The organism is Roseovarius mucosus DSM 17069 (genome assembly GCF_000768555.3).
GTDB classification, from domain to species: domain Bacteria; phylum Pseudomonadota; class Alphaproteobacteria; order Rhodobacterales; family Rhodobacteraceae; genus Roseovarius; species Roseovarius mucosus.
Genome location: NZ_KN293980.1, coordinates 370,400 through 480,896 on the forward strand (window position 1 = coordinate 370,400; position 110,497 = coordinate 480,896).

Genomic DNA, 110,497 nt, shown 5'->3' on the forward strand with positions numbered 1-110,497 from the left:
GGCGCTGCCCGGTGATCGAAGAGGCGGCAATCCTGCCGGTGGCGGCCGAGTAGGCCCAAGCTTCAGCGGTAGCGTTCGAGCTGCGGGCGCAAGGCGACGCGCGCCCGCAGCTTGCTGGCCAAAAGGTAAATTCCGCCAATCTTGCGGTGCAAAAACAGCGTGGCGGGAGGCGGAACATGGGTCAGCTCCCGCTCGGAGCCCATGGCAAGTCCCATGTCGCGCAGGGTCTTGACCATGTCGGAGCTGCCGAAATCGTAGGGCGTGCTCTGGCGCAACGGCGCCATGGCGGTATCAAACATCTGATGGATCAGTGCTTGATGCCGGGGCGTGGTGGCGGCATTGAAATAGCCGATGCGCTGCATGGCGGCGCGGGTGGCGGCGGTATCCTCGTCTAGCGCCGCGTTGAGCAGGCTTCGAAAATCGGAGGTGAGCGCCGGGTCAATCTCCATCACCGCCCCGAAATCCAAGAGCACGATTTGCCCAGTTTCGGGATCATAGCGGTAATTGGCCAGATTGGGATCAGTTTGCATCAGGCCAAACGTGAAGAGCTCCCGCAAGGTCAGCTCGATCAGATGCTGCGCCACGTGATCACGCAGCTCTTGGGGCGCGTCGGTCAGTGTGTCGATCGGCTGGCTGTCGATATAGGTCATGGCCAGCACCTCGGGCGTGCTGAGATCGGGATGCAACGCGGGCAGGCGAAACGCCTCTGACCCGGCGAGCAGGCGGCGAAAGGCGCTCAGGTGGCGCGCCTCGGCGATATAATCCGCCTCTTGATGCAATTGCGCCTTGGCCTCGCGCAGTATCGGGCCGAGGTCCGTGTCGCGTGGGATGAGGCCCGGCACGCGCAGGAGGGTCGCCAGATTGTCGATGTCGCTGTCGATGCTGGCGCGCACGCCGGGGTATTGCACCTTGATCGCCAGATCGCGGCCATCGGGCGTTTGCGCGCGGTGGACCTGCCCGATCGAGGCGGCGGCGAAGGGGCGCAGATCAAAGCGTTTGAAACGTCCATACCATCCGCAGCCCCAGGCGGTGTTGAGCACCGATTGCAATTGCTTGGGCGGCATATGCGGCGCCTCGGCGCGCAGGGCGGCCATGATCGTGGTCATCTCGGGCGGCAGGACAAGGCCCGTATCCATCGAGAGCATCTGCCCCAGTTTCATCGCCGCCCCGCGCATCTGGCCCAGATCGCGGGTTACGCGCCGCGCGGTGGCGGGGGTCAGCAGCAGGCCGGGCAGGTGCGGGCGCTGGCCTTGGGCCATCTGGCGCAGGCCACCAGCGAGCATGTCGCCCATGATGCCAGTGGTCATGCCGCCCAGACGCAGCATGCGGCCAAGGCGGCGGCCGGGCACGGGGACGGTGCGGGTTTGGTCGTTATGTTCAGTCATGCCGCCTGCCTCTGCTCAGCGTTGGTGAGGGGCAAGATGGGGCGCGCCGACGTGATTGCCAGCCTCAGGCCGTGGAGCCGGGCAAGAGGCGAAAGTCGATCTGCGTGATCCGGGATGGGCGTTCACCCTTGAGACGGCGCAAGATGTGGTCGGCGGCGACAAAGCCGATGCGTTCACGGTTCGAGGCGATGGTGGTCAGCGGCGTTGGCAGCGCCTGCCCGATGCTAAGCCCGTTGAAGCCCGCGAGGGCGATGTCATGGGGCAGCGAGAGACCGGCGGTCTGGCAATGGAAGACCCCGCCCACGGCCATATCGTCATTGGAAAAGAAAACCGCCTCGGGCCTTGGCGTCGTGCGGTCCAGCATCCGTGCCAACCCTTCCCGCCCCAAGGGAACCGAGGACGGGCCATCCAGAATCAGCGTATCGGACAGGATGTGGCCTGCGTCGGTCAGCCCGTCCTTGAAGCCGTCGAGCCGGGCAAGAGCGCGGAAATCGGTGGCGATGTCATGCCCAATATAGGCCATCCGGCGATAGCCGCGCCCAATGAGATAATGCGCCATGGCGCGGCCCGCGGCGCGGTGCGAAAAGCCGACAGCCATGTCGGCGGCGTCGGGATCGGTGTCCATCACCTCGACCACCGGCAGTTCGGCGGCCTGCAACAGCGCACGCGTCGCCGCATTGCCAGACGTCGGGGCCAGAACGAGACCGGCAGGCCGCCACGACAAAAGATCGTGCAGGAGGTGTTCTTCGCGGGTGGCGTCGTAATGGGAAATACCGAGGATCGGATGATAGCCATCATCCTCCAGCCGGGTTTCCAGCCCCTTGAGCACATCGGCAAAGACGATATTGGAGAGGGAGGGCAGGATCACCGCCACCTGACGCGAGGCCCCGCCGGCGAGCGTTCCGGCAAGACGGTTCGGCACGTAATTGAGGGCCTGCGCGGCACGCTCGACCTTTTGGCGGGTGGTCTTGGCGACGGCGCTGCCACCGCGCAGCGCACGGCTGGCGGTGATCTCACTGACGCCTGCGGCCTTGGCGACCTGTGAGAGGGTCGGGCGACGAGAAGGGGGATCGGGGGCGTTTTGGTCCATACTCCCAGATTGCGCAAAATGATGGCGCTGTCATTGAAAATCTGTGCGCGAAGGGGTGCGAAGCCGCGCGGTGAGGGGATAGACACCTTATCCAACTCATAAACGCGTGCTTTAACGCGCCACCCTTACCCTGGGGCCCTTCGAGGAGAACCTTATTGACAGCGCTGTCATTACTTGCTTCAGTCCGGGGCGAGGGGGACTTGGCGTGCGTATTCTAGTTACAGGAGCGGCGGGGTTCATTGGCCAACGCGTTGTGCGCGCGCTGTCGGAGCGCGATAGCCTGATTGTGGACGGGCAGGAGCGCCGGATCGCGGCCATCCTTGCCACCGATATTGCCGAGGCTGCGTTGCAGGGTCTGGCGCAGTCCTGCCGCCGTGTGCATGCGGTGCCGGGGCCTTTGGACAGTCCTGCGATTTTGGCGCGCATCGTCGAGGACGCGCCAGAACTGGTGATTCATCTGGCCGGTGTCGTTTCGGGTCAGGCGGAAGAGGATTACGCGCTGGGCATGGCGGTCAACCTGCAATCCACCATTGCCCTGATCGACGCTTGCCGCAGCCTGCGCAAACCGCCGGTCTTTGTCTTTTCCTCGTCGGTCGCGGTGTTTTCCTGCGCCGACAATGACACGATTTCCGAAGACACCTTGCCCGCGCCCTTGTCATCCTATGGCACGCAAAAGCTGATGGGGGAACTGCTGGTGCGCGATGCCAGCCGCAAGGGATTCATCAAGGGGCGCGCGCTGCGCTATCCGACGATCGCGGTGCGGGCGGGCAAGCCCAATCGCGCGGCATCGGGCTTTGCCAGTGGGATCATCCGCGAACCGCTGGCCGGGATGGCAGCAGAGCTGCCGGTTGGGCGTGATCTGCGGATGCATCTGGCCTCGCCGGCCAAGGCGCAAGACTATACGATGACCGCCATTGCGCTGGCGCAATCCGATCTGGGGTTGGAGACCACCGTCACCTTGCCGGGCATTTCGGTGACGGTGGGTGCGATGCTGACGGCGCTGGAGGCGCTTGCCGGGTCCGAGGTGGCGGCGCGGGTGACAGAGCAGCCCGATGCCGCGATCGAGCGGATCGTGACCACATGGCCGGGGCAGATCATCACACCACGCGCCGAGGCGCTGGGATTTGCGCCCAACCGGGATTTTTCCGAGATCGTGCGCGAATATATGGAGAGTTTGACGACAGACTAACGGGGCACGGGAGGCCCCGGACGGCGGAAATAACAATCAACAAGGAGGAGGATCACATGAGACATTTTGCACTGGGTGCGCTTGCCGCGCTGGGTCTGGCCACGGCGGCCGGGGCGCAACAGAATATCGTGGTGGGGCATGCGCTGTCGCCCACGTCGCATTACGGGGTGGGGGCGCAGGCCTTTATCGACACGCTGACTGAATTGTCTGGCGGCACCTTTACCGGAGAGCAGGCCCCGGCCGGACAGTTGGGCGGCGAGCGGGACATGATCGAGGGGTTGCAGATCGGATCGCTCGACGTGGTCATCACCTCGACGGGACCCTTGGGCAATTTCGTGCCGCAGGTCTATGCGCTGGATCTGCCCTTCCTCTTCCGCGACTATGATCATGCCCGCAAAGTCCTAGATGGCGAGATCGGGCAAGAGTTGCTGGATGAGATCAGCAAGAACAACCTTGTGGCGCTGGCCTGGTCCGAAAACGGATTTCGCCATGTGACCAATTCGCAGCGCGCCGTGCGCACGCCCGAGGATCTGGCGGGGCTCAAGTTGCGGACCATGGAAAACAAGGTGCACATGGCGGCGTTCGAGGGTATGGGTGCAGCCCCCACACCGATGGCCTTCCCGGAGCTGTTTTCCGCTTTGCAACAAGGGGTTGTTGATGGGCAGGAAAACCCAGTCACGGTGATCACCGCGTCGAAATTCTGGGAGGTGCAGAAATATGTCTCGCTCACTGGGCATGTCTATTCGCCTGCCGCTGTTCTGGCCTCGCCGGTCCTGCTCGATAGTCTGACCGAAGAGCAGCGCGGCTGGTTTGCCGAGGCGGCCAAGGCATCGGCGGCGGCAACGCGGGCCGAGGTCAACCGTCTGGAAGAGGCGGGCGTCGCGCTCTTGCGCGAAAACGGCATGGAGGTGATCTCCGACATCGACAAGGCCCCGTTTGCGGCCCTTGCCGAAGAGGCGTCTTATTCCGTCTACACCGACCAGTACGGTGGCGAGATGATTGAGCGGATCAAGGCTGTCGAGTGATCCAAGGCAAAAACCGGCCCCCGGCGCAGGGATCGCGCCGGGGACTGACGGAAGGGCAAAGATGTCGTTGTTTCTGAAATTCGAAGCCATGGCCACGCAACTGGCCCTGAGGTTGGCAATCGGCTTTTTGCTGATTGCGGTCGGTCTTGCGCTCTATCAGGTGACGACGCGTTTCGTGTTTGGGCATCCCTCGACATGGTCCGAGGTGATCACCCGCTCGGCGATGATCTGGTGCGTGTTTCTGGCCGTGGCCCCGGCATTTCGCGAAGGGGCGATGATTGCCGTCGAAATCGTGCAAAGATTGCTGCCGCCGCGTCTGGGCTTTGCGCTCTACCTTCTGTCGATGAGCCTGTCGGTGGTGTTTTTCTGTATTCTCTTTTGGCAGGGTTGGGCGATGACCGAACGGGTCATGTCGCAAAAGCTGGCGGCGCTGGAAATCTCGATCGCATGGGTCTACGCGGCGCTGCCTGTGGGGTCGGTTTTTATCCTACTGGCTATTTTGGGCTGTATGATCCGGGCGGTTCAAAAGGGCGCGATTGCGTTTTCGGCGGGTTTGCAATGAACGCGGCACTGGCGCTGTCCCTTGCGATATTCTTTTTGGCTGGCGTGCCGATTGCGGTGGCGATTGGTTTGGCTTCGGTCATCGGGATCGAGGCCAATGGGCGCTTGCCGCTGCTCTTGGTGGCGCAACGGATGTTCACGGGCATCGACAGTTTTCCGCTCATGGCGATTCCGCTCTTTATTCTTGCGGGCAATCTCATGTCTGCGGGCGGCATTTCGCATCGTTTGGTGGAATTGGCGAAATCCATCGTGGGCGGCATCCAAGGGGGGTTGGCGGCGTCCTGCGTGCTGACCTGCATGATGTTTGCCTCGGTTTCTGGATCGTCGGTGGCCACGACCTTTGCCATTGGCGCGATCCTCATTCCGGCGATGGTGAAACACGGATACCCCGCGCCGATGGCGGCCTCGGTTCAGGCAAGCTCTGCCGAATTGGGTGTGCTTATTCCGCCGTCGATCCCACTGATCCTCTATGGGGTCTCTACGGATACTTCGATTGGCCAGTTGTTCCTTGCGGGGATTGGGCCGGGGTTTCTGGTGGCGGGGTCGCTGATGGCCTTGGTGCTGATCCTGTGCCGGGTGCGGGGCATTGGCCTTGAGGATGGGCGGGATCGGCCAAGGGTAGGCCCGGCGCTCTGGTCTGCCTTGCCCGCGTTGATCGTGCCTGTAGTGATCTTGGGCGGCATCTATTCGGGCGTTTTCACGCCCACAGAAGCGAGTGCGGCCGCCGTGGCCGCAGCCGTGGTCGTGGGCATGGTGTTCTACCGGGAATTGCGCTTTGCGGACCTGCCCGAAATCCTGAAAAAGACGGTTTTGGCGACGGCGGCGATCATGCTCATCATTGCGGCGGCGGCGCTTTTCTCGTTCCTGATCACGCGCTCAGGCCTGCCCAATGAAATCGCGGCATGGTTCAAGGATATTTTCGAGAGCCGCTTTGCGTTTCTCCTGGTCGTGAACCTGATGCTGCTGGTGGTGGGCATGTTCATCGAGACCTCGGCGGCGATCCTCGTGCTGGCGCCGATATTGGCGCCGATTGCGGTGTCTTACGGGGTTGATCCGGTGCATTTCGGACTGATCCTCGTGGTCAATCTGGCGCTTGGGATGATTACGCCGCCACTCGGGGTCAATCTCTTCGCCGCCTGTGCCGTGGCCAATCTCTCTATTGAGAAGGTCATTCCGCATCTTTTCTGGTTCGTGCTGACCGTGTTCGGGGCGCTGATGCTGATCACCTATATTCCGGCGATCACGCTCTGGCCGATGCAGATCATTCTTTCGGTGGGACAATGACAGAGATCGTGCATTTCGTGGGGCTGGGGTCGATGGGCCTTGGCATGGCGCAATCGGCCCTGCGGGCCGGGTTCGAGACATACGGTCATGATCCGGACGCGGGGCGTCGGGATATGCTGGTTGCGGCGGGTGGGCGCGTGCTGGACCGGGCATCGCCCAAGGCGGGGGTGCTGGTCTGTGTTGTGCTCAATGCCGCGCAGACGCGCGATGCTCTCTTTGGGGCGCAAGGCTGGGCCGAAGGGGTGCAAGCGGGCGGTGTGATCCTTGGCTGTGCCACGGTCGCGCCGGAATTTGCCCGCGAGATGGAAGCAGAGGCAGCACGCCGGGGGCTGCTCTATCTCGATGCGCCCATTTCAGGCGGGGCCGTCAAGGCGGCAGAGGGGCGGCTTTCGGTGATGGCATCGGGCCGGGCCGAGGCGTTTGGGCGGGCAGAGGCGGTGCTGGCGGCACTGGCCGAGACAGTGCATCGCTTGGGCGATTGCGCCGGGCCGGGATCGGCGATGAAGGCGGTCAACCAATTGCTCGCGGGCGTGCATATCGCGGCGATGGGTGAAGCGCTGTGTTTTGCCACCTCTCAAGGGCTTGATCTGGCCCGTGTGTTGGAGGTGATCAAGGTGTCGGCGGGCAATTCGTGGATGTTCGAGAACCGCGCGCCGCATGTGATCGAGGCGGATTATGCCCCGCGTTCGGCCATCGACATCTGGCCCAAGGACCTGGGCATCGTCAGGGATATTGCGGCACGCGCAGCCCTGCCCCTGCCGCTGGTCGAGGCGGCGCTGACCGAGTATCGCGCGGCCTCTGCGGCGGGGCTGGGGCGCGCCGATGACGCAGCTATCACTAAGCATATCGCCGCGCGCGCAGGTCTGCGGTTGCCGGGGGACGACTGATGCTGTTGGGCTGTATCGGCGATGATTTCACCGGGTCGAGCGATCTGGCCAATACGCTGACCAAGGCGGGCATGCGGTCGGTGCAATATGTGGGTGTGCCCAAAACGCCCGCCAAGGCGGGTGTTGAGGCGGGCGTGGTCGCGCTCAAATCCCGCTCGATCTCGGTGGCCGAGGCTGTGGCGCAATCGCTGGCGGCGCTTGAGTGGTTGCGCGCGCAGGGGTGCCGGCAGTTCCTGTTCAAATATTGCTCGACGTTTGATTCAACGCCCGAGGGCAATATCGGCCCGGTGGCCGAGGCCTTGGCCGATGCCTTGGGCGCGCGGCAGGTGATGGTTTGCCCGGCCTTTCCGGGGGCGGGGCGGACGGTCTATCAAGGGCATCTCTTTGTGCAGGACCGGCTCTTGAGCGAGAGCGGGATGCAGCATCATCCGCTGACCCCGATGACCGATCCGGATATTCGCCGCTGGCTGGCGTTGCAGGTGGGTGGGCCGGTTGGTCATCTGGGCGCGCAGGTCGTTCGGCAGGGACCGGGGGCGATCCGGGCGGCACTGGCGGCGCAAGAGCATCGCTTGATCGTCGCGGATGCGATCAGCGATGCGGATCTGGTGGCCTTGGGTCATGCTGCGGCGGATTTGCCGCTGATTACAGGGGGCTCGGGCATTGCCATGGGCCTGCCAGATAACTTCCGGGCGCAGGGGGAACTGGCAGGACAGGCAGGCGTTTGGCGCGGTCAGGCTGGTCCTGCCGTGGTTCTCTCGGGGTCTTGTTCGGTGGCCACGCGTGGACAGGTGGCGCGGCATGCGGCCTCTCATCCAGCGCGGGAAATCTCTGCGGCTGACGTCATGGCGGGTCGGGTTGCACCAGAGGATCTGGCGGATTGGGCCTTGGCGCAGGTCGGGATTCCGATGATCTATTCCTCGGCTGAGCCCGCCCGTGTGGCGCAGGATCAGGCGCAGTTCGGGGCCGGGGCGGTCGCGGCGGCGATCGAGACGCTCTTTGCGAAACTGGCGCGGGCGCTGGTCGCGCGCGGTGTCACGCGGCTGATCAGCGCGGGTGGTGAGACCTCGGGCGCAGTGGTCGAGGGTCTGGGCCTGACACAGCTTGAGATCGGGCCAGAGATTGCCCCCGGCGTGCCTGTGATGCGCGCGGGCGATAATCTTGTTGTGGCCCTCAAATCGGGGAATTTCGGGGGCCCGGATTTCTTTGTCGAAGCCGCGCAGAGGATGGAGCAGTCCGATGAGTGAAAGCCGTCTGCGTGAGGATCTGTGCTTTTGGGCGAAGTCGATGTTTGACCGGGGGCTGACCGGAGGAGCCTCTGGCAATATCTCGGTTCGGACCGAGGATGGCGGGATGTTGGTCACGCCCACCGGTGTCAGCATGGGGCGACTTGATCCCGCGCGGCTCAGCCGGTTCGATGCGGGCGGGCGGCTGATTTCGGGCGATCCCCCGACCAAGGAAATGCCGCTGCATGCCGCGTTTTACGAGACGCGGCAGGGCGCGGGGGCGGTGGTGCATCTGCATTCCACCCATTCCGTTGCCCTCTCGATCCTGCCCGATACCGATCCTGACAACGCGGTGCCGCCGCTCACGGCCTATGCGGTGATGCGGGTGGGCAAGGTGGCGCTCTTGCCCTTCTATGTGCCCGGTGACGCGGCGATGGCCGAGGCGATCCGGGGGCTGGCGGGGCGGCGGTCTTCGGTGTTGCTGGCCCATCACGGCCCCGTGGTGGCGGGCAAGGATCTGGAGGCGGCTGTTTTCGCGATGGAAGAGCTGGAAGAGACCGCGAAGTTGGCGCTGATCCTGCGCGGCACCGGGGCGCGTCCTTTGGATGCGGGGCAGATTGCGCAGGTGGTGCGCAAGTTCGAGGTGGATTGGGACTGATGCGCTTTTCTGCCAATCTTGGCTTTCTCTTTACCGACCTGCCCTTGCCCGATGCTGTTCGCGCGGCAGCGCGGGCGGGATTTGCGGCGGTGGAATGCCATTTTCCTTACGATTTTGCTGCGGCAGAGGTGCGCGCGGCGCTAGAGGAAACCGGCCTGCCGATGCTGGGGCTGAACACATGGCCGGGCGACAGGGCGGCGGGCGATTTCGGGCTGGCCGCCCTGACCGGCCGCGAAGAAGAGGCGCGCGCAGCAATCCGGCAGGCGGTGGACTATGCGCAGGCCATTGGTGCAGGCGCGGTGCATGTCATGGCCGGATGCACCAATGGCGGGCCAGAGGCGGAGGCGGTATTTCGCGCCAATCTGGTCTACGCCTGTGATCTGGCCGCGCCCTTGGGGCTGACGATCCTGATCGAGCCGATCAATACCCGTGATGTGCCGGCGTATCACCTGTCGTCAACGGCCCATGCGGCCTCTGTCATTGCGGCGCTCAGGCGGGACAATTTGCGGATGATGTTCGACTGCTATCATCTGCAGATCATGGAGGGCGATCTGCTGCGCCGCTTCGCCCGCTATCAGCCCATCATCGGCCATGTGCAATTCGCGGGCGTGCCGGATCGTGGCGCGCCGGACCAAGGCGAGGTGGATTATAGCTGGCTCTTGCCGCAGTTTGCGGCGCTCGGCTGGCAGGCGCCGTTTGGGGCAGAATACCGCCCCGGCGAGGCGGGCACAGAGGCCAGCTTGGCGTGGATGACGCGGTTCGGGGCAACGGCGGATTGACGACACTCTGCACCGGCAAGTTCAGGCCTATCGCGGTGCTGGCGTGGCCCGAAGTTCGCGCCAAACCTGTTCAAATGCTGCGTCAAAATAGCTGGCGTTGCAGTGAATATCCCAGATATTGCGATGCGCGGCATAGACATTCTTCGAGAAACCGCTGGCTTCGGACAGGCTGTCGGTTGGGTGGCAGACGAACCTAACCTTGCCGGCTGTGCCGAGTGCCTTTTGAAAGGCGGCAAGATAGGCTGCCCGATGATGCGGAAAGGCAGCAGAGTCGACAAACTCATCGCCCAGTCTGAAGCGGGCCACGGCCTCGGTCATGTCGGGTGAGGCAATCCAGAACACTTGATCGAAATCGCAAAATTCCTCGATCTTGCGCGCATATTGGACGATGGCGCCGGCGCTTTTTGCGTAGGTCTTGACCAGAGCGTCGGTAACGGAACTGACAATCGGCATTGTTGGTGAAATCTTTCGTCCGTCGCAGCCGGGTGCGCCGGCGCGCAATTCACCGTGAACCCGCACGATGCCATCCCCCATAAAGCCGCAGCCGACGATGATCAGCGTGCGGGCGTCCTTGGCTGTGAAATCGGCGAACTTGTCATCAAGCCCCGCGCGGAACGAAAACTCGCGAAAGCGCCGTTGTTTGATGGTGGCAAAGGGGTCTGGTTTCAGGAAGTTGAGCATGGCGAATTGCACGGCCTGCCCAAAGGGATTGCCCTCTGCATGAGTTCGTGCACCGGCAAGATGGCTGTTGCCCACCACCAGAAGGGGGGTGTTGTCTACCTTGCCGGATATGACGGCAGGGGTCGCGAAGGCGTCAAGCAAGGCATCTTCGCAGTCAACATCGCCGATGCCTGCGGATGTCACGCCGCTGTCCTCTGCGGATTGCAGGCACAGGCGTTCAAAGCAGGACATGACCATGGCCACGGCGTCGGGTTTGACGGACCGAAGATTATCCTCGAAATGGGCCGATTTCGCCGCCGGGTTGTTGACCAGTTCGAAAGAGGGAAAGTAATCCGCGAAAGGGTGATCCGCGCAGAAATCACCAGCCACAGCGCGCAGCACCGATTTGGAATAGGTTGAGGCCGAGAGCACGTGGTTCTGGGACGCGGTGGCGGTCAGCGGCACCGGCGACACGGTCAGCAACATGCGAAAGGCGCGCCCGCCGCGCAGCGCGAGAATACCTTCGTGGAGCGCGCAGAGATCGGCCAAAACCTCATTATATCGGAAATTGACGAATTCATGGCGATTGTCGTCAATCTGTCCTGCGATCACGCCGGGGGCCATGGGCAGGATGCTGCCACAGGCAATCACGCGCCAAGCCTCGGTCAGGCCGAGGGTGAAGACCAGCACGTCAAGCTGGCTAAGGGCGGTGTGAACCGCCTTTAGGTGATCTGTCCGGGCGGCTTGCAGGCGGGCTTCGCTTGGAAAGGGCGTGTTGAATTGTGCGGGTCTCAACGGATCGACAAATCCGCCGTCGACAGGCCAAGCCGGTTCGGAGCAGCGCCACATCCCGCGCGCCTCTTGCACCAGTTGGACGGCTTGGCGCACCGTGTAGACATTGCCGTAATTCGCGGAAAAGGATTTTGCGCGGATATGGTCGGTGGTGTCGTAAAACGGCACATTGAAATTGCGCGCGCGCAACCAGTTCGCGATGTGTTGGGCAAAGCAGCTGCCCATCGTTACGATGGTGTCGTCAGCGGTTATCAGGAATTTCGGGCTGTGAATCCCGGGCATGACGGCGGGGTCGGACTGTTGTACGCCGCTGCGCCAGAATCGATCGGCTGGCAGGGCATCATAGGGGTTCTGGCCTATTTGCGTGCGGGCAGCCGGAGGTGGTGCAGGGGGCGTTTGCGCGGGTTTCTCGGGTTTCCGCAGGCGTTCAAAAATACGGCGCAAGATTTGTTTCCTTCGAAGTCCACATCCTAATGGAAGCGCAAATGCCATCTGCGTTCAACGCCCAATTGCCGCGGTGTTCCCGCTGGCGGGGCGATTGGCAAGCCCTCAGCCTTGGTGTTCGGCCCCGATTCCCTGAAACATCGCGCGTAGGTCAATTGTGCTCTCTTTGCCAATACGGTCGTAATTGGCGTCGAGCCAAGCTGCCGCCGTGTCGCGCCCGATGTCGCGCAGCCGGGTGAGAAAGGCCCATTCGACATTCATCTTGGACGACGCCCCCATCGGTTTCAGAGCGGCCTCATTCTCGATCAGATGCACCTTGACCGGGCGATAGTGTTCGGTCGAAAGCTTGTCTTGGGCAATCAGCCGATCGACGAAATCAATTGCGCGCAATTCCTTGAGCAGGCTGGCGTTGAAACTGATTTCGTTCATCCTGTTCTGGATGTCCTGTGCCGAGCGCGGCGCGCCCTTGCGTTCGATCGGGTTGATCTGGATGACCACGATGTCATCGGTGCCGGTCTTGCCATAAAGAGGGAACAGCGCGGGGTTGCCCATATAGCCGCCATCCCAATAGGGCACGCCGTCGATCTCGACCGCTTGATAGAGCTGAGGCAGGCAGGCCGAGGCCATCACCATATCTGCGGTCAATTCCTCACGGGCAAAGACCTTGACCCGGCCTGTTTCGACATTGGTGGCCGAGACAAAGAGCTCGAACGCCGTGCATTTGCGCACCATGTCGAAATCAATGCTCTCTTCCACCAGATCGCGCAGAGGATTGATGTTCATCGGGTTGAGTTGATAGGGCGAGGCGACACCCGTGAGCGCGTTCATGAAATGGTAAAAGGGGTTGTTTTCCAGCCCCCAGTTGCCGGTCAGCCGGTCCAGCGGCGTGCGCTGCATGGGGGAGTTTTTGACGCTGCCGCTCATGCAGCGCCAAAAGTGATCAAGCGCCGCGCGTGCGCCGTTGGGCCCGGCGCGGGTAAACCCATCTGCCAGGGCCACGGCGTTCATGGCTCCGGCTGATGTGCCAGAGACCCCCGCGATACGCAGGCGCCCATCCTCAAGCAGGTAATCCAGCACGCCCCAGCTAAAGGCACCATGCGCGCCGCCGCCCTGAAGCGCCAGATTGATCGGTTTGCCGGTCTTGCTCATGGGCGGGCTGCCTCCGTCATTGCGGCGGGTGTCTCGGGTTCAGCCGCAAGCTATCAGCGCAAGTCGCCCGACGCCATGGCTGTTGCTGTCCTCTGGCATCACATTCCCGCTCAGACCTGATAATAGGCGCGATACCAGCGCACGAATTGGGCAATCCCGTCGCGCACGCTGGTTTGCGGGCGGTATCCGGTCAATCTTTCGAGCAGGCGGGCATCCGCCCAGGTGGCGGGCACATCGCCTTTTTGCATCTCCATCATGTTGCGGATGGCGGGGCGTTCCAGCGCCTCTTCGATGGCGGCCACGAAATCCAAGAGGCGCACCTTGTCGGAATTGCCGATGTTGACGATCCGGTAGGGGGCAACGGGCGAGAGGCTGTCACCAGGCAGGATGCTTTCGGGGCTATCGGGCCTCACGGGGGGCGCGTCCATCAACAGGCGGATGCCGCGCACCAGATCGCCCACATAGGTGAAATCGCGATACATCTCGCCGTGATTGTAGATGTCGATGGGGCGGCCTGCCAGAATGGCCTCGACGAATTTGAAATAGGCCATGTCGGGGCGGCCCCATGGCCCATAGACGGTAAAGAACCGAAACATCGTGGTGGGCAGGTTCCACAGATGGGCATGGGCGTGGCCCATCGCCTCGGTCGCCTTTTTGGTGGCGGCGTAGATCGTCATCGGGCTGTCGGCCTTCATCGTTTCGGCATAGGGCATTTCGGTATTCGCGCCGTAAACCGAGGAAGTGGAGGCCATGAGCAGATGGCGCACCGCATGGCGTTTGGCCGCCTCCATCACGGTGAAGGTGCCGACGATATTGGCGTCGATATAGGCGCGCGGGTTCTCGAGGCTGTAGCGCACGCCCGCCTGTGCCGCGAGATGCACGATGATGTCGGGTGCGCAGGCGTCAATTGCAGCATCCACCGCGGTCTGATCCTCGAGCATGGCCTCGGTCGCGGTGAACCCCGGCTTTTGCAGCAGCATCTGGTGGCGGCGCTGTTTCAGGCTGACGTCGTAATAGTCCGTCATGCCGTCTAGGCCATGCACGATCATGCCCTCATCGAGCAACAGGTCGGCCAGATGATAGCCGATAAACCCGGCGGTTCCGGTGATGAAGACCCGCGTCATTCGCTCGCGTCCGTGACGGTCATTGCAGATCGGCAAAGGCGGTCTGGATGCGCGCGACCGCCTCTTGAACACGGGTGCGCGGTGTGGCGATGTTGAACCGAAGGAAGGTCTCGCCGCCGGTGCCAAAGGTGGGGCCGTGGTTGGCCACGACCCGCGCGTCCCGCTCGACCCGGCCGGTATATTCCGCCGCCGACATGCCGGTGCCGGCAAAGTCGATCCACGTCAGATAGGTCGCTTCGAGTGGCATGGCGCGCACGCCGGGAATGTCCTGCATTCCGCTCTCAAAGAGTTGCCGGTTGCCATCCAGATAGGCGCAGAGCGCATCGACCCATGCGGCCCCCTCGGGGCTATAAGCGGCCTCGGCCATGAAGAGACCAAAGGAATTGGGCGAAATCCCCATCGCCCCCATGCGGGCGGCAAATTGCGCGCGCAGTTTGACATCGGGCACGATCACATTGCCCAGATGCGCGCCCGCGATGTTGAAGGTCTTGGTGGTGGCGGTCATCATCACCAGCCGGTCGGCGATGCCCTCGATATGGGCCATGGCGATATGGCGCTGTCCGGGCATGACCAGATCATGGTGGATTTCATCCGACACGAGAATGAGGTTGTGACGCCGGGCGAAATCGGCCACGCCCTCCAGCTCTGCCTTGGTCCAGACCCGACCACCGGGATTATGCGGCGAGCAGAGGACGAGCATCTTCTCATTGCCCGTCATCAATGCGTCATAGGCGTCGAAATCCATCTCGTAGCGGCCCGCATTATTCACAAGCGGGCATTCGCGCACCTCGCGCCCGGCGGCGCGGATCACACGGGCAAAGGCGTGATAGACCGGGGTGAAGAGTACCACCGCATCGCCTGGCGCGGTCCAGGTGTCGACGCACATTGACGTGCCGTTGACGAGGCCATGGGTGGTAAAGATCGCATCTGTCTCGATTGCCCAGCCATGGCGTTCCTGCATCCACCACTGGATCGCGGCGCGGTAGGCGGCATCGTCGCCGTAATAGCCATAGACGCCATGCTGCGTCATACCGATCAGCGCCTCTGTGACACAGGTGGGGGGGCGGAAATCCATATCCGCCACCCACATCGGAATCCCATCTTCCGGCGAGACGCCATATTTTGCCTGCATCATGTCCCATTTGTCGGAATGGGTGCCGCGGCGGTCGATGATCTCGTCAAAATTCATGGGGCTCTCCGGGGTGGTGATCGCGGCGCAGGCTAAACGATCACAGCCCAAGCGCAAGGGGCGTTGCAGAATGCCCGGCCATCGCCTAAATAGCCGCCATGAAACGGCCTATTCTGATCCATCCCGACCCGCGCCTGAGAAAGGTCTGCACGCCCGTAAAGGACGTGTCCGATGCCTTGCGCAAACTCTCGCAGGACATGCTCGAGACCATGTATGACGCGCCGGGCATCGGCCTTGCCGCGCCGCAAGTGGGGGTGATGGACCGGCTGATCGTGCTGGATTGCGTCAAGGACGAAGGAGCCACGCCGCGCCCCATCGTGATGCTCAACCCCGAAATCACGGCCTTTTCCGACGAGAAAAGCGTCTATGAGGAAGGATGCCTGTCGATCCCCGACCAGTTCGCCGATGTCACGCGGCCAGCCGAGGTTGAGGTGCGGTGGCTGGACCTTGACGGTGTGGAACACAAGGAAGGGTTCGGCGGCCTTTGGGCCACCTGTGTGCAGCACGAGATCGACCATCTCGATGGCAAGCTTTTCATCGACTATCTGGGGGCGATGAAGCGCCAGCTCATCACCCGGCGCATGCAAAAGCTCAAGCGCGAATTGGCGCGGGGTTAAGCGGTGGCGCCGCGCCCCTGTCTGCGCTGGCCTGACAAGCGGTTGCGTCAGCCTGCCGCGCCGGTCTCGGAGATCACGGATGCGACGCGCGCCCTCTGGGACGAGATGATCGCGGTCATGGAGGCGATGCCGGGTGTGGGGCTTGCCGCCACGCAACTGGGCGAGATGCAGGCGCTTGCGGTGGTCGATGCCAGCACAGCACGGGGACAGGCGGTGCGCATGGCCAACCCCGAAATCCTGCATGCCAGTGTGCAATTGCGCCCCCATGACGAGGCGAGCCCCTGCTTGCCCGGTGTCTCTGCGGTGATCGAGCGGCCGCGCGCCGTGACAGTGCGGTTTCTGAACGCGGCAGGAGAGGTCGAAGAGCGCGATTTTGTCGGTCTCTGGGCCACGAGTGTGCAGCATCAGATCGACCATTTGCAGGGGCGGATGTATTTCGATCACCTCAGCAAGGTCAAACGCGACATGCTCTTGCGGCGCGCGCGCAAGATCGGCTGAGGCGGTGCCGGGGGCGGCGTCGGATTTGAGTATTTTGGGAACAATGAAAGGCGCGGGCATGCGAGTGATCTTCATGGGAACGCCCGATTTCTCGGTGCCGGTGCTCGACGCGCTGGTGACAGCGGGGCATGAGGTGGCCGCCGTTTACTGCCAGCCGCCGCGTCCCGCGGGGCGTGGCAAAAAGGCCCGCCCCAGCCCGGTGCAGGCGCGGGCCGAGGCGCTTGGCTTGCCGGTGCGCCATCCGGTCAGTCTGAAAGATGAGGTGGCGCAGGCGGATTTTGCAGCGCTCAAGGCCGATGTGGCGGTGGTGGTGGCCTATGGCCTCATTCTGCCGCAGGCGGTGCTGGATGCGCCCAAGCGCGGCTGTCTGAATATCCATGCAAGCCTCTTGCCCCGGTGGCGGGGGGCGGCGCCCATTCATCGCGCCATCATGGCCGGGGATGCGGAGACAGGGGTCTGCATCATGCAGATGGAGGCGGGGCTGGATACCGGGCCGGTTCTGCTGCGCGAGGCACTGACGATTGGCCCCCAGGAAACCACAGGGGAATTGCATGACCGATTGTCTGCCCTTGGTGCGCGGTTGATCGTCGAGGCATTGGAGCGGCTCGACGCCTTGACGCCAGAGCCGCAACCCGAGGCGGGCGTGACCTATGCCGCCAAGATCGACAAATCCGAGGCGCGGGTGAATTGGGCACGCCCCGCCGCAGAGGTGGATCGGCTGATCCGGGGGCTGTCGCCCTTTCCGGGGGCCTGGTGCGAGGCGGGCGGCGAGCGGATCAAGTTGCTGTGTTCGGCTGTAGCCGAAGGGCAGGGTGCGCCCGGTGCCGTGCTCGATGCAGACCTGACTGTGGGATGCGGCACTGGCGCGGTGCGGCTTTTGCGCTTGCAACGCGCCGGGCGCGCGGCGCAGGATGTGGATGAGTTTCTGCGCGGCATGCCCTTGCCGCGTGGCACGCAGCTGGGGTGACGCGATGTTCATGCAACTCTTTGGCACGGTGGTGATCGCGGGCATCGTCGGCTATGCGAGCGAGAAAACCGGCTTTACCCGCAACGGCTATTTGCCGTCGATCATCATCTGCATCGGCGGTGCGTTTCTGTTTTACTTCGTCCGGATCATGTTCGGTATCCGCTTTGGCGCGCCGGGGATTGATGCGATCCTGTCCTCGGTAGGGGCGCTGATCATCGTGCCGACCCATTGGCGCAAGAGGAGGTAAGGCATGGGCATTATCGGACTCTTGATCGTGGGGATTGCAGCGGGCTTTCTGGCGACGCGGCTGATGCGGGTCGAGATGGGCGTGGTACCCACCATCCTGATCGGGATAGCGGGCACGTTGATCGGGGCGGTGGTCATTCGCATGGTGCTGATGATCACCGGATTTCTTGGCGGGCTTGTCGGTGCGGTTCTGGGCGCGATGCTGCTTGTCTGGCTGTGGAAGATGATCGGCGAACGACGCTAAAGCAATTTCAGAAAAAGTTGATAGAATTTTCCGGTTCGAAATGGCGCCAATTTAAAAAGTTAAAGATGTTTGGCGTTTCAGCGAAATGCCAAAAAGCTTTAAGAACGGTTGCGCGGCGGGCGTGCGCGGTAGACCGGCAGCCGCCAGCCAAAGCCGAGCGAGCCCGCGCGCAACGCCCATGTCAGGGCCGCACAGGTGCCCAGGATGACGAGTGGGTCATCGCTGAGCATCGCCGCGCCCATGGCACCAAGCGCCCCGGCAAAAGCGGCGGTGACGTAAAGCTCGCCCTGTTTGAGGACCAAGGGCACCTCATTGCAGACGACATCGCGCATGAGCCCGCCCATGCAGCCCGTCACCATCCCCATAAGCACCACGATTACCGGGCTTTGTGCCATCAACATCGCGGCACTCACCCCCGCGGGCACTGCCACGGCAAGTGCGAAACTGTCGAGCCAGAGCAAGAGGCGATAGCGGCTCTCGACCAGATGGGCGGTGAAAAACACCACAAGGGCGGCGACGCAGGCAATCAGGATATAGTTGGGATTGCCCAGCCAAAAGACCGGGTTGCGATCCAGAAGCACATCGCGCAGCGTGCCGCCACCCACGGCCGTCAGGCAGGCGATAAAGGCAAAGCCTACGATGTCGAGTTGCTGGCGCGAGGCGACAAGCGCGCCGGTCAGGGCAAAGATCAGCACCGAGGCATAGTCAAGCAGGGTGAGCGCGCTCATCCTTTGGCCTTACCCGGTTTGAAGGGGGCCATGCCCGCACGGGCCAATTCATCGGCGCGCTCGTTTTCGGGGTGTCCGGCGTGGCCCTTGACCCATTCCCAGGTGACGGTGTGGCGTTTCTGCGCCTCGTCCAGACGCTGCCAAAGCTCGACATTCTTGACCGGCTTTTTGTCGGCTGTGCGCCAGCCATTGCGCTTCCATCCGTGCATCCAGCCGGTCACGCCATTTTTGACATAGGCGCTGTCGGTGACAATGGTGATGGTCGAGGGGCGCGAGAGCGCCTCGAGCGCGGCAATGGCGGCGCAAAGTTCCATCCGGTTGTTGGTGGTGTCGGCCTCGCCCCCTGAGAGTTCCCGCTCTTTGAGCACGGTATCGCCCTCCATGGCGCGCATCAGCACGCCCCAGCCGCCGGGGCCGGGATTGCCGGAACAGGCCCCGTCGGTATAGGCATAGAGCGCGGGCATCAGAGCAGCACCCCCACGGCAAGACAACCGATCACCACCGCCGTCAGAAGCATCCGCAGCGCCATCCACCACGGCGGTGTCAGGCCCCACCGCCAGAACTGCCAATCGAGCGCTAAGAGGCCTGCAAACCCGAAGATAAGGCTCATTCCCGCCGAGGTTGGCCCGCCGCCGGTCATGAAAAACGCCCAGAGAGCCGGGATGACTGAGAGGCCGTAGCAGACACCTGCCATCGTGCCCGTCGCCCGCGTGGCGAACCCCCAGAGCACGCCCGACATGAACGACAGGATCACCGCGCCGTAAAACAGCATCACATAAGGCCCGGCAAAGCGCGGCCCGATGGTCTGCGCGGTCCAGAGGCCGAGGTCGGGCAAGACCACGGTCAGTGCCCCCCAAAGGAAGGGCAAGAGACCGGCAAGGCCAAGAAACAGGGGGGCGCGGGGGATCATCTGCATGGCGCGCAAAATGGCCCGAGGGGCGCGCAGAGACAAGAGGGAAAGCCACACTTGCGCGCGCGACAAAGGGCTGGACCGCTACAGGCAACGTGATAGGTAAATTCCATGAGCCTGAACCCCGCCACCCCCGATTTCATCGACGCGCTGCGTGCGCGCCTGCCTGCGCCCGCGTTTCGCGACGCAACCCCCGGATATTTCGAGGAACCACGCGGCCGATGGCAGGGGCAGGGCGTGGTTCTGGCCCCCGGCAGTACTGAAGAGGTGGCCGAGATCGTGCGTGCCTGTGCCGCGGCGCGCGTGCCTGTGGTGCCTTATGGTGGTGGCACGGGGCTTGTCGGCGGGCAAATCGCACCCGAGGGGCCGCGCCCCGTGATCCTGAGCCTTGAACGAATGCGCGCGGTGCGGGGCATTTATCCGGCCGAGAATGTGATCGTGGTCGAGGCAGGGGCAATCCTGCAGGATATTCACGAGGCCGCCGCCGAGGTGGACCGGCTCTTCCCTCTCAGCATCGCAGCCAAGGGATCGGCGCGGATCGGTGGAAACCTTGCCACCAATGCGGGCGGCGTAAACGTGTTGCGTTATGGCAATGCGCGTGATCTCTGTCTGGGGCTAGAGGCGGTGATGCCCGATGGACGCATCTGGCATGGCCTCAAACGCCTGCGCAAGGACAACACCGGCTATGATCTGCGTAATCTCCTGATCGGGTCCGAGGGCACGCTCGGGGTGATCACCGCCGCTGCGCTCAAGCTTTCTCCGCGTCCCACGGGCGAGGGCACAGCGCTCATGGTGGTGGACAGCCCGCGCGCCGCGCTTGATCTCTTGGCACTGGCACGCGACCGGATGGGCGAGGGGGTGAGTGCGTTCGAGATCATGCACCGGGCCGGGCTAGAGTTTCTGGCCGAGGCCTTGCCCGACATTCGCCAGCCCTTCGCCGAGATGCCGGAATGGTTTGTGTTGATTGATGTGGGGCTGGCCAGTGGGCTTGATCCGGCCTTGGCGCTCGAGGGGCTATTTGCTGAGGCATTCGACGCGGGGCTGGTCAGCGATGGGATCATTGCGCAATCCGAGACGCAGCGCCATCAGTTCTGGGAGGTGCGCGAGCAGATTCCCGAGGCGAACCGGCGTGTCGGGTCGATCAGTTCACATGATATTTCGCTGCCGATGTCCGAAATCCCTGACTTCATTGTGAAAGGCGCCGAAGTGATTGCCCGGATCGGGGCGTTCCGGATCAACTGTTTCGGGCATTTGGGCGATGGCAACCTGCATTACAACATCTTTCCCATGCCGGGGCGCAGCCGTGCGGACCACGTGGCAGAGCGCGACGCGATCAAGCGCGCGGTGCATAATCTGGTGCATGAGATGGGCGGGTCTGTCAGTGCTGAGCATGGTATCGGGCGGCTCAAGGTCGAGGACCTGGAGCGCTATGGCGATCCGGTAAAGCTGGACGCGATGCGCGCGATCAAGGCGGCGCTCGATCCTTTGGGGATCATGAATCCGGGGGCGGTGTTGCGGGGGTAGCGCCCGGCCCGGTTACGCGTCGCCGTGAGACCGCCCTTGCCACAGAGGGTGCGGCACCGGGTCCTTGGCGCGCCAGAGATGGGCGCGGAATATCTCTGCATAGGAGCGATAGACATAGCCATCGTTGCGGCGCAGGTAATGATCGCGCCGTGCCGCATAGAGCGCGGGCAACTGATACCACGGCACCTCGGGGTGCATGTGATGCACCACATGCAGGTTGTTGTTCAGGAACAGCCATGCGAGCGGGCCGCGATCCTCGATCACCACGGTGCGGCCACTGGCGCGCTCATGGGCGCGATGCTCCAGAAAGGTGCGGATTTTCAGAACCGCCAATCCGATCCAGACCGCCAGCAGATAGGCCCAGACCGGCATCGGCACGAACCAGAGCCATAGCAGCACGAGGCCAACCGCCGGAATATGCCAGAGCCAGGCGTCGCGCACCGCGCGGTCACCAGCACGGATCGCCTGCCAATCGGCACGTAGGAACGTCACCTGTGCCACCAACGGGCCGATCAACATCCGCCCCGCCAGCGTATTGTTGAGCCGCAGGACCAGCCGCACCGCGCGCGGCAGGCGCGCCCAGACGGCAGGGTCCAGGTAGTTCGCCTCGGGATCGTCATAGGGGTCGGTGAGAAATTCCTCGCGGTGATGCGCAAGATGGCTGTCGCGGAAGCGCACATAGGGGATCACGAGGCAAAGACAGGGAAAGATCAGCGTTTCATTCAGCGGGCGGGAGCGGAAGGGGTGTCCATGCAGCACCTCGTGGCAGAGCGAAGAATGGAGCGCGATGGCAAGGGCAGTCACGACAATGCCAAGTGGCAGCGCCAAGGTGGAGGCCGCAGTGGTACCAAAAACCCAGGTCGCATAGCAGAGCGCCAAGAGCCCGAGCGTGGGCCATTCCACGCGGACATCCTGCCGCGTCTTGGGTGGCAGTCCGGTGGTTTCGGTGAGAGCTGCGGGCTGCGAATGGGCGCGCATTCAGTGTCCTTTTGATACGTAATATGGCGCGACATTCGTTTCTATTTCCTGAGCGCGCCATTTCGGAAATGGTTAACATTTCTCCGCATCTGTGATAAAAATCATCATATGATAAAAAATATCGACAAACGCTTGCGCGCCAGCCTGTTCCGCACCCGGCTGGCTGAGGCGATGCGCCTGCGCGGCAGCAATCAGAGCGTCCTGGCGCGGACCATCGGCGTGGATCGCTCGACCGTGTCGCAACTGCTCAAGGACGATGCGGCGCGTCTGCCCAATGCGCAGGTAGTAGGGGAATGTGCCTCGGCCTTGGGCGTGTCGGCCGATTGGCTCTTGGGACTGACAGACCGGCCCGAGACGGCCGCCGACATGCTGGCCAACACGCTCTCGCTGACGGAGGCACCGCGCGCCTTGGTGGATGAACAGATTTTCGCCTGGCACAAGGAAGCGGCGGGCTACAAGATCCGGCATGTGCCGGCTGCCTTGCCGGATATGCTGAAAACCCGCGCGATGCTGGAATGGGAATACGCGCCACACCTTGGCCGCTCGACCGATCAGGCTATTGGGGCGTCCGAAGATCGCATGGCCTGGATGCGGGCGGCGCGGTCGGATTACGAAATTGCCCTGCCGCTTTATGAGATCGAGAGCTTCGCGCGGGGTGAAGGCTATTACCGCGGGTTGCCAACGGCGCTGAGGCGGGCGCAGTTGGATCATCTGATTGCCACCACGACGCAGCTTTATCCGCGTCTGCGGCTTTACCTCTATGATGCGCGGCGGGTTTATTCGGCACCAATCACGATCTTTGGACCGCTGTTGGCGGTGCTTTATCTGGGGCGCAATTACATGGTCTTTCGCGATACCGAGCGGATACAGGCAATGACGCTGCATTTCGATGGGCTGGTCCGCGAGGCGGGCGTTACGGCGCGGGCCATTCCGGAGCATCTGCGCGGCGTGCGCGACGGGTTGGTGCGGTAGGGCACCTTGCGTCTGATCGTGTTTACGTCGCCCCGGCTCCCAAGCTGGGGCCTCCAAGTTGCCTCGACGAGGTCCCGGGTCAAGCCCGGGACGGGTGTGGTTTCGATGGGGCGCAACACGCCCTAGCGCGTGCGCCGGGGCAGGGTGGCGTTGTCTTCTGCCTCGGCGCGGGCCACATGCAGGGCGCGGCGGCTAAGGTCGGCGCGCTCTTGCAGGATCTGTTGGCGGCGCTGGTGCTGCGAGAGGTCCTGTTCCACCGCGGCGCGTTCCTGACGTGTGCGGGCCATCTGGCTGCGCGTCGCCTCAAGCTGTTGCACGAGGGTGCGGCCCATGAAATGTGCGGTGCTCAGTTGTCCGGGGGTCATCGGTTCGGCCGGGGCCTGTGCACTCTGATCGAGCATTTGACCCAGACGGTCGGCCATGTCGAATTGCTGCATTTCCTGTTGGCGCAGATGGCCAAGCTGCATCGAGAGATGCCCCAACTCGCGGTTTTCCTGCCGCGCCATCAAGGTCAGGAGGCGGTGCTGACGCGCGCTCATGCGGCACCGCCAGTCAGCGCGCAAAGGGCGCTGATGCTGTCCTCGAGGCTGGCGGGTTCGTGGATGTCTTGCCGGATGAAGTTCTCGATCCGGGGCCATAGGGCAACGGCCTCGTCAAGCGTGGCGTCCTGACCGGGGGAATAGGCACCCATCAGCATCATGTCGCGGTTCTCCATATATAGGGCAATGAGGCGGCGCAGGCGCAGCGCGGCTGCGTGGTGGGGTTTCTCGGCGATGTCCTTCATCACACGGCTCACCGATTGGGTAAGGTCGATGGCCGGATAGATGCCCATCTGCGCCTGATTGCGCGAAAGCACGAAATGCCCGTCGAGAATGGCGCGGGCGGTGTCGACCACGGGGTCATTGGTGGTGTCGTCGCCATCGGCCAGAATGGTATAGAATGCGGTGATGCTGCCCTGACCGGGCAGACCCGGACCGGCGCGCTCGATCAGGCCCGGAATCATCGAGATGACCGAGGGGGTATAGCCCTTGGCGGTGGGTTGTTCGCCAAGCGCCAGACCGATTTCGCGGCGGGCATGGGCCACGCGGGTGAGGCTGTCCATGATCAGCATGACCTGTTTGCCCTGATCGCGGAAATATTCGGCAATGGCGGTGGCGCGATGCGCCGCGCGCAGGCGCAGGAGCGGCGAGCGGTCGGCGGGCACGGCCACGACGCAGGTCTTGGCGCGGTTGTCGCCGGTCATCACCTTGGCGACGAAATCGCCCACTTCGCGGGCACGCTCGCCGATGAGACCAACCACGATCACATCGGCAGAGGTATAGCGGGTCATCATCTCGATGAGCACGGATTTACCGACGCCAGAGCCTGCGATGATGCCCACGCGCTGACCGCGTCCCACGGTGAGGGCCGCGTTGATCACGCGCACGCCCACATCGAGCGGGGCATCCACGGGTTGCCGCGCGAGCGGGTTTTGTTCGCGCCCCGAGAGCGAGCGGGTGTCCGGGCAATCAGGTGGACCAAAGCCGTCGAGCGGCGCGCCTTCGGCGTCGAGCACGCGGCCCAAGAGGGCGTCGCCCATGGCGGCATTGTGGCCTCCGCGCATTTTATGTACCTGACAGCCATGGGTAATCCGCGCGCCGGGTTGATCGAGAAAGAGCAGGTTGCGGCCATTGGCAAAGCCCACGATTTCACCTGTGGCACCCTTGCCATCCTCGGTATCTATCCGGCAGCGGGTGCCGGGGCTGGCGGGAAAGCCAGCACATTCGAGAATGAGACCATCATAGCGCAACACCTGGCCCGAATAGCCGGGCGGCGGTACTTCGGTCATGGCGTCGGTTGCCTGCGTGAGACGTGCTAGTAGGTCGGTCATGCCAGCCCCCCGTTGCGTTCGCCGATCGCGTCGGCAAAGGTGATCTCGTCCATGCGGATGCGTAAATCACCGCGACCGAGCGTTGTGTCGGGCGAGAGCCGACCTTTGGCCAGTGGGCTGAAATCCTTGATATGCGGCTTGATCGCCAAGAGGTCGGCGGGGTTCATCAGCACGACGGTTCCTTCGGCCCCGGCGGCAATCTGATGGGTGATCTTTTCGATCCGGCGCAGAAAGGGACGAGGAGCCTCGTCAATCTTCTGCCCAGCGCGCTGGGTGGCCAAATTGCGCACGGCCAATTCCAGCTTTGTGGTCAGGTCCGCGAGACGCTCGTTTTCCGCGCTGGTGAGGCGGGTGACGGCGGCGGTGAAGGCGTCGCGCGCCTCGGCGATGTCTTGTGCCGCAGTGGCGCGGGCCTCGTCCAAGGCTTCGGCGCGCGCTTTGGCGCGGGCGGCCTCGATCTCCTGCATCGCGGCAGCGTGGCCCTCGGCCCAGGCGACGCGGCGCTCGGCCTCGATGTCGAAAGTGGGCGGTGGCGGTGCGGGGGTGAAGGTGGCGGCGGTGGGTTCGGGCGCTGTGTCGACGGGCGCGGGCGCGGGCTCTGACGTCTGCGCGCGCAGGGGACGCACCACGGCCTGCGGGGCAAAGCCGCTCTCGGACTGTGCCACAGGCTTGGCGGGGTCACGGCGCTGGAATTGCTGAGAGGAGCGGCGCACGAGGGCCAGCAGATCCTCAGGCGTGAGCGCGCCGGGCTCAGGGGGGAGGTCAGGGGCGGGCATGGCGGTCATGGTCTCAGACCATCTTTTCGCCGCCGCGTCCGGCGAGCGTTATCTTGCCCTCGTCCGAGAGGCGGCGGGCGACGGTGATGACCTGCTTCTGGGCCTCTTGCACCTGGCTTAGGCGCACCGGGCCCATGGCCTCCATTTCGTCCATGATATTGGCGGCGGCGCGGGCCGAAACACAGCCCAGAAGCTTGTCGCGTAGGGTGGGATTGGCCCCCTTGAGGGCGAGAATCAGAATGTCGCTCTCGATCTCGCGCAGCACGGTTTGCAGAGCGCGCTCGTCGGATTTGATGAGGTAATCGAACACAAAGAGGTTGTCCTGAATATCCTCGGATAGCGTTTTGTCATCCTTGCGGATGTCCTTCATGATCCGCTCTTCCATGTCCTGACGGGTGAAGTTCATGATCCGAGCAGCGGCCTTGACGCCGCCGATCTGCGAGGCGCGCAGGGTGGTGTTGGCCTTGAACTTGGCGCGCATCACCTCTTCGAGGTCGCGCAGCGCCTCGGGTTGCACGGTGTTGAGCGTGGCGATGCGGCGGATGATTTCGGGCTGTGCCTCGGGCGGCAGCAGTTTGAGCACTTCTGCCCCCTGGGCATAGTCGAGCGAGGCGATGACCAGCGCCATGATCTGGGGATGTTCATCCTGGATCAGTTCGGCTACGGCAGAGGGGTCCATCCAGTCGAGGATTTCAATCGGGCGTTCGCTGTTGGAGGGCACGATGCGCGAGAGCACTGATTGCGCCTTGTGCGCGCCAAGTGCCTGATCGAGCACGTGCCGCACATAATTACCCGCGCCAATGCCGATTCCGGTCTGATTGCTGACCAGTCCGAGAAATTCGTTGAGCACGGCATCGACCGTGTCATGGTCGACACCCTGCACGGTGAACATCGCCTCACCCAACACCTGCACTTCGGACGGGGAGAGGGCGCGCAGAATCTGGGCGGCGGTCTCTTCGCCAAAGACCATCATCAGGATGGCGGCCTTTTGTACCGGGGTCAGGTCGGCACCGGGGCGGGCACCGGCAGGGGCAGGCAGCGCGAGGGTCATGGACGGTCCTCACCAGTGGGGGCTATCATGGATTTGAAGACGCCTGCGATACGGTTGGTCTCGGCCCCTGCCATCTGGCGCAGGAGGTCGATCTTTTCCTCATATGTGATGGCCCCGTTGAGATCTTCGGCGTTGGGCGCTGCGGTCTCAAGGCGCTGGCGCAGGGCAGACAGGCTCTCGCCGCGGGGTACTTCGATGGCGTCGCCATAGGTCATGCCGGTGGTGGCGGTGGTGGCCCCGACAGGCGGGAGCAGGCGGTTGAGGATCGGACGCACGACACCCAGCACGATGATGCCAAAGAGCGCCAGTTGTGCGAGGGTTCGACCCAAAGTGGGCAGCCAGGCAGCGTCGTACCAGCGTTCGGCAGAGATCATCGACGGGGCAACGACAAAGGGCGCACTTGCCACGGTGACGATATCGCCGCGGGTCTCGTCAAAGCCGATGGCGGAGCGGGTCAACGCCTCGATTTCCGCGAGCGGCACGCCCTCGGGGGCTGGTGCCGCGTCACCTTCGGCTGGGGCTGCGGGCGTGGGCAGGCGGTGCAAGAGCACGGCGGCATGCACGCGGTTGATCTGGGCGGTCTGGGGCTGGCGGGTTTCTACCCGGCGGCTGACCTCGTAATTGCGGGTCGAGGATCTGGCGCTGTTGGTGGTGCCGTTCTTGGCCGCTTGGCTGGCGGCGTCGGCCATCTGCGCCTCATTGGGGGGCGTGTTGGCGACAGCACCGGGAATGCCGCCAGCTTGAGCGCCGGAGGTTTGCTGGCTGCTGCTCTGCTCGCTGCGTAGGGCGGTGTCGGGCAGGTATTCTTCGCTGGTGATTTCAGAGCGGGTGAAATCCATATCCAGCGTCACCTCCACGGCGGCATTGCCTGCGCCCACGATGGGCGTGAGGAGCGCCAGCACCCGGTCGCGGTAAACGGCTTCCAGTCTTCGCTGATGCTGCATCTGGCGGTCGGCTTCGGCCTGCACCGGGTCTTCTTCGGGGCTGGTCAGGAGCGTGCCTGTCTGGTCCACGACCGAGACATTGCCGCGCGGCATGTCGGGCACGGCGGCGGCAACAAGGCTGACAATGGCACGCACCTGTGACTGATCGAGGGTCATGCCGGGGGCAAGTTCCAGGAAAACGGACGCGCGCGGCGGCTGACTGTCGCGGACAAAGGCGCTGCGTTCCGGCAAGGCCAGATGCACGCGGGCGGCGCGCACCGGGCGTAACTCCTGGATCGAGCGGGCAAGGTCCAGTTCCTGCATCCGGCGCAGGCGCGCGGATTCAATCTGGCGCGAGGTGCCCATAGGCATCTCGTCAATTGCCGACATGCCGTCGGTTGCCCCTGCGGGCAGGCCCTGGGTGGCCAAGAGCATCCGGGCGCTGTGAAACTGATCGGCGGCCACGGTGAGAGCGCCAGAGGAGGGGTCAAGCTGCGCGTCCATACCAGCGGCGGTCAGCGCGTCGAGAGCACGGGATTTCTCGGCCTCGGGCAGACCTGCATGCAGGGTTACGCGGTCGGCAGGGGCCAGAAGCAGCCATGCCGCCAGCCCAAGTGTCACGACCAGCAGCACGCCAATCGCGGGCAGGGCGCGGCGCAAGGCCGGCTGGGCCATGAACCCATCCATGCCCGAGAGAGCGAGGCGCGCACGCTGCACAAGCGACGTGGCGCCAGCCTGAGCCGGGAGAGTGGTTTGCTGTCCGTCCATAGTCTCTACTTCCGTGGTTCTCGTCTGGGCCTCAGACCGGCATATTCATGATGTCGCGATAGGCGGTGAGCGCCTTGTTGCGGACCTGCATCGTCATCTGGAACCCAAGCGACGCGACCTGTTGTTCGACCATCACGGCAGCGAGGTTCTCGGTGCGCCCGGTCTCAAAATCGCGGGCGGCCTGTGCGGCCTTGCCCTGTTGGGCATTCACGCTCTCGACCGCCTTGCCCAACCGTTCGGCAAAGCCCGGCCCCTGCGCGTCGGCCATGGCGGTCGGGCGCTGAATAGGGTCAGGGCGAGATGCCGCCTGCGAGGCGTGCATCATGCTGACAGAAGAGGAGATGCCGGTCAGGCTCATGGCAGGTCAGGATCAGGCGGCGAGAGAGGCGAAAACCGCGGTGGGGCGGGCGGCGGACAGAGAGGTGGGGCGGGCAACAAGCATGATGTGTTCAGGTGCAATCACCATGCCATCGGCCAGAACCAGCGCGCGCTGCATGACGTTTTCCAGTTCGCGCACATTGCCGGGCCAGGAATGGCCGGCAAGGATGTCGCAAGCCTCGGGTGACAAAAGCGGCGTGGGCAGGCCCTCGGGTGTGTGGCGGCGCAGCATCGCTTGGGCCAGCACCGGCACGTCCTGCGGACGCGCAGAGAGGGCCAGCGTTTCCAGCGGGAACACGTTGAGGCGATAGTAGAGGTCTTCGCGGAAGGTGCCGCGCGCGATTTCGGCCTCCATATCGCGGTTGGAGGTGGCGAGGATGCGGACATCGACTGGGGCTTCGGTTTGGCTACCGAGTGGGGTCACGACCTTTTCCTGAATGACGCGCAGGAGTTTGGCCTGAAGCGCCATCGGCATTTCGGAAATCTCGTCAAGGAGCAGCGTGCCGCCATCTGCGGCGCGCAGATAGCCCTTGTTGGCGGTGTTGGCACCGGTGAAGGCCCCTTTTTCATGGCCGAAGAGCAGCGCTTCGAGCATGTTCTCGGGGATTGCGGCGCAGTTGATGGCGACAAAGGGCTTGTCAGCGCGGGGCGAAGCCGCATGGATCAGGCGCGACAGCACTTCCTTGCCGCTGCCGGTGGGGCCGTTGATAAAGACGCTGACGTCAAAGCGGGCAACGCGGCGGGCCATGTCGATGAGAGCGCCCGAGTTCGGATCGGCGGCGACCATAGTGCCAAAAGGGGCTGCCAAGAGATCGGCCACGGCCATCAGAGCTGCATCGCGCAGAGCGGGCAGGCCGCTGTCGGGCAGCGATACGGTCAGCATGCGTCCGCCCAGATCCTCGCGCAGGGCAAATTCTGCGGCCTGACCCTCGATCACCACGATGCGTTTCGCCCCCAGCTTGCGGGCCAGTTCCACCAGCGCGCGCTGGTCGGTCACGGGTGCGCCCTGAACAAGCGTGTGACAGGTGGGCTGATAGCCGATGCGGACATTCAGACGGCGCCCGTCGAGCAGCGCCTTGAGGGCCTGTGCCTGAGGGAAATTCGCGGCGGTGATGCAGATGTCGGCCATGGGAAACCTCGTTGATTGCGATATGAAATCTGTAAGCAGGGATCATGCCATGCGGGTTTTGGGGCCATTTGGACCGCAAAATTGGCCAATCGCGTGGGATTGCGAGGAAATTTGGCTCTCAGAACCGGGAAAACGTCGCAAATCCGACGAAAACGGGGAATGTCGATCGTTGCCTGTCGAAGCTTCGTCGCCCGGTGAGATGTTTGATGCTGTCCTTTGGGTCGCTTTGCACTTTCACCGCAGTTTCTCGCCAAAAGCGATCATCCTCGCTCCAAAGATACTCGGGAGATATGTCGCCGGGGCGCTCACATTTTTGAGCAAGGGTCCGTTTGGAAACTCAGAAGAGCTCAACTGGTAGGCAACAATGTTATCGAAAACGTATCATCTCAAGTTTCCAAGCCTCGATGCGGCACAGATCGCGGCCCCTTTCATCACGGAGATTCTGGGGAATGCGATTCCGGAATGCCGTATCTCAGGCTTGACCGTCATGATTGGCAAAGAGGGTGACATTTCCGTCAACTTGTTCTTTCCAAGTATCGCGGACCTCAAGAATTTCGAAAAGAAGCACGGGGGCTTTATCCAGACGATGAAGAAAACCTTTCTCTTTCGATCTACCGGCTTCGAGGGCGTCTGTATTTTCAATTTCGATGGGAATGCCGAAGATGCCGCCTGACGGCGCTTCGTAGTCTGGCACGCCGGTTGCAGTCCTGCGTGCAGATGTCACCGGCAATCAAGCCGACAGTTTGAGAAAGACCTGATCACATGGCGAGTGTGTTCCCAAACAAACTGTGTCCTGAACGAGGGCCGCAGGCATGACGGCGCGTGCAGAGCAGGTGCCCGAGCAGGCCTCGGGCGGCGCGTTGTTGCGCGTTTCGTCAGATAAGATCGGGCGCTTGATGGACCTCGTGGGAGAGTTGTCGCTGTCGGTATCCGAAACTATCAACGCGCCGGAACTGGCCAATCTCGACCTTGTGGGGTTCGAGGCGGCCGCGCATCGCCTGTCGATGATCGTAGGCGAGGTGCAGGACGCCGCGAGTGAACTGCGGTTGGTGCCGGTGGATGAGGTGTTTCGCAGGCTCAAGCGCATGGTGCGCGAATTGCAGCGCGAGACTGGAAAACAGATCGACCTCGTGATGCGTGGCGAGGATACATCAATCGACAAGCTGGTGGCGGATCGGCTTTACGATCCGCTGCTGCACGTGGTGCGCAATTCCGCCGATCATGGGCTGGAGCCGCCGGCCGAGCGCGAGGCGGCGGGCAAATCGCCTGCGGGGCGTATTATCCTGTCGGCCGCGCAGGTGGGCAGCGAAGTGCGGATTCAGGTGATCGACGACGGGCGCGGGCTGAACCGGGATAAAATCTTGTCCAAGGCGCGCGAGCGGGGTCTGTTTGGCCCGACCGAAGAGCCCGAAGATGCCGCCGTCTGGAAAGCGATCTTCGAACCTGGCTTTTCAACCGCCGAGTCGGTGACGACCCTGTCGGGGCGCGGCGTGGGTATGGATGTGCTCAATACCACGATGAAGGACCTGCGCGGGCGCATCGGGGTGCAGAGCGAAGAAGGCAAAGGCACAACCGTGTCGTTGCATATTCCGGTGTCGCTGGCGTTTCTAGATAGCGTGATCCTGCGGCTGGGCACGCAGCTCTATTGCGTGCCGATCGACGACATTGCCGAGATCGTCAAACCCGGCTTTGGGGATCATCTGGCCTTGGCCGCCGAGGGTGGGTGCGAAATGCTGCGGCAGCGGGATCGGTTCATTCCGGTCTGCCGGCTGGAAAAATTTTTCGACGGCATGCGCAGTGAACTGCCGCCGTTGTCGGAAATGGTCTTCATCGTGTTCGAGTCGACCTCTGGACCGATTGCCGTGCCGGTCGATGAAATCCTTGATCGTCAGCAGGTGGTGATGAAGCCGCTTGAGGGCACGCTGACGCGGGTGCGCGCGAGCTGGGGCTTTGCGCTCTTGTCCTCGGGCGAGGTGGCGATGGTGCTTGATTGCGAGCGGCTGGCTAACGGAGGCGGGCGGTGATGCAGGTCCACGCGGATCAGGCCGGATTCGAGCAGCTGCGCGATTGGTTGAGCCGCCGCTGCGGGATCACCTTTGGCCCGTCCAAGGCCAATTTGCTGCGGCAGCGTATGGAGCGCGTTTTGCGGCGGTTCGGACTGCCTGATCTGAACCATCTGGCACGTGAATTGGACCGCGCAGGCGCGCAGGACCTTCAGCTTGCGGTGCTGCATGCGGCCTCAATCAACCATACCTATTTCTTCCGCGAGATCGAGGTATTGGACAATTTTATGGATCTGGCCTTGCCCGAACTCAAGGAGCGCCCCGAATTCCGGTTTTGGTCGGCTGCCTGTTCCAGTGGGGAGGAGGCCTATACGCTCGGGATCATGCTGGCCGAGCGGTTGGGGTCTGGCGTGCTCAACCGCACGCATATTCTGGGCACCGATATCAGCGAGCCGGTGGTCGAGCGGGCCGAGTTGGGCATCTATTCCGCCCGTCAGTTTTCGCAGACCGACCCTGCGCGGGTGAAGCGCTGGTTCACGCCTGCGGGGCTGGATCAATATCGGGTGGCACCTGAATTGCGCGGGGCTTGTACCTTTCGACGCATGAACCTCAAGGCGACTCCCTATCCGTTCAACCGCCCGTTTCAGGCCGTCTTCTGCCGCAACGTGCTCTACTATTTCGACCGGGCCGATCAGGTTGCCACGGTGAATGCCCTCTATGACGTGGTCGAGCCGGGTGGCTGGCTGATCACCTCTGTGACGGAGTCCGTGCGCCAACTGGGCACCCTCTGGGAGCCTGTCGCCACCGGTCTTTACCGAAGGAGGTCATAATGACCCGCTCTGCTGCACCCGTAACGGTGCTTGTTGTCGATGATTCAAGTTTCTTCCGGCGTTTCTTGACCCGGACCCTTGGCGCTGATCCTGGAATCGAGGTGATCGGCGAGGCCGCGAGCGCCGAAGAGGCGTATGACTTTGTCATGGTGCGCCGCCCGGATGTGATCACGCTCGATCTGGAAATGCCGGGGCTTGGCGGTATGGAATTCCTGCGTCAGACCACGGCGCGGCTGCGTATCCCGACCATCGTGGTGTCCTCGACAACCCAGCTTGGGGCGCGGCGCAGTATCGAGGCGCTGGAGGCCGGGGCGGTCGATGTGATGCCCAAGCCGCAAGGCGTGGCACCGGGCATGATGGACACGATCGCACTGGCAACCATAGCTGCGCGTGTGCGGGCGGTGGCGCAGGTCGATATGCAGCGGATGCAGACCTCGGTCGCGGTTGCCGCGCCAGTGTCGTCGCCAGTCCTTGCGACACCTGTGCTGTCGCGTGAGTGGGTGATCGCGCTTGGGGCCTCGACGGGCGGGGTGCAGGCGCTGGGCACCGTCTTGCAGGCGTTGCCTGTCGATTGCCCGCCTGTCGTCATTGTTCAGCACATGCCCGCCGGCTTTACCGAGGCTTTTGCCCGACGGCTCAATGCGACCTGTGCCATCGAGGTGCGCGAGGCCCCGACAGGGCGACCGGCTCAGCCCCGGTCTGGCCCTCATTGCGCCGGGAGGTGAGCGGCATATGCGCCTGCGCCGTGCCGCTGCGGGTGGCTTGGCGGTCGAGGTGACGGCAGGCGATCCGGTTTGTTATTCGACGCCGTCGATCGACGTTCTGCTGACATCGGCCGCTAAAGTTGCTGCGCCGCGCCTGAGTGCCGCTGTGCTGACCGGTATGGGCAGCGACGGTGCCAACGGATTGCTGGCTGCGCGTCTCGCTGGGGCGCAGACCTTTGTTCAGGACGAGGCCACATCGCTGGTCTACGGCATGCCCGCGCGCGCGTGGGAGAGAGGGGCGGCGCTGGCACAAGTGCCGCTCGACCAGATGGCGGAGAAACTGCTGGCTTCGGTTGGCACGACATCTGCAACCCAGCGGGCAACTGCCGCCCCGGCCCCCCGAATGACCCATAGAGGAGTCTGACCATGACTAAAACCGCGTTAGCCGATACGCAGACACCACAGACCGAGCTCCAGGCCGAGCCGTCGGATTCCATCGACACCATGTATCTGACCTTTCCGGTCGGATCGGAACTCTATGGGGTGTCGATCGGAGTTGTGACCGAGATTGTCGGGCTGCAACGTATCATGAGCGTGCCGGACGTGCCGCATTACATCAAGGGTGTGATCAACCTGCGTGGCAAGGTGATCCCGCTTATGGATGTGCGCCTGCGCTTTGGTATGCCGGACAAGGCCTATGATGACCGCACCGTGGTGATCGTGCTGCAAGTGAGCGATGCGCCGGTGGGTCTGATTGTTGATGGCGTCAACGAGGTGCTCGACATTCCGGCGAGCCAGATTGACCGGACACATAGTTTCTCGGGCTCCGAGGGCCGCAGCCTTGTGTTGGGGTTGGGTCGTCTGGAGGAGCGAGTGGCGATCCTGCTCAATGTCAACCTTCTGGTCGAGGATGACGCCCTCATCCCGCCGATGATGGCCGAGGCCTGATCCATGGCTACCCCAAAGTCCAATCCCCCGGAGATCGATGAGAATCCCGTTTTCACGTCCCGGTCGGCCGCAACGCCGACGACGGAGACATCCCAACCCCAGCCCGCGCCGGACCAGCCCGCCGGCGACACCGAAAGGACAGAACAGATGACCTCGCAATCCCCGCGCGACAGCAAACTCAAGGCCAACGACACCATGGACGATGTGAAGGAAACGGAATTCTCGAAGCGCGTGGTGGCCACCACGCTGCTGGCGTCGCTTGGCAATCCCATCATGGTTGCGGATGAGGATTACAACATCCTCTATTGCAACGAGTCCGCGTTTCAGATGTTCGACCGGATCGAGAGCGACATTCGCCGCGATCTGCCGAATTTCCGGTCGCGCGACATCATCGGCAAGAATGTCGATGTGTTCCACAAGAACCCGCATTACCAGCGGCGGATCATGGACAACATGACCGGCCCGCATGAAGGGGCGTTTGTTGTCGGTGGCATCTCGCTGGAATTTACCGCGACCCCCGTCGCCGGTGTCGAGCGTGGATCGCAATTCGTGCTGGTGGAATGGCGAGACGTGACCGAGATCAAGCGCGTCAAGGCTGAGAACGACCTCGCGCTCAATCAGTTCCAGCTTCTGACCTCAGAGATAGAGAAAATGGCCGCCGCGCATGATGCCGGTGATATCGATGTCTTCGTCGACCATGACGCGTTCGAACGGATTGAAGTCCGCAGCTCAGCGGCGATGATGAATGCCATGGTTAAGGCGCATATCGACACCAAGAAGGCCGCGCTCGCCGTGGTCGAGGAGTTCGGCGAAGGCAATTTCGATGCGCCCTTCGCGACGCTGCCCGGCAAGAAGGTCTTCATCAACCGCGTCATCGAGAAGGTGCGCGGCAATTTCCGAGAAGTGGTCAGTGAAATTCGCACGCTGTCGGATTCCATCGTCGCGGGCAATCTTGACGTGCAGGCGGACCTGTCCAAGTTCAAGGGCGAATATCGCAGCGTGATCGAGTCCTTCGAGCAGGCGTTCAGCAGCCTCAACGGGGCCTTTGCGGTGATCTCCGAACAGGTGGATCAGGTCGCGACCACGGTGAACCAGGTGGCCCATTCGAGCCAGACCCTCTCGACTAGTTCCCAAGTCGCCTCGGCCTCGGTCGAAGAGGTGTCTGCGTCGGTCAACCAGACCGACCAGCAGGTGCGCGCAAATGCCGAGTCGACACAGAACGCGTCGAAATTCGCGAACAGCGCCGTGGGGCTGGCCGATCAGGGTGCCGCCAAGATCAAGGACATGGTCACAGCCATGCATGGCATCAAGACTTCGTCACAGGACATCGCCAAGATCATCAAGGTGATCGACGAAATCGCTTTCCAGACCAACCTTCTGGCGCTGAACGCGGCGGTCGAGGCGGCGCGGGCGGGACAGCACGGGCGCGGCTTTGCCGTGGTGGCACAAGAGGTGCGCAACCTTGCGGGACGGTCCGCCAAGGCGGCGCGCGAAACTTCGGATCTGATCGAGGACGCGTCGAACCGGGTTAATGCAGGTGTGCGGATCGCCGATGAAACCTCCGAAGCCTTTACCGGCATTTCCCAACAGATCACGCAGGTCAAGGAAATCGTCGAAGAGATCGACCGCTCGGGGGCCGAGCAATCGCGCGGTGTTGCGCAGATTTCGATGGCCATGTCCGAAATCGCCAAATCTGCACTGGATACCAGCCAGCAGGCGGACGAACTCGCCGCCGGAGCCGCCGAGATGAGCGCGGCGACCCAGCAGATGAAAGAGGAAATCGGTCGCTTCAAGCTGCGTCGTACAGCTACGGCCATGCCGATGAGCGGGTTCAATGGTCTCACGCCTGAGATGTTGGCGCAGATTCAGGCGATGATGAGCGGCAAGCCCAACGGGCGTGTCAACGGCGGTGGATCGCTCGATCTCGACGCACGCGGCTTTAACGGCTTCTGATGGGGCGGGGCAGGGGCGGCGCGGTGCCGCTTTCTGCTCGTTCAGTTCCAGATAATTCGGAGAAAAGACAATGGTTTACAATGTGATGGTGGTGGACGATGCCGCAATGATGCGGCTCTACATCTCCAGCTTTCTGAAATCGCGCAAGGATTTCAAGCTGGTGGCACAGGCCGCCAATGGGCAAGAGGCGCTGGACAAGTTGCCAGATCTGCCGGACCTCGACCTGATCCTGCTCGACATCGAGATGCCGGTGATGGACGGGCTTGAGTTTCTGCGTCACGCCAAACTCAAGACGCGGGCCAAGATCTGCATGCTGTCGTCGGTTACAGTGCAAGGTTCGCCCCTGGCGGCCAAGGCACGCGAACTGGGTGCGGATGGGGTGGTTTCCAAGCCCTCCGGCACGGTGTCGCATGACCTTGAGGAAAAGACCGGAGACGAGTTGACGCGCGTGATGCGGGCGCTGGTCGGGGCCTGAGGGCCACAATGCAACCCACTGGGCGGGTGACACCATGATGGATGAGATGGACGAAATCTGGATGCTGTATGCCGATGACGGCGCGCAGTCCCTTGACGCGATGGAAGCGGCGCTGGATGCCCTCGACGGGGGCGCAGGCGACATGGGTGCGCATATCGGCGCGCTGTTCCGGGCCGTCCATACCTTCAAGGGCAACTCTCGCGTGCTGGGATTGGCGCAGGTCGAGGGTTTGGCACATCTGGCCGAGGATCTGATCGGGCTGGTGCGTGACGAAGGTGTGCCGCTGAGTGCTGAGATCACCGATATTCTGATGCGCACCGGCGATGCGCTGCGCGGCATGCTCGAAGAGACAGCCGACACCCGAGCCGATGTGGAGCCGGGCCCGACAGCTGGGCTCAAGCAGGATTTGCGCACGATGATCGGGCGTTTGACAGGGGGAGAGACCGACGCGGTCGCGCCCGCGCCGCAGGACGAAGTTGTTCCACAGGTGGATGCCGCCGAAGAAGTGCCCGCACCGAAACCTGAACCTGAACCGGCCCCCATATCGGCGCCCAAAGCCAAGGCCCCGGTCTTTGACATGGGTCTGGCTGGTTTGCTGGATCAGTTGGACGGAGGCGACGGTGCGGATTTCGACGAATTCGAAGGCGATGATGACGAACCGGAGGACGAGTCAGAGCCCGAAGCCGAGCCTGAAGTCGAAGAGGCCTCAGCGCCCGAAGTTGAGCCGGAGGCGGGGCCCGAACCCGAACCCGCGCCGCAGGTCAAGACCGTGGCCGAGGTGACAGAGGGCAAGCTCTTGGCACCCGACCCGGAGCATCACAAGATTTTCAACGAAATGGCCGAAAAGACCTGCGCCGCGCTCGATGCGCTGGTCGCGGATTGGGCCGATGACTCCGGCCCGAGCGCCGCGCGCAAGCAGGCGGACAACCTGCATTATGCCGCCGGGCAACTGAACTTTGCCGATTGGCTGGCCTTGTTGGAGCCGGTCCTGAGCGGAGATGCGCCGGACCTCGCCGCAACGCGAGACCTGAGTGCCGCGATCCGCCGCCTGTTGAGCGGGGAGAGCGCCGCGCCTGAGGTTGCCGAAGAGCCCGCCCCCGAACCACAGCCGATGCCAGAGCCCGCCGCCGATGTGGTCCCAGAACCGGTTGCAGAGCCCGAACCCGCACTGAAACCCGAAGCGGAAGCCAAAGCCGCGCCGGCCAAGAAGGCAGCGGCGCGGCCCAAGCCCGTGGTCGAGGTCACGGAAGGCAAGCTACGGGCCGATCAGACCTATCACCAGATCTTTGCCGATATGGTGGCCAAGACGCTTGAAAAACTGGACGCGCTCTGCGCGAATTGGTCGGAGGACTCCAGCCCCGCCGCCCTGCGCAAGGAGGCCGATGGTCTGCGCTATGCCGCGCAACAGCTTGATCTGGCCGGTTGGGTCGCGCTGCTCGATCCAATAGCCGAGGCCAAAGGCATTGGCCACGCCGCGGCAAAAGGCCATGTTGCGGCGGTGCGCGCGCGCGCAGCGCAAGATTTTGGCGGCGCTGACGCCGCCCCGGTGCAAACGCGCGGCCCAATTGATCCGGCCGCCGATGGCCGGGCTTTTTTCCAAGCTGTCGCAGAGCTTTACCCGCTGATTGCCGATCAGGGCACGCGGATGGGGAGCGATACGCCTTGCACAATGGACGAGCGGCGCGACCTGGCCGAGCGGATTGCCGATCTGGCTGCGCCGCGCGGATACGTGCGGTTGGTTGACAGCGCCCACAGGCTGTCACAAGAGCCGGCGGGCCATGCGTATCGCGCTGCTGAACTGGCGTTGTATGAGGAATTGGTCAGCGTCGAGCGCAGTTTACCCGCGTCGGTGTTCGATACTGAGATGATGCCACCAAGCAAGCTCTTGGGCGCTTGGTGCGTTGAACATATCTTTGAGACGCTGCAAAGCCTGCGCAAGGGAATGGAGGCGCGCAGCGTGGAGGCGGGGGCCAACTGGTTCCCGGCGTTTGACACATTGATGCGGCAGGTGCATTTCGCCTGTCTGAATTACCGGATCGACACGGCCTCGCAACTTACGATGGCGCTGATCGACCTCTTCGCGCGGGTGCGCGTTGACCAGAAGGCCCCGGATGTGATCCTGCTTCAGATGGGGCGCGGGTTTGTCGACACGATGGAACTGGTGTTCGATGCGCTGGATCAGGGGGATACGCCCGATACCTCGCGGATTGAAAAGATGTTCGAAGAGGCGACCAACGCCTGTTTCGTAGCCAGCGGCGTGATGACCGCCAAGAGCATCGAATCGCGATTGGGCCTGCCGCCGGAATTCCACCGGGTGATGTCACCGGAGAGCGTCAAGACCGCCCATGAGGCGATCAAGGAGGGCATGCATTTCTACGTGCTGCGGGCTGACCTGAATGACGATGATGCACTGGCGCAGGGGTTCCTTGAGTGGATCACCACGGGCGTCGTGCGGATGATCACCAACGTCACGGTGTTTCTGGACAAGGCCACACTGTTTGATTTCCTCGTGGCGTCAAGCCTCGAAGAGGACCGGATGGTCGAGCGGCTCGCGATGCTGGATCCGACAGGCACGCGGCTGATGATGGCGCAGGCTCTCAAGGTGCGCGAAGCACCAGAGGCCGCAGCGGCAGAGCCCGACACGTTTGATCTCATCCCGATGTCGGATGTGGGCGACAGTCTGGCCTTGCTCGAGGCGGTGGGGGCTATCTCCGCCAGCCACGCGCAGTTGGAGCATGAGCTGACACAGCTTGCTTCGGTCGATCTGGTGCAGGATGTGATGGAGGCGCTGCGCGCCGCTGGGGTGGGCGAATTGGAGCAGCGCGTGCGCTCGGTCCTGCGCGACCGGCTGGACCAGCACCATCTGCGACTTCAGGAAATCAGCGAGTCGGGCGCGCAGCTTTCGGCAGAGTTGTCGCATCTGCAACAGGAAAGCGTGGCGCAACGGTCGCGCCCTGCCGAAGTGCTGTTGCGCCCGCTCAAGGCCTATGTGGCCACGCGCGCGCGCAAGATCGGTGTCGATGCTTCTGTCACCTATGTCGGCGGCGACGCGATGCTCGACCAGATGTTGATCGAGGAATTGCGCGGGCCGCTCAAGACTCTGGTCAATCTGCGGCTGACTGGGGAATATCCCGCATCGCGGTTCCATATATCGGTCGAGGCCGAGAGCGATCACGTGCGGGTCGAGCTGACCGATAACAGTCCCGAGGCTCCGGCTTCCCCTGCCTATGCCGCGCTGGCCGATGAGATGGTTCGCAAGAAGGGCGCGCTGCGCCGTGTCAGCCTACCTGCCGGGGCTGGGGTGCGATTCCATCTGCGGGTGCCGCAGCATATGATTGTGCTTGATGGTATGGTGGTGCGGGTGGGGCATGTGCGCTATGTGCTGCCCGTGGATGCGATTCACCGTATCCTTCAGACCGACCGCATCTTGCCAGTGTCGGCTTCTGGGGCAACACGGATGCTCAATATCGATGAGGGTGCGTTGGTACCGGTGCATCCGTTGATGCCCGAGGCCGCAGAGGTGGCGCGCGGTGCGCGACTCTATGTGGTGGTAAGCAGCAATGAGACGCGCATCGCAATCCCGGTTGATGAACTCTTGGGTCAGCAGCTTGTGATGTTGCGCCCCTTGCAGGGCGTTTTGTCCGGGATGCGCGACATGAGCGGTATTGCTGTCCTTTCGGGGGGCGAGGTGGGCATGGTTGTGGCCGTCAGCGCCTTGGTTTCGGGTGATGAGCGCAAGGCCAGCGTCGCGGCCTGAGGCCAGGCCCCGGCAGGAATACTGCCGGGGCTAACATCCTGACGTGATTTGCCGTTTTGAAAAACACATCTGGCAATCATGTCAAAGGAAGTTTCGATGAGTTTCGCCTTCGCCCGTTCCCGTTACCGTCAGGCCGAGACCCTCGTGCAGGAATCCGCCACCGATCCCTATGACATCGTTTTTGTCACGCTTCGGGAACTCAACCGCTCGCTCGGTGTCTTGGCGCGCACCCAACAAGAGGCGCGCCCGTTGCCGTCGGATCACGTCAACCGGGTTCTGACCGCGATCTATATCCTGCAATCGAGCCTCGATTTCGAGGCGGGCGGCGATTTGGCGGGGGATCTTTTCCAGCTTTATGAATTCGCGCGGTTCCACGTGCTCAAGGGGTTGCGCGGTGAAGAGGGCGCGCGCCTGGCAGAGGCTGCCGCCGCAATGGGCGATATTCTGGACGCTTGGCAGCAAATCGGGTCGCAGGTCAAGGCGCAGGCGGTATGACACGTGTGGTGCAGCAGATGACCTATAGCCTTCTTGGCGATCAGATACGGAGCTTGACGAAGGCGCTCATCGAAGCCGCAGAGACGGGGGATCAGGCGGCGGTGTCGCGCGCCGATCATGCCCTGCGCTGCGCGGTTATTGCGCTGGTGGGTGGTGCGTCCTTGTCTGAGGATGGCGCGCAGGATCGCATCGCGATCCTTGCCGAGGCGCTCGATGCCGTGCGGCGCACCGCCGATATGCTTTCGGCCAAGGCGGCGCAGCGCGCGGGGCGCGGTCGGGCAAATCTTGTCTATCTGAACTGCGATCGCAAGGCTGGGCCGCGCTGATGGCGGGCAGGCAGGAACAGACCTGCGCCACCTGCCTGCGGCTGCGGATGTTTCTGACGATCGCGGGCGGGTTGATCGCAGGGATTTACCTGCAACCCGGATGGGCAACGGCGGTGGCGGGGCTGATGCCGGCACCGCTGATGATCGGTTGGGGAATTTGTGCCGTGGGCGGCTTGGGCTTTGGTCTGCGGTTTCGTGACCATATGCGGCAGCGTCGCTGATGGTACTAGGCTGCTTCACCTCAGCAGAGGCGGCGCAGCAAACGCACCAGACCCCAGACATGTTGACGCCGCGGTTCGCCATTTTCGTCGCAGAGTACGAGTTCAACGCCCATCTTGTGCGGATCGGTGCCGGGGGCGGGAATGAAGGTCTGGCGCATAGCGATCATGGGATTTCCTTTCACGGGCTTGGCATTTGTTTCGGGGCTGCAAGAAGCCTGCCAATCAGGGCGCATGGGCCCAGTCGAGTATCAGAACCTCTAGAATGGCAGGCTCCTCGCTCATGGCGATCAGCCGGGCGTTCATCGCCTCTTTCAGTGTCTCGGGCAGGCTGTTGCGTAGCGCCGCGAGGCGGGTGTCGGCGGGATAACTCTCGGCAGCGCGCAGCACGACCTCGGCCAGTTCGGCCTGTGCCTCGAGTTGGCGGTCGGACAGCCGGGCCATAAGTTCGAGACTACCCGCCTCGCGCAGGGCAATGCCCAAACCGATGCTGAGCGTGCCGCCGCCGTCGGGCAGCGTCACCGTCACCGGCAGGCTGAGCGGCAGATAGCGGCGCGGCTCGGGCCCGGCGGGGGCCTCTGACGTGGGCGCAGGCGAGGCCGATAGCTGCGGCACAGCGGGGACCTGACGCAGGATCCAGAGGCTTGCGACCCCAAGCGCTATTGGCCCGAGACTTGCTGTCAGGGCAAAGATGATGAGCGGTTGGCGGGATGAAATCCGGGTCATGCAGGGCAAAATGCAAGGACCGCGCCAAGCGGCGCTAAACTGACACGGTTTTTTGCCGTTGTACGTGTGCGGAACCGTGTCGCCTGCGCGACGCAGAGAAACCAGAAGGAGTGGCAGAGTGGCGGGCGCCTTGTCGAAATTCAGGATGTTGCGCCGGGCTGCAGGACAGGCCGCGCCGGGTCAGACCCCCGACGCCTTTCCTCTGGTGCGGCGGAGCACCAATCTGCACGATATCTCGCTGGTCGAGCGGCATTTGCCGGAAATCCTTGGGCGTGCCTTGGCGCGGAGTTGGATCGACCGCGCCTTCAGCACCGCACTCTTGGCCGATCCCAAGGCGCTCTTGGCGCAGCATGATATTCATTTGCCCGAGACGGTCAGTATTGATGTCGAGATGACGCCGACGCAGCGGCATCGCCTGGTGGTTTATGAGCAGCGCCCCGATGGCGAGCGGCGGCGCATGATGTATCTGCAACTGGTGATGATGGCGGGCAAATAGATGCGGCGGTTTCTGCTGGCTTCTGCGGTCTGGGTTTGCGGTGCGGCGGCGATGGCCGGGTCCACGCCGGATTTCGGCCGGGCCGTGGCCCTTGCCCAAGATGGGCAAGCCGGGGCGGCTGTGGCGATCTTTGCCGATCTGGCGCAGGCCGGGCACCGCGCGGCGCAGGTCAATCTGGCGGTGATGCTGGCGCGCGGACAGGGCGTGCCGCAAGACGATCAGGCGGCGACCTATTGGGCCTGGCGCGCACGTCTGGCGGGCGAGACGCGGGCAATCGCGGTGAGTGATCTGCTATTGGAGCGTCTGACAGAAGCCGCGCGGGCGCGGCTGGCGGATCGGTTGAGAGCAGATCTGAGCGCGCGGGCCGAGGATGGCATGCCGGGACAGTTTGCGGCGATTGGCCGGGTGGAGGCGCAGTTGCGCCTGCCCGCCAAGATGGACGAAGCCGCGCTGTGGTTCACTCTTGGGGCCGCGTTCGAGGAGCCTGGCGCTTTCGCGCTGCGCGAGGTGTCGATGGCCGAGTTGGAGCCCAAGGCGCGGCTGGCGGTACAGGAGCGCGCGGCGGCAGAGTTTGCCAAGTGGTGCGCAGCGATGCCCCAAGACGCCCGCCCCGAGACCTGCGCGCGCGACTTGAGGCGGTGAGCCCTCTCCTTTTTCGGGCATGGGGCTAAAATTGCCGGGGCATTGGTCGTAAGACCTGATCGGGCTGGCACGCGGTTTGCACACTGAGATCGAACAGAGACCTCAGGAAAGGCAGCGCCGATGTCCTCGAACGTGATGCATGTGGCCAAAACCGGGCTGAATGCGCAGCAAGCCCGTATTCAGGTGATTTCCAACAACCTGGCCAACGTCAACACCACCGGATTCAAGCGCGACCGCGCCAACTTCGAAACGCTGCTCTATCAGACGCTGCGGCCTGCGGGCGCGCAGACGTCCGAGGCGACCGAGCAGACGGCCCCCACGACGCTGGGCACGGGTGTGCGGCTGGTCAGCACCGAAAAGATGTATACCCAAGGTAGCCTGACCACGACCGACAACGCGCTTGATCTGGCGATTGACGGCAAGGGGTTCTTTCAGGTGCTGATGCCCGATGGGCGGATCGGTTACACCCGCAACGGCACGTTTTCGCAGAATGCCGATGGTGTCCTGACTACGTCGAGCGGCTATGTCGTGCAGCCCGAAATCCAGATCCCCCCCGAGGCCACCAGCATCAGCATTTCCCGCGATGGAATTATCAGCGTGACCTTGCCCGATGCGGTCGAGGCCGAAGAGGTGGGGCAGTTGACCCTTGCGCAATTCGCCAACCCACGTGGGCTAGAGCCGGTGGGCGAAACCTTTGTGGTCGAGAGCACCGCCAGCGGCGCGCCGGTCGTGGGCAATCCTGTCGAGGACGGCATGGGGGCCTTGCTTCAGGGCACGCTGGAAACCTCGAATGTCAATGTGGTGCAAGAGCTGGTCGACATGATCGAAGCGCAGCGCGCCTATGAAATCAACTCGCGCTCCATCTCGGCCTCGGACGAGATGATGAGCTATCTCGCCAATAACCTCTGAAGGGGACCCTGATGCGCCGTCTTACTTGCACCGCTGTCACGATTGTTGCGCTGGCCGGGTGTTCCACCCAGATCGAAGAGGCGGAGTCGGAGCTTTATGCACCGGTTTACCCGGTCGAAGAGGTGCAGCAATCGCGCCTGATGCCGACAGGCTCGATCTATGCCGGATACTCCAACGGTCTCTTCGTCGCCGACCGGCGCGCGCGGTCCGTGGGTGACATTCTGACGGTCGAATTCTCCGAGCGGTTTGCCGCCAGCAAGTCGCAGGCGGCGGGTTCTAGCAAGACCGACAGCTTCGAGCTGGACCTGCCCGACGTTCTGTCTTTCGGCTTTGACGATGGGCGGCTGACCAGTGGCACCACCCGCAGCTATGCCGGACGGGGCAATGCCACGCAGTCCAATTCTCTGACGGGCCGTGTGTCGGTTTCCGTTGTGCGGGTGCTGCCCGGTGGCAATTTGGAAATCGTTGGGCAAAAGCAACTCACGCTCAATAATGGTCAGGAATACATCCGCCTGCGCGGCGTGGTGCGGCCCACGGATATTTCCGCCGACAACGTCGTGCGGTCTGACCGGATCGCTCATGCCGAGATCAAATATGTGGGTGCCGGTGACGTGGCTGATACCGCCAAGCAAGGCTGGCTGCGCCGCGCCTTTGAAACCGTGTCGCCGCTATGATGGGCGCGGGTATGTTGCGCTTTTTGCTGTTGCTTGTCTGCCTTGTGCCAGGGGCTGCGCTGGCCGACCGGCTCAAGGATCTGGCCGATGTGGCCGGGGTGCGGTCAAACCCGTTGGTGGGTTATGGCCTTGTCGTGGGCCTCAATGGGTCGGGCGATGGCAATTCGGGGCTGACGCGGCAATCCATGCAATCCATCATCTCGCGTCTCGGGCTCGAGGTGGGGACCAATGATCTGGATGCCAAGAACGCGGCGGCGGTGATGGTGACGGCGGAATTGCCACCCTTTCTCAAGCCGGGTCAGGTTTTGGATGTCACGGTTTCGACTGCTGGCAAGGCCAAGTCGTTGCAGGGTGGCACCCTCCTGATGACGCCGCTGATGGGGGCGGATGGCGAGGTCTATGCCATTGCCCAAGGCAATCTGGTGGTCGGTGGTCTGGGGGTTCAGGGCGGTGACGGCTCATCAGTGGTGGTCAATGTGCCCACCGTGGGCCGCGTACCGCGTGGTGCAACGGTCGAGCGGATGGTCGAGACATCCTTTCTCGAAACTGAATATTTTGTGCTGAATCTCAACCGCCCGGATTTTTCGACCGCGAGCAATGTGGCCGATGCGATCAATGCGCAGTTTGGCGAGGGCGTGGCCGTTGCCTTTGACGGCAGTTCGGTGCGGGTGCGTGCGCCCGCCGATCCGGCAGCACGCGTGCCGTTCATGGGGCTCTTGCAGGATATCGATGTCGATCCCGCTGCGCCGCCGGCGCAGGTCATCATCAATGCGCGTACCGGCACGGTGGTCATTGGTGGCATGGTGCGGGTGACGCCCGCTGCCGTCTCGCATGGCTCGCTCACGGTGCGGGTGAACGAGGATTTCAATGTCGATCAGGCCGCAACGGTCGTCAATGGCCAGGATGGCGGCGTGGTGGTGCCGGGCAATGCCGTGGTGACACCGGATACGCAGATTGACGTGCAGCAGGAAAACAACCCCGCCTTCGTCTTTGATCCGGGTGTGTCGTTGGCCTCGCTGGTCGATGCGATCAATGCCGTTGGGGCGAGTGCCGCCGATCTGGTGGCCATTCTCGAGGCGCTGCACCGGGCGGGTGCGCTGCGCGCCGAATTGATCGTGATCTGAGGAGCGCATCGCCATGACCTTGCCGCCGCTTGCCACAGCGTTTGACGCGCGCCAGGCTTCTAGCCTGTCCGACGACAAGATTGCCACCAAGGCCACGCGCGACGCGGACCGGCTGCGCGGCGCGGCGGAGGGCTTCGAGGCACTTTTTCTCAACCAGATCCTACAATCGGGGCGCGCCGCGTCGTTTGGAGACTCGTTGACGGAAAGTTCTGCGACCCAGACAGCCCAATCCTTGCTCGACAGTACGCTGACCGAGGTGGGGGCCGGGCGCGCGGGTCTGGGCCTGTCCGAGGCAATCTATCGCCAGTTTTCTGCCCATCTGGGCGGGGTACAGGAGTAAACCATGGTCGACCTCATGGACATCGGGCGCGGCGGGGTTCTGGCCTATCGTACGGCTCTTGGTGTGACTGGCGAGAATATCGCCAATGTCGACACGGCCGGCTATCGCCGCCGCGATGCGGTGATGCAGGAAGTGGGCGTGGGCGGTGGCGTGGACGTGGTGGACATCCGCCGCGCCTTTGACGGGCTGGTGGCCGCGCGCAGCCGCGATGCCCAGAGCACGTTGGGAGCGGCAGAGACCCATCTGAGCCATGTGCAGGCGCTGGAAGATCGGCTTTTGCCGGGTGAGGGTGGCTTGCCCGATCTGCTGGACGGATTTTTCGATGCGCTCGACGGGCTGTCACAGGTGCCTGAGGATCAAGGGCTGCGGCAAGCGGTTTTGAGTGCAAGTACAGCGCTGGCCGGGGGGGTGGCCGATTTGGCCGAAGGGATCGACGTGCTGACGCGCAACGTGCGCGAAGAGACAGCTCAGACCGTGGAGCGGGCCAACACCGTATTGAGCGGTTTGGCCGAGGTTCAGGAACAATTGGCGCAGGTGACCGATGAGCGCGCGCGCAATCCTCTGTTGGATCAGCGCGACCGGCTCTTGGTCAATTTGGCGGAACTTGTGTCGATAGATGTCGACTTGGATGACGCAGGCCGCGCGACGGTGCGGCTTGGGGCCGATGGCAGCGGGCCGATGGTTCTGGAGCGCGGCCGCGCCGGGCGGATCGAGCAGGGCACGGCGGGGCGCTACATTGTCACGTCCGCCGATACCAAGGCGGTCGAGGTGCAGACCAGCCTGCGCGGCGGGATGCTGGGTGGGCTGGCGGATGCGGCAGGAGCCATGGCGCAGGCGGCCTCTGATCTCGACCTCTGGGCCAGCCGGATGGCCGAGGAAATCAACGCGGTGCATTCCCAAGGCCTGACGCCTACGGGCGGGCGCGGCGGAGCGCTCTTTTCCGTGTCAGGATGGGAGGCGGCGCCGGGCGCGCTGATGCGTGGCACGGGCGCGGCCAGTGTGACAATCATGGATGCGGGTATCATGCCCGAAGGGCCGCTGACCTTGGTGCAGGACGCGCCCACTGGCTTGTGGCAGGCGCGCGATGCGGCGGGGCAGATTCTGGCGACAGGCGAACAGACCCTCAGCCTGCCGGGATTGCGGATCGAAATGAGCGGCGTGCCGCAGGATGGCGATCGGATCACGCTGACGCGGCAGGATGCCTCAGCGCGGCATATGACCATGGTGCTGGACGACCCGCAGGGGATTGCCGCCGCAGGCACGTTGACGGTCAGCGCCGTACCGGGCAATCGCAGTACGGCCACGTTGAGCGCCACGTCGCTGAGCACACAGGTCGCTGGGCCGCGTGATCTGTCGGGGATTTTAAGCGCTGAGCCAGTCGAATTCCTGAGTGCGGGTGTGGTCGGGGTGATCCCGGCGGGCCATGCTGAGGCCGCTTTGTCAGTGCAGCCGCGCTTTGCGGCGATGGATCTTGGGCCGCTTGCAGGGGCGACGCCACAGGTGTTGAGCCTGACCACGCCTGAAGGTGTGACGCAATTCGCGCTGCCTGCGGGGCTGACGAGCGACGCGCTGGCGGCGGCACTCAACACCGGTGCTGTGCAAACCATCGAGGGCGAGAGCCTGAGCGCCTTTGGGCTCATGGCTGAGGGCGCAGGCGACACGCTGAGTCTTTTGGCGCGCGATGGGGCGTTGCCCCTCTCGGCCAGCCTTGCGACTGATCTGGGCAGCCTGGCGGGCGTGGTGGTCGCGGATGCGGCGCCAGCGGCGGCGCTGTCGGTCTTTACCCGCGACGGGCGGCAACTCTCTGGTCCCCCTCTGGGCACGAGCGCGGCTGCGGCGCTGCTGACGCCGGAAAACGGATTCTTCCCCGATGCGTCCTATAATGCCGATTACCTAGACGGGGCCGCACCCTATGGCGGGCTGAGCCTGACGCGGCAATCGGTCAGTGGCGATCACGTGGCACTCTTGGGGCAGGCGGGCGGGATTGCCACCTGGACTGGCACCACCCCGGCCCCGGCCAATCCGAGCGTAGAGATCGGCTATGAGGGGGCCACACAATCAAGCACGCTGCGCCTGCCCGAAGGGGCCAATGCGGCCTGGGCAGCGCAGGAACTGACAACCGCCCTGCCGGTGCGCGCCGAGGCGGAAACCCGTCTGTCGCTGGATGTGCCCACAAGTGGCGTGTTGTCCTTTCAGCTTTCCGGGCAGAACCTGACACCCTTGGCGGTCGAGGCCGATCTGGGCGCGGTCGGTGCAGCAGGGCTGCAAGCGGCCATCAATGCACAGTCGGGGGCGACGGGCATCCGTGCTGAACTTGCCCCCAACGGCGGGCGGCTGGTGCTGGTCGAGGCGAGTGGTGCGGATATATCTATAAGCCGCGTGGTCCATTCCGGGGCCGAGCCCGTGACGCTCACACGGCTGGCACCGGATGGCGCGGCGTTGGGCACGGCAAGCCTTGGGGCCGGTGGGCCAGATGCGGCGCGGATTTCCGGCACGGTGCGCCTGAGCGGCAGTGCCGGCTTTGGCGTTACCGAGAATGGTATATTGCAGACGGCGGAGCCTGATGGATTTGCCAATGGTCTTATTGCGCGGCAGACCAGTGCTGCGGGTGCTGAAGTGACCCTGACACCGGCCGAGCCGGGACCGGGGGATCAGAGCCTGCGGCGGATCAGCGTAACCGGGGCCGATGGCCGCGTGGTGACGGCCGAGGCCGATCCGGCGCTGGGTTCGGGGGCGGCCATGGCGCGGGCGCTGGCCGCCGAACTGCGCGCGACGGCCCCGGCCAGCCGGATCACCGGCGCGGCGCTCACCGCGTTGCCGCCCGAGGGCGCGCAGATGCGCGTGAGCCTTGGGACGCAGGATTATGGCATCCGCATGAGTGGTGGTGTGCCGGTGGTGAGCGGCCCTGAAGAGGGTCGCGTAACCGCGCGGTTCGACGAAAACAACCGCCTTGTTCTCGAGACCGAGGGTGGCACGCTAGACGGTTCCGCGCTGCGCCTGCCTGGCGATGCGGGCGAGTCGGCACGCTTTGGCATGGGGGTGGGCAATGCGCCGGTGACAACTGTCATTGGCCAGCCGTTCGATGCCGGGAGCCTGCCCTCGAGTTTCACCATCAAGCTCAACGGGCAAGAGCATTTTGTCAGCGTGTCAGCAGGGGCGGTCGTGCTGCCCGCGACCTTCCCCGGCACGGGCCATATCAACACCGCCTTTGGCCGGGTTGAAATCCAGTTCAGCGCCCTTGACGGCGAGATGCTGATTGACGCGCAGTCGGGGGCTGCGGCGGCGGGCTTCGAGACCTTGGGCCTGCGCGCCGAGGTGACAGAGGGCGGCGCGCTGCGGCTGACGGCCACCGATGACCGGGTATTGGCGGTCGAGAGCGTGGCCAGTGGCGGCGGATCGGTGCTGCGCCTCAACGACATTCCCGACGAGGATCTTATCGTGGTCATGGGCGGCACGGGGGCCTTGCGGCTTGCCGGTGGGATCAGCGACGCCCCCGCCACTGAGCGCGCGCGCGAACTGCGGGTTCTGGATGCCACCACCGGTCTTGTCGGCCTCTTTGACAGCGAGAGCGGCGCACATCTGGCGTCGCGCACGCTGGATGCGGCAGGCACCACGCGTTTCGGCGATCTCGAGGTGACATTGGGGGGCGGGCGCGTGACAGGCGACCGATACCTCTTGTCGCCCAGCAGCGGCGGGGCCGGGGACGGGCGCAGCATCGAGACGCTGGCCAACCTGCGGCAGCGCGATGGGCTGACCGGGCGGGGCGGCTATGCCACCGGCTTTGCCAGCCTGCAACAGCGGGCGGGTGCGCAGGTCACGGCCAGCGAAAGCCGGGTCGCCACCGCCGAGGCCGAGGCCGAGAGTGCGGCACGCGCCGAATCCGAATTGGGCGGTGTTGATCTCGATGCCGAGGCGGCGCAATTGATGCAACAGCAACAGGCCTATCAGGCCAATGCGCAGGTTCTTTCCGTGGCGCGGTCCCTCTTCGACACCCTGCTGCAAGCAATATGAGGCTCTGAATGAGTATCGGCACCAGTTTTTTTCACAACGTCACCACGCGCAACCTGTCGCAGGTGAATGAGCGGATTTCTGATCTTCAGGGGCAAATTTCCTCTGGTGTGAACGATCCGCGCCCCTCTGCCGATCCGGTGCGCGCGCTGCGCTTGTCGGCGGCGAAAGAGCAGCAAGAGGCGCTAGATCGCTATTCAAACAATCTTGAGCGGGCCGGCGCGCGGCTGGATCAGGCCGATACGGTTCTGTCTGAGGCGGGAAATGTCATGCGCCGGATTGGCGAATTGGCGCTGCGCGCGGCCTCTGACACGGCGACGGCGACAGAGCGCGACAGTATCAGCACCGAGGTGCGCGCGCTGCGTGACAGTCTTTTGGGCCTTGCCAATGCCCGTGACGAGAGCGGTCGCGCGCTGTTCGGCGGTTATGGCACGCAATCCGATCCGTTTCTTGATGGCCCAGGGGGCGTGGTCTATCAGGGCGATGGCGGGCAATCGCGGTTGCAAGTGTCGGAATCCCTGAGCTTGCCCACAGGCCTAAGCGGGGATGCGGTCTTTGCCATGGGGGCAGAAGGCGGTGATGTCTTTGCCGTGATCGACGATTTTCTGGGTAGCCTGTCCACGGCCAGCAGTGCGCCGCGCGCCAGTGCCACGGGGGCTGGGCAACTGAGCCTTGATCCGGCGTTGACCCGAGCACCCGCAGAGTGGACGATGACACTTGAAGGGCCATTGGGAACGGCGAAGGTGCCGTTTGTTGCCGCCGAAGGGGCCATGTCGGGCGCAGTCGAGGCGATTAATGCCCAGACCACGGCCACCGGCATCAGCGCAGCCTTTGACCCCGAAACTGGCGGTCTGATCCTGACGGCCGAGGGCCCTGTTACGGTTTCGAATGTCGCCCGCCAGCCAGATGCGGGCGGGGTGCTGATGGTGGCGCGCGATGCCGAAGGGGGCACACAGGCGCTGGTGCCACAAGGCCGCACGCGAGATGCGGTGATCGACCGGCTGCGCGGGGCGTCCGAGCATTTGATCGACCAACGCACGCAGCTGGGGGCCTTGTCTGCGGATGCCGCGCGGCATTCGGACTTGATCGACAACCGCAAGCTCGCGATGAGCCAAGCGGTGTCGGGGCTGGAGGACCTGGATCTTGCCAATGCGCTGACCAAACTTCAGCAATCCATGCTGACGCGGGATGCCACCCAACAGGCCTATGTGCGGATCACGCAGCAGAGCCTTTTTGATTTTCTGCGCTGAGGTTTTCGGGCCTTGGGTCAAACTTGGCCCGAGGCTTGCAAAGAGGGGGCATGAAATATGTTATCCTTCTTTGTGTGGCACTATTCTGGGTGCCGTCCCTCGCTCTCTCCAGCTCCGCGAATTGCGAGGCACTGGCAGCGCAGGCCGCCGAGCGTCATGGCCTGCCCAAAGGCCTGTTGCGCGCGATTGCACGCACGGAATCAGGGCGCGCACAGGGGAAGGCGGGCGCTCAGGCCTGGGCCTGGACCTCGAATGTGCGGGGCAAGGGCTATTACTATTCCGGCAAGCAAGAGGCGTTGACGCATTTGCGGCAATTGGTGGCGCGTGGTGTGCGCGGCTTCGACGTGGGCTGTATGCAGCTCAATTATCGGTGGCATGGCGACAATTTCGCCAATCTGGACGAGATGATCGACCCGGCCCGCAACACTGAGTATGCCGCCCGTTACCTGAGCGAGTTGCGCGCGGAAACAGGGAGCTGGGATGCCGCAACCCGCTATTACCATTCCCGTGATCCACGGCGCGGTGCGGCGTATCTGGGCCGGGTGCGTCAGGCTATGGCGCGGCTGGGGCCGGTCGGGACCTCCCCCGAGATGGTGCAGGAGACCGAGGTTGCAAGGGCCGCGATGAGAATGGCGGGGCCGATGATCCCGCCGCGCGAGGCCCCGCGTCTTGCCGATCCCGCACCGCGCGCGGATCGCCGCTTTGCCGGATCGGAGCCGCTTGTGAGCCAGGTGCAGCAGGTCCGCTATTGGGAAACCGCAACCTTGCCAGAGGGCACCGTTCCGCGCATGCCCGCGCGCAAGACCCCCTACAAGACACGCCGTTGAGTGATGGCCAAGGGCCCGATGCTTATCTTTAGATAATCGGCGGACTCCTTTTGCACGCATAGGTAACGTCCGAGATGCTGCTATTGAGGATGTATATCCTTAAGCATACCGGATTGCAGCGCATGACCAGTTATTGGCCCACTTCCTCTATCACGGAACAGTTTCCTATCGACCTGCGTCTGGATGCAGTGCTGGTCGGAGATACGCCGGTGATGCGGCGGTTGAAGCAGGCGATCAGCATCATCGCGCCGAGCGATGTGCCGGTCCTGATCAACGGACCAACCGGCGCGGGCAAGGAAGTCGTTGCCAATGCGATGCACCTCATGTCCGGGCGCACGGGGCCGATGATCCCGGTCAATTGCGGGGCCATTCCCGCCGACCTGCTGGAATCCGAGCTTTTTGGCCATGAAAAGGGCTCGTTTACCGGTGCCACTGCGCAGCGGATCGGGCTGATCGAACAGGCCGAGGGCGGCACGCTCTTTCTCGACGAGATTGGCGAGACGCCATTGCATGTGCAGGTCAAGTTGCTGCGCGCGTTGGAAACCCAGACCATTCAACGGGTCGGGGGCGGCGCGCCGATTCCGGTCAATTTCCGTCTGCTGAGTGCTACGCATCGTGATTTGCAGCAGGAAGTGGCCCAAAAGCGGTTCCGCGAGGACCTGTTGTTCCGGATCGAGGTGTTCAGCCTCTGTGTGCCTGCCCTTTGCGAACATGCCGAGGATATTCCGCAAATCCTGCGGTCAATGGAGCAAGGCAGCCGGGGCGGCAGCACGCTGCAGCTAACCCCCTGTGCACTGGCGTTGCTGATGGCGCAGGAGTGGCCGGGCAACGTGCGCGAACTGCGCAATTTTCATGATCGGGCGCAAATCCTGTTCCGCAACCGCACCATTACCGAAGAAGAGGCGCGCATCGCCTTGGCACCGCGCCTGAGCTTTGTTGGGGGTGCCCCTGCGGTCGCCGAGCCGGTGGTTGATGCGGTGCCGGAGGGCGTGACCGATCTCAAGGCTATGCTGGCCGGAAGCGGAACCCTCGACCTGCGTACCATGTTGCAACGGGTCGAGGTCAAGGTGATTCAATCCGCGCTGGAACTGAGCGAGGGGCGTGTCACTCGCGCCGCAGAGATGCTGCGGCTCAAGCGGACCACACTCATCAGCCGCATGCAGAAGCTGGGGCTGGAATCAGACGGCCTCTGAGGGAGTGTCGTCGCTGTTTTGTGCAGACAGAAGCGGCGCAAAATCGTTGCGTGCCTCTTGTAATAGTGCCCGCGCGGCGGGGACAAGATCGCTCGTGCCGGGGTCTGTGCCCGCCCGTGCCAGGGTTTCCGCTTCTGATAAGGTTTCTGTCAGTTCCTCCAGCCCGATAAAGCCAGTCGATCCCACCGCCTTGTGGATGATCAACACCTTGTCGTCGAGCGAGAGCATCGGATCGGTCATGGCCGCAAAGGCGGCCTCGGCATCGCTGAGCGTGGTGCTGACCAGCCGCAATGCGGTGTCGTGGCCCACCATCTCGCCCAGATCATGCAGCATGGTCGCGGCATCGCGACTCTCGGTTAGAAGATCCTCGTCGTCGTTCTCGTCCTGATCCTCGAGCGTGATCTCTGCGGTCTCATCGCGCCGCGTGTCACGGATGGCACGGGCGAGGTGTTCTTGGCCCACGGGTTTGGTCAGGATATTGTCCATCGCCACCGCTTGTTCGTCTCCGGTATGTGCGCCAATAAGGGCGGTCACGCCGATGATCACCGCCCGTGCCGATGGCCCACCGGAGGTGCGGATCATTTTGGCCGCGGTCGGCCCGTCCATCACCGGCATCGAAAAATCCATCAAGATCACGTCAAAGGCTTCTGTCCCGGCCTTGTCCAGTGCTTCTTGACCGTTCGTGGCGGTCTCGGGCTTGTGGCCCATGCGCCGGACCATTTCGGTCATCAAGGTCAGGTTGATGTCATTGTCATCGACCACGAGGATGCGCTTGGAAACTACGGATGTTTCGCGTGAGAGAGCTGAAACCACAGGCGCAGTCTCTTTCTGATCGGCCTGCGATAGCCGCAGCGGGATCGTGAAGAAAAAGCGGCTGCCGACGCCCGGCGTGCTAAAGAGCCCCAATTCGCCGCCCTGCCGCTCGATGGCAAGCTTGGCGATGGGCAGGCCGAGGCCGGTGCCCATTGCGGAATTCACCTCGCTACGGCCGACAGTCTCGAAACTCTCGAAAATGCGCTTCTGATCTTCCAGGGCGATGCCGACGCCGGTATCCTCGACCTCGACGGTCAGATCAAGATTGTCGGGTGCGTGGCCGCCGAGGCTGAGTCGGATGGAAATGACGCCGTTCTTGGTGAATTTTGCAGCGTTGCCTGCAAGATTGTAGAGCGCCCGTGAAAAGGCGTTGGGCAGTCCTTCAAGCCGGTGACTGTCAAAATCGCCTTGGGTGATCAACTCTATCCGGTTCTTGGCTTTCTTGGCGAGTGGTTGCAATTCGTCCACGATGTCGGCGGCGATGCGCGCGGGGCTGAATGGCACGGGCGTTTCTGTGCTCTCGCCCAGCCGGGTTAGTTCCAGCACATCATCCACTTGGACCAATGCGCGGGCGCTGCAATCGCGCGCAGTTTTGAGCAAGGCGCGATTTTCGGGATACATGTCGGATTCGTTAATCAACGACAACGAGGCCATCAACCCATGCAGCGGCGTGCGCATCTCATGGCTCATGGTCGCCAGAAACATGCTTTTGGCGCGGGCGGCCTGTTCGGCCTGAACAAGCGCCGCGCGCAGGTTGGTTTCGGCCTCGACCTGTACCGAGATGTCGCGGATGAAAAGAATGACAATGGGATTGCCGGAAATGTCGTGATCCTCGACCATCGCGAAATCTACCGGGATCTCGCGCCCAACGGCGCTGCGGCAAGCGGCGACAAACGGGGCCTTTTCCCGGGGTGCCAGACCCTCAACCGCATCGCGCGGCACGGAGGGATCGAAGATCAGAATATCCTCGGCGCGCATGGTCTGCAGGTCATCGGCGGTATAGCCCAGCAGGCGTTGCGCGCGGGCGTTGCTGTAGAGGATACGCGACTGCGGATCAGTCACGATCACTGCGTTCATGGTCGAATTGAACGCGGTCGAGAGCATGGCCGCGATTCGCCCTGTTTCGGCTGTCCGGCGCTCCAACTCGCGCCACAGGCGCACCGCCAGAACCGCGCCGATGGCCATCAGACAAAAGAGCAACAGCGACTGAATGAAAAAGCGCACGAAGAGGCGCTGTTCTTCAGCGCGCGCGCGTGAGGTTTCGACGGTGATTTCCTGAAGCCCGGCCACGGTGATATCGCGGACCATCGGATAGGTCGCTTCGACGGCGCTGCGAAAAGCCTCGAGTGCCGCCGGGTCATCGCCTTTGATGGCGTCGATCCGATTGGCCAGCCGTTCTCGCGCGACCTTGAGCCGCTCAACCCTATTCAGCAGCTCCTCGGATACCTCCATACGTTGCAGGGTCGAGCTAAAGATGTCCACGCGGCTGTAAAAAATATCAAACTCACGCTTGACCATGGCCAGCGTGTCCGCGGTGAGCGGTGCCGTGATGTCGGGTCGTGTTACAAGAACCGCTGTGTCGAGTGTCTGCATCAACCCGAGATGGTCCACCTCGAGTTGTGCCACGACCCAGCCGCCATTGTCGGTGTTGGCGGATCGGATGTCTTCGAGGCGCTGCTGAAAGGCCATCGCGCTGACGAGCAGCGCGATGCTTGCCACAAGCATAAGGAACAGCAGAATTTGCGCCGAAAGGCGCTTGGTCGTATTAAAGACCTTGTCCGGACCAGCGCCTTTGGAGGGGGGGGGAAGCACGGGTCATTCCGCGAGAATGTCGATCTTGTTCAACTGCCAGACACTGAGGGTGAAATACTCTTCGCTCTGATAGCGGGTGTCCGAGTCATACGGAAACACCATCCAGAGCGGTCCCTTTTCGCGCACCGAAAAAGCCGCATCGTCAATCCGGATGGCGAGGATCGGCACGTTGTCTTCCATGCGCGCCTCTGGGAAGGTCACGTTGTAGTCGTTGATGGCATAGACCCGCATGGAACCCGGCGTGCTGCCCGCGGCCTCGAGCACGGTTTTCAGAGAGGGGCCCGAAAAGGTCTTGGGCGTCGTGTCGGTCCAGATGGTCGTTGTCTCAAAGCTCTGTTGCGGCAGGGCGAGAAGATCCGCCTCGGTGAATGTCGTGGTCGCACCGCTGCGCAAATCGGTTACGGTCAGGATGACCTCATCGGCGAAAGCTGGGCTTGCGATGGTCTGGGCAAGGGAGAGGCCAAGAGCAGCGAGGGTCAGAAAAAATCTACGATTCATTGTATGTCTCATTTGGATACCGGAACAGGGCTGGGTCGCCTTCTGCGTTCTAACAGAGTTTTCGGATTAGGGGACGCTATCTAAAGGTATCGATATATCTAAAGATACTAACGCCTGACAAAAGTGTAGCGAAATCAACGCATACACTGTTCAGGGGAGGGCTCACATGAACGTGAGTTTTATTCCTGTATTTACTTCCGCGCCTAAGACTTTAGCGGTCGACGTAACGTCACATGATCGGCATGACGCGCACACCCTGGGCGATACGGCGCGCCCAGTTGGTGATATGCGGTTCGAATCGCTGGCGGGCATCGGGCAGCGCGGCGATCAGGACCATGATCGCGCGTTCGCGCCCGTCCTGCGGTGCCTTGAGTCCAAGCCGCGCATGCTGCCATGTGCCATCACTGAAACACACTTCGCCATCGCGGTCTTGCAACAGCCGGGCCGACCATTTGACGCCGAGCGTATCAAAGGCCATGTCATAGGGCGGTTGCTGCGAAGTCTGTGTCCGCACCGCATGGGTCATCAGAAAATCAAAGAGGACATCGGGATCAAGCAAAAGAATATCTGACCCCACCTCAATCCAGCCATCGGCGATGCGGCGGTCAAGTGCGCACCATTCCTGCTGGCCCTGCGCCCGAAACGCAAGGCGCTCGCCCTCACCGGTGGCCTCGGCGATTTCATAGCTGCGCGCGCCCAGCGAAAGCAACGCAAAAGGGGCACTGGCGCTACAGACATGCCCATGGCTCGCGCAGCGGGGGCGGCCCTCTGCGTGGGCGATAACGGTGTCGGTCATGAATGTCTGGCTGTGCATATGCGGTCTCTATCCTGGGTCCGGGTCTGCGTTTGTCAACGACAGAGCCGGCTGGAATGTTAGCTGTCCACTTGGCATGAACCCTGCAGGCTAGGGCCAAGGCCGGACCTTCCGGCAATCCGCAAAACCCAAAGGATTCCCGTATGAGCACCCCCCCGACCGAGCTGGAAAACAGTATTCAACTTGCGCTCGAGGCAGCAACCGCCGCCAATGACAGCGCCGAGGACGTGGCGCGCGTATCGACAGAGACATTGGCCGCCGCCGCACGGCTGGATAAATTCGCCAAGGGCATGAAACCGCTTTTGCTTGGTGTCGTCGCTGCAGCAGTTCTTTGTGTGGCATTGGCCGGGTTGGTTTACCTGCGCACCCTGTCGGATATGCGCACCGCAACAGCCACTCAGATCGAGGCGCTGACTGTATTTTCCAAATCCGTGGGCGATTTGCAGGCGCAGTTAGAGGCGTTGGGCGATATGTCCGAACGGGTCGCGGCGCTCGAAACGGCGCAAGCTGCCGGGATCGAGCGACTAGAAGCGGCGATGACTGCCGAGACCGCGCGGCTGGCCGAGGCCATGTCCGGCGCCGAGGACCCCGCCGCACCGCAAATGCTGCGCGGTTTGGTGGACCGGGTCGAGGCCAGCCATGCCGAGACGCGCGATGCCTTTGCCAAGGGGCTGTCGGACTTGCAACTCGCGATGACAAAGATGTTGGCAGAGCGGGCCGAGGTGCTTGCCAAGGCCGCACCACAAACTGCTGCGTCCGCACCCAAGCCGGTTGCCAAGGCACCGGCGCGAAAGAAGCCGCAGGCCCGCGCCGAGCCCAATCCTTTTGGTTTCCCCTAGGAGGGTGGGCGCATGAGCCCCGCTGATCCATCGACGCGCGCCACCGCGCTCGCGCTGACCTCGGTCAATCCACAGGGCAAATCGCTGGGCCTGCGGTCTGGCGACATCCTGCTCCGTGTGGACGGGCAGTTGGTTGACGGCAAGACCAAGGATATCCAGGCCCTGTTCAAGAATCAGCCTGAGCGTGCGCGCCTGATGTGGATCTACCGTGACGGGCAGGTGTGGCCGATACTGGGGCGCAGCGCCATTCTTGGGCGGTGGCGCGTAACGCCAAAGCCTGAGGGCATCACCGCTCTGCCCGAGCATCGCCCGGCGGACCGGTGGCAGAATTTTGAGGTTATGATCGGCCCGGATGAGAGCTATGATGCACAACCGCGGACGCCATCGACAATAGCGCTTTTACCGCCCCTTTACATGATCCAGATGCGGCTTTGGACGCCGCTGATCCTATGGGCGGCGTTGATGCTGGTCTCAATACCGTTAGGGTGGATTGCGGGTGCCGCGCTTCAGGTGCTTATCTGCGTTTATTTCTGGCGCGCTGCGCCGATGCTGGTGCGCGCGGATCGTACCGCGCGCGGCTTTCGCCTTTGGCGGGTTGTTGCCGCGAAGTCAGAGAGGGACTTGCACAGGCAGATGACCACGCTGGCACCGGATATGCGGTTCGTTCACGCACCGGTGCGGTCGCTGCCCGAGCGGGTCGTGGCGCGCTAACGCCTCGACCGCGCTTTACATGCCGTTCAGTTTGCCCTGACGCTTGCGCTGAAAGGACGAGGGGATATGCAGCATGTCGCGGTATTTCGCGACCGTGCGGCGGGCCAGGACCGGGCCATCGGCGCTGATCATCTGGGCGATGGCATCATCGCTCAGCGGATTGGCAGGGTCTTCCCCGGCGACCATCTTTTGAATGCGGTAACGGACGGCTGCGGCCGAGGCCCCGCCTTCGCCATCGGCATCCCCGGCCAGCGCGGTGCTAAAGAACCGCTTGAGGCCCATGGTGCCTTGCGGTGTAACCATCAGGATGCCGGTGGTCACGCGGCTTACGGTGCTTTCGTGCACGCCGATCGCCTGCGCCACATCGGCCAGCGTCATGGGCGCGATCTTGGCGGGGCCATGCTCGAGAAATGCCGCCTGACGGCGCGCGATTTCGGCACCCACGGCAAGGGCGGTCTGATTGCGATGCTCGACCGCGCGGCGCAGCCAACGGGCGACGCCAAGTCGCTCACCGACATACTCTCGGGCGCGCTTGTCCTGTGTTGCTACGGCGGCGCTCTCCTCGTCTACCAGCACGGCAGGCAGGGTCGAGCGGTTGAGTTCCACCTTCCAACCCGTTGCCCCACGGCTGACGATCAGATCGGGCTCACGTTCGGACAGATTGGCGATGTGGAAATCGGCGCCGGGCTTGGGATTGAGGCTGCGCAGTTGTTTCAGCGTGGCGCGCAGATCGTCCATGCTACAGGCGCAAACGCGGGCCAACCCGGTAAGATCGGCCGCCGCAAGACGCGGCAGATTGTTGAGAACCGCGCGAAAGAGAGGCGTCATCAACCCCTGATCCTCGGCTTGAAGGGCCAAACACTCCGCGAGAGTGCGTGCAAAGAGACCCGCAGGCTCGACGGCTTGCACCGCATGCAGCATGTGCTCTGCCTCGGTCATGTCGAGACCGCAGGCAAAGGCGATTTCTTCCAGAGGTTCGCCCAACCAGCCGTTTTCATCGAGCGCTTCGAGGAAGCGGTCGGCGATGAGACGGTCCTGAGGGGAATGAAACATCAGATCGAACTGAGCCGCGACATGGGCATAGAGCGAGAGCGGGTGATCGGCGATCCGGCCTGTGGCGTCGTCGGCATCCGTTCCCCTCCCGCCGACATGCGGCAGGCTGGGCAGGGCACGGTCAGAGCGGGCCACTTCGATAAACGGGTTCTCTTCGGCTTCCTGCTCAATATAGCGTTGCAGGTCAGTGTTGGACAGTTGCAACAAGGCAATCGCCTGTTGCATGTGGCCGGTCATCACAAGGCCCTGTGTTTGGGCAGCGCGCTGAGAAATTTGCAGGTTCATCGTTTTTTCTCCAATCTCGTGCTTAAATACCTATCTGGCCTGCCGTTAGACTGAAGACTCGGAATTCGACGTTAAGGGCCTTGTCGATCCGGTAACAATAAAATCCACTAAGTCGCTTTGATTAAATTGAAAAAACCCCAACGATACCGTTGGGGTTCTTTCGATACTGTCGAGATTTCGACGTTTACCGGAGCAGCGAGAGCATCCCCTGAGCCGACTGGTTGGCCTGAGCGAGCATTGCAGTGCTGGCCTGAGACAGAATCTGCGAGCGTGCCATCTCGGATGATTCCTTGGCAAAGTCGGCATCCATAACTCCCGAACGGGCGGCCTGAACGTTGACCGTGATGTTGGTCAGGTTCGAGATCGTGCTGTCGAGACGGTTGGACACGGCACCGAGGTCGGAACGTGCCTGGCTGACCTTTTGCAGGGCGACGTCGATCACCTTGAGCGCGTCGGCGGCCCCTTCGAGGGTCGTCAGGTCGATTTCAGCAACCGAGCTCAGTTCCGAGGTATTGGCTGCGGCCTCGAAGAACACGGTCCCAGCGGTGACGACATCGGTCCCGACAGAGAATTGCTTGGTCGAGCTCAGTTCCACTTGGCCGCTGACCGCGACGTCGTTGTCGGTGTCATCCAGCGTTGCGGTATGGGTGCCCGCGGTGGCACCAGAGGCCGTGCCGTCCGCATTCTGCGCCGTCACATCCATTGTCGAGGCGCCGGTGCCGGTGGTGAAATCCGTGATCAGGATGTCGGCGCCGGTGGCATCGGTCAGCTTGATGCTGGAATTGTCATCGCCCATGGTCGCGGTCACGCCGGTCCGGCCAGACTGGTTGTTGATCGCGGTTGCAATGCCGCGCAGATCGGATGTGTCAGAGATAGCCACCGTGCCGATGTTTACGCCGTTGACGTCAAAGGTGACGGTGTCAGCGGCCGAGAAGCCCGACAGCTCGAGGTTGGTTGTGGCCGAAGCGGTCACGCCGGTCGAGGCGCTAACGTCATTGATTGCGGAGGCCATTTCCTCGGCCGATTGGCCAGCGGTTGTGGTCAGCTCTGCGCTACCGGCAAAACCGGTGATGTTAATGGTCGTGGCGGCAGCAATGCCGGTGTCGGCGGTGCCTGCACCTGCGGCCAACGACACGTTCGAGGTCACGGTATGCGCGCCAATGTCGGTGGCAGCGGCGCTGTCCACGCTGATGTTGAGCACCTGGCCCGAGTCAGCGCCGATTTGGAACTGCTTGCCGGCGAAAGACCCGTCAAGGATGTTCATACCGTTAAAGGTGGTGTCCTTGGCGACACGGTTGATCTCGGTCACGAGCTGCTTGGCTTCGGCCCCGAGGTTCGAACGGTCAGAGGCGGTGTTGGTGTCGTTCGACGACTGGACGGCCAGTTCGCGCAGACGCTGGAGCATGTTGGAAACCTCGACATGCGCGCCTTCGGTCGTATCCAACAGGTTCTTGCCGTCGGTGGCGTTGCGGACGGCCTGGTTGAGGCCGGTGATCTGCGAGGTCATCTTTTCCGCGATGGCCATGCCGGCAGCGTCGTCCTTGGCGGCGTTGATGCGCAGACCCGAGGACAGGCGGCTCATGGCCGCGTTCATGTCGTCGTTGACGCGTGTCATGTTGGCCTGTGCCGTGATCGCGCTCATATTGGTATTGATCGTGGTCATTTTCAGTCTCCTGGGTTGACTTGCTACGTTGGGCAGCGCTTGGGTTGGATACGCTGTCCAGCGCTTGACAAGAGCAACGGCGGCGGCAGAAAATGTTTAGTGAGATTTCTCAAAATCGTTACAAGTACCTGTAAACAAAAGCATTAATACTTTTGCGTTCAGCCCTTGTCGGCTTGGTATGGTTCTTGCCCCTTCTCTCTCGAGACTTGGCAGAGTGCCAGTTGCCACGCTTTTCAGGGAGTCCCGTCAATGGATATTGCTTCGCTCATCGGCTTGATCGGTGCAGTGGGAATGGTGATCGGATCGATGCTGGCAGCGGGCGGTCTGGGGCCGTTCATTGACGTGGCTTCGATCCTGATCGTGTTCGGCGGGACGTTCTTTGCCGTCATGTACAAATGCACCATGCCGGTGTTCCTGCGTAGTTTTGGTGCAATGGGCAAGGCGTTCATGCCAAAGGCCCCAAGTCCTGAAGGCCTGATCACCAAGATGGTCGAGTTGTCGGACATCGCCCGTAAAAGCGGGTTGATGGCGCTGGAGAATCAGGAAGTGCCGGACAAGTTCTTTTCCAAGGGATTGCAGATGCTGGTGGACGGCGCGGACGAATCCAAGCTGGTCAAGCAACTCTCTGATGAGATCAAGGCTATGAAAGTACGCCACGGCGAGGTTCACGAGGCGTTGCGTGGCTGGATCGACATCGCCCCGGCTATGGGCATGATCGGCACGCTGATTGGTCTGGTGCAGATGCTGGGCAACATGGCCGACCCCAAGGCAATCGGCCCCGCGATGGCGGTGGCGCTGTTGACCACGCTCTATGGGGCCTTTGTCGCGAACGTAATTTTTGGCCCGGTCCTGTCCAAGCTAGAGGGGTATACTGCCAGCGAGGCCGCGTATCGGGATATGGTTTTGGCGGGGTTGCGCAATATCGCCAAGGGTGAATCCGGGCGCAACGTGCAAGAGCAGATGGTCGCTGTCCTGCCGCCCAAGCTGCAGACCAAGCTGCTCGCAGCCTAAGCAAGGTGCTCTGACTCATGGCGCGCAAACCCATTCCCCTGCCTGTGCCCATTGAGGCCCCCGAGGACGAGTGCCCGAAATGCCCACCCAAGGGCGCGCCCGCCTGGATGGCGACCTTTGCCGATATCGCCACGCTGTTGATGGCGTTTTTCGTGCTGATCCTGTCCTTTGCCGAATTCAACCAACCCAAGTTCAAGATGGTGGCAGGCTCGCTCAGCATGGCCTTTGGTGTGCAACGGCAGGTGCCGGTGATGGAGCAACCCAAGGGCACCACTATTCTTGATCTTTCCTTTAGCCCCTCACCCGAGATGTCCGTCACCGAGCAGATGACACAGGACACGACCGAGACCGAGCAACCCGAAATTCAGCGGCCCGTGACCGAAGAGGATGGCAAAGGTGCCGCCGAAGGCGAGGGCGCCGATGCGCCCGGCCAATCCGAAGCGCGCGAATTGGCTCAGGCCCTGCAGGAGGCGTTGCAAACTGGGCAGCTTAAGGTCGAAACCCGCGATGGCGAGGTGGTGATGAGCTTTGATGCGCCCGATGCCCAGAGCCTGCCGGCACAGTTGACCGAGGCGGCTGATGCCCTGCAGCAGGCCGCAGAAGCGACCGGGCAATCCACGTCCGACGTGATGATGCAGGGGCTCGCTGATAACATTCAGGAGATGGCCGAGGTTATGCAGGCCAAGGCCGAGGCTGAAACGCAGGCCGGACAATCCGCGCGCAACGCGGCGATCGCCGACGCGCAATTGCGCGTCGCCTTGCAACAGGAAATCGGCGAAGGGTTGGTATCGGTCGAGCAGCGCGAGGACAAAGTTGTGATCACCGTGGGCGAAGGTGGGGCGTTTCCCTCGGGCGGGGCGGACCTGACCGGCGAGGCGCGGGACGTGATGGCGCGACTGGCCTTTGCCGCGATGGGCGAGGCCAGCGAAATTGTCGTGACCGGACACACGGATTCGGTGCCGTTGGGGGCGGCATCGCCCTATCGCGACAATTGGGGCCTTGCGGCGGCGCGGGCCTCGTCGGTGGTGCGTGAGTTGTCCGGGTCAGGGTTGATCGAGCCTGAGCGCCTGACCGCGACCAGCCGGGGCGAGTCCATGCCGGTCGCCGAGAATGATACCGCATCGGGGCGGGCACAGAACCGCCGGATCGAGATCGAGATCACCTATTGACGGGCGGGGGCTAACAGCCCTGTGCCGCGTGCCGTTGTCAGGGGCAAAGAGGGCTTATCATGGAAAACGAGATTCTGGTCGCGCTCAATCGCGGCGGCACAGGGATCAATATCGCGGAACTGGCCGACTCACTGACACAGGCCGAGATCACCCCCCGGCGGGCGTTGATCACTGAGCGGATTGACCGGGCCGAATTGCGCCTGTCGGGTTATGACCGATTGCGTGGACAAGCCGAGCAGATGGGCGATGCGCTCGAACTGATGCGCGGCCTCTCCTCGCGTAGCTTGAGCAGCGATAACAGCGCCGTTTCCGTGACGGTCAGTGATCCTGGCGCGGTCGATCTGACAACGGCGCGCATTGGTGTCTCCGAGTTGGCGCAGTCACAAGTGCTGAGCTTCGTCGGCTTTGCCGAAGCGGATGCCGAGATTGGCGCAGGTGCGCTGACGGTGGACTTTGGCGCTTGGTCCGAAGATGTTCCGCCGGTGTTCAGCGCCGGGGCGCGCACGGCGCAGACCATCACCTTTCAACCCGGTAGCAGCCTTGCCGACATGGCCGAGGCGCTCAGCAGCATCGAGGGGCTGTCGGCGCGTGTGATCGACTTGGGCGATGGCACCTATTCGCTGGGTGTCATATCAGAGACCGGATCGCAGAATGCGCTGCGACTCAGCGTGGCGGCTGATGCCGATCCGCGCATGGCGCAGTTCGACATCAGTGCTGATCCCGGCACCGTGCAGGTGCAGGGCGCGCAGGACGCCAAACTCAGCCTGAACGGTATTGCCGTGACCCGGTCCAGCAACCAGATCGACGATCTCTTGCCCGGCGTGACGCTCAATATCACGGGGCAGACCCTGAGCGATGCCACCCTCTCGGGTCGTGCCAATGTCGAGGGCGCGCTGGAGGTCATGCAGAGCTTTGTCGATATCATCAATGCCACCCAGACCCTTGTGAAGTCACTGACAGCACGCGGTTTCGGCGAAGGCGGCGTGGCGGGCGATCTGGCGGGCGACAGTCTGGCCGATGGTGTGTTGCGTGGCATGCAATCCGTGCTCTCGCGCGGGTTTGGCGTGCAGGGCGTGCATCTGTCGGACATCGGAATTCGCACCGAACGCGACGGGAGCCTCGCCCTTGACGCGGATCGCTTTTCCGCAGCCCTGAGCGCCAATCCTGGGCTGCTCGATCCGCTGATCCGTGACGATCTGGTGGGCAAGGATGTGCAGATCGCTGGAACTCCGGGCACCGCTGCCACGGCGGGGCGCTTTGCGCTGACGCGCGATGCCGCGACAGGTGAGGCCACGCTCGGCGGTGTTGGATTGATCGGTTCGGCACAGGAGAATGGCGATTGGACCTACCGCGTGCCCTCGGGGCCGATGCGTGGTCTGACGCTGACCGTCGCGGCCGGAACTGAGCAGGCAGAGATCAATTTTCAACCCAGCATGGTCAGCAGCCTGCAATCCTTTTTGTCAGGTGTCTTGGCGGACGGCAATGCGCTGGCGCAGCGTGAGGATGCACTGGGGGCTTCGATCGCCACCGAGACCACCGCGCTCGAGGCGCTGGACGGGCGATCCGAAGAGGTGCGCACGCGCTATCTGAGCCAGTTCACCCAGATGGAAATGATCGTGACGCAGCTCAATTCGACCGGCGATTATCTGACCAACCTCGTGGATGGGTGGAATGCGGATCGGTGATCCGCAAAACTGCGCACCGGGATGCGGGACGGCACCACAGAAAGGCAAGCGGCATGGCTGAGTGGCATGTGGTCTATCAGGTCTATGGCGGCGCGTCTTCTGCGACGTGCCCTACCTACGTACGTGAGGCGGTTCTGCGCGATGATCTCGGAGAGTTGCGCGAAGGTGCGCTATCGGTGGATGGTTTCCTGCTCGAGGTGGGAACGCGCGTGACGCTGCGCGACGCACCATGCATCGTGCTCGGATCCGGCCATATCCAGCCGGGCATGCCCCTGCTCGATGTCATCGAGCCTGAGGGCGAGGCCCATGATCTGCTCCTGTTGCGGCAGGAAGATACCGGCGAGACCTATTATGTTTACCCCCGAGGAGCGCCCTATGCGCCGAACATGGTGGCGCTGATCGTCGATCTGGCCCCTATTGGTTATCGCTGCGATGCAGGCGGCCCACTGGGTCTGGCCGCGGGCACCGAAATCCTGACCCCGACGGGCGCGCGAAAGGTGCAGACACTGGACGTGGGCGATCGGGTGCTGGATGCCTCTGGCGCAGAGCGGGTGGTGATCTGGGCTGGCGTGACTGAGGTCGATCTTGATCTGCTCACCTCCAATTCCGTGGCCCCCGTCCGCTTTGAAGTGGGTGCGCTGGGTGCGGGGCATCCCATGCGGCCGCTCAAGCTGTCGCCGTTGCATCATCTGCCCTTGCCGGTCCCGGAGCCGGATACCGATGGGGCGCTTTGTCTTGGTCCTGCACTGGGTTTTGTGGGCTTGCCAGGGGTGCGCGTCGCGCATCCGGCTGGGCGGATTGCCTACCATCACCTGTTGCTGGATCGGCACGCGCTGATCCTTGCCAATGGCACGGCAATCGAGAGCCTCTATCCCTGTCCAGAGATTATCGCGCGGCTGTCCCCGGAGCGACGAGTCGAGGTTCATGCCGCTCTGGCAGCGGCCGGCTATGCTGGACAGGTTTATCCTGCGCTGGCTGAAACCTTGGGCGTCTGGCAAACCCGGCGGGCGCTTGCGCTCTGGCCCGAGGCCGCGCCCGAGACAGAAATCGCCTTGGCAAGCTGACGCGCGCGTGCCTTGGCGGATCACTCCGCCGCGTCGTGATGAAGCCTTGCCTGCATCAGGTCGCGCAACTGTCCGATGGCCGCCTTCTTGATCTGCGACACGCGCCCGGTCGTGACATCGAGGATGGCCGCGATCTCGTAGACGTTGAGCTCTTCGACATAGTAGAGTTGCAGCACCAGCGCCGAGCGTTCGGGCAGGTCTTCCAGCGCGCTTTGCAGCAGCGCCTTGAGCTGGATATGTTCAACCTCATCCTCGGGGGTAGTGCCATGGTCGCTGAAAAGGAGCGAGTGGTCGGTATAAACCTCGTCGAGCGACTGAAGCTGATTGGTCTGAAAGCGATTTTCCCAATCTTGGAATTCTTCGGTCGTGAGGTCGAGCGATTTGGCCAGCTCCGGCACCTCGGGTTCGCGCCCCAGCTGTTGCGACAGCTTGCGGCGGGTGGCCTCGATTTTCTGGCGCATGGTGATAGAGTTGCGGCAGAGGTTCGAATTACGCCGCAGATGGTCGATGATCGAACCGCGAATGCGGATGGCTGCATAAGCCGCAAAGCTGACCCCGTCACAGACCGAATAGCGCTGTGAGGCGTCGATCAGCCCGAGGTAGCCCGCCTGCAACAGATCGTCGATCTCGATAAAACGGCCAACGCGACCATGAAAGTGCCAGGCGAGCCGTTGCACCAGTGGCATGTGCTGTTCGACCAGACGGGCCGGGTTGGGCTGTTGTTCGGCATAGGCTTGGGGGGCGATCATGACCGGGACTCCGCATCGGGGCCGTGGTGGCGAAAGAGCGTGGGCTGTGACGTGTCGGTTTGGTCATCGACGGTCGCGGCTTCGGTCGCGGTGTCGTCCTCGATGACGCGCAACCCGTCGACCAGCCGGTCGTTGGACGCACACCAGAGCGGCACGAGACCCACAGACCGCAAGGCCGCCACATCTGTGGTGGCGTCCGGCATGTCCTCGCAGCCCGAAAGGATCGCGGATATGGTCCGTCCTGCCCAACGGAGCTGAAGAGCGGCGATGCGCTCGGGGCGCAGACCACCGGGCACGACCAGCGCGGCGCGGACCTCTGGCAGGCTCAGAGCGGTCTCGGCCAATGTCGCGCCGTCGTTGCCCCGCCCCGAAATCACGACGATCTGGACCGTGCCTGTCTGGGGCGCGGCGAGGGTGTCGGGTGTGTCAAACAGGGTTGTCATACCCAGCAGATGCGATTTCTGTGCCAAGACGGCGCCGTCACCATGAGAACCGGTGCCACAAAAGCAGAATTCTACAGTGAGGCCTGGTGTGCGGGTGAGACGCATCAGGGCCAGTTGCAAGGCGATCTGCGATTTGCCCGCACCGACCGGCCCGACAAGGACAATCCGTGAGGTTGAGAGGAGACGGTCGCGCAGGATGACAGGATCAGGCAGGCTCGGTGCCGGTGTTTCAGGCTCTGGCTGGGGCGTCTGGATGTCCGGAGCTTGGCCTTCGGTCGTCTCGGGGACAGGGGCTGTGGTCGGGGCGGTTGCCTTGGCCTCGCCAAGAATTCGATCAAAGGGTTTCGGGGCCTGGGCATTCAGAAAGCTGGGCAAGCGCGACGCAGACGCCGTCAACACGGGGGCAGGCGGCATGATCGGGTCAATCGGATCATTAACCACCACGTCAACGCGCTGAGACGAGGGCACCGCCCGCAGACGCGGCGCGGGATGCGCGATGCTTTCTGGGGCATCATCGCTGGCGACGATCACCACCTGCCCGTCGATCAGATCATTGGACAAGATCAGGGCGTCCGGCCCGAGGCGGCGTTGCACCTGTTCCAGCGCGGTTACGCTGTCGAGGGCGCGAAAGGTCATCGTGCTCATCGGTCACATCCTCAGTTGGACGGTTTGGGCGGGGTGGATCTGGCACCGCCGATAGAGGCCGCAATTTCGACGCGGCGGTTGTCGGGCAGTTCGGAGACCGCCATCACGATGGCATCGACGCCATGCGTGCGCAGGAAGGCAGCAAAGGCACGCCGTAGCGCGGCGGAAACCACGACAACCGCCTGACGGCCCTGACCGGCCAGTGATTCCTGTGCCTCGTTCAATTGGCCAAGAATCTGGCGCGTCAGCCCCTGCTCGACGATCAGTCCAGCGGTGTCGTGTTGCGAGCGGGTCAGCAGGTCTTCGAGATCGGGGGCGAGCGTGATCAGATGCAGGCTTTCCTTGAGCGGTGCAATCTGTTGCAGCAGTTGCGGGGCGAGTGCGGGGCGCAGCGCCTCGGCCATGTCTTGCGGTTCACTGAGGCGGGCGGACATCCCGGCGAGATCCTCTAGAATGCGCGGCAGGTCGGCAATTGGCATGCGTTCACGCAAGAGCGCGCGCAAAACGGCGGTCAGCACATGCAGCGGCACCAGTTTCGGCACCACGGATTCCACCAGCGTCGGGGCAGAGCGCTCCAGATTGTCCAAGAGCCCCTGCACGTCATCCGCGCCCAAGAGGTCGGCGGCATGGGCATAGAGCATCTGACTGAGATGGGTGGCGACCACAGAGGCGGGTTCGACCACGACGTAGTCATCGGCTTCGGCCTCGGTCTGTTGATGTGGCTGAATCCACACGGCATCCATGCCAAAGGACGGGTCCTTGACCTCGATGCCGCGCAGTTTGCGGGTGGTGCCGCCGCCTGGCAACGCCAGTTTGCGGTCAGGATAGGCCGCGTCCTCGGCCACGATGGCCTGACGGATGCGGATGCGGTAGCTGTTGGCGGGGAGGCCCATATCGTCGCGGATGCGCACGCCCGGAATGACAAAGCCCATCGCGGTCGAAACCTCGCGCCGGATGCCGGTGATACGCGAGACAAGCGCGCCGCCCGCGCCCTCTTCGATCAGAGGAATGAGGCCAAAGCCGATCTGGATGGTGATAGGTGCATAATCCGTGACGTCCTCGGCGGTGATGGCACCGCTGGAGTCGGGGCGTGCGCCCGGCTGGCTGGTACCTGCGCCGGTGGGGGCGGGCAGGGCGGCCCGACGCGGCGCTTGACCGGGGGCCGGGGCGTCGGCGGTTTCGCCGGGGGCAAGTTGTTTGCGGGTGGCCCATGCCACACCGCCTGCAGCCAGTGCCGCCACGATAAAGAGCAGGTTGGGCATGCCTGGAATGAGGCCCATGATGGCCATGACCGCCGCCACCGGCAGCCATGCCCGGTGCATGCCGATCTGGCTTCCGATATGGCCTGTCATGTCCTTGGTCGAGGCCACGCGCGTCACGATCACCGCCGTGGCGATCGAGAGCAGGAGCGAGGGGATCTGCGCCACAAGGCCATCGCCGATGGACAGTAGCACATAGGTTTCCGCCGCCTGTCCCAGAGAGAGCGCATGTTGCGAGGTGCCAATGACGATGCCGCCCAGAATATTGGCGGCCAAAATCAGGATGCCGGCTATGGCGTCGCCCTTGACGAATTTCGACGCACCATCCATGGCACCGTAGAAATCCGCCTCTTCGCCCACTTCGGCGCGGCGGGCACGGGCCTGTTCGGGGGTGAGGATCCCTGCGTTGAGATCGGCGTCAATCGCCATCTGCTTGCCCGGCATGGCATCTAGCGTAAAGCGGGCGGAGACCTCGGACACGCGACCGGCACCCTTGGTGATGACCATGAGGTTGATGATCACGAGGATGACAAAGACCACCAGACCCACAGCGAAATTGCCCGCGATCACGAAATTACCAAAGGCTTCGATCACCTTGCCCGCAGCGCCGGTGCCCTCGTGCCCCGAGGTCAGAACGATCCGCGTCGAGGCCACGTTGAGCGCGAGGCGGAACACGGTGGCAATCAGCAGGACCGACGGAAAGGACGAGAAATCAAGCGGCCTATAGCTGTAGAGCGCGACCATCAGCACCAGAAGCGACAAGAGGATGTTGAACACAAAGAAAATGTCGAGCAGCGCCAATGGCAGCGGCAGCACCATCATCGCCACAACGGCGAGGATGCCCACAGGCAGCAGGCCAGCCCCGAGTTGTGGGCGGTAAGAGGCACGGCTCAGCGCGGCCATCGGGTATCCCTTGTGTTGCGTCGCATCGGGGGAATGGGTGCAAGTCGCGTGCCAATTTTGCGGGCTTGGCACGGAGGAAGGGGGAGGGCCTGAACTGGGTCGGGGCTGGCACGCGCCTTGCAGGTCTGGCGCTGAAAACCGCGCCTGTCCGGCCCCGTCAAAAGAGGTTCCCATGTTATCCAGATTACTTCGTCCCCTGCTTCTGCCCTTGGCATTGATGCCGCTGGGCGCGTGCATGTCGTCCGGTCGGGCGGTGGATGCCCTGCCGCCTGACGCCAGCCCCCGAACCGAGGCCGTGGCCCAGCTCCGGGATGATCTGTCGGGTCTTCCGGTGCCCGCAGCAGCAAGTGCCCCCGAGATCGTACAGTTCACGGGGCTTGGCCTGTCGCAGGTCTCGACCCAGCCGGGGAGTTCGCTGAATGAGCGTCGCCTGATGGCGATCCGTGCCGCGCGGCTCGAGGCGATTCGTGATCTGACCGAGCAAATCCACGGCATACGCATCAATTCCGAAAGCACGCTGCACGATCAGGTGCTGCGCAGTGACGCGGTGCGCGCGGTCGTGGCGGGTGAAATCCGGGGCGCGCGCACACTGCGGATCACGCCCAAGGGCAACGATTCCTTTGAGGTCGTGTTGGCGCTCGATCCCGATACGGTCCGCTACATCCTGCGCGCCGTGCGTCAGCGGGGCTAGGCCATGTGGGGGCATGTGTTCAGACCGCAATTCTGGTTCATGGTCCTCTTGAGCGGCCTTATTTGTGCCGCGGCCGGGGCCAAGGAGGCAACGCTCTGGGTTGAGGCCGAGGGGCGGGCCTATGTCGCCTCTCCGGCCGATCAGGACGCCGCACGTCGCCGCGCGATTGGCGAGGCGCTGGTATCTGCGGCATTGTCGGGTGGAGCGACCCTGCGTGGGCATACCGTGATGGACAAGGGGCGTATCACCGCCGATCTGACCATCCTGCGTCCCACGGGGCGTATTCTGACCCACCGTATCCTGTCCGCCCAGTTGCAGGACGGGCAATGGCTGGTGCGGGTGGCTGCCGAAGTTGGCCCGATGCCGGTGGGGGCCTGTGCGTCGCGCCGGCGCATGACGGTCAGCGCCACGCCGCCGCAAATCCGCGTGGCACCCGAGGCCTCGGCTTGGGCCGAACCCTTGGCACAGGGGTTGGCGCGTGACTTGATGGAGGTGCTGCGCACCCATCCCGACACCGATCTTGAACGCATTGCGCCGGTGGCCAACGCGCCTGTTGCGGCAGCGCTGGATTACACCGCGCTGACCCGCGGGCAGTCGCTGCCCGCGCCGGGCGATCACCGCATGAGCCAGCGCATCACTGTGGACCGGCAAGGCAAGGTGCTGCGTCTGGCGCTCGACCTGTCCTTGACTGGTCAGGATGGCAGTACCCTTTCACGTCGCTTTCAGCGCGAGGCCGTGGTGCCGCGTGGAGGGGTTGTCGGATACGTCGCAGGCCAGAGCCGCAGCCGCGCCGAGGCCGACTTGACTGCGGGCCTTTTGCAGGAGGTACGCGCCATGCTGGATGGGCTGGCCTGTCAGCCTGCCGAGGCGCGTCTGGCCCTCGCTACCGACGGGCTGAGCGTACCCTTGGGGCGGCGGCATGGGTTGACACGGGCAAGCCTTGCCTTTGTCGATGATCCCAATGACGGCTTTGGCCTTTTGGAAGTGATCACGCTCGACAATCGCCATACCACGCTCCGCCCGCTTGATCCCACGCGCACCCCGGCCAGTTTCGATGGGTTGCGTGTCTATTTCGTCGAGGCAGGGCTGTGATCCGGGGCGGTATTACCGTGCTTTTGGCTTGCCTCGTGCCGCATCACGCGGCGGCGCTCGATGGACACGCGGTACAGGCGCGGATCGTGCAGGCGCTGGCCGACGCCGGGCAGGGCGGCGCACCTGTGGTTTCGGCCAGTCGCCCCTATCCTCCCTGTGCCGACCCTCTCGACGTCGCCCCGCATCAGGGCGGCTGGCAGGCGGTGCAAGTGAGCTGCGCCGGGACGGGCGGCTGGAGTCGGGTGATCCGCATCGAGGGTGGTGCCGCCGCGCCGCGCGTGCCGGGCGCGCCCGGGGATCAGCCGCAACGCCCGGCGCTGGTGCTGGCCGAGAGCCTGCCGCGTGGCACCATTCTTGAGGCCGCACATCTGCGCGAAGCACCGATTGGCACGCGGACAAGTGGCGATCTGATCGTTTCCCTGGAAACCGCCATCGGTCGCCGTCTCAAGAGCAACCTTGGGGCCGGTCAGCCGCTCTTGGCGCGGCACCTCGACCATGACTGGCAAGTCACGGACGGCGGGCCGGTAACGATTGTTACTATTTTGGGCGGAATCCGGATCGAGGCGGCGGGCGTCGCGCTTGAACCCGGTCAATTGGGGCAGGATATCCGCGTAACCAACGCGGGAAGCGGCGAAGTGGTGCACGTCACGGTGACGGGCCGCAACAAAGTGATGGTGCGTCCTAACATTCGGTGAACACCTGCCGTTTTTCACTCCAAGAACAGCGTCCCAATGACGCCTCACCGGAGAGATCAGATGGTCGATTCAGTCAATTCTTCCCACGCCGCGCGACCGCGACTCATGCCGGTGTCGACCGAAGGCGCGCCGGGCGGTGCCGCCGGTGCCAAGGCTCACAAGCCGGTCAGCGCGGTGGATTCCGTGAAACTCAGTTCCTCGGCTTCGGTCGGGGTGATCGACAAGATGGTCGAACAAGGTCCGCCCTTTGACGCAGAGCGCGTCTCGCGGATCAAGGAGGCTGTCGCGAACGGCAACTATCCTGTGGATGCCAAGCGCATCGCAGATAGCATTTTTCAAGACTACAGCGCGATGACGCGCTGAGACGAGGCAGAGCATGACCTACTTTGAAATTACCCTCTACGCGCTTGCGGTGCTTTGCATGATCACGCTGCCGCTGCTGGTGGCAGTCTCTGTTCGTATTGCAAAGACCTTGGCGCATCTGAGCGGTCAGATGTTGCGGCTGAGTGATGCGGAGATTGATCAGATCGCGCGCCGTCTGGGGCACAAGCTGGGCCTGAGCGACGAGGCCTCGCTGATGAGCATCGCTGACCGCATGGATGAAATGCGCCGCGACTTCGATTGGCTGGTCAGTGATCGGATGATCGAACAGGCGATCGACATGGCCCGCTTTGGACAAAAGCCCGACAGTATCGCCCGCAACACCGGCATCAGCGCGTCGGAACTGGAGGCGATCCGCAAGCTGCGCAAGCACTGACGCGGTGCATATACTCAAGATGAAACGCCCCGGCCCAATCGCCGGGGCGTTTTCGTATCCGCGATCAGCCCGCCAACCCGTCGAACTTGCGCGCGAGTTTCACGTCAAGACTGCTCAGGCCGTCGACGTCATGCGTGGTCAGCGTGACTTCGACCTTGGAGTAGACGTTGAACCATTCCGGGTGATGGTTCCATTTTTCTGCCCAGATTGCGGCGCGGGTCATGAACCCCATGGCCTCGGGAAAATCGGCGAATTTATAGGTCTTGGTGATGGCGTCGCGCCCCTCGACCATGACCCAGCCGTTCTCCAGCAGCGGGGCCAGTGTGGTTTTGCGGGCGGTGTCGCTGAGTTTCTCGCTCATTCGTGTTCCTCTTCTGATGTCTTGCGAAACGGCCCATAGCTGGTGAGAATTTCGATATCCTCGTCAACGGCGGCGCGTTCGGCCTTGAGATACTGCGCTACCGCCTCGGCAAAGCCTGGATCGCGCAGCCAATGTAGCGAATGGGTCGGCACCGGCAGATAGCCACGCGCCAGCTTGTGTTCGCCCTGCGCGCCAGCCTCTACCCTTTGCAGCCCCGCTTCAATCGCAAACTCGATCGCCCGGTAATAGCAGAGTTCGAAATGGAGGCAGGGGTGATCCTCGATACAGCCCCAATACCGGCCATAAAGCGCCGATGCGCCGATCAGGTTCATGGCCCCCGCCACGGGCCGCCCCCCCCGCAGCGCGAGGATGAGCAGGATGTCATCGCGCAGGGTGTCATGCGCGCGGTTGAAAAACGCGCGGGTGAGATAAGGCGTGCCCCATTTGCGCGCGCCGGTATCCTGATAAAAGGCCCAGACCGCATCCCAGTGTTCAGGCTGTATCTGATCCCCGGTGAGGGTGACGATCTCGCCGCCGAAATCCGCTGCGCGGGCGCGTTCCTTGCGGATCGCCTTGCGCTTGCGTGACGACAGATCAGCCAAAAAGCCATCAAAATCGGCATAGCCGCGATTGATCCAGTGATATTGCTGCGTGCGCCGGGGCATGAGGCCAAGGGCGGCCCCCGCCTCTGCCTCTTTCCCGGTGCAAAAGGTGATATGCAGCGACGAGAGGTCATTGCGCTGCGCGACATCGCGCGCGCCCTCGACCAGCGCCGCCCGGCCCACCGCCTCGAACCCCGGACGGGTCAGCAGGCGGCGGCCGGTGGCCGGGGTAAAGGGCACGGCGATCTGGAATTTCGGATAATACCGCCCGCCCGCGCGCTCATAGGCATGTGCCCAGTTGTGATCAAAGATGTATTCGCCCTGAGAATGGGATTTGAGGTAGAGCGGGGCCACGGCGATGATCTGGCCCTCCTGATCGGCGCTCAGGTAATGGGCTTGCCAGCCGCTGCCCGCGCCGACCGAGCGGCTGTCCTCGAGCGCCTTGAGAAAACGGTAGGTGGTGAAGGGATCTTCGGGGCGGCCCGTGGCGGCCTCGGGGCAGGCGCAGGCATCCCAATCGGCCTGCCCGATGTCGGACAGGCGCTCATGCAGGGTGATCGTGATTTGACCTTGCGTCATTGGCGCTGACGGCCCCCTTTTGCCCCGGCGGTTTACTTGGGTCACGCGGCGCGCGGATCAAGCCGGGTGATCGGGTAAATAGCCCTCGAAGGTGATATTGTCGGCGCGTTTGCGGGCCTCGGCCTCGGCCTCTGGGCTGCGCACGGTCCAGCAGAGGATCGCGGCCCCCTGGGCGCGCAGGGCATCAACGCGCGGGGCGTTCAGATCGTCGATGTCATGGCTGACAAAGCTCGCCCTTGTCGCGTCATAATCGGGAATGTCGCGCAGGCGCGCGCGGGTTTCAGCGCGCAAGAGCGGCCAATCCTCGGCCGTGTAGGCGCAGGTGACGATGCCGCGTGGCGTATCGGGGGCGAGTTTGGCCATCTGCGCCACCATGTCCGGGTTGAAGGACATGACCGCCACGGGGCCTGCATATCCTGCAAGGGCTGCGGCGGTGGCGGCCTCGAGCGTGCCACAGCTTGCGCCCATTTGCCCTTGCTGATCCTTCAATTCGATCAGGAGCGGGACGCGGCCCGCCACAAGGCTGAGGATCTGTGGTAGGTCGGGTATCCCCTCATCCCCGCCCAAGAGCGGGATTTGCGCGAGGTGCGCCGCATCGCGTTGTCGCACGGGGCCTTTTTCCGCCGTGAGACGACCAAGATCGTAGTCGTGAAACACCATCGCCTGATTGTCACGGCTCAGTTGCAGGTCAATCTCGATCCCGTAGCCTGCCGCGATGGCCGCCGCGATGCCCGCGCGCGAATTCTCGGGGCGACCCTGCGCCTTGTCATGCAGGCCACGATGGGCCAGCGGGATACGGCGGAAACCGTCGGGCAGGGCGCTCATTTGATCTGAAATACCCCGTCGATCTCCACTGCAACGCCAAAGGGCAGAGAGGGGGCGGATACCGCGGCGCGGGCGTGTTTGCCGGCGTCGCCCAAGGCCTCGCCGATAAAATCCGACGCGCCATTGATCACGGCGGGTTGCTGAGTGAAATCTGCGGTGGAGTTGACGAACCCGGTCAGTTTCACCACCCGAACCAGCCGGTCAAGATCACCACCACAAGCGGCCTTCACCTGCGCCAAAAGGGCAATCGCACAGGCGCGGGCGGCCTTGGCCCCATCGGCCACATCCAGATCAGCGCCCAGTTTGCCGGTCAAGAGCGTGTCGCCCTCCTTGGCGATCTGGCCCGAGACAAAGAGCATGTCACCGGCCTGCACATAGGGCACGTAATTGGCCGCAGGGGCCGGAGCCTCGGGTAGGGTGACGCCCATTTCGGCAAGCTTTTTCTCGAACTGGCTCATGTCTCGGTCTCCTGTCTGGATGCTTTGGCGGGACGCTAACCGCAGAGCAAGGGGAAGGAAATCGGAAATTCGTCAGGACGTGCGCGAATTGCGCCCAAAGAAAACCCCCGCCGGTCAAGGCGAGGGTTTGCTGTAGTTGGATCTGCGTCTTAGCCCAGCGAGGCCGCGCGCACATCCTCGTCGATGAAGGGGACATATTGCGCGAAGTTGTCGGCGAACATCTGCACCAGCTTGGCCGCTTGTGCATCATAGGCTGCAGCATCGGCCCAAGTGCGGCGCGGGTCCAGCAGAACCTCGGCGACACCGGGCACCGCCACAGGCACCTCAAAGCCGAAATTCGGGTCCTTGCGGAACTCGACCCCGTTGAGCGAGCCGTCAAGCGCCGCGGTCAAGCAGCGCGCGCGTCGCCTTGATCGGCATCCGCGATCCGGTCCCAAAGGCGCCGCCGGTCCAGCCGGTGTTGACCAGCCAGCAGGTTGCGCCGTGCTTGGCGATTTTTTCGCGCAGCAGGTTGCCGTAAACCTCCGGGCGGCGCGGCATGAAGGGGGCACCGAAACAGGTAGAAAACACTGGCTGCGGTTCTGTCACGCCACGTTCCGTCCCTGCCATCTTGGAGGTGAAGCCCGAGAGGAAATGATACATCGCCTGCGCCGGGGTCAGCCGTGAGATCGGCGGCAACACGCCAAAGGCATCGCAGGTCAGCATGATGACGTTCTTGGGATGCCCGCCAAGGGCGGTCTCGGAGGCGTTCGAGATGTAGTGCAGCGGGTAGGCGCAGCGCATGTTGGGCGTCAGGCTGTCGTCCTCGAAATCCAGATCCAGCGTTTCGGGGTCGAAGACCATGTTTTCGATGATCGTGCCGAACATCGAGCAGGTGGCGTAGATTTCCGGCTCTGCCTCGGCGCTCAGATTTACGGTCTTGGCATAACAGCCCCCTTCGAAGTTGAAGGTGCCGCGATCCGACCAGCCATGTTCGTCATCTCCCAAGAGCGTGCGGTCGGGATCCGCCGAAAGCGTGGTCTTGCCAGTGCCCGACAGGCCAAAGAAGATGGCGGTATCGACCGGATTGCCCTGCGCGTGGTTGGCCGAGCAGTGCATCGGCATGATGCCTTTTTCCGGCAAGAGGTAGTTCAGAAGCGAGAAAACCGATTTCTTGTTTTCGCCTGCGTATTCGGTATTGCCCACGAGGATCAGCTTGCGGTCGAAATTCATTGCGATCACCGTCTCTGAGCGGCAGCCGTGACGCACAGGGTCCGCCTTGAAGCCGGGGCAGTTGATGACGGTGAAATCGGCGGTGAAACTGTCGAGCGCCGCGCGCTCGGGACGGCGGAGCATGGTGCGGTTGAAGAGGCTGTGCCACGCCAGTTCCGAAATCATCCGCATGTTGATGGAATGTGCGGGGTCAGCACCACCAATCAAATCCTGAACGAAAACATCGCGTCCCTTGAGGTAGGTCAGCATGTCGGCATAGAGCGCCTCGAACCCTTCTGGCGACATTGCGGTGTTGTTTTCCCACCAGATCGTATCAGCGACGCTGTCGGTCTTGACGATATGTTTGTCCTTGGGCGATCGGCCGGTGAATTTGCCCGTTGTCACGAGCAGCGTGCCACCCTGGCCAAGCGTGCCCTCGCCATTTTTGAGTGCCGCTTCGATCAGCGCCGGTTCGATGAGGTTGTAATGGACATTCCCCAGCCCCGTGATGCCTTGATCCTCAAGCTGGAAATGCGGGTTCACCCGTCCGATTGTCATATTGTCAAGCTCCTGTTCGCCAGATCCGCGCCGGTGTCGTCGGATCGTTCAGGGCGCCGCCGCAGCGGCGTCGGTCGGGCAACATGCCCGGCTGGGCCGCTCTTAGCACGCAGCCTTTGAAAAATAACAGGGCAGATTCATATGGTTAGCGCAACCAGCCGCAGGTTAGCGCAACCACGTGTATGTTGGCGCAAACATTGCACCCTCTGAGCGTGTAAAGTGAGTCAATTTAGCCATTCTCAAGAAATTTCTGCGTCAATCGACCATGGCGACCCGGCTGATTCGCAGATTTGAATTGATAAGATGGCCGGAAACAGAGCATAGTGGCACAAAAAATGCAGGCAGACCGAGCAGTAAAAGGAATAGAACTATGTCCAAAATCGCCCTCGTGGACGATGACAGGAATATTCTGACATCCGTATCCATGACACTCGAAGCCGAAGGCTTTGAGGTTGAAACCTATAATGATGGCCAACAGGCCTTTGACGCCTTTAGCAAGAAATTGCCAGACATGGCCGTGCTCGACATCAAGATGCCGCGCATGGATGGAATGGATCTCTTGCAACGCCTGCGCCAGAAATCGCAGATGCCCGTGATCTTCCTCACCTCCAAGGATGATGAGATCGACGAGGTGCTGGGTTTGCGCATGGGCGCCGATGACTATGTGAAAAAGCCGTTTTCGCAGCGCTTGCTGGTGGAACGTATCCGCGCCCTTCTCCGGCGTCAGGATGCCGCCAACGGGCATGTCGTGGTCGAGACCGAAGAAACCAAGGTGATCGAACGCGGCAATCTGCTGATGGATCCGTTGCGCCATTCGGTCAGCTGGAAAGGGCAGGACGTGTCGCTGACCGTGACCGAATTCCTGCTGCTTCAGGCGCTGGCCAAGCGGCCCGGCTTCGTCAAGAGCCGCGATCAGCTGATGGATGTGGCCTATGACGATCAGGTCTATGTCGACGACCGCACCATCGACAGCCACATCAAGCGGTTGCGCAAGAAGCTGCGCATGGTCGATCCCGAGTTTTCGGCGATTGAGACGCTGTATGGTATCGGGTATCGGTATAACGAAGAATAATGGCTCTGGTCGAGCGGATAGGGGTGCGGAGCGTGCAGCCGCGTAAGGATAACGACCTTGTCCTTGGCGATGATTTTGTCGCACCGGATCGTCTGGACGAAGGAGAACTGAATGCCCGCCGCGCCAAGCGCGGCTGGTTCAGCTTTCGTGACTCCTCGCTCACGCGCAAGATCATCACCTTCAACCTGATTGCCCTCAACGTGCTGGTTGTGGGCATTCTCTATCTCAACTCGTCGCGCGACAATCTGGCGATGCAGCGTGCCAATAGCCTGCTGGTGCAAACTGCCCTGATTGCTGATGTGGTTGAGGCGCGGCTACCAATCGGTGCGCCGGTCAGTTTTGCCACCGGCGACGGTGTGGATATGGTCAGTACGCTAGAGAATCTGGATATTCAGACCGGAGCCGAGGTGTTTCTGTTTGACCGCACCGGGATGCTGGTGGGGCGCAAGCAGGGCAACTCGATTGGACATGACCGCACCGCGTCCTTGCCCGCAACGCCGATGACGGACTTTCTCAGCCGGGTGTGGGAACAGATTTCCAGCCCGTTTTCCGACGTGGATCAGGTCGCCGCCAGTCGCGGAGTCGAGGATGTGGCGCGCGACATGGTCGATCTGGCGGTCGGGGGGGGGGTAGAAATGCGCACTGCCGAGACCGCGCAAGGTGTCGTGCTGACCGTGGCTGCGCCGGTGCTGCAGGGTGCCACGCCCGTCGCGGTGGTGGCGTTGGCCAATGCCAGCGGCGAGATTGATAAATTGGCCCGGGTCGAGCGTGAGCGCGTGCTCCAGATGTTCCTGATTGCCACGCTGGTCTCTGTTGGTCTCAGCCTTATCCTTGCCTCGACCATTTCCAACCCGCTGGCCGATCTTGCAGCGGCGGCGGAAATCGGGCGGGACCGCAACAAGGGCAAGGGGGCCAAGGGGCGTATCCGCATCCCCGACCTGACCGCGCGCCCCGACGAAATCGGGCGCCTGAGCGGCGCGTTGCGCGGCATGGTATCGGCCCTCTATCACCGGATCGACAGCAACGAGCAGTTCGCGGCCGATGTGGCACATGAGATCAAAAACCCGCTGGCCAGCCTGCGTTCGGCGGTGGGCACCATGCGCATCGCCAAGCGCGAGGATCAGCGTGAGCGGTTGTTGGAGGTGATCGAACATGATGTGCGCCGTCTGGACCGTTTGGTGAGCGACATTTCCAACGCTTCGCGGCTCGACAGTGAGCTGGTCAAGGAAGAACAAGAGGCGTTCGATTTGCTCAAGATGTTGCAGAACCTTGGGACTTATCTGGGCGAAGAGGCACAGAAGAACGGGATCGAGTTCATCATGGATTTCCCGCCGCAGCCGATTGTCATCACCGGGCTGGAAGGGCGACTGGCGCAGGTCTTTGTCAATCTCATCACCAATGCGATCAGTTTCTGCGAAGAGGGCGACGCAATCCGCGTCTGGGCCCGGCGCCGCGCCAACCGCGTGCTGGTGGTGGTCGAGGATACCGGACCGGGCATTCCCGAACAGGCGCTGGAAAAAGTGTTCCAACGCTTTTATTCCGAGCGGCCCGAGGGGGATTTCGGCAATAACTCCGGACTTGGCCTTGCCATCTCCAAGCAAATCGTCGAGGCGCATGATGGCGTGATCTGGGCCGAGAACATCCGCCCTACCCATGCCGATGCCACCTCTGATCCGCTGGGCGCGCGCTTTGTCGTGGGCTTGCCGGTCTAAGCCGGTGACAACAGGCACGCAATCCTCCGGCCACGTCATCCTGCACGCCACCTGCGTGGCCCATTCCGGGCGGGCAGTGCTGATCCGCGGGGCGTCGGGGCGCGGCAAGTCCGGCCTTGCCCTCCAGCTTCTGGCGCTTGGCGCGGGTTTGGTTTCCGATGACCGCACCCGTGTATGGGTTGCGGAGGGGTGCATCATGGCGGATGCGCCGGAAACCATCCGGGGAAAAATCGAGGCGCGCGGCATGGGGATCCTGAAAATACCCTCTTCCGGGCCGCAGCCGCTTGCCCTGATCGTTGATCTGGATGCCGAGACGACGGAGCGCATGCCGTCGCTGACCCATGCCGATCTATTGGGGCAGAGCGTGCCGCTTGTAAAAAAAGCGGATCATGCGCATTTTCCGGCGGCGGTCCTGCTATATCTCATCCATGGGACGCTGATCTGAAGGAGTCACGCCATGCCGCCCGAGCCTGATGCCCGCCCAAGAGCCGGGGAGGCGCGCAATCGCCTTGTTCTGGTGACGGGCCCCTCGGGTGCTGGGCGCAGTACCGCAATTCGCGCGCTTGAGGATATGGGTTACGAGGCGATCGACAATATGCCTCTCTCGCTCTTGCCACGCCTACTGGAGGGGCCACAATCCGACAAGCCTCTGGCGCTTGGCATTGACGCGCGCAACCGGGATTTCTCGACCAACGCGCTTGCGGGGATGATCGACCAAAGCGATTGGCACCCCGGCCAGCCGCTTCAGGTGCTCTATCTCGATTGTCGCGCCGAAATCCTGCAACGTCGGTTCTCGGAAACCCGCAGGCGGCATCCGCTGGCTCCGGACGAGAGTGCAGAGACCGGAATCGCGCGCGAATTCGATCTGCTCGCGGCCGTGCGCGCGCGCGCTGACCTGTTGATCGACACCTCCGACATGACGCCGCATGACCTTCGCGCCGAGCTGGGCCGCTGGTTTGGTCCCGGCGAGGCTGAAAGCCTTGCGGTCTCGGTGCATTCGTTTTCCTACAAGCGCGGCTTGCCCCGCGGCCTCGATATGGTGTTTGACTGTCGATTCCTGCGCAATCCCTATTGGCAGCCGGAGTTGCGTCGCTTGGACGGGCGTGCGCCCGAGGTCGCGACGCATATCGCGGGTGATCCGCTCTTCGCGGAATTTCGCCGCCGGGTGACAGAGATGGTCGAACTCCTGCTTCCGGCCTATGAGACCGAGGGCAAGGCTTATCTCTCGATCGGCTTTGGCTGCACCGGTGGGCAACATCGCAGCGTGACCATGGCAGAAACTTTAGGTGCGACCCTTGCGAAAGACGGCTGGCAAGTGTCAATAAGGCATCGGGAGCTGGAGCGGCGCAGTGGGGCAGTGGCCCCCGGCCATACCCACGACGTCTTAGGAGTGACGCAGTCTTGATCGGGATCGTGATCGTGGCGCATGGCGGGCTGGCCAATGAGTATCTCAGGGCGGTCGAGCATGTGGTAGGCGCCCAGAGCGGCGTGATGGCGATTTCCATCGAGAGCGACGATGATCGCGCCGCAAAGCAGGACGAGATCTGTGTCGCCGCCGATGCGGTCGATACCGGCGGAGGGGTCGTGCTCGTGACCGATATCTTTGGAGGATCGCCCTCAAACCTGTCGCTACGTGCCTGCCGCCCCAATGACCGGCGTATTCTCTATGGGGCCAACCTACCGATGCTGATCAAGCTCGCCAAGAGCCGGCACATGGCGCTGCCCGACGCGGTGCGCGCAGCGCTCGAGGCAGGGCGCAAATATATCGACAGCCACAATGTATCGGAAGAGTGAGGAGGCAAGGGTGAGCATGGACAAGGTGACGCGCCGCATGGAGATCGTCAACGAAAAGGGGCTGCATGCCCGGGCGGCCGCAAAATTGGTTGAGGTGGTCGAGGGTTTTGATGCCCGCGCCGAGGTGTCGTGCAATGGGCAATCTGCCTCTGGTGACAGCATCATGGGGCTTTTGATGTTGGCAGCGGCCAAAGGAACCACTATTGACGTCGAAATCGTCGGGCCGGACGCAACCCCTCTGGCCGAGGCGGTTGCGGCACTGGTTGCGGACAGATTTGGCGAGAGCATGTAGGCGCGCAGGATCAGGCAGTCGCGACATGAGCGGGACAGGAACAAAGCAGTGAACACCAAGGCGCAGCCAGAGTCCGGCACAGAGACGGGCGATACGGTTCTCTTCACCAAATACGACCGCCGCAGCCTGACTTATGCCAACAGTTTCGACAACGGTCTCACATCGTTCATCATCCGCCTGATGGAGTGGATGACCGGTAAGATCACAATCCTGCGCATGATCCGCAAGTTCGAGAAGCGTGGCGCACCGACGGGTCAGGCGTTTTGGCGCGCGGCCTTGGATACTATGGGTATTCCGCTTCTGACCCCGGATGACGAGGTGGCGCATATCCCGTTGGACGGGCCGGTGGTGGTTGTGGCCAACCATCCGCATGGTCTGGTGGATGGGATGATCCTGGCCGATCTGATCGGGCGGCGGCGCAGTGACTACAAGATCCTCACACGGGCGCTCTTGACCGGGATTGATGAGGTGGCGGCCTCTTATATGATCTCTGTCCCTTTCCCACATGAACCCGATGCTCAGCGCAAATCGGTCGAAATGCGCGCCAAGGCGATGGCGCATCTTAAAGAGGGCGGGGTGATCAGCGTGTTCCCCTCAGGCGTCGTGGCCTCGAGCGATACGATGTTCGGGCCGGTGATCGAGCGGGAATGGAACGTTTTTACAGCGCAGATGATCCGGCGGTCAGGCGCGCGCGTGGTGCCAATCTATTTCCCCGGCGCCAATTCACGCTGGTATCAGATGGCCAACCGGATTTCGGCCACGCTGCGGCAGGGGCTTTTGCTGCATGAGGTGGTCAACAGTTGCAACCACCCGCAAAAGCCGGTGGTGGGCGCGCCGATCAGCGACGAACGTATGGCGATGCTCGAAAGCGATCCGCGCGGTTTCATGGAATGGCTGCGCGCGCATACGCTCTCGTTGGGCGAGACCAGCAAATAACGCTCAGCGCGTCGGCACAGCCACTTCACCGCGATAGTCATAGAACCCGCGCCCGGTCTTGCGGCCAAGCCAACCCGCTTCGACATATTTCGTCAAGAGCGGGCAGGGGCGATATTTGGTATCTGCCAGCCCATCGTGCAGCACGTTCATGATCGCCAGACAGGTATCCAGTCCGATGAAATCCGCCAGTTCCAGCGGTCCCATCGGATGATTTGCCCCCAGCTTCAGGGATTCGTCGATGGATTTGACGTTTCCGACCCCCTCATAGAGCGTATAGACCGCCTCGTTGATCATCGGCATAAGGATGCGGTTGACGATGAAGGCCGGGAAGTCCTCGGCTGAGGCGGCGGTCTTACCCAGCTTTTCGACCACGGCGAGACAGGCGTTATAGGTGTCCTTGTCGGTGGCGATGCCTCGGATCAATTCGACCAGTTGCATCACAGGCACGGGGTTCATGAAATGAAACCCCATGAACTTCTCGGGCCGGTCGGTGCGGCTGGCCAGTCGCGTGATCGAGATCGACGAGGTGTTCGAGGTCAGGATCGTATGCGGCTCCAGATGCGGCAAGAGCTCGTCAAAGATTGCCTGCTTCACCGCCTCGCGCTCGGTCGCGGCCTCGATCACCAGGTCGGTCTTGCCCAGTTCGGTGAGGGTCTGCGTGGTGACAATCCGGGCAAGTGCGGCCTCCATCTCGTCTTGCGCGATTTTCCCTCGGCTGACCTGACGTTCCATGTTCTTGCGAATCGCCGCCATGGCACGTTCTAGCGCTTCGGCGCTGATGTCGTTCAGCAGCACGTCATAGCCCGCGATGGCCATGACATGGGCGATCCCATTGCCCATCTGGCCCGCGCCAACCACACCGATTCTCGTGATCTCCATCCGCCCGATCCCTGTCCGATTGCTGCAGCAGCATAGGCCGCGGCGGGCCCAAGCCGCAAGGGCATGAGACAGGTAAAATAATCTGAGAATTGGTCGTTTAGCGATTTAGCAAGAGGAATCGTCCACCCTTTCAATGGGTGAGTAGATCAAGGTGGGTGACATGGGATTTGAACGCGTGGGGCACAGGCCCCTCGATTATCGGCCTGTAACTTATGACGGGTCAAAACTGGTGTTTCGCGGGCCGCAGCGTCGGTTGACGGGCGATTTCGTGGCCTGTCTTGGCGGCACGGAAACCTATGGCACCTTCATCGACCGGCCCTATCCCGATCTGATGGAGCGGTCTTTGGCGCTTCCTTGTGTTAATTTCGGCTGGCCCAATGCCGGTGTCGATGCCTTTCTCAAGGATGAGGGGCTGCTGGACATCGTGTCGCGCGCACGTGCGGTCGTGTTGCAGGTGCCCGGGGCGATGAACCTCAGCAATCCGTACTACCGCGTGCATCCGCGCCGCAATGACCGCTTTCTTGAGGCGACACAGCGCTTGCGGCGTCTTTATCCCGAGGTTGATTTTACGGAATTCCACTTCACGCGCCATATGATGCGGCGCTTGGAGGATGTTTCGCCAGACCGATTTGCCGTGCTGCGTGAGGGTCTGCAAGAGGCCTGGGTAACGGCCATGCAGACGCTGCTCGAGCGCATTGCCGCGCCGGTCGTGCTGATGTGGTTCTCGCGGCATCTGCCGGGTCTTGGGCATGAGGCGGCGGGAGTTGCGGATGACCCGGCTTTTGTCAGCCGTGCCATGCTGCGCGCCGTGGGGGCACGTGCCGCGCAGGTGGTCGAGGTGGTGATCAGCCCCGAGGCTTGCGCACAGGGCACGCGCGGCATGCGCTTTGACCCGATGCAAGAGGCGGTCGCCGCCGACTTGCCCGGTCTGCTGGCCCATTCCGAGGCGGCGAGGGCGTTGTCGCCGGTGTTGGAAGCGTTGAATGCCGAATAAAAAACCCGCGCCTTTACTGGCGCGGGCTTGGGATTGCTTTGCCGTGGCTCAGAGCTTTTCGGTCAGCTCAGGCAGGGCGGTGAAAAGGTCCGCCACGAGGCCATAATCGGCCACCTGGAAGATCGGCGCTTCTTCGTCCTTGTTGATGGCGACGATGATCTTGCTGTCTTTCATGCCCGCAAGATGCTGGATCGCGCCCGAAATGCCCACGGCGACATAAAGGTTGGGGGCGACCACCTTGCCGGTCTGGCCGACCTGCCAGTCGTTCGGCGCATAGCCCGAGTCGACCGCAGCGCGGCTTGCACCCACAGCAGCCCCCAGCTTGTCCGCCAGCCCTTCGATCAGCGCGAAATCGTCCTTGGAGCCGACACCGCGGCCACCCGAGACCACAACACCGGCCGAGGTCAGTTCGGGACGATCGCTAGCCGCAACCTTATCCTCGATCCATTCCGACAGGCCAGGATTGGCCACAGCCGAAATAGTTTCGACCGGCGCTGCCGCCTGTTCGCCTGCCGCGTCAAAGGTCGAGGTGCGGAACGAGATAACCTTTTTCGCATCGCGCGATTTTACGGTCTGGATCGCGTTGCCGGCATAGATCGGGCGCTCGAACGTATCGGCGTCCACGACGCCCGAGGCGTCGGAGATCACCATCACATCCAACAGCGCCGCGACGCGCGGCAGCACGTTCTTGGCATCCGTGGTGGCGGGGGCCACGATATGGCTATAGTCGCCCGCGAGGCTGACGATCAGCGCAGCGGTGGGTTCGGCCAAGCGGTGCCCAAGCGAGGCATCCTCGGCGACCAGCACCTTTTTCACCCCGGCGATTTTCGCCGCATCGGCACCCGCTGCCGCCGCAGAGGCACCGCAGCAAAGAACGGTCACATCGCCCAGTTTGGCGGCTGCCGTCACCGCCTTGGCGGTGGCGTCCAGCGCGAGTTCCCCATCGGTGACTTCGGCGAGAAGAAGAACAGACATCATACGGCTCCAACTTCCTTGAGTTTCGCAACCAGCTCGTCCACCGAGCCGAGGATCACACCGGCCGCGCGGCTTGCGGGCTCGGATGTGCCTGTGATTTCCAGCCGGGGCGTGACATCGACGCCGTAATCGGCGGCGGTCTTCTCATCCAGCGGCTTTTTCTTGGCCTTCATGATATTGGGCAGCGACGCATAGCGCGGCTCGTTGAGGCGCAGGTCCACCGTGACGATGGTGGGCGTCTTGACCTTGATGGTCTGCAAGCCGCCATCCACCTCGCGGGTGACGAGCGCGTGGTCGCCCTCGACGTCGAGCTTGGAGGCAAAGGTTGCCTGCGACCAGCCCAGAAGTGCCGAGAGCATCTGGCCCGTCGCATTCATGTCGTTGTCGATCGCCTGCTTGCCGCAGAGCACGAGGCCGGGCTGCTCTTCCTCGACGATCTTGGCGAGGATCTTTGCCACGCTCAGCGGCTCGACGTCCTGATGCACGTCATCCGCGGCCACGACGAGGATGGCGCGGTCCGCGCCCATCGCCAACGCCGTGCGCAAGGTCTCCTGCGCCTGTTTCACGCCAATGGACACCGCGATCACTTCACTCGCCTTGCCCGCCTCCTTGAGGCGAATCGCCTCTTCGACGGCAATCTCGTCAAACGGGTTCATCGACATCTTCACATTCGCAAGATCGACACCGCTCCCGTCCGCCTTGACACGAACCTTCACGTTATAGTCGATCACACGTTTGACAGGTACGAGCACCTTCATTGGCATGGTCTCCCTTAATGGTGGTGGGGGGCGTAGCGCCCCCCGGATAAGCTCTCCAGCGCGTTGATACCGGCTCTGCCGCGCGGGAAACAGGGCAAAATCGTCACGTTAGCGTCTGGCGACGTCGCGTTTCAGGTTTTCAGCGCAAGAATGTTGCCAGAGTATTTCAGCGGTTCGCGCCGGGAACCCACAAAACATCCGCTTTGCCACTGTCATTGGCCATGCGGGATGCCACGAAAAACCAATCGCTCAGGCGGTTCAGATACTTGAGCGCCGCTTCGTTGACATTCTCCAGCGCTGACAATTCCACCGTCAGCCGCTCGGCCCGTCGCGATACGGTGCGGCAAAGATGAAGATGGGCGGCCAGGGGCGATCCGCCGGGCAGGATGAAACTGCGCAAGGGTTCCAGATGCTTGTTCATCGCGTCAATTTCTGCTTCCAGCCGGTCTACCTGGCTGGAGGACATGCGCAGCGGCGGGTATTCGGCATCGGCGTCCCGCTCCATATCCGGGCGGCAGAGGTCGGCCCCAAGGTCGAAGAGGTCATTCTGGATGCGTGCCAGCGCATCGTCCGTCTCATCCTTGGCATAAAGGCGCGCGAGACCCACGGTCGCGTTGACCTCATCCACCGTGCCGTAGGCGGTGACGCGGGCCGAATGTTTTGCCACGCGCGTGCCGTTGCCGAGCGCGGTTTCCCCTGCATCGCCAGTGCGCGTGTAAATTCTGTTGAGAACGACCATGGATTATCCTCCCTGCCTGCGGAAATAGACGAAAACCAGAATGAGAATGATCGCCACGAACTGCGCGATCAACCGCCATTGCATGTATTTGTTCGAGCGTTTTGCATTCTCCACCCCTTCTTTGCCAAAGGTGGAAATGCCCCGGATGAGGATCACCGCAACCGTGATACAGCCCACAGCGACGAGGATGAAAAGCGGATCTTGCAACATGCGGCGTCCTTTCGGAGTTTGTTCTGGGGCACATCTAGGCGGCACGGCGGGAAAAGCGAAAGGGAAAATATGACGCGGGTGTGTGCCCGTCACGCTTTCGAGATCACCCAGTCCAGCAGGCGCGTTGGCAGCAGGCGGCGCAGCGTGCCCATGAGATAGGTGGGCGTGGTCACGTAATAGCGCGCTTGCGGCCGGGGCGATTCGATGGCGTGGATCAGCTTTTTCGTGACCGCCTCGGGGGGCAGTTCGAAATTGTCCTTGGAATAGGGACCATAGAGGCGCGGACGCAGTTTGTCTCGGTATTCGTCTGCGCGATGCGCGTTTTCCCAGTCGATCCAGCGCTCAAATGGTTCGCGGGCATTCTCGCGGATTTTGGTTGTCACCGGACCGGGTTCGATCAGGCTGACATGGATGCCACTGCCGCGCATTTCGATCCGCAGCGTATCGGTTAGCCCCTCAAGGGCGAATTTCGTGCTCACATACGCACCGCGCCAGCCGAGAGTCACAAGGCCCAGTACCGACGAGCATTGCACGATGCGTCCGTGACCCTGCGCGCGCATGGCTGGAATCACCTGTCGCGTCAGATCATGCCAGCCAAAGACATTGCTCTCGAAAATCTCACGCAGTGCCCCGCGCGGCAGATCCTCGACCAGCCCCGGACAGGCATAGGCCCCGTTGTTGAAAAGCGCATCAAGCCGTCCGCCTGTGGCGGCCAGAACCTCGGCCACGGCCTGCTGGATGCTGGTCTCATCGTTGTAATCAATGCGCGGACTTTCGAACCCTTCGGCGCGCAGGCGCTCGCAATCCGCCTCTTTGCGACAGGCGGCAAAGACCCGCCAGCCGCGCGCGCGCATGCCCTGCGCGGCGTCATAGCCGATGCCCGAGGAACAGCCAGTGATCAGGATAGAGCGCTCTGTCATGCCCGACCTTGTGGCGCGTGGAACGGCGCGATGCAAGCCTTAGTCAGCGGCCAGCGTCAGCAGGGTTTCCGCCATCCAGCCTATGCGCCCCGTTTCGACCACCCGCAGCTTGATCCAGCCTTCGCCGGGGTCGTTGAGCACGATCACGTCGGTACCGCGCTTGAGGCTGGCTATGCGGCCAAAGCCTGTTCCGGGACCAGTGCGCAGATTGACCGAATTGCCGGATACCTGGCGCATGTCCAGGGCAGGGGCCAGTGTTTCGACCTCCAACACAGCCTCTTGAACGGGTTTCGTGACTTCGGGTGTGTCGGGAATTGCGGCGGGCGTGGTGACCCGTGCGGTGGGTAGGCTTACCGCAATGGGGGCCGGTTCGACATCTCCCTCCGCAGAGGCCAGCGTCAACACCACCTTCTCTCCCATATTGAGACCCAGATCATGCAGTGATGTAATGGTGCGCGTTACCTCCGCGTCGTGCCGCGGGGTACCATCCTGCGCCAATTCGATCACATTGACGCGCAAGGGCCGCGCCACAGGCCGCTGATTGTCGAGTAGGGCGCGCGCCTGAATGGAATTGGCGGAAGGTCGATAGTCAGACCCGCCGCTCAACTCATAAAAAGACCATCCCAGAAAAGCAAAACTCACAAGAATAAAGCGCCACATTGCGCGTCCCCCCAGTACCACACGATAAATTGAATGCTTGGCAGCAGATACAGTATATCCGATTCGCCCGTCTCTATGAGGGGGAAATCGGAAAAGATTGAAACCTGTGGCCTCTGAATGCTTTACGCCGCAGGATGGCAGGGCTATCACCACATACATGAGTGATCTGCTGGACGACCCCAATATGCAGCCCGAGGCTGTGTCAGAGCCGCTGCGCCGCGCGATCGGCGAGCGCTATCTCACCTATGCGCTGTCCACGATCATGCACCGGGCGTTGCCGGATGCGCGCGACGGTTTGAAGCCGGTGCATCGGCGCATCCTCTATGCGATGCGCGAACTCCGGCTTTCCAGCACCGGGGGCTTTCGCAAGTCGGCAAAGATTTCCGGTGATGTGATGGGCAACTATCACCCGCATGGCGATGCCGCGATCTATGACGCGATGGCGCGTCTGGCGCAGGATTTCGCGGTGCGGTATCCGCTGGTGGACGGGCAGGGCAATTTCGGCAATATCGACGGCGATAATCCCGCCGCCAGCCGCTATACCGAGGCGCGGATGACCGCCTTTGCCGAGGCGCTGCTGGACGGCCTGGCCGAGGATGCGGTCGATTTTCGCGACAATTACGACGGCACGCTGCGCGAACCCGTGGTTCTGCCCGCGTCCTTTCCAAATCTGCTGGCCAATGGATCTTCGGGCATTGCCGTTGGCATGGCCACCAATATCCCGCCGCATAACATCGGTGAATTGATCGACGCCTGCCTGCATCTGATCAAGGCCCCCGACGCCCGCGACGATACGCTTTTGCAATACATCCCCGGTCCCGATTTCCCCACAGGCGGTGTCATCGTCGAACCGCCCGAGAGTATCGCGCAGGCCTATCTGACTGGGCGCGGTGCCTTCCGTCTGCGTTGCAAATGGGAGCTGGAGGATCTGGGCCGCGGTCAGTGGCAGATTGTCGTCACAGAGATTCCCTATCAGGTGCAGAAATCCAAGCTGATCGAGCGCATTGCCGAACTGATCCAGACCCGCAAGGTGCCGATCCTTGCTGATGTCCGCGACGAGAGCGCCGATGATGTGCGCCTGATCCTTGAGCCGCGCTCCAAGAATGTCGATCCCGAGGTGTTGATGGGCATGATGTATCGCAATTCCGAATTGGAAGTGCGGTTCTCGCTCAACATGAATGTGTTGATCGACGGGGTAACACCCAAGGTCTGTTCGCTGAAAGAGGTGCTGCGCGCCTTCCTCGATTTCCGGCAAGAGGTGCTGTTGCGCCGCTCTGCGCATCGGATGGAAAAGATCGACCACCGGCTGGAGGTTTTGGAAGGTTTGATAATCGCCTTCCTCAATCTAGACCGCGTGATCGACATCATCCGCTATGACGACGATCCTAAAGCAGCCCTGATGCGCGAGGATTGGAGCCGCACGGTGCCGCGTGCCATGTCCGAGGCGGACTACGTGCCGCCGCCCTATTCAGACGAGCCGGGGCTGTCTGAGGTGCAGGCCGAGGCAATTCTTAACATGCGCCTGCGGTCCTTGCGGCGCCTGGAAGAGATGGAACTGCGCGCCGAGCGGGATGCGCTGATGGCCGAGCGCGCAGGGCTGGAAGATCTGCTCGACGATGTTTCGTTGCAGTGGGTGGCGGTGGCCGATCAGTTGAAAGAGGTCAAGAAAACCTTTGGCAAGAGCCACGCCATTGGCGCGCGCCGCACACAGTTTGCCGAGGCGGGAAGCGTCGAAGACGTGCCGCTCGAGGCTATGATCGACCGCGAGCCGATTACCGTGGTGTGCAGCCAGATGGGCTGGATCCGGGCCATGACCGGGCATCTCGATCTGAGCCGCGAGCTGAAGTTCAAGGACGGCGACGGCCCGCGCTTCATGTTCCACGCAGAGACGACCGATCGGATTCTGGTCTTTGGCAGCAATGGCCGCTTTTACACGCTGAGTGCTGCGAACCTGCCCGGTGGGCGCGGCATGGGCGAGCCGCTGCGCCTGATGGTCGATCTGCCCAACGAGGCAGGGATCGTCGATCTGCTCATTCACAAGCCGGGGCGCAAATTGCTGGTCGCCTCTGATGCCGGGGACGGTTTCATCGTGCCCGAGGAAGAGGTGATCGCCCAGACCCGCAGCGGCAAGCAGGTGCTCAACCTGCGTGATCCCGCACGCGCGGTGGTTTGCCGCCCGGTGATGGGCGATCACGTCGCCTGCGTGGGCGATAACCGCAAGGTGCTGGTCTTTGCACTGGACGAACTGCCCGAACTGGGGCGCGGCAAGGGCGTCCGGCTGCAGAAATACAAGGATGGCGGGCTGTCTGACGCCACCACCTTTGATCTGGCGGACGGGCTGTCATGGCGCGACCCGGCCGGGCGCACCCGCACCGAAAGTAATCTAGACGAATGGTTGGGTAAGCGCGCGGGCACCGGCCGTATGGCGCCACGGGGATTCCCCCGAGACAACCGCTTTACCTGATCGGGCCTTGTCTGTTGCGGATGCGCGGCGTATAGCCCCGGCCTGACCCAAAAGGAGCCCTTGCAATGGTAGGTAGTGCCAATCTCAACGTCATGCTCAAGGCCGCGCGCAAAGCGGGGCGGGCACTGGCCAAGGATTTCCGCGAGGTCGAGAACCTTCAGGTCAGCATGAAAGGCGCGGGCGATTTCGTCAGCCGCGCCGATATTGCTGCGGAAAAGATACTCAAGTCCGAGTTGATGGGCGCGCGTCCGACCTATGGCTGGCTGGCCGAAGAGGGCGGCGAGGAAGAGGGGCAGGACCCCACCCGCCGCTGGATCGTCGACCCGCTGGACGGGACCACCAATTTCCTGCACGGCCTGCCGCATTGGGCGGTCTCAATCGCGCTGGAACATAAGGGCGAAGTGGTGGCGGGCGTCATTTACGACGCCAGCAAGGACGAGGCGTTCTTTGCCGAAAAAGGCGCGGGTGCCTGGATGAACGAAAGCCGCCTGCGCGTTTCGGGGCGCAATAAAATGATCGAGTCGATCTTTGCCACCGGACTGCCCTTTGGCGGGCGGGCCGACCTGCCCGAAACCTTGCAAGATCTGGCGAAATTGATGCCGACCTGCGCGGGCGTGCGCCGCTGGGGATCGGCGGCGCTCGACATGGCCTATGTGGCGGCGGGTCGGTATGAAGGGTTCTGGGAACGGCGTTTGAACGCTTGGGATCTTGCGGCGGGCGTGATCATCGTGCGCGAGGCGGGCGGTTTCGTTGAACCGCTGCGCCCCGGCGGCAATATTCTGGCCGATGGCGAGGTGATCTGCGCCAACGAGGCGATCTTTGACAAGTTCGCGGGCGTGATCCGGGGGTGAGCGGGCAAGTATCGGCGTCGCGTTTGACGCCGTGAGTCCGCGCTTTGGCGGTTAGGGCCGATGTCAAATTTCGGCCAAACTCTTCCTCACAGCCCTTCACCCATCCGACGGATGGTTTACCCCGTCGACCCATCCAATCGGGTCGAGATCACGCGGGTTCACGCCCTCGATCGCCCCGAGATTGACGCCATACTCATTTGGGTTCGATCGGCGCCGATGATGCGTGTATATCCCGCACGTCTTGCAGAAATAGTGTTTGGCCGTGCCCGTGCCCCATTGATAGAGCGTGAGATTATCCGCACCGCGCAGTACCTCGACCCCGTTCAGGGGTGCCGAAACTGCCGCCGCGCCGCGCCTGCGGCAAAACGAGCAATCACAGCGGCGCGCGGTCGATAGCCCCTCAGAGAGCGTCACGCGCAGTTCAACCGCGCCGCAATGGCAGGTGGCCTTGAGGGGGTGGGTCATCGGCGTTTCCTCACGGTCGGAATGGAACTGGGGCGAAAGCGGTAGTCGGGCGCAGGATGCGGTGGCGAGCCATGGGTCTCGCGCCAGAAACGCGGGCCGCCAAGCCGCAGAAAGACCGGCAGCGTCAACGCGAGGCCCGCGACAAACCCACCCGCATGCGCCCAATAGGCAACCCCGCCCATGTCCGGATCGCTGCCCAACCCGGCCACGACCTGAAGCGCGAACCACAGCACCAGCATGATCGCCGCAGGAATCGGGATGATGCGAAAGAACACGAGAAAAAACAGCAGGATATCGACCCGCGCGCGTGGAAAGAGCAAGAGATACCCGCCCATCACCCCCGCAATCGCCCCCGAGGCCCCGACGGTCGGCACCATCGACCCCGGACTACCCAGGATATGCGCCAACCCTGCCGCCACGCCGGTTGCAAGGTAAAAGGCCAGATAGGGCAGATGCCCCATCCGATCCTCCATGTTATCCCCGAAGATCCAGAGAAACAGCATGTTTCCCGCCAGATGCAGCACGCCCCCATGGAGGAACATCGAGGTCAGCAATCCGGTAAAATCCCCCAGTTGCGTCACTTTGGCGGGGATCATGGCCCAGTCGTAGAAAAAGAGATTGAGTGCCCGCTCATTTGCGAAAAGTGGCCAGTAGGCCGCGAAAATCACGACGTTTAGCGCGATCAGCCCGTAGGTGACATAGGGTGTGCGCCCCGAAGGGTTATGATCGCGGATCGGGAACATGAGCGAAAGCTAGCGCGGATCACGGGGGACGGAAAGCCGGTGATTGCACCCGCCGTCTCGATTTGCGCAAGAACCGGGTCGCCCAATATCGCGAACGGTGCGCAAAGTTTTCCCATCCATATTACGTTTTCTGGATCGCTTGGGGTTTGCTGCGTGCCGGGGCACGCGACAGCGCGATTGAGGCACGCCCGGCCTCGTTTCGGGATGGGGCGGTGCTCTTGCTGCTCAACCCCAAGGCCTATGTGATCATTGCGTTGATGTTCACGCAATTCCTGAGCGTTTCGGACACCAACCGGACACTGTTGGTTCTGGGTATCACGACGCTTTTTACGCTCAACAACCTTGTGGCCTTTACTCTGTGGACCATGATGGGCGCGAGATTGGGTCGGCTTTTTGCCCGCGCTGGAAGCGCGCGGGCACTGAATACAGCTTTCGGCGTGACCCTCGGGGCCGTGGCCTTGTGGATGCTTTTGGCCTGATCGCCCCGAGGTTCAGGACATCCCGCTCAAAAGCGCCGCATTGCCGCCTGCCGCCGTGGTATCTACACAGACATGCCGCTCGTGGAGCGCGTGACCGGTGTCGGGCATGCCGGTGATCAAGGGCAGGATCGGGCCTGCACGCCGCGCCATGGCTCCGGCATAGGCGCGCGCCTCGCTTTCGCAGCCCCACCAGAGCACGCCCGATAGGCCGCCCATGGTCACAAGCGCCTCTGGGTCGACCCGGCCCGTGGCGGTGACGGCGACGCCGCCCAGACCTTCGACCGCGCGCGCCTGCGTCGCCGCCAGATCCGCCCCCGGACCCATGCACAACAGTGCAGGGCGTACATGGGTGGTCAGTCGGTTCGACTCTCCGGTCGGCCCCGGCAGAACGAGGGCCGCGCGGGGCGCACGGGCGGCGGCATTGGCGGCATCGAGCGCCTTTTGCGCCGCTTGCGCCGACATGGCCTCGGTCCATTTCTCGCCCTTTTCCGACGCGGGGCGCGCGGTAAAGCGCGTGAGGTAATGCGGCCCGCCCGCCTTGGGCCCGGTGCCCGACATGCCCTCGCCGCCAAAGGGCTGGCTGCCCACGATGGCCCCGATCTGGTTGCGATTGACATAGATATTGCCCGCGTGCACCGCCTCGGTCACATGCTGCACGCGGTCGTCGATCCGCGTCATCAGGCCAAAGGTCAGGCCATAGCCGGTGGCATTGATGGCACCGATCACCCGGTCGAGATCGCCGGATTTGAACGTGGCGACATGCAGCACGGGACCAAAGATTTCGCGCTCGATATCGCCGATCCCGCCAACCTTGATCAGCGTGGGGGCAATATAGGTGCCTGCGTTTGGGGTTTTCAGCTCGTGCAAGAGCCGTCCTTGCGCGCGCGCGGTCTGGATATGCGCGGCAATGCCGGCGCGCGCCTCTTCGTCGATCACCGGGCCGCAATCGGTGCTCAGGTGCCACGGATTGCCGACGGTCAGCGCATCCATCGCACCGGTCAGCATCTCGAGGAAATGCGGCGCGATGTCATCCTGCACATAGAGACAGCGCAGAGCGGAGCAGCGTTGACCCGCAGATTGAAAGGCGCTTTCGACAATTGCCTGCACGGCCTGTTCGGGCAGCGCGGTCGAATCCACGATCATCGCGTTCATGCCGCCCGTTTCCGCAATGAGCGGTGCGCCGGGGGCGAGATGTTTGGCCATGGCCGCGCGGATCTTGAGCGCTGTTTCGGTCGAGCCGGTAAAGGCCACGCCGCCCACGCGCGCGTCAGAGGTAAGCGCCGCGCCGACATCCCCTGCACCGGGCAGAAGTTGCAGGGCCGTGACGGGCACGCCGGCCTTGTGCATGAGGCCCACGGCCAGATGCGCGATGAGCGGTGTCTGCTCGGCGGGTTTCGACAGCACCGCGTTGCCGGCGGCCAAGGCCGCCGCGATCTGGCCGGTAAAGATGGCCAGGGGGAAGTTCCACGGCGAAATGCAGGTAAAGGTGCCGATCGGCGCGTCCTCGGGGGCATGGGCGGCGTAATAGCGCAGGAAATCCACCGCCTCGCGCAGCTCGGCTACGGCATCGGGGATGGATTTTCCCGCCTCACGGGTCAGCAGCGCGAATATTTCGCCATAATTCTCCTCATAGAGGTCCGCCACGCGGTTGAGGATCGCGCCACGCTCTTTGGCGGGGGCACCCCATGCTGCGGCGGCGTTCAAGGCCACCTCGATGTCGGCCTTGCTGGCCCAGGCCACGGTGCCGGGGGTGTCGGCGGGATCGGCCGGGTTCTCGACGGCCTCCGCTGCTTGCGGTGCGGGCGTGCCTGCGATCAGCGGTGCGGCTTCCCAGCGGTGCTGTGCAAAGGGCGCGCGCGCTGCCTCGATCCGGTCCAGCGTCGGCTGGTGGCGCAGATCGAAGCCGCGCGAATTGGGGCGCTCGGGCTGGAACAGATCCTGCCCTTTGGGAAGATGCGGTTGCGGGTCGTTCACGGCGACAAAGGGATCGCGCGCGACCTCTTCTGGGGCCACTTCTTCATTGACGATCTGGTTTACAAAGCTGGAGTTTGCACCGTTTTCCAAGAGGCGCCGCACCAGATAGGCCAAGAGATCGCGATGCGCGCCCACAGGCGCGTAGATGCGACAGCGGGTGCCTTCGGCCTTGAGGATGATGTCATGCAGCGCCTCGCCCATGCCGTGCAGGCGCTGGAACTCGAACGCGCCCTTATCGCTGGCCATATCCAGAATGGCGGCGGCGGTGTGGGCGTTGTGGGTCGCGAACTGCGGATAGATGCGGTCGGTCATCGACAAGAGCTTGCGCGCATTGGCGATATAGCTGACGTCGGTTGCGGCCTTGGAGGTGAACACCGGAAAACCGTCGATCCCCGCCACCTGCGCGCGCTTGATCTCGGTATCCCAATAGGCGCCCTTGACCAGACGAACCATGATCTTGCGATCCAGACGCGTAGCCAGATCATAAAGAAAATCAATCACATGGCTGGCGCGTTGGCCGTAGGCCTGCACCACCACACCGAACCCGTCCCATCCGGCAAGGGCGGGCTCTGCCAGCACCGTCTCGATCACGTCGAGCGAGAGCGACAGGCGATCCGCCTCTTCTGCGTCGATGTTGAGCCCCATCTTGGCCGATTTCGCCAAAAGGGCGAGGCTGCGCAGGCGGGGCACAAGAACCTCCATCACCTGCGCGCGCTGTGCCACCTCGTAGCGCGGATGCAGCGCCGAGAGTTTCACGGAAATGCCGGGATTGCTGCGAATATCCGGATTGGTGCAAGCCGTCGCAATCGCCGTAATGGCGCGGGAATAGCTGAGGTGATAGCGGGTCGCGTCCGCATCGGTGCGCGCCGCCTCGCCCAGCATGTCATAGGAATAGCTGTAGCCCTTCTTTTCCATCGCCGCCGCGCGGTCCATGGCGCCCTGAATGGTCTCGCCCAGCACGAACTGGCGGCCCATTTCCTTCATCGCGCGGCCCACGGCGGTGCGGATGACCGGCTCGCCCAGCCGCTTGATCGCACCGCGCAGATGGCCCACGGGCCCCGGCTTTTCATCCTTGAGCACCTTGCCTGTCAGCATCAACGCCCAGGTTGAGGCATTGACCAGCGGCGAGGTGGAATGCCCCATGTGCTTGCCCCAGTCCGACGGCGCGATCTTGTCCTCGATCAGCGCGTCAATGGTGTCGGCATCCGGCACCCGCAACAGCGCCTCTGCCAGACACATGAGCGCAATGCCTTCATCAGTTGAGAGGCCGTATTCGGCCAGAAACACCTCCATCAGACCGGGGCTTGATTGCCCGCGAATGGCACGCACGAGATCGGCACCGCGCGCGCAGATCCGCGCCCGGTCTGCCTCGGAGAGATTGGCGGCAGCGGTCAGACGCGCCAGCGTTTCCGCCTCGTCCGCATAGGTGGCAAGGTCGATGGCGCGGCGAATGTCGGTGTCGTATGGCATGCGGGTCCCCATGGTTGGATGGCACATCATAGCATCATTGAACCAGTGACTTTTCCTGATTAGAATGAAATTTCAGGCCGGATGGTTTGAATTTGGAGCATACCATGGATCAAAACGAACAGCTCGACCTTGACCGCTTTGACCGGGCGATTCTACGGGTTCTGGCCGGCGACGGGCGGATCAGCGTCACGGAACTGGCGCGCGAGATTGGGTTGTCGAAATCGCCCACCCAAGCCCGCCTGCGGCGGCTGGAGCGGGACGGTGTGATCACCGGCTACCGCGCGCTGTTCGATCCGATCCGCCTTGGCCTCGATCACGTGAGTTTCGTCGAGGTGCGCCTGCACGACACCCGCGAGGCAGCCTTGGCAGAGTTCAACGCCGCCGTGTCAAAGATTCCCGAGATCGAGCAAGTGCATCTGATCGCAGGGAATTTCGACTACCTGATGAAGATCCGCACGCAGAGCATGGCCGACTATCGCCGGGTGCTGGCCGAACACATTTCGACCCTGCCACATCTGGCCAATACCTCGACCTATGTTGCGATGCAGGCAGTCAAGGAAAACGCCCTCTCCGATGTGATCTGATCCGTCCCAAACCCCTGCGTTTGGCTTTACACCCACGTCAAAGCGGATATTGTCCGCCCCGCATACCCCCGTGCCCGCGTGGTGGAATGGTAGACACATGAGACTTAAAATCTCCCGGCCGCAAGGCCGTGCCGGTTCGAGTCCGGCCGCGGGCACCACAATAATGCTGTTAAAATAGCGATGTGGATGAATAAGTCGGGATGCCGTTAAGAGTTCACCCGGATGGCGCGGGTGCGATCCTCGTCGCGCTGTCGCTGCTTGATGGCGATGCAACGCCGGATGTGAGCTATAGCGCCTAGATCTATGGACCGCGCGCCGGATCAGGCGCGGACAATCGCATGATCGGGATCATAGGGGCCCGGTGCGATGACCTCGGCCGGGGTCAATCTGCCGATTATGTCGATAGAGACCTCTGTGCCGGGGGTCGCAAGCGCGGGGTCGACAAAGGCATATGCCAAGTTCATGCCGAGCCGGTGACCCCAATCACCGGATGTCACTGTTCCCTTCACTGCGCCGTCCACCATCACCGATGCCCCGCCATGGGCCGGGGCGTCGCGGCTCTGAATGGCCAGCGTGACAAGCCTGCGCTGCGGGCCGGACGCCTGCCGCGTCAACAGGGCGTCGCGACCGATGAATTCGGCCTTCTCCATCCTGACGAACCGTTCCAATCCCGTCTCGAACGGATCGAATTCGGTCACGATATCCGCTTTCCAGTGCAGATATCCCTTTTCCATGCGCATCGACTCGACGGCGCGGGCACCAAATACCTGCATGTCATGCGCCGCGCCCGCCGCGCGGAGCGCGAGCCAGGCCGCATAAAGCTGTGCGTTGGGGACATGGATTTCATAGGCCAGTTCCCCCGAATAGCTGACTGACATGACTACCGCCGGGGCGATGCCGACAAAGCATTCCCGCACACTGAGCCAAGGGAATGCGTCGCGGGACCAGTCGGCACGGCTGACCGCCTGTATCACGGCGCGCGATTTTGGCCCGGCCACGACAACGATCGTGTGGTCATTGGTGATCGAGCGGATTTGCACATCTTCCCCGGGTCTCAGATGCGCGCGCAACCAGTCCATGTCGTGATATTCTGCCGCTGCGGCAGATCCATACCATACCCGGTCAGGGCCACGGTCCGACGCGGGCAGATTTGCGATCGTGGCCTCGGCCTTGAGCGCGCCAAAGTGATTGAGAAGATAGCAGAGCCCGACCTTTCCGGGCTTGCGTGGTATGCGGCTGCAACTCATCCGGTCAAGAAAGTCGTGCACACCGGCACCGGTCAGTTCGATGCAGTTAAAGCCGTTCACCTCGCAAATGCCGACACCGGTCTGAACCGCCGCCACCTCGCGGGCCACAACGTCAAAGGTTTCGTTGAACCGAAAACTGTGGGTCTCGTGGAATTCGGGGCCGGGTTTCATATAGTCCACGCGCTCCCACCCGTTGACGACCTTGAACGCCGCACCGGCCGCCGCCAGGATCGGCGTCAGCGGCGTGGTCTTCATCGGTCGCCCGGCGGGGCGGTGTTCATGCGGGAAATGAAAGCGAAATTCGTTCTGATAATCCTCGATAGCCTTTAGTGCGGTCAATTCCACATTGGCATGGCTGGTGAACCGGCGCGGGTCCGTGACCCAGGTGTCATATTGGGCCTCGCCATGAACGATCTGCTGCGCAAGCAGCCAGCCATGACCGCCCCCTTCGCCAAGTCCCGCCCGCAGGCCGATGATGCAGAATGCATTGCGCTTGCCGGGAATGCGCCCCACCAGAGGCGCGCCGTCGATGGTATAGGTGATCGGGCCGTTGACAACGGTATGAATGCCGACGTCCATCAGCGCCGGCATACGGGCAAACGCCCCCTCCAGCACATCCGTGACCCGGTCAAGATCGTCAGGGCAGAGCGCGTTGACGAAATTCGGGTCGATCCCGTCCATGCCCCAGGTCTTGCACCCTTGCTCATAGAATCCGAGCAAAAGCCCGTTCTTTTCCTGACGGCAGTAGTAATCGCTGATCGGGCAACGCAAGAGTGGCATGCGGTGGCCCGCATCACGGATCGCGGGAATTTCTTCGGTCAGGAAATACTGATGTTCCATCGACATGACAGGGTGATGCACCCCCATCATCGCGCCCACCTCGTTGACACGATAGCCGCATGCATTGACGACGATCTCGCAGGCGATGTCGCCCTTGTCTGTATGCACGGTCCAGCTGTGATCCCGATTCTGGGTGAGGCCAGTCACGGGAGTATGACGATAGACTTCGGCCCCTGCTGCGCGCGCACGCCGCGCGAGCGCCTGACAGAGCTGCGCCGGGTCGATATCGCCATCCAGAGGGTCCCATAGGCCGCCCAACAGGTTTTCGGTGGAAATCAGAGGGTGCCGGCGCGCGCATTCGGCGGCGTCGATCACCTCGAAATGCACCCCCATGCCCCGAGCCATTGAGGCAAAATGGCGATAGCCATCCATCTGCGCCTCGGTGTTGGCTAGCCGGATACCGCCGTCGCCATGGTGGTAATTGATCGGATAGTCCGGATCTTCGGACAGTTCCTTGTAGAGCGCAATGGAATGCGATTTGAGACCAACCATTGTCTGGGTCATGCCAAAATTCGTCACCTGCGCAGCAGAATGCCAGGTGGTGCCCGAGGTCAGTTCGTTGCGCTCGACCAGAACCACATCGGTCCATCCCTCGCGGGTCAGGTGATAAAGGGTCGAACATCCAGCGATCCCGCCGCCAATGACCACAACGCGCGTCTGCGATTTCATATCATTCCTCCCAGAATTCCCGGGCACCGTCTCACTTTGGCGGAAGGTGTCAACACGAGCGGCCTATATTCGAAATCATCGAATTGATTTTATGATTTTATCGCGCAGCCTTTGTTGATCTTGCAGGCTGCGCCGCCCCACAGGCTAAGTGGTCATGCCATTGCATGTGGAGCGTTTTGACATGACCGAGCCCTCCCCCGGAACCAGACGATCCGGCCGAAAGGACCGCATTTCGAGGCGCGCGGCCAAAACAGGCGCAAATCCGGCTGCGCCCGGTCAACATGGCGGCAGCTATAAACCGCTGAGCGAGAGGGATCTGGTCGCGATCTTCGAGACAGCGCTCCGCTTGTTGGCAGAGCTTGGTTTGGGAGAGGTGCCAGACAGGCTCAGTCGGGATCTAAAGGCGGCAGGGGCCTTGGATAATGGGGCTGGGCGTCTTTTGTTCCCGCCCGAATTGACGCGGGCCGCGATCAAATCGGCGGCCAAGACCTTTGTGCTGCATGGGCGCGACGATGATCGCTCGATAGAGGTTGGTGGCGACCGGGTCTATTTCGGAACCGGTGGGGCTGCGGTGCAAACACTGGATTTGGATACGGGGCAATACCGCCCTTCCACCTTGCAGGATCTGCACGATTTCACCCGGCTTCAGGACACTTTGACCAATGTCAGCTGGTTCACACGCTGCTGCATCGCTACAGATGTGCCCGACAATTTCGACCTTGATGTCAACACCTCGTATGCCTTGCTACAACACACGACCAAGCCTGTCGCAACGGCTTTTACCCTGGCCGAGCATGTGGCCCCCATCGTCAAGATGTATGACATCGTTGCCGGGGGTCCGGGAAAGTTCGCGGAAAAACCCTTCGTCAAGGCGCATATCAGCCCGGTGATTTCACCCATGCGTTTTGGTGAGGACGCGGTGGATGTGGTCTATGAATGCATTGCCCATAACATCCCGATGTCCTGTATCACGGCGGCCCAATCCGGGGCCACGGCCCCTGCGACCTTGGCCGGGTTTCTCGCGCAATCGCTGGCCGAGACATTGGCAAGCCTTGTCATGGTCAATGTCATAAGCCCCGGCTTTCCAATGGTCTTTTCTAATTGGCCATTGGTCATTGATTTGCGAACGGGCGCTTTTACGGGCGGTGGAGGCGAAATTGCGGTGCTGAACGCGGCCTCCGCGCAGCTCAGCAATTGGCTCGGGCTGCCCTCCGGGGTCGCTGCATCCATGACTGACGCAAAGGCAATTGATGCCCAATACGGGGTGGAAAAGGGGCTGACTTCGATGGCTGCGGCCCTGGCAGGGGGCAATCTGATCTACGAGTCTTCGGGCATGACGGCATCATTGCTGGGCGCCAGCTTTGAGGCCTTCGTTCTGGACGACGAAATGCATTCTGCAACCTACCGCGCCCTCCGTGGGATCGAAGTGACCGAAGAGAACCTGGGGTTTGACGCCATATGCGAGGCGGTTCTTGGCGACGGTCACTTTCTTGGAGGGCAGCACACCTTCGCGGCGATGGAGCGGGATTACTTCTACCCCGTGCTCGCGGACCGGGACCAGCCCATCACTTGGTCGGAAAACGGAGCACAGGACGCTTGGAGCCGGGCCAGGACCAAGGCCCGCAAGATTCTCGCCCATCATCACCCGGCCTATCTGACACCTGAACAGGATGCCGAAATCCGCGCGCAATTCAGAATTCTTCTATAGCTTTGGCGGCGGGAAAGAGGTGAAAACCCGCCTTGAGCCACGGCATCTTGTCGGTGGTTGGATCAATCACCTTTGACTGAATCTGCAGTCGCAAGGTCGTTACGACAAGATCGACCACCCCGCTGCCATATCCGGGCGATGTATAAACTGAGATATAGCGTGAAAAACCGCGACCGGGAAATGGCAGCAGTTTCAGACGCGACTGAAAGCGCAGGGCGCGGTAATAGTTGGTCGGGGTCGTGATGGCCCATCCCTGACCCTCGGCCACAAGGCCAAGCACCGATTGGTTGCTCTCGAACTCGAACCGATTGGGTGGACTCAGCTTCATGCGGCGCAGGTGCGTTTCGATCCGCGATCCGATCAGTTGACGTTGGCTATAGCGGATCAGGGGCAGGGTAGTGCGCCCCTCTACGTAATCCTCTGCCACAAGATCGCTATCGGCAGGAACCGCAAGAACGAAGGGGTCCCGCAGCAGCGGATATTCATTGACGTCCTCAACTTCGACGCTTGGTTGCGCCGCGACGCCAATATCCAACTCCCGACGGCGTATCAGATCGATCACCTCGTGGCTGGGCCGGGTATAGTGGGAAAACTGACATTTGGGCAGGCTTGCTGCCAACTGCCGTGTCAGGAGCGGGGCAACTTCGCTATCAAAATCCTCGATCAATCCGAGGCGCAGGTTGCGCGTTTCGGCGATCTGATCCGAGAACACGGCGATTGTTCCGCTGTCCAACATGGCAATCGCCGCCTCGACATAGGGCAAAAGCAGTGTCCCTTGAACGGTCAAAGCCATTGGACGCTTCGCATGATCCAGCAGGTGGCACCCCAGAGCGTCCTCGAGGCAGCGCAGATGATGCGAGACAGTGCTGACGGAAAGCCCACTGTGCTGAGCCGCGAGCTTCACTGAGCCATGTCGCGCCGTCAGCTGAAAAACCTCCAGCCATTTCAAACTCATCTGAGAAAGTTTCACGGAAATTCTCCCGCTTCGGACCCGCAGGATGAAATGTCATCCGGCATGATCGGAATGTAAATGCGATTAAGTCGAATATAGGGATGGGGACACCATCGCTGAGTGGTTTCATGTGTCGCTCATGTTCCTGCACCGCCTTTCGCGTATCCGCTCTTGGTGACCTAAGGGTGTCTTTGCGAAAAATGACTGCGGCATCCACTGGATAGGCACCATTGAGCCGCTGTTCTTGATACGACGGATCGAATGCGCAATACGTTGAGCAAGCCCAAGACCGGTCCGGGCATGTTGACAAGACAGCCCCAGAGAATGAGCGGGAGTAGCAGCATCAAAGTCCTGTTTCTTGTTTCAAGCGCCTATGGGCACATGGATTTCGGCGGTCTCGGGTTCTTGCGTCTCAGCCAGAAGCTTGAGGCCGAAGGGCACAGTTGCGTATGGATCAGCTGCGGGGATCAGGTCACTCGGCTGCGAGCGCATGGCTGCGAGGTTGAGGAAGAGAGGCTTCTGAACCAGCTAAGTCTGATGCAGATGCGGCAGATCGAAGACTTGGAGAAAAACCATGCGCTGCGCGAAGACATAATTGCAGCGCTGGGCCGTGTTCGGCAGCGCATGGCGCAGCATCGACCTGATGTTGTCTTTATCGACCGCCTGCTCGTCGGCGCCGGACTTGCCGCCGCCCAGCTTGACCTGCCTTATGCGGCGATGGGGACGCCTGGTGGGTACTGGCGTTTTTTCCTGTCTCCCGCCCAAGGGCGCGTCAACATTCATCCTAGTCCCGAGCCGATCCAAGAGTATCGCGATCTTGGCGAACGGCTAAAGGAAGAGCTTGGCTGGCAAAAGGGTGGGCTGGACAGTGGCTGGCTGCGGTCGCCGCATTTGAATGCGCAGTTCTTGCCGGCGCGGTTCTACGAGCACATCAACGATCCCGCGAGCATCAGTATCTACAACCATACCACGCCCGCGCCAGCGCTTGAGGTCCGCCGAATTGGCGTATCCTTTGGAAACCAAGGCCGCAAAGAAAGCCTGATGCGCCAGACAGAGGCGCTGATCTCGGACATACCCCAAGGTCAGGGTGTGAGCCTCTTTCTTGGCAACGATCGCGACCTCTACGCGCACTTTCAGTCGCTCAGTCAGGGCAAGGATGTCGATTTGCATCGGTGGACTGACTTCAACGCAGTCATGCCGGGGCTGTCGTCGTTTCTGTTCCTGGGTGGCGTTGGCACGATCTGGCACTGTCTGCAGAATACTGTGCCGATGATCGTTGCCCCCGGATTTATCGGGGATCAGCTGGAAAACGCCCGACGTCTCGCGGCCCTCGGGCTTGGCGTGCATATGGCCGAAGACCGGCCCGTTGAAGAGATCACGGCCATTGTTCAAAGCGTGGCAACAGACGCAGAGATGCGAGAACGGCTGGCGCAGGCGCGCGATCCATCGTCCTTCTCCCACACTATGGACAGCGTTTTCGAGCAGATTTGTGACTTGGCCGGGTGATAGGATGCGGGACCACTCGTTTCAGGGCCATTGTTTTGCGATTATCGTGCAACGTACGCATATCGACCCGCTTGACGAAATGTTCTACACACCAAACCGGATCATTGCTGGCGATGGCTCTCCGGCACAGCAGGGCGGTATTTGATGGCAGAAATCTATCCGGCAAAGGTTGTTTGCATTCTTGGGATGCATCGAAGCGGCACCAGCTGTTTGGCAGGAAGCCTAGAGGAACGCGGTCTGTTTCTTGGTGATGTGATCAATTTTGCAACATTCAACCGACGGGGCAACAAGGAAAGCCCCGAGATCATGCGGATCAATAATGACCTTATGGCGCTGAATGGTGGATCCTGGGACAATCCGCCCGAAGACATGCGGTGGAATGATGAACTGAGAACGCGTCGGGACATGCATATTGCATCGCTGGACGGCCGTCCGATCTGGGGGTTCAAAGATCCGCGCACCGTGTTCACGTTGCCATTCTGGCAAGAGGCGCTGCCGGACATGCACTATGTGGCGACCTTTCGGCACCCTTTTGCCGTGGCGCGCTCACTGCAGCGGCGCGGCCCGAACCTGCAACCTGCTATCCCTCCGTTGGAGCTTTGGATGAAGTACAACCGTAAATTATTGCAGCACATAACGGCCCACGACATCCCTCTGGTCAACTTTGATTGGCCTGCCGATGTTTATGGCAAGGCGGTGGATTATCTCGCGGGTCACCTCGGTGTTGCGTCCGACGCCCCGGCAGAAGACCCTTTTTACGAACAGAGCCTGCGCATGAGCGATGGGGATGTGGGCACGCCGCAGTCGCTCAGCCCCGAAGTTCGCGGTGTATACGACGCGTTGTTGGAACGGGCGATGCCTCTCTCCGAGATCGTAGGAACTGCTGCGATGCGTTCGACCGAACGGCCAAGATGACGCGGTCAGAAGATCGCTGACCTGTAATCCAGCCTTGGCATCCATGCCTGTCGGTGCTGTCCCGTCCCCGTCGTATATCCGGATCACGAGGTTTGGTGATGCGGAGGCCGCCACGATGCTTCGTGACACCGGCCTTAGATCGGTGGCGCTGCGCGTTCGGTCATCAATTGGCGGGCTGTGACCCTCTCTCGGTGGATCATGTAGAGACCCGCGCCGATGATGATGGCGATGCCTGTCAAGGTCAGCGCGTTGGGGAAATCGCGGAATACCAGATAGCCCAGCAATGTCGCCACCGGCAGTTCCAGATATTGCAGCGGGGCCAGCGTGGCCGAGGGTGCCAGCGACAGCGCATAGGTCATCATCATGTGGCTGAGCGTGGCGAAGAACCCGACCCCGAGCAACCAGAGCCATGCGATACCCTGAGGTTTGACCGGATCGAGCATGTCGATCCCCGTGCCCTCGGCCAGGATCATCACCGGCAGACAGAGAAGGCTGGCGATCAGGCCGGTGTGAAATTGCAAGGCCACAGGATGCATCCGCCGCGACAGCCCGCGTGTCACGAGGATATAGAAGGCAAAGCCAACCGCCGTCCCAAGCGGAAAGAGTGCCACTACGCCAAAGGCCGCGAAACTGGGCTGGATCACGAACAGGACGCCGACAAAGCCCACCATGGCCGCGCCCACGCGGCGCGGGCCGACATCCTCACCCAAATAGAACTTGCCCACCAAGAGCACGATGAACGGTGCCACGAAGACAATCGCCAACGCATCGGCCAGCGGCATGACCCGGATCGCGGCGATGAAACAAAAGGTCGAGACAAAGAGCAGGACCGCGCGAGACAGTAGCGCCAGCCACTGCGCGCGTGGCACCCGCAAGGACAACCCCATGAACCAGACAAACGGGGCCATGAGCGCGCATTGCACGAGGAACCGCGCGGCGGTGATCTGGCCCACCGGCACGCTGGTCGACGCCAGCTTGGCTGCTACATCGAGAAGGGGAGCAGTCACGCAAAACCCCAGCATCAGGGCAACACCGGCAAGAATGCGGTCGGTCGAAGGAGAGGCAGAGGCAACGCGTGTCATGCCCCCCGCATAGGATGTCCCCCCGGTGGCGTCTACCCTCTTTGCGACGCCTCGCGGCCCCCAAGGTCTACGCATCTCCCTCGCCAAAGCAGAACCCTAGACTTTGTTCCGGCAGATATTACCATGCACCCAGTCTCATCCCACGCAATCCTCATTCCAAAAGGAGATCGCCATGGCCGACGGAAGCCCCGACCTGACCACAGCAAAGCGCAGCGTTGTTGTGAGTGGTTTTACAAATAGCGTGCTGGACCCGGAGGCCCCGATGCTCGGGCCTGTTGAAAGTGGCGGCACGATTATCGCCAACACGGCCCCGGGTTGCTGGGGCCCGATGATCACACCTCGGTTGCGTGGCGGTCACGAGGTGACGCAGCCTGTTGCCGTGGCAGGCGCCGAGGTGGGCGACGGCGTGGCGATCCGGATACGGGATGTGACCGTGACCTCGATTGCCACGGCTTCGGGGCATGACAGCTCGCCCGAGGGGTTTTGTGTCGGCGATCCGTATGTCGCGGCGCGCTGCCCGGTCTGTGATACGGTCTGGCCCGAAACCCATGTCGAGGGGATCGGGCAGCAATGCGTCAAATGCGACACCTGCGGCAATGCGGTGACACCGTTCGAAATTGTCCACGGCTACACCGTCACCTTTGATGACACGCGGGCCGTCGGCCTGACCTTGCCAGAGGCGGCGGCGGGCCAGATCGCCCGGAGCGCCAACCATTATGCGGCCCTGCCGGATGCAAGCCGTCAACATTCGATCCTGAGCTATGCGCCCCATGACATGCCAGGTGCCATGGTCCGGATGCGGCCCTTTCTGGGTCAACTCGGAACTTGCCCGTCGATGGCCATGCCCGACAGCCACAATGCGGGGGATTTCGGCGCGTTTCTTGTCGGTGCGCCCCATGCCTACGCGATCACCGCCGAGCAACTGGCCGAGCACAAGACCGATGGGCATATGGATATCGACGCGGTACGACCGGGGGCGATCCTGATTGCGCCGGTCAAGGTCAAAGGCGCGGGCGTCTACATGGGCGATATGCACGCGGCACAGGGCGACGGTGAAATCGCGGGGCACACGATGGATGTCTCGGGCAGCGTGACACTTCAGGTGGAGGTGGTCAAAGACTATCCGATCGACGGGCCGGTGCTCTTTCCCCTGCTCGAAGACCTGCCGCCGCTGGCCAAACCCTTCAGCGCCGACGAACGCGCAAAGGCGCAGCGCCTGGCCACCCAGTGGTCGGTTGCCGAGATCGAGACGGTTGCACCTATTTCGGTCATCGGCACTGCCGCCAATCTCAATGACGCGATCACCAACGGATTGGAGCGGGCGGCAAAACTGCTCGGCATGACCGTCGCCGAAGTGCGCAACCGCGCGACAATCAACGGCGCGATCGAGATTGGTCGGGCGCCGGGGGTAATTCAGGTGACATTCCTTGCCCCCCTGTCCCGGCTCGATGCTGTGGGTTTGGGTC

110 protein-coding genes, 1 tRNA gene and 1 pseudogene (2 of these 112 cut by a window edge) are annotated in these 110,497 nt (G+C 62.6%); 67 read left to right on the forward strand and 45 right to left on the reverse strand.

Annotated features, from left to right (window positions below; translation table 11 throughout):
• Positions 1-53, forward strand: the 3' end of a protein-coding gene (locus ROSMUC_RS12960) for a S8 family serine peptidase (protein WP_245875177.1). Its footprint begins 1,501 nt before the window's first position; only the last 53 of its 1,554 coding nucleotides appear in the window; its start codon lies off the left edge, out of view; the stop codon is at positions 51-53.
• 9 nt (positions 54-62) lie between these two features.
• Here ROSMUC_RS12960 and ROSMUC_RS12965 read toward each other — a convergent pair whose 3' ends face one another.
• Both ROSMUC_RS12965 and ROSMUC_RS12970 read right to left on the reverse strand, forming a co-directional pair.
• A complete protein-coding gene (locus ROSMUC_RS12965) occupies positions 63-1,385 on the reverse strand; it encodes an ABC1 kinase family protein (RefSeq protein ID WP_037273699.1) in 1,323 nt (440 codons plus the stop codon).
• A gap of 64 nt (positions 1,386-1,449) precedes the next feature.
• Positions 1,450-2,475 (reverse strand): LacI family DNA-binding transcriptional regulator, encoded by a 1,026-nt coding sequence (locus ROSMUC_RS12970; RefSeq protein WP_037273702.1) that lies wholly within the window; start codon positions 2,473-2,475, stop codon positions 1,450-1,452.
• A gap of 205 nt (positions 2,476-2,680) precedes the next feature.
• On the opposite strand from ROSMUC_RS12970, the gene denD reads away from it, so the two are divergent.
• From denD to ROSMUC_RS13010, 8 genes are all read left to right on the forward strand, one after another.
• Positions 2,681-3,664 carry a D-erythronate dehydrogenase gene (denD, locus tag ROSMUC_RS12975; RefSeq protein ID WP_037273704.1) on the forward strand — a complete coding sequence of 328 codons (984 nt, stop codon included), beginning with the start codon at positions 2,681-2,683 and terminating at the stop codon, positions 3,662-3,664.
• Positions 3,665-3,720: 56 nt separating this feature from the next.
• Positions 3,721-4,689 carry a TRAP transporter substrate-binding protein gene (locus tag ROSMUC_RS12980; protein ID WP_037273707.1) on the forward strand — a complete coding sequence of 323 codons (969 nt, stop codon included), beginning with the start codon at positions 3,721-3,723 and terminating at the stop codon, positions 4,687-4,689.
• 61 nt (positions 4,690-4,750) lie between these two features.
• Complete coding sequence (locus ROSMUC_RS12985) at positions 4,751-5,251, forward strand: TRAP transporter small permease (protein WP_037273709.1); 501 nt, start codon at positions 4,751-4,753, stop codon at positions 5,249-5,251.
• A complete protein-coding gene (locus ROSMUC_RS12990) occupies positions 5,248-6,534 on the forward strand; it encodes a TRAP transporter large permease (protein WP_037273712.1) in 1,287 nt (428 codons plus the stop codon). Before ROSMUC_RS12985 ends, ROSMUC_RS12990 begins: the two co-directional genes overlap by 4 nt.
• Entirely contained in the window at positions 6,531-7,421 is an 891-nt protein-coding gene (ltnD, locus tag ROSMUC_RS12995; RefSeq protein ID WP_037273714.1) for an L-threonate dehydrogenase, read from the forward strand. The genes ROSMUC_RS12990 and ltnD overlap by 4 nt, the downstream gene beginning before the upstream one ends.
• Positions 7,421-8,665 carry a 3-oxo-tetronate kinase gene (gene otnK, locus ROSMUC_RS13000; protein ID WP_037273716.1) on the forward strand — a complete coding sequence of 415 codons (1,245 nt, stop codon included), beginning with the start codon at positions 7,421-7,423 and terminating at the stop codon, positions 8,663-8,665. Before ltnD ends, otnK begins: the two co-directional genes overlap by 1 nt.
• On the forward strand, positions 8,658-9,302 hold the full coding sequence (gene otnC, locus ROSMUC_RS13005) for a 3-oxo-tetronate 4-phosphate decarboxylase (RefSeq protein WP_037273719.1): 645 nt from the start codon (positions 8,658-8,660) through the stop codon (positions 9,300-9,302). The genes otnK and otnC overlap by 8 nt, the downstream gene beginning before the upstream one ends.
• Entirely contained in the window at positions 9,302-10,081 is a 780-nt protein-coding gene (locus ROSMUC_RS13010; RefSeq protein ID WP_037273722.1) for a hydroxypyruvate isomerase family protein, read from the forward strand. Before otnC ends, ROSMUC_RS13010 begins: the two co-directional genes overlap by 1 nt.
• 27 nt (positions 10,082-10,108) lie before the next feature.
• Here ROSMUC_RS13010 and ROSMUC_RS13015 read toward each other — a convergent pair whose 3' ends face one another.
• The 4 genes from ROSMUC_RS13015 to ROSMUC_RS13030 all read right to left on the reverse strand — a co-directional run bounded on the left by ROSMUC_RS13015 (position 10,109) and on the right by ROSMUC_RS13030 (position 15,439).
• The gene (locus tag ROSMUC_RS13015) at positions 10,109-11,815 is read right to left on the reverse strand and encodes a GSCFA domain-containing protein (protein WP_206018451.1); all 1,707 of its coding nucleotides are present in this window, start codon (positions 11,813-11,815) and stop codon (positions 10,109-10,111) included.
• A gap of 267 nt (positions 11,816-12,082) precedes the next feature.
• Positions 12,083-13,126, reverse strand: a complete 1,044-nt coding sequence (locus ROSMUC_RS13020) for a patatin-like phospholipase family protein (RefSeq protein WP_037273724.1) — start codon at positions 13,124-13,126, stop codon at positions 12,083-12,085.
• Positions 13,127-13,236: 110 nt separating this feature from the next.
• Entirely contained in the window at positions 13,237-14,250 is a 1,014-nt protein-coding gene (locus ROSMUC_RS13025; RefSeq protein ID WP_037273727.1) for an NAD-dependent epimerase/dehydratase family protein, read from the reverse strand.
• 19 nt (positions 14,251-14,269) lie between these two features.
• Positions 14,270-15,439 (reverse strand): MalY/PatB family protein, encoded by a 1,170-nt coding sequence (locus ROSMUC_RS13030; protein ID WP_037273730.1) that lies wholly within the window; start codon positions 15,437-15,439, stop codon positions 14,270-14,272.
• Between the two features lie 98 nt (positions 15,440-15,537).
• On the opposite strand from ROSMUC_RS13030, the gene def (ROSMUC_RS13035) reads away from it, so the two are divergent.
• The 5 genes from def (ROSMUC_RS13035) to ROSMUC_RS13055 are packed head-to-tail and all read left to right on the forward strand — an operon-like array spanning position 15,538 to position 18,011.
• Entirely contained in the window at positions 15,538-16,056 is a 519-nt protein-coding gene (gene def, locus ROSMUC_RS13035; protein WP_037273733.1) for a peptide deformylase, read from the forward strand.
• 3 nt (positions 16,057-16,059) lie between these two features.
• Positions 16,060-16,554, forward strand: a complete 495-nt coding sequence (gene def, locus ROSMUC_RS13040; protein ID WP_037273736.1) for a peptide deformylase — start codon at positions 16,060-16,062, stop codon at positions 16,552-16,554.
• A 58-nt stretch (positions 16,555-16,612) separates the two neighbouring features.
• A complete protein-coding gene (gene fmt / locus ROSMUC_RS13045) occupies positions 16,613-17,521 on the forward strand; it encodes a methionyl-tRNA formyltransferase (RefSeq protein ID WP_037274111.1) in 909 nt (302 codons plus the stop codon).
• A gap of 4 nt (positions 17,522-17,525) precedes the next feature.
• Complete coding sequence (locus ROSMUC_RS13050) at positions 17,526-17,768, forward strand: hypothetical protein (RefSeq protein WP_037273738.1); 243 nt, start codon at positions 17,526-17,528, stop codon at positions 17,766-17,768.
• Positions 17,769-17,771: 3 nt separating this feature from the next.
• A complete protein-coding gene (locus ROSMUC_RS13055) occupies positions 17,772-18,011 on the forward strand; it encodes a GlsB/YeaQ/YmgE family stress response membrane protein (RefSeq protein ID WP_037273741.1) in 240 nt (79 codons plus the stop codon).
• 98 nt (positions 18,012-18,109) lie between these two features.
• Here ROSMUC_RS13055 and ROSMUC_RS13060 read toward each other — a convergent pair whose 3' ends face one another.
• From ROSMUC_RS13060 to ROSMUC_RS13070, 3 genes are read right to left on the reverse strand one after another with little or no spacing between them, the layout of a single operon-like run.
• A complete protein-coding gene (locus tag ROSMUC_RS13060; protein WP_037273743.1) occupies positions 18,110-18,739 on the reverse strand; it encodes a trimeric intracellular cation channel family protein in 630 nt (209 codons plus the stop codon).
• Entirely contained in the window at positions 18,736-19,203 is a 468-nt protein-coding gene (rnhA, locus tag ROSMUC_RS13065) for a ribonuclease HI (protein WP_037273746.1), read from the reverse strand. The genes ROSMUC_RS13060 and rnhA overlap by 4 nt, the downstream gene beginning before the upstream one ends.
• Entirely contained in the window at positions 19,203-19,655 is a 453-nt protein-coding gene (locus ROSMUC_RS13070) for a DUF3429 domain-containing protein (protein WP_037273747.1), read from the reverse strand. Before ROSMUC_RS13070 ends, rnhA begins: the two co-directional genes overlap by 1 nt.
• Before the next feature lie 105 nt (positions 19,656-19,760).
• On the opposite strand from ROSMUC_RS13070, the gene ROSMUC_RS13075 reads away from it, so the two are divergent.
• Positions 19,761-21,173, forward strand: coding sequence for an FAD-binding oxidoreductase (locus ROSMUC_RS13075; RefSeq protein WP_037273749.1), 1,413 nt, complete (start codon positions 19,761-19,763; stop codon positions 21,171-21,173).
• 12 nt (positions 21,174-21,185) lie between these two features.
• Here ROSMUC_RS13075 and ROSMUC_RS13080 read toward each other — a convergent pair whose 3' ends face one another.
• Complete coding sequence (locus ROSMUC_RS13080; RefSeq protein ID WP_052115340.1) at positions 21,186-22,151, reverse strand: fatty acid desaturase; 966 nt, start codon at positions 22,149-22,151, stop codon at positions 21,186-21,188.
• A gap of 108 nt (positions 22,152-22,259) precedes the next feature.
• Between ROSMUC_RS13080 and ROSMUC_RS13085 the strand changes: the two genes are divergently transcribed.
• Positions 22,260-23,123, forward strand: coding sequence for a helix-turn-helix domain-containing protein (locus tag ROSMUC_RS13085; protein ID WP_037273752.1), 864 nt, complete (start codon positions 22,260-22,262; stop codon positions 23,121-23,123).
• Between the two features lie 122 nt (positions 23,124-23,245).
• Here the strand turns inward: ROSMUC_RS13085 and ROSMUC_RS13090 are convergent, their stop codons facing one another.
• From ROSMUC_RS13090 to ROSMUC_RS13120, 7 genes are read right to left on the reverse strand one after another with little or no spacing between them, the layout of a single operon-like run.
• On the reverse strand, positions 23,246-23,662 hold the full coding sequence (locus ROSMUC_RS13090; protein ID WP_037273754.1) for a hypothetical protein: 417 nt from the start codon (positions 23,660-23,662) through the stop codon (positions 23,246-23,248).
• Positions 23,659-24,993 (reverse strand): FliI/YscN family ATPase, encoded by a 1,335-nt coding sequence (locus tag ROSMUC_RS13095; RefSeq protein WP_037273757.1) that lies wholly within the window; start codon positions 24,991-24,993, stop codon positions 23,659-23,661. Before ROSMUC_RS13095 ends, ROSMUC_RS13090 begins: the two co-directional genes overlap by 4 nt.
• Positions 24,990-25,778 carry a FliH/SctL family protein gene (locus ROSMUC_RS13100; RefSeq protein WP_052115341.1) on the reverse strand — a complete coding sequence of 263 codons (789 nt, stop codon included), beginning with the start codon at positions 25,776-25,778 and terminating at the stop codon, positions 24,990-24,992. Before ROSMUC_RS13100 ends, ROSMUC_RS13095 begins: the two co-directional genes overlap by 4 nt.
• Positions 25,779-25,782: 4 nt before the next feature.
• Positions 25,783-26,820 (reverse strand): flagellar motor switch protein FliG, encoded by a 1,038-nt coding sequence (gene fliG, locus ROSMUC_RS13105; protein ID WP_052115342.1) that lies wholly within the window; start codon positions 26,818-26,820, stop codon positions 25,783-25,785.
• Positions 26,817-28,511: a flagellar basal-body MS-ring/collar protein FliF gene (fliF, locus tag ROSMUC_RS13110; RefSeq protein WP_037273764.1), complete on the reverse strand. Its 1,695-nt coding sequence runs from the start codon at positions 28,509-28,511 to the stop codon at positions 26,817-26,819. The genes fliG and fliF overlap by 4 nt, the downstream gene beginning before the upstream one ends.
• 31 nt (positions 28,512-28,542) lie before the next feature.
• Positions 28,543-28,869, reverse strand: a complete 327-nt coding sequence (fliE, locus tag ROSMUC_RS13115; protein WP_037273767.1) for a flagellar hook-basal body complex protein FliE — start codon at positions 28,867-28,869, stop codon at positions 28,543-28,545.
• A 12-nt stretch (positions 28,870-28,881) separates the two neighbouring features.
• Entirely contained in the window at positions 28,882-30,018 is a 1,137-nt protein-coding gene (locus ROSMUC_RS13120) for a sigma-54 interaction domain-containing protein (protein WP_037273769.1), read from the reverse strand.
• 364 nt (positions 30,019-30,382) lie between these two features.
• Here ROSMUC_RS13120 and ROSMUC_RS13125 point away from each other — a divergent pair, with 364 nt between their 5' ends.
• From ROSMUC_RS13125 to ROSMUC_RS13175, 12 genes are all read left to right on the forward strand, one after another.
• Positions 30,383-30,691 carry a hypothetical protein gene (locus ROSMUC_RS13125; protein WP_008279897.1) on the forward strand — a complete coding sequence of 103 codons (309 nt, stop codon included), beginning with the start codon at positions 30,383-30,385 and terminating at the stop codon, positions 30,689-30,691.
• 139 nt (positions 30,692-30,830) lie between these two features.
• Positions 30,831-32,042 (forward strand): chemotaxis protein CheA, encoded by a 1,212-nt coding sequence (locus ROSMUC_RS13130; protein WP_037273772.1) that lies wholly within the window; start codon positions 30,831-30,833, stop codon positions 32,040-32,042.
• On the forward strand, positions 32,042-32,851 hold the full coding sequence (locus ROSMUC_RS13135; protein ID WP_037273774.1) for a CheR family methyltransferase: 810 nt from the start codon (positions 32,042-32,044) through the stop codon (positions 32,849-32,851). Before ROSMUC_RS13130 ends, ROSMUC_RS13135 begins: the two co-directional genes overlap by 1 nt.
• Positions 32,851-33,576, forward strand: coding sequence for a chemotaxis protein CheB (locus ROSMUC_RS21575; RefSeq protein ID WP_052115343.1), 726 nt, complete (start codon positions 32,851-32,853; stop codon positions 33,574-33,576). The genes ROSMUC_RS13135 and ROSMUC_RS21575 overlap by 1 nt, the downstream gene beginning before the upstream one ends.
• A complete protein-coding gene (locus tag ROSMUC_RS21580; protein ID WP_281256615.1) occupies positions 33,491-33,979 on the forward strand; it encodes a CheB methylesterase domain-containing protein in 489 nt (162 codons plus the stop codon). The genes ROSMUC_RS21575 and ROSMUC_RS21580 overlap by 86 nt, the downstream gene beginning before the upstream one ends.
• A gap of 2 nt (positions 33,980-33,981) precedes the next feature.
• Positions 33,982-34,503 (forward strand): chemotaxis protein CheW, encoded by a 522-nt coding sequence (locus ROSMUC_RS13145; RefSeq protein WP_037273777.1) that lies wholly within the window; start codon positions 33,982-33,984, stop codon positions 34,501-34,503.
• Between the two features lie 147 nt (positions 34,504-34,650).
• Positions 34,651-36,456 (forward strand): methyl-accepting chemotaxis protein, encoded by a 1,806-nt coding sequence (locus tag ROSMUC_RS13150; protein ID WP_170062568.1) that lies wholly within the window; start codon positions 34,651-34,653, stop codon positions 36,454-36,456.
• A gap of 70 nt (positions 36,457-36,526) precedes the next feature.
• Complete coding sequence (locus ROSMUC_RS13155) at positions 36,527-36,931, forward strand: response regulator (RefSeq protein WP_037273780.1); 405 nt, start codon at positions 36,527-36,529, stop codon at positions 36,929-36,931.
• A gap of 37 nt (positions 36,932-36,968) precedes the next feature.
• Positions 36,969-40,688, forward strand: coding sequence for a chemotaxis protein CheW (locus ROSMUC_RS13160; RefSeq protein ID WP_206018452.1), 3,720 nt, complete (start codon positions 36,969-36,971; stop codon positions 40,686-40,688).
• A 96-nt stretch (positions 40,689-40,784) separates the two neighbouring features.
• Positions 40,785-41,183, forward strand: a complete 399-nt coding sequence (locus tag ROSMUC_RS13165; RefSeq protein ID WP_037274128.1) for a flagellar export chaperone FliS — start codon at positions 40,785-40,787, stop codon at positions 41,181-41,183.
• A complete protein-coding gene (locus ROSMUC_RS13170) occupies positions 41,180-41,509 on the forward strand; it encodes a hypothetical protein (RefSeq protein ID WP_037273783.1) in 330 nt (109 codons plus the stop codon). Before ROSMUC_RS13165 ends, ROSMUC_RS13170 begins: the two co-directional genes overlap by 4 nt.
• A complete protein-coding gene (locus ROSMUC_RS13175; protein WP_037273785.1) occupies positions 41,509-41,730 on the forward strand; it encodes a hypothetical protein in 222 nt (73 codons plus the stop codon). Before ROSMUC_RS13170 ends, ROSMUC_RS13175 begins: the two co-directional genes overlap by 1 nt.
• Positions 41,731-41,750: 20 nt before the next feature.
• Here the strand turns inward: ROSMUC_RS13175 and ROSMUC_RS21035 are convergent, their stop codons facing one another.
• Together ROSMUC_RS21035 and ROSMUC_RS13180 are read right to left on the reverse strand one after the other, a co-directional pair.
• Positions 41,751-41,888, reverse strand: a complete 138-nt coding sequence (locus tag ROSMUC_RS21035) for a hypothetical protein (protein ID WP_206018453.1) — start codon at positions 41,886-41,888, stop codon at positions 41,751-41,753.
• A 64-nt stretch (positions 41,889-41,952) separates the two neighbouring features.
• Positions 41,953-42,453 (reverse strand): hypothetical protein, encoded by a 501-nt coding sequence (locus tag ROSMUC_RS13180; RefSeq protein WP_037273790.1) that lies wholly within the window; start codon positions 42,451-42,453, stop codon positions 41,953-41,955.
• A gap of 118 nt (positions 42,454-42,571) precedes the next feature.
• On the opposite strand from ROSMUC_RS13180, the gene ROSMUC_RS13185 reads away from it, so the two are divergent.
• The 10 genes from ROSMUC_RS13185 (at position 42,572) to ROSMUC_RS13230 (ending at position 53,916) form a co-directional block, all read left to right on the forward strand.
• Positions 42,572-42,949: a hypothetical protein gene (locus ROSMUC_RS13185; RefSeq protein ID WP_102105956.1), complete on the forward strand. Its 378-nt coding sequence runs from the start codon at positions 42,572-42,574 to the stop codon at positions 42,947-42,949.
• Complete coding sequence (locus ROSMUC_RS13190; RefSeq protein WP_052115348.1) at positions 42,950-43,591, forward strand: SEL1-like repeat protein; 642 nt, start codon at positions 42,950-42,952, stop codon at positions 43,589-43,591.
• 120 nt (positions 43,592-43,711) lie between these two features.
• Positions 43,712-44,500, forward strand: coding sequence for a flagellar basal-body rod protein FlgG (gene flgG / locus ROSMUC_RS13195; protein WP_037273792.1), 789 nt, complete (start codon positions 43,712-43,714; stop codon positions 44,498-44,500).
• An 11-nt stretch (positions 44,501-44,511) separates the two neighbouring features.
• On the forward strand, positions 44,512-45,174 hold the full coding sequence (locus ROSMUC_RS13200) for a flagellar basal body L-ring protein FlgH (RefSeq protein WP_245875178.1): 663 nt from the start codon (positions 44,512-44,514) through the stop codon (positions 45,172-45,174).
• 11 nt (positions 45,175-45,185) lie between these two features.
• A complete protein-coding gene (locus ROSMUC_RS13205) occupies positions 45,186-46,298 on the forward strand; it encodes a flagellar basal body P-ring protein FlgI (protein WP_037274134.1) in 1,113 nt (370 codons plus the stop codon).
• Between the two features lie 13 nt (positions 46,299-46,311).
• Positions 46,312-46,638, forward strand: coding sequence for a rod-binding protein (locus ROSMUC_RS13210; protein WP_052115349.1), 327 nt, complete (start codon positions 46,312-46,314; stop codon positions 46,636-46,638).
• Positions 46,639-46,641: 3 nt separating this feature from the next.
• Complete coding sequence (gene flgK, locus ROSMUC_RS13215; RefSeq protein ID WP_037273798.1) at positions 46,642-50,649, forward strand: flagellar hook-associated protein FlgK; 4,008 nt, start codon at positions 46,642-46,644, stop codon at positions 50,647-50,649.
• Between the two features lie 8 nt (positions 50,650-50,657).
• The gene (gene flgL / locus ROSMUC_RS13220) at positions 50,658-51,896 is read left to right on the forward strand and encodes a flagellar hook-associated protein FlgL (RefSeq protein WP_037273801.1); all 1,239 of its coding nucleotides are present in this window, start codon (positions 50,658-50,660) and stop codon (positions 51,894-51,896) included.
• 50 nt (positions 51,897-51,946) lie between these two features.
• Positions 51,947-52,723 carry a transglycosylase SLT domain-containing protein gene (locus ROSMUC_RS13225; RefSeq protein ID WP_037273803.1) on the forward strand — a complete coding sequence of 259 codons (777 nt, stop codon included), beginning with the start codon at positions 51,947-51,949 and terminating at the stop codon, positions 52,721-52,723.
• A gap of 122 nt (positions 52,724-52,845) precedes the next feature.
• The gene (locus ROSMUC_RS13230; RefSeq protein ID WP_037274140.1) at positions 52,846-53,916 is read left to right on the forward strand and encodes a sigma 54-interacting transcriptional regulator; all 1,071 of its coding nucleotides are present in this window, start codon (positions 52,846-52,848) and stop codon (positions 53,914-53,916) included.
• On the opposite strand, the gene ROSMUC_RS13235 is transcribed toward ROSMUC_RS13230, so the two are convergent.
• The 3 genes from ROSMUC_RS13235 to ROSMUC_RS13245 all read right to left on the reverse strand — a co-directional run bounded on the left by ROSMUC_RS13235 (position 53,902) and on the right by ROSMUC_RS13245 (position 57,835).
• A complete protein-coding gene (locus ROSMUC_RS13235; RefSeq protein ID WP_037273806.1) occupies positions 53,902-56,541 on the reverse strand; it encodes a hybrid sensor histidine kinase/response regulator in 2,640 nt (879 codons plus the stop codon). The genes ROSMUC_RS13230 and ROSMUC_RS13235 overlap by 15 nt on opposite strands.
• Before the next feature lie 3 nt (positions 56,542-56,544).
• Positions 56,545-57,039, reverse strand: a complete 495-nt coding sequence (locus ROSMUC_RS13240) for a putative pterin-binding protein (RefSeq protein WP_037273809.1) — start codon at positions 57,037-57,039, stop codon at positions 56,545-56,547.
• A gap of 229 nt (positions 57,040-57,268) precedes the next feature.
• Positions 57,269-57,835 (reverse strand): hypothetical protein, encoded by a 567-nt coding sequence (locus ROSMUC_RS13245; protein WP_037273812.1) that lies wholly within the window; start codon positions 57,833-57,835, stop codon positions 57,269-57,271.
• A gap of 161 nt (positions 57,836-57,996) precedes the next feature.
• Here ROSMUC_RS13245 and ROSMUC_RS13250 point away from each other — a divergent pair, with 161 nt between their 5' ends.
• Positions 57,997-58,692, forward strand: coding sequence for a hypothetical protein (locus tag ROSMUC_RS13250; RefSeq protein ID WP_037273814.1), 696 nt, complete (start codon positions 57,997-57,999; stop codon positions 58,690-58,692).
• A gap of 12 nt (positions 58,693-58,704) precedes the next feature.
• Positions 58,705-59,403, forward strand: coding sequence for a PDZ domain-containing protein (locus ROSMUC_RS13255; protein ID WP_037273817.1), 699 nt, complete (start codon positions 58,705-58,707; stop codon positions 59,401-59,403).
• A 15-nt stretch (positions 59,404-59,418) separates the two neighbouring features.
• On the opposite strand, the gene rpoN is transcribed toward ROSMUC_RS13255, so the two are convergent.
• Together rpoN and ROSMUC_RS13265 are read right to left on the reverse strand one after the other, a co-directional pair.
• A complete protein-coding gene (rpoN, locus tag ROSMUC_RS13260) occupies positions 59,419-60,741 on the reverse strand; it encodes an RNA polymerase factor sigma-54 (protein ID WP_037273820.1) in 1,323 nt (440 codons plus the stop codon).
• Between the two features lie 184 nt (positions 60,742-60,925).
• Complete coding sequence (locus tag ROSMUC_RS13265) at positions 60,926-62,404, reverse strand: flagellin N-terminal helical domain-containing protein (RefSeq protein ID WP_037273823.1); 1,479 nt, start codon at positions 62,402-62,404, stop codon at positions 60,926-60,928.
• A gap of 249 nt (positions 62,405-62,653) precedes the next feature.
• Here ROSMUC_RS13265 and ROSMUC_RS13270 point away from each other — a divergent pair, with 249 nt between their 5' ends.
• The 4 genes from ROSMUC_RS13270 to ROSMUC_RS13285 are packed head-to-tail and all read left to right on the forward strand — an operon-like array spanning position 62,654 to position 67,333.
• The gene (locus tag ROSMUC_RS13270) at positions 62,654-63,415 is read left to right on the forward strand and encodes a motility protein A (protein WP_037273825.1); all 762 of its coding nucleotides are present in this window, start codon (positions 62,654-62,656) and stop codon (positions 63,413-63,415) included.
• A 17-nt stretch (positions 63,416-63,432) separates the two neighbouring features.
• Positions 63,433-64,584 carry a flagellar motor protein MotB gene (locus tag ROSMUC_RS13275; RefSeq protein WP_037273828.1) on the forward strand — a complete coding sequence of 384 codons (1,152 nt, stop codon included), beginning with the start codon at positions 63,433-63,435 and terminating at the stop codon, positions 64,582-64,584.
• A gap of 59 nt (positions 64,585-64,643) precedes the next feature.
• The gene (gene fliD, locus ROSMUC_RS13280; protein WP_037273830.1) at positions 64,644-66,269 is read left to right on the forward strand and encodes a flagellar filament capping protein FliD; all 1,626 of its coding nucleotides are present in this window, start codon (positions 64,644-64,646) and stop codon (positions 66,267-66,269) included.
• 53 nt (positions 66,270-66,322) lie between these two features.
• A complete protein-coding gene (locus ROSMUC_RS13285; RefSeq protein ID WP_052115351.1) occupies positions 66,323-67,333 on the forward strand; it encodes a Hint domain-containing protein in 1,011 nt (336 codons plus the stop codon).
• A gap of 20 nt (positions 67,334-67,353) precedes the next feature.
• Here the strand turns inward: ROSMUC_RS13285 and ROSMUC_RS13290 are convergent, their stop codons facing one another.
• From ROSMUC_RS13290 to flhA, 3 genes are read right to left on the reverse strand one after another with little or no spacing between them, the layout of a single operon-like run.
• Positions 67,354-68,082, reverse strand: coding sequence for a sigma-70 family RNA polymerase sigma factor (locus ROSMUC_RS13290; RefSeq protein WP_037273833.1), 729 nt, complete (start codon positions 68,080-68,082; stop codon positions 67,354-67,356).
• Positions 68,079-69,170 (reverse strand): flagellar biosynthesis protein FlhF, encoded by a 1,092-nt coding sequence (locus tag ROSMUC_RS13295; RefSeq protein WP_037273835.1) that lies wholly within the window; start codon positions 69,168-69,170, stop codon positions 68,079-68,081. The genes ROSMUC_RS13290 and ROSMUC_RS13295 overlap by 4 nt, the downstream gene beginning before the upstream one ends.
• 11 nt (positions 69,171-69,181) lie before the next feature.
• Positions 69,182-71,332 carry a flagellar biosynthesis protein FlhA gene (flhA, locus tag ROSMUC_RS13300; protein ID WP_037273837.1) on the reverse strand — a complete coding sequence of 717 codons (2,151 nt, stop codon included), beginning with the start codon at positions 71,330-71,332 and terminating at the stop codon, positions 69,182-69,184.
• A 172-nt stretch (positions 71,333-71,504) separates the two neighbouring features.
• Between flhA and ROSMUC_RS13305 the strand changes: the two genes are divergently transcribed.
• From ROSMUC_RS13305 to ROSMUC_RS13325, 5 genes are read left to right on the forward strand one after another with little or no spacing between them, the layout of a single operon-like run.
• Positions 71,505-72,023: an LPP20 family lipoprotein gene (locus tag ROSMUC_RS13305; RefSeq protein ID WP_037273840.1), complete on the forward strand. Its 519-nt coding sequence runs from the start codon at positions 71,505-71,507 to the stop codon at positions 72,021-72,023.
• A gap of 3 nt (positions 72,024-72,026) precedes the next feature.
• Positions 72,027-73,115, forward strand: coding sequence for a flagellar assembly protein T N-terminal domain-containing protein (locus ROSMUC_RS13310; RefSeq protein WP_052115353.1), 1,089 nt, complete (start codon positions 72,027-72,029; stop codon positions 73,113-73,115).
• Positions 73,112-73,810, forward strand: coding sequence for a flagellar basal body P-ring formation chaperone FlgA (gene flgA, locus ROSMUC_RS13315; RefSeq protein ID WP_037273843.1), 699 nt, complete (start codon positions 73,112-73,114; stop codon positions 73,808-73,810). Before ROSMUC_RS13310 ends, flgA begins: the two co-directional genes overlap by 4 nt.
• 60 nt (positions 73,811-73,870) lie before the next feature.
• Positions 73,871-74,173 (forward strand): flagellar biosynthesis anti-sigma factor FlgM, encoded by a 303-nt coding sequence (gene flgM / locus ROSMUC_RS13320; RefSeq protein WP_037273846.1) that lies wholly within the window; start codon positions 73,871-73,873, stop codon positions 74,171-74,173.
• 13 nt (positions 74,174-74,186) lie between these two features.
• Positions 74,187-74,567 (forward strand): hypothetical protein, encoded by a 381-nt coding sequence (locus ROSMUC_RS13325; protein ID WP_037273849.1) that lies wholly within the window; start codon positions 74,187-74,189, stop codon positions 74,565-74,567.
• Between the two features lie 64 nt (positions 74,568-74,631).
• On the opposite strand, the gene ROSMUC_RS13330 is transcribed toward ROSMUC_RS13325, so the two are convergent.
• The 5 genes and pseudogenes from ROSMUC_RS13330 to ROSMUC_RS13350 all read right to left on the reverse strand — a co-directional run bounded on the left by ROSMUC_RS13330 (position 74,632) and on the right by ROSMUC_RS13350 (position 79,141).
• Entirely contained in the window at positions 74,632-74,928 is a 297-nt protein-coding gene (locus tag ROSMUC_RS13330; RefSeq protein ID WP_037273851.1) for a 4a-hydroxytetrahydrobiopterin dehydratase, read from the reverse strand.
• On the reverse strand, positions 74,925-76,109 hold the full coding sequence (locus ROSMUC_RS13335) for a GNAT family N-acetyltransferase (protein ID WP_037273853.1): 1,185 nt from the start codon (positions 76,107-76,109) through the stop codon (positions 74,925-74,927). The genes ROSMUC_RS13330 and ROSMUC_RS13335 overlap by 4 nt, the downstream gene beginning before the upstream one ends.
• Before the next feature lie 57 nt (positions 76,110-76,166).
• Positions 76,167-76,934: a glycerophosphodiester phosphodiesterase family protein gene (locus ROSMUC_RS13340; RefSeq protein ID WP_037273855.1), complete on the reverse strand. Its 768-nt coding sequence runs from the start codon at positions 76,932-76,934 to the stop codon at positions 76,167-76,169.
• Positions 76,931-77,392 (reverse strand): RidA family protein, encoded by a 462-nt coding sequence (locus tag ROSMUC_RS13345; protein ID WP_037273858.1) that lies wholly within the window; start codon positions 77,390-77,392, stop codon positions 76,931-76,933. The genes ROSMUC_RS13340 and ROSMUC_RS13345 overlap by 4 nt, the downstream gene beginning before the upstream one ends.
• A gap of 149 nt (positions 77,393-77,541) precedes the next feature.
• Positions 77,542-79,141: pseudogene (locus ROSMUC_RS13350) on the reverse strand (phosphoenolpyruvate carboxykinase).
• 370 nt (positions 79,142-79,511) lie between these two features.
• On the opposite strand from ROSMUC_RS13350, the gene ROSMUC_RS13355 reads away from it, so the two are divergent.
• The 7 genes from ROSMUC_RS13355 to ROSMUC_RS13385 are packed head-to-tail and all read left to right on the forward strand — an operon-like array spanning position 79,512 to position 84,947.
• Positions 79,512-80,213 (forward strand): response regulator transcription factor, encoded by a 702-nt coding sequence (locus ROSMUC_RS13355; protein ID WP_037273860.1) that lies wholly within the window; start codon positions 79,512-79,514, stop codon positions 80,211-80,213.
• On the forward strand, positions 80,213-81,925 hold the full coding sequence (locus ROSMUC_RS13360; protein WP_037273862.1) for a sensor histidine kinase: 1,713 nt from the start codon (positions 80,213-80,215) through the stop codon (positions 81,923-81,925). The genes ROSMUC_RS13355 and ROSMUC_RS13360 overlap by 1 nt, the downstream gene beginning before the upstream one ends.
• Positions 81,926-81,929: 4 nt before the next feature.
• Positions 81,930-82,370 (forward strand): HPr kinase/phosphorylase, encoded by a 441-nt coding sequence (locus tag ROSMUC_RS13365; RefSeq protein WP_037273865.1) that lies wholly within the window; start codon positions 81,930-81,932, stop codon positions 82,368-82,370.
• 12 nt (positions 82,371-82,382) lie between these two features.
• On the forward strand, positions 82,383-83,330 hold the full coding sequence (gene rapZ, locus ROSMUC_RS13370; protein WP_052115354.1) for an RNase adapter RapZ: 948 nt from the start codon (positions 82,383-82,385) through the stop codon (positions 83,328-83,330).
• Positions 83,327-83,719, forward strand: a complete 393-nt coding sequence (locus tag ROSMUC_RS13375) for a PTS sugar transporter subunit IIA (RefSeq protein ID WP_037273867.1) — start codon at positions 83,327-83,329, stop codon at positions 83,717-83,719. The genes rapZ and ROSMUC_RS13375 overlap by 4 nt, the downstream gene beginning before the upstream one ends.
• Before the next feature lie 16 nt (positions 83,720-83,735).
• Positions 83,736-84,011, forward strand: a complete 276-nt coding sequence (locus tag ROSMUC_RS13380) for an HPr family phosphocarrier protein (protein ID WP_037273870.1) — start codon at positions 83,736-83,738, stop codon at positions 84,009-84,011.
• Positions 84,012-84,059: 48 nt separating this feature from the next.
• Positions 84,060-84,947, forward strand: a complete 888-nt coding sequence (locus ROSMUC_RS13385; RefSeq protein ID WP_037273871.1) for a lysophospholipid acyltransferase family protein — start codon at positions 84,060-84,062, stop codon at positions 84,945-84,947.
• 3 nt (positions 84,948-84,950) lie between these two features.
• Here the strand turns inward: ROSMUC_RS13385 and ROSMUC_RS13390 are convergent, their stop codons facing one another.
• Positions 84,951-85,826, reverse strand: a complete 876-nt coding sequence (locus ROSMUC_RS13390; RefSeq protein ID WP_037273874.1) for a 3-hydroxybutyryl-CoA dehydrogenase — start codon at positions 85,824-85,826, stop codon at positions 84,951-84,953.
• A 160-nt stretch (positions 85,827-85,986) separates the two neighbouring features.
• Between ROSMUC_RS13390 and ROSMUC_RS13395 the strand changes: the two genes are divergently transcribed.
• Positions 85,987-86,820: a DUF6473 family protein gene (locus ROSMUC_RS13395; protein WP_037273876.1), complete on the forward strand. Its 834-nt coding sequence runs from the start codon at positions 85,987-85,989 to the stop codon at positions 86,818-86,820.
• A gap of 48 nt (positions 86,821-86,868) precedes the next feature.
• Here the strand turns inward: ROSMUC_RS13395 and ROSMUC_RS13400 are convergent, their stop codons facing one another.
• The 6 genes from ROSMUC_RS13400 to ROSMUC_RS13425 form a co-directional block, all read right to left on the reverse strand.
• The gene (locus ROSMUC_RS13400; protein WP_037274149.1) at positions 86,869-87,795 is read right to left on the reverse strand and encodes an electron transfer flavoprotein subunit alpha/FixB family protein; all 927 of its coding nucleotides are present in this window, start codon (positions 87,793-87,795) and stop codon (positions 86,869-86,871) included.
• Positions 87,795-88,553: an electron transfer flavoprotein subunit beta/FixA family protein gene (locus ROSMUC_RS13405; RefSeq protein WP_037273879.1), complete on the reverse strand. Its 759-nt coding sequence runs from the start codon at positions 88,551-88,553 to the stop codon at positions 87,795-87,797. Before ROSMUC_RS13405 ends, ROSMUC_RS13400 begins: the two co-directional genes overlap by 1 nt.
• Positions 88,554-88,719: 166 nt before the next feature.
• Positions 88,720-89,292 (reverse strand): cob(I)yrinic acid a,c-diamide adenosyltransferase, encoded by a 573-nt coding sequence (locus tag ROSMUC_RS13410; RefSeq protein WP_037273881.1) that lies wholly within the window; start codon positions 89,290-89,292, stop codon positions 88,720-88,722.
• Positions 89,293-89,295: 3 nt separating this feature from the next.
• Positions 89,296-89,502, reverse strand: coding sequence for a twin transmembrane helix small protein (locus tag ROSMUC_RS13415; RefSeq protein WP_037273884.1), 207 nt, complete (start codon positions 89,500-89,502; stop codon positions 89,296-89,298).
• An 89-nt stretch (positions 89,503-89,591) separates the two neighbouring features.
• Positions 89,592-90,422 carry an SDR family NAD(P)-dependent oxidoreductase gene (locus ROSMUC_RS13420; RefSeq protein ID WP_037273886.1) on the reverse strand — a complete coding sequence of 277 codons (831 nt, stop codon included), beginning with the start codon at positions 90,420-90,422 and terminating at the stop codon, positions 89,592-89,594.
• Between the two features lie 39 nt (positions 90,423-90,461).
• Positions 90,462-91,082, reverse strand: coding sequence for an SH3 domain-containing protein (locus tag ROSMUC_RS13425; protein ID WP_037273888.1), 621 nt, complete (start codon positions 91,080-91,082; stop codon positions 90,462-90,464).
• Positions 91,083-91,239: 157 nt separating this feature from the next.
• On the opposite strand from ROSMUC_RS13425, the gene ROSMUC_RS13430 reads away from it, so the two are divergent.
• Positions 91,240-93,546: a DNA topoisomerase IV subunit A gene (locus ROSMUC_RS13430; protein ID WP_037273890.1), complete on the forward strand. Its 2,307-nt coding sequence runs from the start codon at positions 91,240-91,242 to the stop codon at positions 93,544-93,546.
• Positions 93,547-93,611: 65 nt separating this feature from the next.
• Positions 93,612-94,397: an inositol monophosphatase family protein gene (locus ROSMUC_RS13435; protein WP_037273893.1), complete on the forward strand. Its 786-nt coding sequence runs from the start codon at positions 93,612-93,614 to the stop codon at positions 94,395-94,397.
• 96 nt (positions 94,398-94,493) lie between these two features.
• Here the strand turns inward: ROSMUC_RS13435 and ROSMUC_RS13440 are convergent, their stop codons facing one another.
• A complete protein-coding gene (locus tag ROSMUC_RS13440) occupies positions 94,494-94,862 on the reverse strand; it encodes a GFA family protein (protein WP_037273895.1) in 369 nt (122 codons plus the stop codon).
• Complete coding sequence (locus tag ROSMUC_RS13445; RefSeq protein WP_037273898.1) at positions 94,859-95,605, reverse strand: rhomboid family intramembrane serine protease; 747 nt, start codon at positions 95,603-95,605, stop codon at positions 94,859-94,861. The genes ROSMUC_RS13440 and ROSMUC_RS13445 overlap by 4 nt, the downstream gene beginning before the upstream one ends.
• A gap of 62 nt (positions 95,606-95,667) precedes the next feature.
• Here ROSMUC_RS13445 and ROSMUC_RS13450 point away from each other — a divergent pair, with 62 nt between their 5' ends.
• On the forward strand, positions 95,668-96,084 hold the full coding sequence (locus ROSMUC_RS13450; RefSeq protein ID WP_281256618.1) for a LysE family translocator: 417 nt from the start codon (positions 95,668-95,670) through the stop codon (positions 96,082-96,084).
• 12 nt (positions 96,085-96,096) lie between these two features.
• Here ROSMUC_RS13450 and putA read toward each other — a convergent pair whose 3' ends face one another.
• Positions 96,097-99,528 (reverse strand): bifunctional proline dehydrogenase/L-glutamate gamma-semialdehyde dehydrogenase PutA, encoded by a 3,432-nt coding sequence (gene putA, locus ROSMUC_RS13455; RefSeq protein ID WP_037274152.1) that lies wholly within the window; start codon positions 99,526-99,528, stop codon positions 96,097-96,099.
• A gap of 104 nt (positions 99,529-99,632) precedes the next feature.
• Between putA and ROSMUC_RS13460 the strand changes: the two genes are divergently transcribed.
• Positions 99,633-100,112 carry an Lrp/AsnC family transcriptional regulator gene (locus ROSMUC_RS13460; protein WP_037273900.1) on the forward strand — a complete coding sequence of 160 codons (480 nt, stop codon included), beginning with the start codon at positions 99,633-99,635 and terminating at the stop codon, positions 100,110-100,112.
• Between the two features lie 72 nt (positions 100,113-100,184).
• Positions 100,185-100,270, forward strand: a tRNA-Leu gene (locus ROSMUC_RS13465).
• A 162-nt stretch (positions 100,271-100,432) separates the two neighbouring features.
• Here ROSMUC_RS13465 and ROSMUC_RS13470 read toward each other — a convergent pair.
• Complete coding sequence (locus ROSMUC_RS13470) at positions 100,433-102,868, reverse strand: GcvT family protein (protein WP_037273902.1); 2,436 nt, start codon at positions 102,866-102,868, stop codon at positions 100,433-100,435.
• Positions 102,869-103,049: 181 nt separating this feature from the next.
• Between ROSMUC_RS13470 and ROSMUC_RS13475 the strand changes: the two genes are divergently transcribed.
• The gene (locus tag ROSMUC_RS13475; protein ID WP_037274154.1) at positions 103,050-104,576 is read left to right on the forward strand and encodes a trimethylamine methyltransferase family protein; all 1,527 of its coding nucleotides are present in this window, start codon (positions 103,050-103,052) and stop codon (positions 104,574-104,576) included.
• Here the strand turns inward: ROSMUC_RS13475 and ROSMUC_RS13480 are convergent.
• On the reverse strand, positions 104,560-105,531 hold the full coding sequence (locus tag ROSMUC_RS13480; RefSeq protein WP_037273904.1) for a LysR family transcriptional regulator: 972 nt from the start codon (positions 105,529-105,531) through the stop codon (positions 104,560-104,562). The genes ROSMUC_RS13475 and ROSMUC_RS13480 overlap by 17 nt on opposite strands.
• A 321-nt stretch (positions 105,532-105,852) precedes the next feature.
• Here ROSMUC_RS13480 and ROSMUC_RS13485 point away from each other — a divergent pair, with 321 nt between their 5' ends.
• From ROSMUC_RS13485 to ROSMUC_RS13490, 3 genes are read left to right on the forward strand one after another with little or no spacing between them, the layout of a single operon-like run.
• Positions 105,853-107,034, forward strand: coding sequence for a glycosyltransferase family protein (locus ROSMUC_RS13485; protein WP_102105958.1), 1,182 nt, complete (start codon positions 105,853-105,855; stop codon positions 107,032-107,034).
• Positions 107,035-107,038: 4 nt separating this feature from the next.
• Positions 107,039-107,179 carry a hypothetical protein gene (locus ROSMUC_RS21040; RefSeq protein WP_170062570.1) on the forward strand — a complete coding sequence of 47 codons (141 nt, stop codon included), beginning with the start codon at positions 107,039-107,041 and terminating at the stop codon, positions 107,177-107,179.
• Entirely contained in the window at positions 107,179-107,949 is a 771-nt protein-coding gene (locus ROSMUC_RS13490) for a sulfotransferase family protein (protein ID WP_052115355.1), read from the forward strand. The genes ROSMUC_RS21040 and ROSMUC_RS13490 overlap by 1 nt, the downstream gene beginning before the upstream one ends.
• A 134-nt stretch (positions 107,950-108,083) precedes the next feature.
• Here ROSMUC_RS13490 and ROSMUC_RS13495 read toward each other — a convergent pair whose 3' ends face one another.
• The gene (locus tag ROSMUC_RS13495) at positions 108,084-109,031 is read right to left on the reverse strand and encodes a DMT family transporter (RefSeq protein ID WP_037273908.1); all 948 of its coding nucleotides are present in this window, start codon (positions 109,029-109,031) and stop codon (positions 108,084-108,086) included.
• A 172-nt stretch (positions 109,032-109,203) separates the two neighbouring features.
• On the opposite strand from ROSMUC_RS13495, the gene ROSMUC_RS13500 reads away from it, so the two are divergent.
• Positions 109,204-110,497: the 5' portion of an acetamidase/formamidase family protein gene (locus ROSMUC_RS13500; RefSeq protein ID WP_037273911.1), read on the forward strand. 29 nt of this gene lie beyond the right edge of the window; only the first 1,294 of its 1,323 coding nucleotides appear in the window; the start codon lies at positions 109,204-109,206; its stop codon lies off the right edge, out of view.

What these genes read in the sequence shown, in the direction of transcription:
- ROSMUC_RS12965 (WP_037273699.1), bottom strand. Translation starts at nt 1,385, where the DNA reads ATGACTGAACATAACGACCAAACCCGCACCGTCCCCGTGCCCGGCCGC.
- ROSMUC_RS12970 (WP_037273702.1), bottom strand. Translation starts at nt 2,475, where the DNA reads ATGGACCAAAACGCCCCCGATCCCCCTTCTCGTCGCCCGACCCTCTCA.
- ROSMUC_RS12980 (WP_037273707.1), top strand. Translation starts at nt 3,721, where the DNA reads ATGAGACATTTTGCACTGGGTGCGCTTGCCGCGCTGGGTCTGGCCACG.
- ROSMUC_RS12985 (WP_037273709.1), top strand. Translation starts at nt 4,751, where the DNA reads ATGTCGTTGTTTCTGAAATTCGAAGCCATGGCCACGCAACTGGCCCTG.
- ROSMUC_RS12990 (WP_037273712.1), top strand. Translation starts at nt 5,248, where the DNA reads ATGAACGCGGCACTGGCGCTGTCCCTTGCGATATTCTTTTTGGCTGGC.
- ltnD (WP_037273714.1), top strand. Translation starts at nt 6,531, where the DNA reads ATGACAGAGATCGTGCATTTCGTGGGGCTGGGGTCGATGGGCCTTGGC.
- otnK (WP_037273716.1), top strand. Translation starts at nt 7,421, where the DNA reads ATGCTGTTGGGCTGTATCGGCGATGATTTCACCGGGTCGAGCGATCTG.
- otnC (WP_037273719.1), top strand. Translation starts at nt 8,658, where the DNA reads ATGAGTGAAAGCCGTCTGCGTGAGGATCTGTGCTTTTGGGCGAAGTCG.
- ROSMUC_RS13010 (WP_037273722.1), top strand. Translation starts at nt 9,302, where the DNA reads ATGCGCTTTTCTGCCAATCTTGGCTTTCTCTTTACCGACCTGCCCTTG.
- ROSMUC_RS13015 (WP_206018451.1), bottom strand. Translation starts at nt 11,815, where the DNA reads ATGCCCGGGATTCACAGCCCGAAATTCCTGATAACCGCTGACGACACC.
- ROSMUC_RS13020 (WP_037273724.1), bottom strand. Translation starts at nt 13,126, where the DNA reads ATGAGCAAGACCGGCAAACCGATCAATCTGGCGCTTCAGGGCGGCGGC.
- ROSMUC_RS13025 (WP_037273727.1), bottom strand. Translation starts at nt 14,250, where the DNA reads ATGACGCGGGTCTTCATCACCGGAACCGCCGGGTTTATCGGCTATCAT.
- ROSMUC_RS13030 (WP_037273730.1), bottom strand. Translation starts at nt 15,439, where the DNA reads ATGAATTTTGACGAGATCATCGACCGCCGCGGCACCCATTCCGACAAA.
- def (WP_037273733.1), top strand. Translation starts at nt 15,538, where the DNA reads ATGAAACGGCCTATTCTGATCCATCCCGACCCGCGCCTGAGAAAGGTC.
- fmt (WP_037274111.1), top strand. Translation starts at nt 16,613, where the DNA reads ATGCGAGTGATCTTCATGGGAACGCCCGATTTCTCGGTGCCGGTGCTC.
- ROSMUC_RS13050 (WP_037273738.1), top strand. Translation starts at nt 17,526, where the DNA reads ATGTTCATGCAACTCTTTGGCACGGTGGTGATCGCGGGCATCGTCGGC.
- ROSMUC_RS13055 (WP_037273741.1), top strand. Translation starts at nt 17,772, where the DNA reads ATGGGCATTATCGGACTCTTGATCGTGGGGATTGCAGCGGGCTTTCTG.
- ROSMUC_RS13060 (WP_037273743.1), bottom strand. Translation starts at nt 18,739, where the DNA reads ATGAGCGCGCTCACCCTGCTTGACTATGCCTCGGTGCTGATCTTTGCC.
- rnhA (WP_037273746.1), bottom strand. Translation starts at nt 19,203, where the DNA reads ATGCCCGCGCTCTATGCCTATACCGACGGGGCCTGTTCCGGCAATCCC.
- ROSMUC_RS13070 (WP_037273747.1), bottom strand. Translation starts at nt 19,655, where the DNA reads ATGCAGATGATCCCCCGCGCCCCCCTGTTTCTTGGCCTTGCCGGTCTC.
- ROSMUC_RS13075 (WP_037273749.1), top strand. Translation starts at nt 19,761, where the DNA reads ATGAGCCTGAACCCCGCCACCCCCGATTTCATCGACGCGCTGCGTGCG.
- ROSMUC_RS13080 (WP_052115340.1), bottom strand. Translation starts at nt 22,151, where the DNA reads ATGCGCGCCCATTCGCAGCCCGCAGCTCTCACCGAAACCACCGGACTG.
- ROSMUC_RS13085 (WP_037273752.1), top strand. Translation starts at nt 22,260, where the DNA reads ATGATAAAAAATATCGACAAACGCTTGCGCGCCAGCCTGTTCCGCACC.
- ROSMUC_RS13090 (WP_037273754.1), bottom strand. Translation starts at nt 23,662, where the DNA reads ATGAGCGCGCGTCAGCACCGCCTCCTGACCTTGATGGCGCGGCAGGAA.
- ROSMUC_RS13095 (WP_037273757.1), bottom strand. Translation starts at nt 24,993, where the DNA reads ATGACCGACCTACTAGCACGTCTCACGCAGGCAACCGACGCCATGACC.
- ROSMUC_RS13100 (WP_052115341.1), bottom strand. Translation starts at nt 25,778, where the DNA reads ATGACCGCCATGCCCGCCCCTGACCTCCCCCCTGAGCCCGGCGCGCTC.
- fliG (WP_052115342.1), bottom strand. Translation starts at nt 26,820, where the DNA reads ATGACCCTCGCGCTGCCTGCCCCTGCCGGTGCCCGCCCCGGTGCCGAC.
- fliF (WP_037273764.1), bottom strand. Translation starts at nt 28,511, where the DNA reads ATGGACGGACAGCAAACCACTCTCCCGGCTCAGGCTGGCGCCACGTCG.
- fliE (WP_037273767.1), bottom strand. Translation starts at nt 28,869, where the DNA reads ATGAGCCTGACCGGCATCTCCTCTTCTGTCAGCATGATGCACGCCTCG.
- ROSMUC_RS13120 (WP_037273769.1), bottom strand. Translation starts at nt 30,018, where the DNA reads ATGGCCGACATCTGCATCACCGCCGCGAATTTCCCTCAGGCACAGGCC.
- ROSMUC_RS13125 (WP_008279897.1), top strand. Translation starts at nt 30,383, where the DNA reads ATGTTATCGAAAACGTATCATCTCAAGTTTCCAAGCCTCGATGCGGCA.
- ROSMUC_RS13130 (WP_037273772.1), top strand. Translation starts at nt 30,831, where the DNA reads ATGACGGCGCGTGCAGAGCAGGTGCCCGAGCAGGCCTCGGGCGGCGCG.
- ROSMUC_RS13135 (WP_037273774.1), top strand. Translation starts at nt 32,042, where the DNA reads ATGCAGGTCCACGCGGATCAGGCCGGATTCGAGCAGCTGCGCGATTGG.
- ROSMUC_RS21575 (WP_052115343.1), top strand. Translation starts at nt 32,851, where the DNA reads ATGACCCGCTCTGCTGCACCCGTAACGGTGCTTGTTGTCGATGATTCA.
- ROSMUC_RS21580 (WP_281256615.1), top strand. Translation starts at nt 33,491, where the DNA reads ATGCGACCTGTGCCATCGAGGTGCGCGAGGCCCCGACAGGGCGACCGG.
- ROSMUC_RS13145 (WP_037273777.1), top strand. Translation starts at nt 33,982, where the DNA reads ATGACTAAAACCGCGTTAGCCGATACGCAGACACCACAGACCGAGCTC.
- ROSMUC_RS13150 (WP_170062568.1), top strand. Translation starts at nt 34,651, where the DNA reads ATGACCTCGCAATCCCCGCGCGACAGCAAACTCAAGGCCAACGACACC.
- ROSMUC_RS13155 (WP_037273780.1), top strand. Translation starts at nt 36,527, where the DNA reads ATGGTTTACAATGTGATGGTGGTGGACGATGCCGCAATGATGCGGCTC.
- ROSMUC_RS13160 (WP_206018452.1), top strand. Translation starts at nt 36,969, where the DNA reads ATGGATGAGATGGACGAAATCTGGATGCTGTATGCCGATGACGGCGCG.
- ROSMUC_RS13165 (WP_037274128.1), top strand. Translation starts at nt 40,785, where the DNA reads ATGAGTTTCGCCTTCGCCCGTTCCCGTTACCGTCAGGCCGAGACCCTC.
- ROSMUC_RS13170 (WP_037273783.1), top strand. Translation starts at nt 41,180, where the DNA reads ATGACACGTGTGGTGCAGCAGATGACCTATAGCCTTCTTGGCGATCAG.
- ROSMUC_RS13175 (WP_037273785.1), top strand. Translation starts at nt 41,509, where the DNA reads ATGGCGGGCAGGCAGGAACAGACCTGCGCCACCTGCCTGCGGCTGCGG.
- ROSMUC_RS21035 (WP_206018453.1), bottom strand. Translation starts at nt 41,888, where the DNA reads ATGCGCCAGACCTTCATTCCCGCCCCCGGCACCGATCCGCACAAGATG.
- ROSMUC_RS13180 (WP_037273790.1), bottom strand. Translation starts at nt 42,453, where the DNA reads ATGACCCGGATTTCATCCCGCCAACCGCTCATCATCTTTGCCCTGACA.
- ROSMUC_RS13190 (WP_052115348.1), top strand. Translation starts at nt 42,950, where the DNA reads ATGCGGCGGTTTCTGCTGGCTTCTGCGGTCTGGGTTTGCGGTGCGGCG.
- flgG (WP_037273792.1), top strand. Translation starts at nt 43,712, where the DNA reads ATGTCCTCGAACGTGATGCATGTGGCCAAAACCGGGCTGAATGCGCAG.
- ROSMUC_RS13200 (WP_245875178.1), top strand. Translation starts at nt 44,512, where the DNA reads ATGCGCCGTCTTACTTGCACCGCTGTCACGATTGTTGCGCTGGCCGGG.
- ROSMUC_RS13205 (WP_037274134.1), top strand. Translation starts at nt 45,186, where the DNA reads ATGTTGCGCTTTTTGCTGTTGCTTGTCTGCCTTGTGCCAGGGGCTGCG.
- ROSMUC_RS13210 (WP_052115349.1), top strand. Translation starts at nt 46,312, where the DNA reads ATGACCTTGCCGCCGCTTGCCACAGCGTTTGACGCGCGCCAGGCTTCT.
- flgK (WP_037273798.1), top strand. Translation starts at nt 46,642, where the DNA reads ATGGTCGACCTCATGGACATCGGGCGCGGCGGGGTTCTGGCCTATCGT.
- flgL (WP_037273801.1), top strand. Translation starts at nt 50,658, where the DNA reads ATGAGTATCGGCACCAGTTTTTTTCACAACGTCACCACGCGCAACCTG.
- ROSMUC_RS13225 (WP_037273803.1), top strand. Translation starts at nt 51,947, where the DNA reads ATGAAATATGTTATCCTTCTTTGTGTGGCACTATTCTGGGTGCCGTCC.
- ROSMUC_RS13230 (WP_037274140.1), top strand. Translation starts at nt 52,846, where the DNA reads ATGACCAGTTATTGGCCCACTTCCTCTATCACGGAACAGTTTCCTATC.
- ROSMUC_RS13240 (WP_037273809.1), bottom strand. Translation starts at nt 57,039, where the DNA reads ATGAATCGTAGATTTTTTCTGACCCTCGCTGCTCTTGGCCTCTCCCTT.
- ROSMUC_RS13245 (WP_037273812.1), bottom strand. Translation starts at nt 57,835, where the DNA reads ATGACCGACACCGTTATCGCCCACGCAGAGGGCCGCCCCCGCTGCGCG.
- ROSMUC_RS13250 (WP_037273814.1), top strand. Translation starts at nt 57,997, where the DNA reads ATGAGCACCCCCCCGACCGAGCTGGAAAACAGTATTCAACTTGCGCTC.
- ROSMUC_RS13255 (WP_037273817.1), top strand. Translation starts at nt 58,705, where the DNA reads ATGAGCCCCGCTGATCCATCGACGCGCGCCACCGCGCTCGCGCTGACC.
- rpoN (WP_037273820.1), bottom strand. Translation starts at nt 60,741, where the DNA reads ATGAACCTGCAAATTTCTCAGCGCGCTGCCCAAACACAGGGCCTTGTG.
- ROSMUC_RS13265 (WP_037273823.1), bottom strand. Translation starts at nt 62,404, where the DNA reads ATGACCACGATCAATACCAATATGAGCGCGATCACGGCACAGGCCAAC.
- ROSMUC_RS13270 (WP_037273825.1), top strand. Translation starts at nt 62,654, where the DNA reads ATGGATATTGCTTCGCTCATCGGCTTGATCGGTGCAGTGGGAATGGTG.
- ROSMUC_RS13275 (WP_037273828.1), top strand. Translation starts at nt 63,433, where the DNA reads ATGGCGCGCAAACCCATTCCCCTGCCTGTGCCCATTGAGGCCCCCGAG.
- fliD (WP_037273830.1), top strand. Translation starts at nt 64,644, where the DNA reads ATGGAAAACGAGATTCTGGTCGCGCTCAATCGCGGCGGCACAGGGATC.
- ROSMUC_RS13285 (WP_052115351.1), top strand. Translation starts at nt 66,323, where the DNA reads ATGGCTGAGTGGCATGTGGTCTATCAGGTCTATGGCGGCGCGTCTTCT.
- ROSMUC_RS13290 (WP_037273833.1), bottom strand. Translation starts at nt 68,082, where the DNA reads ATGATCGCCCCCCAAGCCTATGCCGAACAACAGCCCAACCCGGCCCGT.
- ROSMUC_RS13295 (WP_037273835.1), bottom strand. Translation starts at nt 69,170, where the DNA reads ATGAGCACGATGACCTTTCGCGCCCTCGACAGCGTAACCGCGCTGGAA.
- flhA (WP_037273837.1), bottom strand. Translation starts at nt 71,332, where the DNA reads ATGGCCGCGCTGAGCCGTGCCTCTTACCGCCCACAACTCGGGGCTGGC.
- ROSMUC_RS13305 (WP_037273840.1), top strand. Translation starts at nt 71,505, where the DNA reads ATGTTATCCAGATTACTTCGTCCCCTGCTTCTGCCCTTGGCATTGATG.
- ROSMUC_RS13310 (WP_052115353.1), top strand. Translation starts at nt 72,027, where the DNA reads ATGTGGGGGCATGTGTTCAGACCGCAATTCTGGTTCATGGTCCTCTTG.
- flgM (WP_037273846.1), top strand. Translation starts at nt 73,871, where the DNA reads ATGGTCGATTCAGTCAATTCTTCCCACGCCGCGCGACCGCGACTCATG.
- ROSMUC_RS13325 (WP_037273849.1), top strand. Translation starts at nt 74,187, where the DNA reads ATGACCTACTTTGAAATTACCCTCTACGCGCTTGCGGTGCTTTGCATG.
- ROSMUC_RS13330 (WP_037273851.1), bottom strand. Translation starts at nt 74,928, where the DNA reads ATGAGCGAGAAACTCAGCGACACCGCCCGCAAAACCACACTGGCCCCG.
- ROSMUC_RS13335 (WP_037273853.1), bottom strand. Translation starts at nt 76,109, where the DNA reads ATGACGCAAGGTCAAATCACGATCACCCTGCATGAGCGCCTGTCCGAC.
- ROSMUC_RS13340 (WP_037273855.1), bottom strand. Translation starts at nt 76,934, where the DNA reads ATGAGCGCCCTGCCCGACGGTTTCCGCCGTATCCCGCTGGCCCATCGT.
- ROSMUC_RS13345 (WP_037273858.1), bottom strand. Translation starts at nt 77,392, where the DNA reads ATGAGCCAGTTCGAGAAAAAGCTTGCCGAAATGGGCGTCACCCTACCC.
- ROSMUC_RS13355 (WP_037273860.1), top strand. Translation starts at nt 79,512, where the DNA reads ATGTCCAAAATCGCCCTCGTGGACGATGACAGGAATATTCTGACATCC.
- ROSMUC_RS13360 (WP_037273862.1), top strand. Translation starts at nt 80,213, where the DNA reads ATGGCTCTGGTCGAGCGGATAGGGGTGCGGAGCGTGCAGCCGCGTAAG.
- rapZ (WP_052115354.1), top strand. Translation starts at nt 82,383, where the DNA reads ATGCCGCCCGAGCCTGATGCCCGCCCAAGAGCCGGGGAGGCGCGCAAT.
- ROSMUC_RS13380 (WP_037273870.1), top strand. Translation starts at nt 83,736, where the DNA reads ATGGACAAGGTGACGCGCCGCATGGAGATCGTCAACGAAAAGGGGCTG.
- ROSMUC_RS13390 (WP_037273874.1), bottom strand. Translation starts at nt 85,826, where the DNA reads ATGGAGATCACGAGAATCGGTGTGGTTGGCGCGGGCCAGATGGGCAAT.
- ROSMUC_RS13395 (WP_037273876.1), top strand. Translation starts at nt 85,987, where the DNA reads ATGGGATTTGAACGCGTGGGGCACAGGCCCCTCGATTATCGGCCTGTA.
- ROSMUC_RS13400 (WP_037274149.1), bottom strand. Translation starts at nt 87,795, where the DNA reads ATGTCTGTTCTTCTTCTCGCCGAAGTCACCGATGGGGAACTCGCGCTG.
- ROSMUC_RS13405 (WP_037273879.1), bottom strand. Translation starts at nt 88,553, where the DNA reads ATGAAGGTGCTCGTACCTGTCAAACGTGTGATCGACTATAACGTGAAG.
- ROSMUC_RS13410 (WP_037273881.1), bottom strand. Translation starts at nt 89,292, where the DNA reads ATGGTCGTTCTCAACAGAATTTACACGCGCACTGGCGATGCAGGGGAA.
- ROSMUC_RS13415 (WP_037273884.1), bottom strand. Translation starts at nt 89,502, where the DNA reads ATGTTGCAAGATCCGCTTTTCATCCTCGTCGCTGTGGGCTGTATCACG.
- ROSMUC_RS13420 (WP_037273886.1), bottom strand. Translation starts at nt 90,422, where the DNA reads ATGACAGAGCGCTCTATCCTGATCACTGGCTGTTCCTCGGGCATCGGC.
- ROSMUC_RS13425 (WP_037273888.1), bottom strand. Translation starts at nt 91,082, where the DNA reads ATGTGGCGCTTTATTCTTGTGAGTTTTGCTTTTCTGGGATGGTCTTTT.
- ROSMUC_RS13430 (WP_037273890.1), top strand. Translation starts at nt 91,240, where the DNA reads ATGAGTGATCTGCTGGACGACCCCAATATGCAGCCCGAGGCTGTGTCA.
- ROSMUC_RS13435 (WP_037273893.1), top strand. Translation starts at nt 93,612, where the DNA reads ATGGTAGGTAGTGCCAATCTCAACGTCATGCTCAAGGCCGCGCGCAAA.
- ROSMUC_RS13440 (WP_037273895.1), bottom strand. Translation starts at nt 94,862, where the DNA reads ATGACCCACCCCCTCAAGGCCACCTGCCATTGCGGCGCGGTTGAACTG.
- ROSMUC_RS13445 (WP_037273898.1), bottom strand. Translation starts at nt 95,605, where the DNA reads ATGTTCCCGATCCGCGATCATAACCCTTCGGGGCGCACACCCTATGTC.
- putA (WP_037274152.1), bottom strand. Translation starts at nt 99,528, where the DNA reads ATGCCATACGACACCGACATTCGCCGCGCCATCGACCTTGCCACCTAT.
- ROSMUC_RS13460 (WP_037273900.1), top strand. Translation starts at nt 99,633, where the DNA reads ATGGATCAAAACGAACAGCTCGACCTTGACCGCTTTGACCGGGCGATT.
- ROSMUC_RS13470 (WP_037273902.1), bottom strand. Translation starts at nt 102,868, where the DNA reads ATGAAATCGCAGACGCGCGTTGTGGTCATTGGCGGCGGGATCGCTGGA.
- ROSMUC_RS13475 (WP_037274154.1), top strand. Translation starts at nt 103,050, where the DNA reads ATGACCGAGCCCTCCCCCGGAACCAGACGATCCGGCCGAAAGGACCGC.
- ROSMUC_RS13480 (WP_037273904.1), bottom strand. Translation starts at nt 105,531, where the DNA reads ATGAGTTTGAAATGGCTGGAGGTTTTTCAGCTGACGGCGCGACATGGC.
- ROSMUC_RS13485 (WP_102105958.1), top strand. Translation starts at nt 105,853, where the DNA reads ATGAGCGGGAGTAGCAGCATCAAAGTCCTGTTTCTTGTTTCAAGCGCC.
- ROSMUC_RS21040 (WP_170062570.1), top strand. Translation starts at nt 107,039, where the DNA reads ATGCGGGACCACTCGTTTCAGGGCCATTGTTTTGCGATTATCGTGCAA.
- ROSMUC_RS13490 (WP_052115355.1), top strand. Translation starts at nt 107,179, where the DNA reads ATGGCAGAAATCTATCCGGCAAAGGTTGTTTGCATTCTTGGGATGCAT.
- ROSMUC_RS13495 (WP_037273908.1), bottom strand. Translation starts at nt 109,031, where the DNA reads ATGACACGCGTTGCCTCTGCCTCTCCTTCGACCGACCGCATTCTTGCC.